Source organism: Lichenihabitans psoromatis (genome assembly GCF_004323635.1).
GTDB lineage: Bacteria > Pseudomonadota > Alphaproteobacteria > Rhizobiales > Beijerinckiaceae > Lichenihabitans > Lichenihabitans psoromatis.
The window spans coordinates 1,307,844-1,423,186 of the sequence record NZ_CP036515.1; the positions used below are offsets into that span (position 1 = coordinate 1,307,844).

102 protein-coding genes (2 of these 102 cut by a window edge) are annotated in these 115,343 nt (G+C 63.6%); 58 read left to right on the forward strand and 44 right to left on the reverse strand.

What is annotated here, in order from left to right:
* The 10 genes from EY713_RS06085 to EY713_RS06130 form a co-directional block, all read right to left on the reverse strand.
* On the reverse strand, positions 1-226 hold the beginning of the coding sequence (locus tag EY713_RS06085) for a ParA family protein (RefSeq protein WP_131114019.1). The gene continues 608 nt to the left of window position 1, outside the view; 226 of the gene's 834 nt are visible here — the first part of the coding sequence; its start codon is at positions 224-226; the stop codon falls past the left edge of the window.
* 54 nt (positions 227-280) lie between these two features.
* Positions 281-955: a 16S rRNA (guanine(527)-N(7))-methyltransferase RsmG gene (gene rsmG / locus EY713_RS06090; RefSeq protein ID WP_131114020.1), complete on the reverse strand. Its 675-nt coding sequence runs from the start codon at positions 953-955 to the stop codon at positions 281-283.
* Positions 952-2,820 carry a tRNA uridine-5-carboxymethylaminomethyl(34) synthesis enzyme MnmG gene (mnmG, locus tag EY713_RS06095; RefSeq protein ID WP_131119342.1) on the reverse strand — a complete coding sequence of 623 codons (1,869 nt, stop codon included), beginning with the start codon at positions 2,818-2,820 and terminating at the stop codon, positions 952-954. The genes rsmG and mnmG overlap by 4 nt, the downstream gene beginning before the upstream one ends.
* 122 nt (positions 2,821-2,942) lie before the next feature.
* Positions 2,943-4,262 (reverse strand): tRNA uridine-5-carboxymethylaminomethyl(34) synthesis GTPase MnmE, encoded by a 1,320-nt coding sequence (mnmE, locus tag EY713_RS06100; protein WP_131114021.1) that lies wholly within the window; start codon positions 4,260-4,262, stop codon positions 2,943-2,945.
* 138 nt (positions 4,263-4,400) lie between these two features.
* Complete coding sequence (gene rho, locus EY713_RS06105; RefSeq protein ID WP_131114022.1) at positions 4,401-5,669, reverse strand: transcription termination factor Rho; 1,269 nt, start codon at positions 5,667-5,669, stop codon at positions 4,401-4,403.
* A gap of 227 nt (positions 5,670-5,896) precedes the next feature.
* Positions 5,897-7,141: a DUF4167 domain-containing protein gene (locus tag EY713_RS06110; RefSeq protein WP_131114023.1), complete on the reverse strand. Its 1,245-nt coding sequence runs from the start codon at positions 7,139-7,141 to the stop codon at positions 5,897-5,899.
* A gap of 445 nt (positions 7,142-7,586) precedes the next feature.
* Positions 7,587-8,075 (reverse strand): hypothetical protein, encoded by a 489-nt coding sequence (locus EY713_RS06115; RefSeq protein ID WP_131114024.1) that lies wholly within the window; start codon positions 8,073-8,075, stop codon positions 7,587-7,589.
* Positions 8,076-8,102: 27 nt separating this feature from the next.
* On the reverse strand, positions 8,103-9,350 hold the full coding sequence (rlmN, locus tag EY713_RS06120) for a dual-specificity RNA methyltransferase RlmN (RefSeq protein WP_131119344.1): 1,248 nt from the start codon (positions 9,348-9,350) through the stop codon (positions 8,103-8,105).
* Positions 9,351-9,385: 35 nt separating this feature from the next.
* Complete coding sequence (locus EY713_RS06125; protein WP_131114025.1) at positions 9,386-9,877, reverse strand: peroxiredoxin; 492 nt, start codon at positions 9,875-9,877, stop codon at positions 9,386-9,388.
* A gap of 11 nt (positions 9,878-9,888) precedes the next feature.
* A complete protein-coding gene (locus EY713_RS06130; protein ID WP_165491046.1) occupies positions 9,889-10,752 on the reverse strand; it encodes a protein-disulfide reductase DsbD domain-containing protein in 864 nt (287 codons plus the stop codon).
* Between the two features lie 64 nt (positions 10,753-10,816).
* Here EY713_RS06130 and EY713_RS06135 point away from each other — a divergent pair, with 64 nt between their 5' ends.
* A complete protein-coding gene (locus EY713_RS06135) occupies positions 10,817-11,428 on the forward strand; it encodes a YqgE/AlgH family protein (protein WP_131114027.1) in 612 nt (203 codons plus the stop codon).
* Between the two features lie 20 nt (positions 11,429-11,448).
* On the opposite strand, the gene EY713_RS06140 is transcribed toward EY713_RS06135, so the two are convergent.
* Entirely contained in the window at positions 11,449-12,204 is a 756-nt protein-coding gene (locus EY713_RS06140) for a 16S rRNA (uracil(1498)-N(3))-methyltransferase (RefSeq protein WP_131114028.1), read from the reverse strand.
* A gap of 122 nt (positions 12,205-12,326) precedes the next feature.
* On the opposite strand from EY713_RS06140, the gene EY713_RS06145 reads away from it, so the two are divergent.
* The 3 genes from EY713_RS06145 (at position 12,327) to EY713_RS06155 (ending at position 15,549) form a co-directional block, all read left to right on the forward strand.
* Positions 12,327-12,788, forward strand: coding sequence for a hypothetical protein (locus tag EY713_RS06145; protein WP_131114029.1), 462 nt, complete (start codon positions 12,327-12,329; stop codon positions 12,786-12,788).
* 44 nt (positions 12,789-12,832) lie between these two features.
* Positions 12,833-13,765 carry a 4-hydroxybenzoate octaprenyltransferase gene (ubiA, locus tag EY713_RS06150; RefSeq protein WP_131114030.1) on the forward strand — a complete coding sequence of 311 codons (933 nt, stop codon included), beginning with the start codon at positions 12,833-12,835 and terminating at the stop codon, positions 13,763-13,765.
* 146 nt (positions 13,766-13,911) lie between these two features.
* Entirely contained in the window at positions 13,912-15,549 is a 1,638-nt protein-coding gene (locus EY713_RS06155) for a DHA2 family efflux MFS transporter permease subunit (RefSeq protein ID WP_131114031.1), read from the forward strand.
* A 20-nt stretch (positions 15,550-15,569) separates the two neighbouring features.
* Here EY713_RS06155 and EY713_RS06160 read toward each other — a convergent pair whose 3' ends face one another.
* The gene (locus tag EY713_RS06160; protein WP_131119346.1) at positions 15,570-16,043 is read right to left on the reverse strand and encodes a DUF2244 domain-containing protein; all 474 of its coding nucleotides are present in this window, start codon (positions 16,041-16,043) and stop codon (positions 15,570-15,572) included.
* A gap of 103 nt (positions 16,044-16,146) precedes the next feature.
* On the opposite strand from EY713_RS06160, the gene nth reads away from it, so the two are divergent.
* From nth to EY713_RS06225, 13 genes are all read left to right on the forward strand, one after another.
* Positions 16,147-16,860, forward strand: a complete 714-nt coding sequence (gene nth, locus EY713_RS06165) for an endonuclease III (RefSeq protein WP_425374340.1) — start codon at positions 16,147-16,149, stop codon at positions 16,858-16,860.
* 199 nt (positions 16,861-17,059) lie between these two features.
* Positions 17,060-17,752, forward strand: a complete 693-nt coding sequence (locus tag EY713_RS23095) for a glutathione S-transferase family protein (RefSeq protein ID WP_131114033.1) — start codon at positions 17,060-17,062, stop codon at positions 17,750-17,752.
* A 71-nt stretch (positions 17,753-17,823) separates the two neighbouring features.
* Positions 17,824-18,876: a tRNA epoxyqueuosine(34) reductase QueG gene (gene queG, locus EY713_RS06175; RefSeq protein WP_245572981.1), complete on the forward strand. Its 1,053-nt coding sequence runs from the start codon at positions 17,824-17,826 to the stop codon at positions 18,874-18,876.
* Complete coding sequence (locus EY713_RS06180) at positions 18,873-19,757, forward strand: NAD-dependent epimerase/dehydratase family protein (RefSeq protein WP_131114035.1); 885 nt, start codon at positions 18,873-18,875, stop codon at positions 19,755-19,757. The genes queG and EY713_RS06180 overlap by 4 nt, the downstream gene beginning before the upstream one ends.
* Before the next feature lie 326 nt (positions 19,758-20,083).
* Entirely contained in the window at positions 20,084-22,597 is a 2,514-nt protein-coding gene (locus tag EY713_RS06185; RefSeq protein WP_131114036.1) for a glycogen/starch/alpha-glucan phosphorylase, read from the forward strand.
* A gap of 17 nt (positions 22,598-22,614) precedes the next feature.
* Positions 22,615-24,816, forward strand: a complete 2,202-nt coding sequence (gene glgB, locus EY713_RS06190; RefSeq protein ID WP_170314069.1) for a 1,4-alpha-glucan branching protein GlgB — start codon at positions 22,615-22,617, stop codon at positions 24,814-24,816.
* 63 nt (positions 24,817-24,879) lie between these two features.
* Positions 24,880-26,148 (forward strand): glucose-1-phosphate adenylyltransferase, encoded by a 1,269-nt coding sequence (gene glgC / locus EY713_RS06195; RefSeq protein WP_131114037.1) that lies wholly within the window; start codon positions 24,880-24,882, stop codon positions 26,146-26,148.
* A gap of 7 nt (positions 26,149-26,155) precedes the next feature.
* The gene (glgA, locus tag EY713_RS06200; protein WP_131114038.1) at positions 26,156-27,646 is read left to right on the forward strand and encodes a glycogen synthase GlgA; all 1,491 of its coding nucleotides are present in this window, start codon (positions 26,156-26,158) and stop codon (positions 27,644-27,646) included.
* Positions 27,643-29,274, forward strand: coding sequence for an alpha-D-glucose phosphate-specific phosphoglucomutase (locus EY713_RS06205; protein ID WP_131114039.1), 1,632 nt, complete (start codon positions 27,643-27,645; stop codon positions 29,272-29,274). The genes glgA and EY713_RS06205 overlap by 4 nt, the downstream gene beginning before the upstream one ends.
* Complete coding sequence (gene glgX / locus EY713_RS06210; RefSeq protein ID WP_131114040.1) at positions 29,271-33,485, forward strand: glycogen debranching protein GlgX; 4,215 nt, start codon at positions 29,271-29,273, stop codon at positions 33,483-33,485. The genes EY713_RS06205 and glgX overlap by 4 nt, the downstream gene beginning before the upstream one ends.
* Before the next feature lie 121 nt (positions 33,486-33,606).
* Positions 33,607-34,197 carry a CDP-diacylglycerol--glycerol-3-phosphate 3-phosphatidyltransferase gene (pgsA, locus tag EY713_RS06215; RefSeq protein ID WP_170314102.1) on the forward strand — a complete coding sequence of 197 codons (591 nt, stop codon included), beginning with the start codon at positions 33,607-33,609 and terminating at the stop codon, positions 34,195-34,197.
* A 4-nt stretch (positions 34,198-34,201) separates the two neighbouring features.
* Complete coding sequence (moaD, locus tag EY713_RS06220) at positions 34,202-34,453, forward strand: molybdopterin converting factor subunit 1 (RefSeq protein WP_131114041.1); 252 nt, start codon at positions 34,202-34,204, stop codon at positions 34,451-34,453.
* A 2-nt stretch (positions 34,454-34,455) separates the two neighbouring features.
* Positions 34,456-34,908: a molybdenum cofactor biosynthesis protein MoaE gene (locus EY713_RS06225; RefSeq protein ID WP_131114042.1), complete on the forward strand. Its 453-nt coding sequence runs from the start codon at positions 34,456-34,458 to the stop codon at positions 34,906-34,908.
* 75 nt (positions 34,909-34,983) lie between these two features.
* On the opposite strand, the gene EY713_RS06230 is transcribed toward EY713_RS06225, so the two are convergent.
* A complete protein-coding gene (locus EY713_RS06230) occupies positions 34,984-35,265 on the reverse strand; it encodes a hypothetical protein (RefSeq protein WP_131114043.1) in 282 nt (93 codons plus the stop codon).
* A gap of 198 nt (positions 35,266-35,463) precedes the next feature.
* Here EY713_RS06230 and EY713_RS06235 point away from each other — a divergent pair, with 198 nt between their 5' ends.
* Positions 35,464-35,865: a hypothetical protein gene (locus tag EY713_RS06235; protein WP_131114044.1), complete on the forward strand. Its 402-nt coding sequence runs from the start codon at positions 35,464-35,466 to the stop codon at positions 35,863-35,865.
* A 101-nt stretch (positions 35,866-35,966) separates the two neighbouring features.
* A complete protein-coding gene (locus tag EY713_RS06240) occupies positions 35,967-36,839 on the forward strand; it encodes an aldo/keto reductase (RefSeq protein WP_131114045.1) in 873 nt (290 codons plus the stop codon).
* Positions 36,840-36,862: 23 nt separating this feature from the next.
* Here the strand turns inward: EY713_RS06240 and EY713_RS06245 are convergent, their stop codons facing one another.
* Together EY713_RS06245 and EY713_RS06250 are read right to left on the reverse strand one after the other, a co-directional pair.
* The gene (locus tag EY713_RS06245) at positions 36,863-37,366 is read right to left on the reverse strand and encodes a hypothetical protein (RefSeq protein ID WP_131114046.1); all 504 of its coding nucleotides are present in this window, start codon (positions 37,364-37,366) and stop codon (positions 36,863-36,865) included.
* A gap of 60 nt (positions 37,367-37,426) precedes the next feature.
* Positions 37,427-39,697, reverse strand: coding sequence for a P-loop NTPase family protein (locus tag EY713_RS06250; protein ID WP_131114047.1), 2,271 nt, complete (start codon positions 39,695-39,697; stop codon positions 37,427-37,429).
* A gap of 198 nt (positions 39,698-39,895) precedes the next feature.
* Between EY713_RS06250 and EY713_RS06255 the strand changes: the two genes are divergently transcribed.
* From EY713_RS06255 to EY713_RS06290, 8 genes are all read left to right on the forward strand, one after another.
* Complete coding sequence (locus EY713_RS06255; RefSeq protein ID WP_131114048.1) at positions 39,896-41,008, forward strand: NAD-dependent epimerase/dehydratase family protein; 1,113 nt, start codon at positions 39,896-39,898, stop codon at positions 41,006-41,008.
* On the forward strand, positions 41,008-42,099 hold the full coding sequence (locus EY713_RS06260) for an SDR family NAD(P)-dependent oxidoreductase (protein WP_131119353.1): 1,092 nt from the start codon (positions 41,008-41,010) through the stop codon (positions 42,097-42,099). Before EY713_RS06255 ends, EY713_RS06260 begins: the two co-directional genes overlap by 1 nt.
* On the forward strand, positions 42,096-43,391 hold the full coding sequence (locus EY713_RS06265; protein WP_131114049.1) for a TIGR04295 family B12-binding domain-containing radical SAM protein: 1,296 nt from the start codon (positions 42,096-42,098) through the stop codon (positions 43,389-43,391). Before EY713_RS06260 ends, EY713_RS06265 begins: the two co-directional genes overlap by 4 nt.
* On the forward strand, positions 43,391-44,494 hold the full coding sequence (locus EY713_RS06270; protein ID WP_131114050.1) for a glycosyltransferase family 4 protein: 1,104 nt from the start codon (positions 43,391-43,393) through the stop codon (positions 44,492-44,494). Before EY713_RS06265 ends, EY713_RS06270 begins: the two co-directional genes overlap by 1 nt.
* Entirely contained in the window at positions 44,491-45,645 is a 1,155-nt protein-coding gene (locus EY713_RS06275) for a CgeB family protein (protein WP_131119355.1), read from the forward strand. Before EY713_RS06270 ends, EY713_RS06275 begins: the two co-directional genes overlap by 4 nt.
* Before the next feature lie 55 nt (positions 45,646-45,700).
* Complete coding sequence (locus tag EY713_RS06280; RefSeq protein WP_131114051.1) at positions 45,701-46,810, forward strand: CgeB family protein; 1,110 nt, start codon at positions 45,701-45,703, stop codon at positions 46,808-46,810.
* A complete protein-coding gene (locus EY713_RS06285) occupies positions 46,807-47,895 on the forward strand; it encodes a CgeB family protein (protein ID WP_131114052.1) in 1,089 nt (362 codons plus the stop codon). The genes EY713_RS06280 and EY713_RS06285 overlap by 4 nt, the downstream gene beginning before the upstream one ends.
* Before the next feature lie 162 nt (positions 47,896-48,057).
* On the forward strand, positions 48,058-49,080 hold the full coding sequence (locus EY713_RS06290; protein ID WP_131114053.1) for a UDP-glucuronic acid decarboxylase family protein: 1,023 nt from the start codon (positions 48,058-48,060) through the stop codon (positions 49,078-49,080).
* Positions 49,081-49,182: 102 nt separating this feature from the next.
* Here EY713_RS06290 and EY713_RS06295 read toward each other — a convergent pair whose 3' ends face one another.
* The 10 genes from EY713_RS06295 to EY713_RS06340 all read right to left on the reverse strand — a co-directional run bounded on the left by EY713_RS06295 (position 49,183) and on the right by EY713_RS06340 (position 58,287).
* A complete protein-coding gene (locus EY713_RS06295) occupies positions 49,183-50,064 on the reverse strand; it encodes a class I SAM-dependent methyltransferase (RefSeq protein ID WP_131114054.1) in 882 nt (293 codons plus the stop codon).
* Positions 50,061-51,053: a GNAT family N-acetyltransferase gene (locus EY713_RS06300; RefSeq protein ID WP_131114055.1), complete on the reverse strand. Its 993-nt coding sequence runs from the start codon at positions 51,051-51,053 to the stop codon at positions 50,061-50,063. Before EY713_RS06300 ends, EY713_RS06295 begins: the two co-directional genes overlap by 4 nt.
* Entirely contained in the window at positions 51,050-52,117 is a 1,068-nt protein-coding gene (locus EY713_RS06305) for a glycosyltransferase (RefSeq protein ID WP_245572914.1), read from the reverse strand. Before EY713_RS06305 ends, EY713_RS06300 begins: the two co-directional genes overlap by 4 nt.
* Entirely contained in the window at positions 52,114-52,899 is a 786-nt protein-coding gene (locus EY713_RS06310; protein ID WP_131114056.1) for a PIG-L deacetylase family protein, read from the reverse strand. Before EY713_RS06310 ends, EY713_RS06305 begins: the two co-directional genes overlap by 4 nt.
* Positions 52,899-53,840: a beta-xylosidase gene (locus EY713_RS06315; RefSeq protein WP_131114057.1), complete on the reverse strand. Its 942-nt coding sequence runs from the start codon at positions 53,838-53,840 to the stop codon at positions 52,899-52,901. The genes EY713_RS06310 and EY713_RS06315 overlap by 1 nt, the downstream gene beginning before the upstream one ends.
* On the reverse strand, positions 53,837-54,607 hold the full coding sequence (locus EY713_RS06320; RefSeq protein ID WP_131114058.1) for a TIGR04290 family methyltransferase: 771 nt from the start codon (positions 54,605-54,607) through the stop codon (positions 53,837-53,839). Before EY713_RS06320 ends, EY713_RS06315 begins: the two co-directional genes overlap by 4 nt.
* A complete protein-coding gene (locus tag EY713_RS06325) occupies positions 54,604-55,407 on the reverse strand; it encodes a sugar phosphate nucleotidyltransferase (RefSeq protein WP_245572915.1) in 804 nt (267 codons plus the stop codon). Before EY713_RS06325 ends, EY713_RS06320 begins: the two co-directional genes overlap by 4 nt.
* A 2-nt stretch (positions 55,408-55,409) precedes the next feature.
* The gene (locus tag EY713_RS06330) at positions 55,410-56,504 is read right to left on the reverse strand and encodes a CgeB family protein (protein ID WP_131114059.1); all 1,095 of its coding nucleotides are present in this window, start codon (positions 56,502-56,504) and stop codon (positions 55,410-55,412) included.
* Positions 56,501-57,106 (reverse strand): histidine phosphatase family protein, encoded by a 606-nt coding sequence (locus tag EY713_RS06335; protein WP_131114060.1) that lies wholly within the window; start codon positions 57,104-57,106, stop codon positions 56,501-56,503. The genes EY713_RS06330 and EY713_RS06335 overlap by 4 nt, the downstream gene beginning before the upstream one ends.
* A 98-nt stretch (positions 57,107-57,204) precedes the next feature.
* A complete protein-coding gene (locus EY713_RS06340) occupies positions 57,205-58,287 on the reverse strand; it encodes an inositol-3-phosphate synthase (protein WP_131114061.1) in 1,083 nt (360 codons plus the stop codon).
* Positions 58,288-58,511: 224 nt separating this feature from the next.
* Between EY713_RS06340 and EY713_RS06345 the strand changes: the two genes are divergently transcribed.
* Both EY713_RS06345 and EY713_RS06350 read left to right on the forward strand, forming a co-directional pair.
* The gene (locus EY713_RS06345; RefSeq protein ID WP_131114062.1) at positions 58,512-60,269 is read left to right on the forward strand and encodes a hypothetical protein; all 1,758 of its coding nucleotides are present in this window, start codon (positions 58,512-58,514) and stop codon (positions 60,267-60,269) included.
* Positions 60,270-60,451: 182 nt separating this feature from the next.
* Positions 60,452-61,702, forward strand: coding sequence for a molybdopterin molybdotransferase MoeA (locus tag EY713_RS06350; RefSeq protein WP_131114063.1), 1,251 nt, complete (start codon positions 60,452-60,454; stop codon positions 61,700-61,702).
* 15 nt (positions 61,703-61,717) lie between these two features.
* Here EY713_RS06350 and mobA read toward each other — a convergent pair whose 3' ends face one another.
* Positions 61,718-62,344, reverse strand: coding sequence for a molybdenum cofactor guanylyltransferase MobA (mobA, locus tag EY713_RS06355; RefSeq protein WP_131114064.1), 627 nt, complete (start codon positions 62,342-62,344; stop codon positions 61,718-61,720).
* A 180-nt stretch (positions 62,345-62,524) separates the two neighbouring features.
* On the opposite strand from mobA, the gene EY713_RS06360 reads away from it, so the two are divergent.
* On the forward strand, positions 62,525-63,733 hold the full coding sequence (locus tag EY713_RS06360) for an adenylate/guanylate cyclase domain-containing protein (protein ID WP_245572916.1): 1,209 nt from the start codon (positions 62,525-62,527) through the stop codon (positions 63,731-63,733).
* A 23-nt stretch (positions 63,734-63,756) separates the two neighbouring features.
* Here the strand turns inward: EY713_RS06360 and EY713_RS06365 are convergent, their stop codons facing one another.
* From EY713_RS06365 to EY713_RS06385, 5 genes are all read right to left on the reverse strand, one after another.
* Complete coding sequence (locus tag EY713_RS06365) at positions 63,757-65,358, reverse strand: L-lactate permease (RefSeq protein WP_131114066.1); 1,602 nt, start codon at positions 65,356-65,358, stop codon at positions 63,757-63,759.
* Positions 65,359-65,460: 102 nt separating this feature from the next.
* Complete coding sequence (gene ruvA, locus EY713_RS06370; protein ID WP_131114067.1) at positions 65,461-66,069, reverse strand: Holliday junction branch migration protein RuvA; 609 nt, start codon at positions 66,067-66,069, stop codon at positions 65,461-65,463.
* Positions 66,066-66,584 (reverse strand): crossover junction endodeoxyribonuclease RuvC, encoded by a 519-nt coding sequence (ruvC, locus tag EY713_RS06375; protein ID WP_131114068.1) that lies wholly within the window; start codon positions 66,582-66,584, stop codon positions 66,066-66,068. Before ruvC ends, ruvA begins: the two co-directional genes overlap by 4 nt.
* A gap of 43 nt (positions 66,585-66,627) precedes the next feature.
* On the reverse strand, positions 66,628-67,374 hold the full coding sequence (locus tag EY713_RS06380; RefSeq protein WP_131114069.1) for a YebC/PmpR family DNA-binding transcriptional regulator: 747 nt from the start codon (positions 67,372-67,374) through the stop codon (positions 66,628-66,630).
* Between the two features lie 173 nt (positions 67,375-67,547).
* Positions 67,548-68,480: a polyprenyl synthetase family protein gene (locus EY713_RS06385; RefSeq protein ID WP_131114070.1), complete on the reverse strand. Its 933-nt coding sequence runs from the start codon at positions 68,478-68,480 to the stop codon at positions 67,548-67,550.
* A 240-nt stretch (positions 68,481-68,720) separates the two neighbouring features.
* Between EY713_RS06385 and hisB the strand changes: the two genes are divergently transcribed.
* From hisB to hisA, 4 genes are read left to right on the forward strand one after another with little or no spacing between them, the layout of a single operon-like run.
* Positions 68,721-69,314: an imidazoleglycerol-phosphate dehydratase HisB gene (gene hisB / locus EY713_RS06390; protein WP_131114071.1), complete on the forward strand. Its 594-nt coding sequence runs from the start codon at positions 68,721-68,723 to the stop codon at positions 69,312-69,314.
* Between the two features lie 10 nt (positions 69,315-69,324).
* Positions 69,325-69,822, forward strand: a complete 498-nt coding sequence (locus tag EY713_RS06395) for a DUF2628 domain-containing protein (protein WP_131114072.1) — start codon at positions 69,325-69,327, stop codon at positions 69,820-69,822.
* A gap of 3 nt (positions 69,823-69,825) precedes the next feature.
* The gene (gene hisH / locus EY713_RS06400) at positions 69,826-70,476 is read left to right on the forward strand and encodes an imidazole glycerol phosphate synthase subunit HisH (protein WP_131114073.1); all 651 of its coding nucleotides are present in this window, start codon (positions 69,826-69,828) and stop codon (positions 70,474-70,476) included.
* Complete coding sequence (gene hisA, locus EY713_RS06405; protein ID WP_131114074.1) at positions 70,464-71,240, forward strand: 1-(5-phosphoribosyl)-5-[(5-phosphoribosylamino)methylideneamino]imidazole-4-carboxamide isomerase; 777 nt, start codon at positions 70,464-70,466, stop codon at positions 71,238-71,240. Before hisH ends, hisA begins: the two co-directional genes overlap by 13 nt.
* 90 nt (positions 71,241-71,330) lie before the next feature.
* Here hisA and EY713_RS06410 read toward each other — a convergent pair whose 3' ends face one another.
* Positions 71,331-72,065 carry a DUF3800 domain-containing protein gene (locus EY713_RS06410; protein WP_131114075.1) on the reverse strand — a complete coding sequence of 245 codons (735 nt, stop codon included), beginning with the start codon at positions 72,063-72,065 and terminating at the stop codon, positions 71,331-71,333.
* A gap of 20 nt (positions 72,066-72,085) precedes the next feature.
* Between EY713_RS06410 and hisF the strand changes: the two genes are divergently transcribed.
* Together hisF and EY713_RS06420 are read left to right on the forward strand one after the other, a co-directional pair.
* Complete coding sequence (hisF, locus tag EY713_RS06415) at positions 72,086-72,862, forward strand: imidazole glycerol phosphate synthase subunit HisF (protein WP_131114076.1); 777 nt, start codon at positions 72,086-72,088, stop codon at positions 72,860-72,862.
* Entirely contained in the window at positions 72,859-73,206 is a 348-nt protein-coding gene (locus tag EY713_RS06420; protein ID WP_131114077.1) for a phosphoribosyl-ATP diphosphatase, read from the forward strand. The genes hisF and EY713_RS06420 overlap by 4 nt, the downstream gene beginning before the upstream one ends.
* 4 nt (positions 73,207-73,210) lie before the next feature.
* On the opposite strand, the gene EY713_RS06425 is transcribed toward EY713_RS06420, so the two are convergent.
* A complete protein-coding gene (locus EY713_RS06425; protein ID WP_131114078.1) occupies positions 73,211-73,972 on the reverse strand; it encodes a short-chain dehydrogenase/reductase in 762 nt (253 codons plus the stop codon).
* 205 nt (positions 73,973-74,177) lie between these two features.
* Here EY713_RS06425 and coaA point away from each other — a divergent pair, with 205 nt between their 5' ends.
* Both coaA and EY713_RS06435 read left to right on the forward strand, forming a co-directional pair.
* Positions 74,178-75,146, forward strand: a complete 969-nt coding sequence (gene coaA / locus EY713_RS06430) for a type I pantothenate kinase (RefSeq protein WP_131114079.1) — start codon at positions 74,178-74,180, stop codon at positions 75,144-75,146.
* A gap of 24 nt (positions 75,147-75,170) precedes the next feature.
* Positions 75,171-76,058, forward strand: coding sequence for a DUF4436 family protein (locus EY713_RS06435; RefSeq protein WP_131114080.1), 888 nt, complete (start codon positions 75,171-75,173; stop codon positions 76,056-76,058).
* Positions 76,059-76,073: 15 nt separating this feature from the next.
* Here EY713_RS06435 and EY713_RS06440 read toward each other — a convergent pair whose 3' ends face one another.
* From EY713_RS06440 to EY713_RS06450, 3 genes are all read right to left on the reverse strand, one after another.
* The gene (locus EY713_RS06440) at positions 76,074-76,325 is read right to left on the reverse strand and encodes a hypothetical protein (protein WP_131114081.1); all 252 of its coding nucleotides are present in this window, start codon (positions 76,323-76,325) and stop codon (positions 76,074-76,076) included.
* A 125-nt stretch (positions 76,326-76,450) separates the two neighbouring features.
* Complete coding sequence (gene fdhA, locus EY713_RS06445) at positions 76,451-77,635, reverse strand: formaldehyde dehydrogenase, glutathione-independent (protein ID WP_131114082.1); 1,185 nt, start codon at positions 77,633-77,635, stop codon at positions 76,451-76,453.
* A 193-nt stretch (positions 77,636-77,828) separates the two neighbouring features.
* The gene (locus EY713_RS06450; RefSeq protein ID WP_131114083.1) at positions 77,829-78,389 is read right to left on the reverse strand and encodes a fasciclin domain-containing protein; all 561 of its coding nucleotides are present in this window, start codon (positions 78,387-78,389) and stop codon (positions 77,829-77,831) included.
* Between the two features lie 317 nt (positions 78,390-78,706).
* Between EY713_RS06450 and EY713_RS06455 the strand changes: the two genes are divergently transcribed.
* The 4 genes from EY713_RS06455 (at position 78,707) to EY713_RS06470 (ending at position 83,821) form a co-directional block, all read left to right on the forward strand.
* Entirely contained in the window at positions 78,707-80,254 is a 1,548-nt protein-coding gene (locus EY713_RS06455) for a DegQ family serine endoprotease (RefSeq protein WP_131114084.1), read from the forward strand.
* 155 nt (positions 80,255-80,409) lie between these two features.
* Complete coding sequence (locus EY713_RS06460; protein ID WP_131114085.1) at positions 80,410-81,063, forward strand: hypothetical protein; 654 nt, start codon at positions 80,410-80,412, stop codon at positions 81,061-81,063.
* Positions 81,064-81,071: 8 nt separating this feature from the next.
* A complete protein-coding gene (locus EY713_RS06465) occupies positions 81,072-81,986 on the forward strand; it encodes a glycosyltransferase family 2 protein (protein ID WP_131114086.1) in 915 nt (304 codons plus the stop codon).
* Positions 81,983-83,821: a glycosyltransferase family 2 protein gene (locus EY713_RS06470; RefSeq protein ID WP_131114087.1), complete on the forward strand. Its 1,839-nt coding sequence runs from the start codon at positions 81,983-81,985 to the stop codon at positions 83,819-83,821. The genes EY713_RS06465 and EY713_RS06470 overlap by 4 nt, the downstream gene beginning before the upstream one ends.
* A gap of 6 nt (positions 83,822-83,827) precedes the next feature.
* Here EY713_RS06470 and EY713_RS06475 read toward each other — a convergent pair whose 3' ends face one another.
* On the reverse strand, positions 83,828-85,060 hold the full coding sequence (locus EY713_RS06475) for a glycosyltransferase (protein ID WP_131114088.1): 1,233 nt from the start codon (positions 85,058-85,060) through the stop codon (positions 83,828-83,830).
* Between the two features lie 169 nt (positions 85,061-85,229).
* On the reverse strand, positions 85,230-86,171 hold the full coding sequence (locus EY713_RS06480; RefSeq protein ID WP_131114089.1) for a hypothetical protein: 942 nt from the start codon (positions 86,169-86,171) through the stop codon (positions 85,230-85,232).
* A 342-nt stretch (positions 86,172-86,513) separates the two neighbouring features.
* Here EY713_RS06480 and EY713_RS06485 point away from each other — a divergent pair, with 342 nt between their 5' ends.
* From EY713_RS06485 to EY713_RS06535, 11 genes are all read left to right on the forward strand, one after another.
* Complete coding sequence (locus EY713_RS06485; RefSeq protein ID WP_165491047.1) at positions 86,514-89,075, forward strand: glycosyltransferase family 2 protein; 2,562 nt, start codon at positions 86,514-86,516, stop codon at positions 89,073-89,075.
* A complete protein-coding gene (locus EY713_RS06490; protein ID WP_131114091.1) occupies positions 89,072-91,444 on the forward strand; it encodes a glycosyltransferase family 2 protein in 2,373 nt (790 codons plus the stop codon). Before EY713_RS06485 ends, EY713_RS06490 begins: the two co-directional genes overlap by 4 nt.
* The gene (locus tag EY713_RS06495; RefSeq protein ID WP_245572917.1) at positions 91,445-92,128 is read left to right on the forward strand and encodes a class I SAM-dependent methyltransferase; all 684 of its coding nucleotides are present in this window, start codon (positions 91,445-91,447) and stop codon (positions 92,126-92,128) included.
* 184 nt (positions 92,129-92,312) lie between these two features.
* Entirely contained in the window at positions 92,313-92,894 is a 582-nt protein-coding gene (gene rfbC / locus EY713_RS06500; protein WP_131114092.1) for a dTDP-4-dehydrorhamnose 3,5-epimerase, read from the forward strand.
* Positions 92,891-93,946, forward strand: a complete 1,056-nt coding sequence (gene rfbB, locus EY713_RS06505) for a dTDP-glucose 4,6-dehydratase (protein ID WP_131114093.1) — start codon at positions 92,891-92,893, stop codon at positions 93,944-93,946. Before rfbC ends, rfbB begins: the two co-directional genes overlap by 4 nt.
* A 47-nt stretch (positions 93,947-93,993) precedes the next feature.
* The gene (gene rfbD / locus EY713_RS06510; protein ID WP_131114094.1) at positions 93,994-94,920 is read left to right on the forward strand and encodes a dTDP-4-dehydrorhamnose reductase; all 927 of its coding nucleotides are present in this window, start codon (positions 93,994-93,996) and stop codon (positions 94,918-94,920) included.
* 2 nt (positions 94,921-94,922) lie between these two features.
* Complete coding sequence (gene rfbA / locus EY713_RS06515; protein WP_131114095.1) at positions 94,923-95,831, forward strand: glucose-1-phosphate thymidylyltransferase RfbA; 909 nt, start codon at positions 94,923-94,925, stop codon at positions 95,829-95,831.
* Between the two features lie 389 nt (positions 95,832-96,220).
* Positions 96,221-97,861: a beta strand repeat-containing protein gene (locus EY713_RS06520; protein WP_131114096.1), complete on the forward strand. Its 1,641-nt coding sequence runs from the start codon at positions 96,221-96,223 to the stop codon at positions 97,859-97,861.
* 275 nt (positions 97,862-98,136) lie between these two features.
* Complete coding sequence (locus EY713_RS06525) at positions 98,137-100,374, forward strand: peptidase domain-containing ABC transporter (protein ID WP_131114097.1); 2,238 nt, start codon at positions 98,137-98,139, stop codon at positions 100,372-100,374.
* A complete protein-coding gene (locus EY713_RS06530) occupies positions 100,361-101,713 on the forward strand; it encodes an HlyD family type I secretion periplasmic adaptor subunit (protein ID WP_131114098.1) in 1,353 nt (450 codons plus the stop codon). The genes EY713_RS06525 and EY713_RS06530 overlap by 14 nt, the downstream gene beginning before the upstream one ends.
* On the forward strand, positions 101,714-103,762 hold the full coding sequence (locus EY713_RS06535) for a tetratricopeptide repeat protein (protein ID WP_131114099.1): 2,049 nt from the start codon (positions 101,714-101,716) through the stop codon (positions 103,760-103,762).
* A 12-nt stretch (positions 103,763-103,774) separates the two neighbouring features.
* Here the strand turns inward: EY713_RS06535 and EY713_RS06540 are convergent, their stop codons facing one another.
* On the reverse strand, positions 103,775-104,656 hold the full coding sequence (locus EY713_RS06540; RefSeq protein WP_131114100.1) for a LysR family transcriptional regulator: 882 nt from the start codon (positions 104,654-104,656) through the stop codon (positions 103,775-103,777).
* A 100-nt stretch (positions 104,657-104,756) separates the two neighbouring features.
* On the opposite strand from EY713_RS06540, the gene EY713_RS06545 reads away from it, so the two are divergent.
* The gene (locus EY713_RS06545) at positions 104,757-105,686 is read left to right on the forward strand and encodes a ring-cleaving dioxygenase (protein ID WP_131119361.1); all 930 of its coding nucleotides are present in this window, start codon (positions 104,757-104,759) and stop codon (positions 105,684-105,686) included.
* Between the two features lie 11 nt (positions 105,687-105,697).
* Positions 105,698-106,333 (forward strand): alpha/beta hydrolase, encoded by a 636-nt coding sequence (locus tag EY713_RS06550; protein WP_131114101.1) that lies wholly within the window; start codon positions 105,698-105,700, stop codon positions 106,331-106,333.
* Positions 106,334-106,370: 37 nt separating this feature from the next.
* Here the strand turns inward: EY713_RS06550 and EY713_RS06555 are convergent, their stop codons facing one another.
* Positions 106,371-107,807: a DEAD/DEAH box helicase family protein gene (locus EY713_RS06555; RefSeq protein WP_131114102.1), complete on the reverse strand. Its 1,437-nt coding sequence runs from the start codon at positions 107,805-107,807 to the stop codon at positions 106,371-106,373.
* 109 nt (positions 107,808-107,916) lie between these two features.
* Here EY713_RS06555 and EY713_RS06560 point away from each other — a divergent pair, with 109 nt between their 5' ends.
* Positions 107,917-108,576 carry a tetratricopeptide repeat protein gene (locus EY713_RS06560; protein ID WP_165491048.1) on the forward strand — a complete coding sequence of 220 codons (660 nt, stop codon included), beginning with the start codon at positions 107,917-107,919 and terminating at the stop codon, positions 108,574-108,576.
* Here the strand turns inward: EY713_RS06560 and EY713_RS06565 are convergent.
* Complete coding sequence (locus EY713_RS06565; protein WP_131114104.1) at positions 108,532-109,278, reverse strand: hypothetical protein; 747 nt, start codon at positions 109,276-109,278, stop codon at positions 108,532-108,534. The genes EY713_RS06560 and EY713_RS06565 overlap by 45 nt on opposite strands.
* Before the next feature lie 105 nt (positions 109,279-109,383).
* On the opposite strand from EY713_RS06565, the gene EY713_RS06570 reads away from it, so the two are divergent.
* Positions 109,384-109,710 (forward strand): TfoX/Sxy family protein, encoded by a 327-nt coding sequence (locus EY713_RS06570; RefSeq protein ID WP_131114105.1) that lies wholly within the window; start codon positions 109,384-109,386, stop codon positions 109,708-109,710.
* 229 nt (positions 109,711-109,939) lie between these two features.
* Complete coding sequence (locus EY713_RS06575; RefSeq protein ID WP_131114106.1) at positions 109,940-111,604, forward strand: peroxidase family protein; 1,665 nt, start codon at positions 109,940-109,942, stop codon at positions 111,602-111,604.
* A gap of 25 nt (positions 111,605-111,629) precedes the next feature.
* On the opposite strand, the gene glpK is transcribed toward EY713_RS06575, so the two are convergent.
* From glpK to EY713_RS06590, 3 genes are all read right to left on the reverse strand, one after another.
* Positions 111,630-113,132: a glycerol kinase GlpK gene (glpK, locus tag EY713_RS06580; RefSeq protein ID WP_131114107.1), complete on the reverse strand. Its 1,503-nt coding sequence runs from the start codon at positions 113,130-113,132 to the stop codon at positions 111,630-111,632.
* Between the two features lie 100 nt (positions 113,133-113,232).
* Positions 113,233-114,999: an ABC transporter substrate-binding protein gene (locus EY713_RS06585; protein WP_131114108.1), complete on the reverse strand. Its 1,767-nt coding sequence runs from the start codon at positions 114,997-114,999 to the stop codon at positions 113,233-113,235.
* 92 nt (positions 115,000-115,091) lie between these two features.
* Positions 115,092-115,343 carry the 3' portion of a DUF2160 domain-containing protein gene (locus tag EY713_RS06590; RefSeq protein WP_131114109.1) on the reverse strand. 42 nt of this gene lie beyond the right edge of the window, so the window shows 252 of its 294 coding nt (coding positions 43-294); the start codon falls outside the window, past its right edge; the stop codon is at positions 115,092-115,094.

Sequence of the window (115,343 nt, forward strand, 5' to 3'; positions counted from 1 at the left end):
ACAGCACATGATAGGTGGATGTCGTTCGCATCTTGCGATCGATCCCGAGGCCGGTCGAGGCATTGCCCTGCGGATCGAGGTCGACCAGAAGCACCTTTTCGCCGATGGCCGCGAGCGCCGTTCCGAGGTTGATCGCGGTCGTGGTTTTACCGACGCCCCCTTTCTGGTTCGCCAGAACAAGGACTCGAGCCGCCCTTTGGTGCGAAATCAGCGTGTCGATCGCCATTGCGACCGCTCCTTTCCAATGTTCGACGCAAGCGCTTCGCCGCCGAGCGGCGAATCAGTCCCGTGTTCGAACCCGAACGATACGCGCATGTGGATGCGTTTTGCTCGGGATTGTTTCGTAGGCGAAGTCGCCAGCCTGCCCTGCAGCCCCGTCCGTCTCACCTGGGACGGCTTCATCGCCTTTGAGGAACAGCCCCACAGCGCCACCCTTGAGCAGAGTGTCGCTCATGGCGACGAGGTCGGGCAAGGGCGCAAGGGCTCTCGATGTCACGACATCAACAGATCTATCGAGTGTGGGCAGGACATTTTCGATCCGGCCCATGTGGACGCGGGCCGCTGATCCTGTCGCGCGCACTGCTTCGCGCAGGAATGCGCATTTCCGCTCGTTACTTTCGACCAGATCGACCCGCGCGCCATCGAGGTCGCGAATCATAATTCCGATGACGATGCCCGGGAATCCCGCGCCTGAGCCAAGATCCACCCAGCGGCGAGCCATGGGTTCCAGCGCGACAAGTTGCGCCGAATCAGCGATGTGTCGGGTCCACATCGTATCGAGCGTCGAGGGACCGATTAAATTCTTTATCGTCTGCCAGCGATGGAGCAGACCGACGAAGATCGCAAAGCGTTCCTCTGTTTCACGTGAAACAGGCACCATCGCGAGCGAATGCGCCCGGTCTGCTGAGTCGTCGATCGCCGCCCTTGCGCTTTTCTTCGATGCGGGAGGCTTCATGCGGCCTCTTTCGTGCGACGGGCGATCTGTCGGCTATGGGCCAGCAGGATCGTCAAGGCTGTGGGCGTGATGCCTTCCAGCCGTTCCGCCTGCCCCAAGGTCATCGGACGTGCCGCGATCAGCTTATCGCGTAACTCTCGCGAGAGACCCGGCAGAGCCGCATAATCGAGATCGGCAGGAAGTCGAAAATTCTCCTCGCGTCGTGTGTCCGCCACGGTCTCGGCTTGTCGATCGAGGTAGACGGCATATTTCGCATCCGACTCGACCTGTGCGGCCACTGAGGGGGCGATGTCGGCCAGGGCCGGCCAGAGGCGAACCACCTGCTCCCAATCCGTGGTGGGATAGGACAAGAGCGAGAAAGCGCTCCGGCGAACCCCGTCTAGGCTGACGGCCATGCCGGCGCGGTTTGCCTCTTGCGGGGTCGCGTGCAACGCCTGAACGCGCACCCGCGCATGATCGAGGGACTGCAGCTTGGCCGCGAAGGCGGTCTGGCGGTTCGATCCGACGCAGCCAAGCGCGACACCTTTCGGCGTTAATCGCTGATCGGCATTATCGGCGCGAAGCGACAACCGGTACTCCGCCCGCGAGGTAAACATGCGATAGGGCTCCGTCACCCCGCGTGTGACGAGATCATCGATCATCACGCCGATGTAGGATTCCGCACGGTCGAACAGGATCGGGTCGAGCGAGCCGACCTTTGCGGCGGCGTTCAAGCCGGCCGCGAGCCCCTGAGCGGCGGCCTCCTCGTAGCCTGTCGTCCCATTGATCTGACCCGCGAGATACAGCCCGTTAATCCGCTTCGTTTCGAGCGTGGGCAGGAGTTCCCGGGGGTCGATGAAATCATATTCGATTGCATAACCGGGTTGAAGCACGGCGACGCGTTCCAGGCCGGGGATCGTCGCCAGAAATGCCGTTTGGACGTCGGCCGGGAGCGAGGTCGAAATTCCATTCGGGTAGACGGTCGCATCGTCGAGCCCCTCTGGCTCGAGGAAAATCTGGTGGCTCTCGCGATCGGCGAAGCGCACCACTTTGTCTTCGATCGAAGGGCAGTAGCGCGGACCACGCCCCGTAATAGCACCTGAAAAGAGCGGCGCGCGGTGCATGTTGGCTGCGATCACCGCGTGAGTTGCGGCGGTCGTTCGCGTTATAAAACAATCGACTTGCGCTTGCTCGATGTGGGTTGTCAGGCTCGAGAATGGCTCGGGCGTCTCATCGCCGGGCTGCCGTTCGAGCGACGCGAAGTCGATGGTGCGTCCGTCGAGCCGGGGCGGGGTTCCGGTCTTCAAACGGCCAAGAGCAAAGCCGTGACGGTCGAGTGTCGCTGACAGGCCGAGCGAGGGAGCCTCGCCGACGCGGCCGGCCGGTATCTGCTGTTCACCGATGTGGATCAGGCCACGAAGGAAGGTGCCGGTCGTCAAGATGGCGGCGCGGCAGCTCAAGGCTCGCCCATCCGCCAGGGTAACGCCGCAAACCTGACCGTCGACGATATCGAGATCATGCGCTTCGCCTTCGACGATCTCCAACATCGGCTGATCGAGCAGGGCGGCCTGCATGGCGGCACGATAGAGCTTTCGATCGGCCTGCGCGCGAGGCCCGCGAACCGCTGGACCTTTGCGGCGGTTGAGAAGCCGGAACTGAATACCGGCGCGATCGGCGACGCGGCCCATGACGCCATCCATCGCATCGATTTCGCGAACCAAATGTCCCTTTCCGAGACCACCGATCGCGGGGTTGCAGGACATGGCGCCGATCGTCGCGAGTTTATGGGTCACGAGAGCGGTTCGTGCGCCCATCCGGGCCGAAGCCGCAGCGGCTTCACAGCCGGCGTGTCCGCCGCCGATAACGATGACATCGAAAGTCGTAATGGTCGTGGTCCGGTTTTTGGGAGTGGCGCGCAGACGCGGCGATGTTGCAGGATCCCCTATCACGTCGGGACCGCATTCGGTAGGTCCACGCTCGCAACTCTGTTTCACGTGAAACAGCAATCCTATTTGCCGACGCAAAATCTCGCGAAAATTTCGCCCAGAACAGCCTCTGGCTCGATCCGCCCCATGAGGCTATCGAGATGCTGGGCAACCTGCCGAAGCTGTTCCGCACGGATTTCCATACCGCTCTCAGGGTTGTGCAGCAGACGCGTCAGTGCCGCTTGCGCGCGGTCAAGCGCTTGACGATGCCGGAGACGCGTCACCAATCCCGCCCCGAGGCTCGATCCGTCCGCAGCAATCACGCTCCTGATCGCAGTCGTCAGAGCGTCGATGCCCTCTCCGGTCGGGGCCGCAACAGAATGGTCGAAGCCGGAGACAGGCTGTTCGGCGAGGTCGAGTTTCGTCGCGACGGTCCAGAGGGTTCTGGTCACGAGCGTGCCATCCGGTTTGACGGGATCGCGGCTGTCGCTCAACCAGAGCACCAGATCGGCACTTGCGGCCCGCGCCCGTGCCCGTGCCATCCCCTCCTGCTCGATCGGATCATCGCTGTCCCGAAGTCCTGCCGTATCGATGCAGACCACAAGATAGCCGTCGAGATCGAGTTCGACCTCAACTGGATCACGCGTCGTGCCGGCGTGAGGTGAAACGATCGCGGCATCGCGGCGTGCAAGCGCATTCAGGAGCGTGGATTTGCCGGCATTGGGCGGTCCAGCCAGCGTCACCACAAAACCATCGCGGATGCGAGCCGCGGTGGACGACTGCGCCAACTGGGCGGCGATCGACTGGGACACCCCCTCGGCAATCCGGGTCACCTCGGCCGCAAAGTCACCCGCGACATCGGCTTCGTCAGAAAAATCGATCGCGCTTTCAGCGGCCGCCATCGCTTGCAGAAGCCGAGCCTTTTCACGCGTTGCCCAAACCCCGAGCGCGCCATCGAGCTGACGGAGCGCCTGACGGCGTTGAGCCTCGGTTTGTGCGTCGATCAGATCTGCGAGGCCTTCGACCTCGGCCAAATCCATTTTGCGGTTCAAGAAAGCGCGACGGGTAAATTCACCCGGCTCGGCTGGACGGCAATCCGGGAGATCAGCCAGGGCGCTCAGCACGGCGTCGACGACCGCCCGGCCACCATGAACCTGGAATTCGGCACAATCCTCGCCCGTGAAGCTGTTTGGGCCTGGAAACCACAGGATGAGAGCGCGATCGAGCGGCTCACCCGAGCGAGGGTCGCGGAGCGTCGCCACGGTCGCCCGACGAGGCGCGGGCACCTTTCCGGTGAGCCGCGAGAGGCTGGACGAAGCTTGCGGCCCCGACACACGGATGACCGCGACGGCGGTTCGCCCACCACCGGATGCGAGCGCGAAGATCGTGTCGGTTCGCATCATGACGCTCCGTTCTGATCGTATCCGGGATCGAGGCCGTGGCACGCGCAACCCGACAACAAAAAGCCACGGCAGCTTGGATGCTGCCGTGGCCAGTAGGATATCAACAACTCGTCATCGAAGCTGACGTGAAACGCTCGATCAGGTGTTCATGGATTCGAAGAAGGTCGCATTGCCCTTCGGCGTCTCGCGAAGCTTGCCGAGCAGGAATTCGATCGCATCGACCGTTCCCATCGGGTTGAGGATCCGGCGCAGCACATACATCTTCTTGAGGATGTCGGGCGGGCACAGAAGCTCTTCCTTGCGGGTCCCCGAGCGGGTGATATCGATCGAGGGGAAGATCCGCTTGTCCGCGACCTTCCGGTCGAGAATGATTTCCGAGTTACCGGTGCCTTTGAACTCTTCGAAGATCACCTCATCCATGCGCGAGCCGGTATCGATCAGGGCCGTCGCGATGATGGTCAGCGAACCGCCCTCTTCGATATTACGGGCCGCGCCGAAGAATCGCTTCGGCCGCTGTAACGCATTGGCATCCACACCGCCGGTCAGCACCTTGCCCGAGGACGGCACGACAGTGTTGTAGGCGCGCCCGAGACGCGTGATCGAGTCGAGCAGAATGACGACGTCGCGGCCATGTTCGACAAGGCGCTTGGCCTTCTCGATCACCATTTCGGCGACTTGCACGTGACGAACCGCCGGCTCGTCGAAGGTCGATGCGACGACCTCCCCCTTCACCGAACGCTGCATATCGGTCACTTCTTCGGGCCTCTCATCGATCAGCAGCACGATCAGATAGCATTCGGGATGATTGGTCGTGACCGACTGCGCGATGTTCTGCAGCAGCACGGTCTTGCCTGTCCGCGGCGGTGCGACGATCAAGGCGCGCTGGCCCTTACCGATCGGCGACACGACGTCGATCACGCGGGACGAGAAGTCCTTGCGGGTCGGATCTTCCATCTCGAGCTTCAACCGCGAATCCGGATAAAGCGGGGTCAGATTGTCGAAGTGGACCTTATGCCGGATCTTCTCCGGATCGTCGAAATTGATCGTGCCGACCTTCAGCAACGCGAAATATCGCTCGCCTTCCTTCGGGCTGCGGATCAGGCCTTCGACGGTATCGCCCGTTCGGAGACCGAAGCGCCGGATCTGCGACGGCGAGACGTAGATGTCGTCCGGTCCGGCTAAGTAATTGGCGTCGGACGACCGGAGGAAGCCGAAGCCATCCTGCAGGACCTCGACGACACCCTCACCGATGATTTCGATCTCTCGACTGGCGAGTTGCTTGAGAATCGCAAACATCAATTCCTGCTTTCGCATGATCGATGCGTTTTCGACCTCGTGCTCCTCGGCGAAAGCCAGGAGCTCGGTCGGCGACTTGAGCTTGAGATCCTTGAGTTTGATTTCCCGCATGGGAAGAAAGTCCTTGGCGCAGCGCCGTTGCGGCGGAGCTTATACGGAGAGGAAAAGCCGAAGCGGGAGACCCTGGGGAAGGGCGGCTCGGCGGGGGAGATCATCGGGTCTCGGCTGCGGTACCGAGGCGAAACTGATGAGAGGCGGGAGCATCAGAATAAAAGCGAAGCGACGGGCTGGCAAGATCACCGGGCTCGTCGCCCCCAAGTTGCTGGCGGAGGCGCGCCCTATTCGGCGGACGCCTTGTCGCCGGCCGCAGCCTTGCGAACCGCTTCGTCGGCATCGATTTCGGCGCGTGTCCGACGTCGGCGACGGGCCCTGACCGGAAACTTCTCGCCGTCCGTCGGTGCATCGGGAAGATAACCGTCCGAGGCGTCATCGTTTGATGATGCGCTTCGTCGCGATTGTTGATCGGACGATGGCTCCACATCGGATGGCGTCGGCATCACCGATCGGACCGGTGCCGTAATGAAGGCTGGCAGTCCCACGGTTTCCACGATCGGCTGGGGCGTCGCTTGCTGCGGCCGGGTTTCGATTGCGGCCGGGCGGGTCTCGATTACCTGATCGCGCACGGGTTGTTCGCGCTGCGGCTCGATCGCCGGACGCTGTCCGTCGCGCTGATCCTGATATTCTGACGTCTGCGTCTCACGCGCATTCTGCTCGCGATACGGCTGTTGTTGCTGCTGCTGATCGCGCGGCTGGAACTCGCCACGCGGTTGAAACTCGCGCGGCTGTTGAAACTCACGCGGTTGCCCATCGCGCTGCTGCCGCGGCCCGCGATTGTTCCGGTCATTCCGGTCGTTCCGGTTATTGCGGTCGTAATTATTGCCGTTGTTATTGTTGCCCCGGTCGGGCCGATCGCCTTGATAAGGTCGGTCGAATTGCTGACGCTCCGGGCGCTCGCCGCCCCGCTCCTGATTGTAGCGCTCGGGCGCGCGCTCTTGGCGCTCGCCATTGTTGCGCTCGCCGGTGTTGCGCTCAGCGTTGTTCCGGTCGCCATTATAGGACGGTCGTTCGTTGCCGCCGCCATTATACGGCTGGCGTTCGCCTCCGTTCAGCCCCTGTCGATCGTTGTAGGGCTGCGGCGAGGCGACGGGTTGCGGCGGTACCCGTTCTGGCGGAGAGGCGAACCGGTCGGGCAGAGCACTGAAGTCATCGTCGTCGTCCTCGTCGACTTCGACCTCCCCAACAGCGCGCACATAGCCAACCTGAGACTGAGCCTGAGCCAATTGGGCGGTCGCGATCAGGCGGAAATAGTGTTCCGCGTGTTGAAGATAGCTCTCCGCCGCGACAGGGTCGCCGGACGATTGTGCATCCCGAGCCAACTGCAGATATTTTTCTGCAACATGATGGGCGGTTCCCCGGATTTTAACGTCCGGACCATTGGACTCGTAAGAGCGCGTGAGCGGATTAGGACCCTTCCGGTTGTTCGGATTGCGGCCCCGCATGCGCTTGTTCTGACCTGGTCTCATCGATCGTCCTTGGATCCCTGACGTTTGCCGGTTGTCGCCCCGAAAGGTCGCCCGGCGTCTCTGACTTCACCGCAAGGTTCGTGAAGTGAAATTGCAGCATGTCCGACGTGTCTGCCGCCAACACGATTGAACCCGGGACTTACGCTTCATCGAAGGGTCGTCCGCGTCCAAACATCACCAGCGACCGTTCCTTGATGTCAGTCCAATCATCAAGAAGAAGCGGCAGCCATATTCGCCAAATGTCGCTCACAACTCTTAAATGTTGCCTCACTAGGAGGTCCAACCATCGTAAAGAGAGAGGAAGCGGTGTATGTCGCTCAGCGTCGAGGATCCGCAGACCCTCTATAACCCCGATTTCAAGCTGCAAATTAATGACTTCGATTCGAAACGCAACCCCCATCCAGCAAATTTGATGGTTTGATGCACGAGTTTAGGGCGATGAGCGTCAGCCGGGTTCGGCAGCGGACCGGCCCGCCAGCAACCAATAAAGCGCTCCACCTACCGTCCCGCTGAGAAACGCGGCCAGAAGAAAACGGCTCTCGAGGAGAAGCGCAGCCTCGCTGGACGCAACTGGATCGACCTGCAGGATGACGCGAAGGAGCGCCGGTCCCGCGGCCGCGATCCCTCCCGCAACAGCGGCGTAGAGCGTCAATGATCGGCTTCCTGTCACCTCGCCCACCACAGCCGCAACGACGATGGGGCCGAAGCCCATCACAGCCGCGCCGGCCCAGGCAAAGCCGATCATGGCCGTGAACACCTCGCCCGCATTCCCATTCGACATGGCCGTGACGATGCTCAGGAGGCTCACAATGGCGATGCTGGAGGCAGGTGGAAGCGTGAGGGTCTCGTAGAGCAGTGCCCCGCCCAGCGCCGCCAACACGCCAGTGCCTGCCACGATTACCCCGACGCAGACCATCAGGGTTCGGCGCATCACGACGGTGCTGCAGGTCGATGCGCCGGGCTAATCCGCATCCACCGCAGGATCCGCTGTCCCGTCGAGCATGAGCCTCGCCCGCGCCCGGAGCTTCTCGGTCTCGCTCTTGAGCTGTCCGCAGGCCGCCAGGATATCGCGTCCGCGCGGCGTGCGAACCGGGCTCGCATAGCCCGCATTGAAAACGATGTCCGAGAAGGTCTCGATGGTCGACCAGTCCGAACATTCGTAGCGGGTGCCGGGCCAGGGGTTGAAGGGGATCAAATTGATCTTGGCCGGAATGCCCTTCAGCAGCCGAACCAACTCCCGCGCGTCCCGGGGCGAATCGTTGACGCCTTTCAACATGACGTATTCGAACGTTATCCGTCGGGCATTCGAGGCGCCGGGATAGGTCCGGCATGCTTCGAGCAGCATCTCGATTGGATATTTCTTGTTCAGCGGGACGAGTTCGTTGCGAAGGTCATCGCGAACCGCATGTAGCGAGATCGCCAGCATCGTGCCGACATCGTTGCCCAACGTCTCGATCTGCGGCACCACGCCGGACGTCGACACCGTGATACGCCGCCGCGACAACGACAGCCCATCACCATCGCTCATTGTGGCGACCGCGTCGCGAACCGCGTCGAGATTATACAGCGGTTCGCCCATTCCCATGAAGACGATATTCGACACCGCACGCGTCCCCGGCGGCGGCACAAGCCCGTCTGTCGGCGGCGTAAGGCCGGGGAAATCGCCGAGTCGATCGCGCGCGACGACGAGTTGCGCCACGATCTCACGAGATGTGAGATTGCGGACCAATTTCTGCGTGCCGGTGTGGCAGAAGGTGCATGTCAGCGTGCAGCCAACCTGGCTCGACACACACAAGGTTCCGCGATCGCTTTCCGGGATATACACGACCTCGACCTCGGCCGCCTTCTGCTGCCGTTGCAGGTCCGGCCCTGAGCCAAGATCATCGAGCCTGATCAGCCATTTGCGCGTTCCGTCGATGGACACCTGCTCGCTGACGATCGAGGGTCTCGCGAGCGAATAGGTTTCGGCGAGGCGGGTCCGGAGCGGCTTGGCGACATTGAGCATTCCATCGAAGCTGGTGAGCCCATGTCCATAGATCCACTGCCAGAGTTGCGCCCCGCGCATCCGAAGTTCACGCTCCGGCACGTCGATGGCGCGCAACGCCTCCGCCAACTCGGCGCGTGTCATGCCGAGGAGCGATATTTTTCGGGTTGGTTGCGCCTGCGAGATCAACCGAGGCGCAACCAGGGTGATGGCGGTCTGATCCATCAGCAATTGATCGGTCACCGGGGTTCCTCGTTTCCTTAAGCGCTCAGAGCGGCGAGCAGGGCCTTTGCCGAAGAGGCGTCGGCTCGCGAATTATTTTCTTCCACAGACAGGTGCTTCACCACGCCATCCTCGACCAGCATCGAATAGCGGTTCGAGCGAATCCCCATCCCACGTGCGCTTCCATCGAAATCCATGCCGATCGCCTTAGCGAATGTCGCGGCCCCATCGGCAAGAAATTCCAGCACGCCGGCGCCGCCGCTTGCCTTCGCCCAAGCATCCATGACGAACACGTCATTGACGGCCGTCACCGCAATCGCATCGACACCCTTTGCCTTCAGCGCCTCGGCATTGTCGAGATAGCCAGGAAGGTGGTTCTTGTGACAGGTCGGCGTGAACGCACCCGGCACAGCGAAGAGCACCACCGTCCGTCCCTTGAAGATGTCATCCGTGGTGCGAACCGATACCCCATCCGCGGTCATGACCGTGAACTCGGCCTGCGGCAGGCGATCACCGATTTGAATAGGCATAGGCGGCTCCATTAGGGTCTTGGTCCGGCGGTTCCGACATCCGACGCAACACGGCCCCGCACAGAGGTTTCGATCGCACCCGTCTTGTCGGTCAGCGTCAGTCGGAGGTCGATGGCGCGAATGTCGCTGCCGGTAGGTTGTTGAACGACGGTCAGCGGGAACGATACGGCGTTGCCGCCGGCATCGGATGCCGCACCGGATTGCACATACCACCCCTCTGGCGCTTCAACAAATAGGGACGCTCCGGTCGATGCGCGAGCCACGACGCTCAGCGACTTCAGATCGGCCGGATCGATCGTCACCCTGTCGATGGCCAAGCGATCCGGCGACTGAAGCGGCGTTTCACGTGGAACTTTCGCGAGCGCCTGCTGGACCTGCGCGATGTCGTCCGTCGAGCCGCTGTCCGTCAGGGTGAGATCGAGCATTGCGTGGACCGGCAGACATTGCGTGGCGCAAATGGCGTAGTCGACTGCCAGCTTCAGGGTCGCGGGCATTGCGGGCTCAATGCGTGTGAGGCGCACCGGAAACGTTACCTCGTCCTTGTAGCCGAACACCTCTGAACCAGCCTCGTCGAGTTTCAGGGGGGCAGGATACTCGACCTCGATATGGGCCACATTGGTCGATCCGGCCGTCGAAAATGTGGGAGGCGCTCCGGAATCGCCCGGTGTCCGCCAATAGGTAATGTAGCCGGGGTCGAGCCGGATCTCGAGCCCGAGCATCGACCCGGGCTGACCGGTGACCCGCCCCGCATCGATCAGCCGAACGGCCGAATGATCGCCCTGCACCCAGTCTGCCGACCCATCGGGGGCGGCCGCCCACGATGAAGTGGCCGCACTAGCGAGAAGCAGCGGGACCGCCAATATGAGAGGGGACAAGCGCTTTTTCGCTCGTCCCGAAACCGAGGCTTGTCGCCCTGGGCGTGGCGCGATTAGTCTGAGCATGATGACAAAATCTTCCAAAAACATCGACGACACTCACTTTCTCAGTGGGCATCTGCTGGTCGCTATGCCCGGCATGGCGGACGAGCGGTTCGATCGGGCCGTGATCTATCTCTGTGCACATTCGGCCGATGGCGCCATGGGCATCATCGTTAACCAACCCACCAATGCGGTGCGGTTCGCCGATCTCCTGGTTCAACTCGATGTGGTGGCCGAAGACGACGCGACCGACCTGAGCGATAAAGCCGCCGACGTTCCGGTGATCCAAGGGGGACCGGTCGAAACTGGACGGGGGTTCGTGCTGCATTCGGCAGATTACTTTGTCGATAGTTCGACGCTGCCGATCGACTCGGGCATTTCGTTGACCGCGACGGTCGATATCCTGCGCGCCATTGCGGAGGGCAGGGGGCCGGACCGTGCCGTTCTGGCGCTGGGTTACGCCGGCTGGGCTGCGGGACAACTCGAGACCGAGATGCAGGCCAATGGGTGGCTGCATTGCGCGGCCGACGATGCCATCGTGTTCGATCAGGCGCTCGACACGAAATACGACCGCGCGCTTCGCAAAATCGGCATCGATCCTGTGATGCTGTCATCCGAGGCCGGTCACGCCTGAGGCGAGGCGAGACGACCAGTTCACCCCGCGACGCGCCAATCCCCCAAAGCGGCTTGCACCAGCGTCAGTGCCGCGACGGCGGCGGTGTCGGCCCGTAGGATGCGTGGCCCGAGCCAAAGCCGCATCACATTCGGCAGGGCCAGCAGAGCCTGTCGCTCGTCTTCCGCAAAGCCGCCTTCCGGGCCGAGGAGAACCCCGACCGGCGCCGTCGGCGAGACCCCAGCAGGAGGGATGCCCAAGGCATTGCGGTGGTCCGCATCTTCATCGCAGAAGACAATCAGGTGATCGCTCGGCCAATCGGCGAGCCAAGCCTCAAACTTTCGCTCTTCCGTGATCATCGGGACGGCGAGGATGCCGCATTGCTCGGCCGCCTCGATCGCATTGGCGCGCATCCGGTCGAGATTGATGCGGCTGACTTGCGTGTGCCGCGTCATCACAGGATGCAGCACGCCGGCTCCCATCTCGACGGCCTTCTGAACCACGTAGTCGAGCCTGGCGTGTTTCAAGGGCGCGAAGCAATAATGGATGCGGCTCGGCACCGTCTGCTCGCGTGTTTGTTCGACCACATGGAGGATCGCTGCCTTGCGTCCGGTCGCCGCCAGGGTCGCGCGCCATTCGCCATGTTGCCCGTTGAAGATGAGCAGCGGATCGCCTTCGCTGAACCGAAGAACGTTCAGCAGATAGTTGGCCTGCTGACGGTCGAGCGGCAGAGCGACATCGCAAGCGAGGGGGGCGTCGACGAACAGCCGCTGCGAAGTAAAGTCGATACGAGCCACGAATCAGTCCTTGCCATCAAGACGCCTTTATTCGGCACTTTTTATCCGCTAGACAATCGAGATACAAAGACGTGCGTCGAGCGGCGTTCGCGGAGCAAGAGACCGACACGATGACAGACGGCATGTTTCAAGAGCTAACGGTCAAGACGGGCGTTTCTCGGAGCCTGCTGCGTGTTGCGGTCCTGGCGATCGCCGGCACTGCCTGTGCAAGCGCCGCCATGGCGGATTGCAATGACGACTTCGCCAAGCTGATGAGCAAGCGCATGAGCGAGATCGGCGCGCTAAACAAGATTTCCAAATCCAACGGCGGTAAGCTCGATCCGATCGCCGCATGCCCACGCTTGAAGAGCCTCTCGGCTGCCGAGGGCGAAGTCGTCAATTACATGACGAAGAACAAGGAATGGTGCGGCCTTCCGGACGATCTGATCGAGAAGATGACGGCGAGCCGCGCCAAAACTGCGAGCATTGCGGTCAAAGCCTGTAGCTTTGCGGTCAAGATGAAGCAGGCTCAACAGCAACAGGCCCAGCAGGCGCAGCAGGGGCAACAGGAACAAGCCGTCAAGTTGCCGACCGGCCCCCTGTAAAGGCTTGTCGCGCACGAGGCGAGCCACGATAGCGGGTTCCGACGATGGCTGAGCCGAATGCCTACGCGTTGCCCGATACGACGGGCCATTGGGTCATTCGCTACTCGCCCGAAGCATGGCGTCCCTATCTTCAGCTCGCGCGGATCGATCGACCGATCGGTTGGCAATTGTTGCTCCTGCCGTGCCTATGGGGCGCGGCTTTGGCAGGGGTCGCGGCCCATCGGGCGCCGGATCTTTTGCAGATCCTCCTATTTGCGGTCGGCTCGATCGCCATGCGAGGCGCGGGATCGACCTTCAACGACATCGTCGATCGAGATATTGATCTCCAGGTAGAGCGCACCCGAAACCGGCCGATTCCGAGCGGCCGCGTCACCCGCAAGCAGGCTGCGGTCTTTCTGGTCGTCCAGATCCTGATTGGGCTGGCGGTGCTGCTCTGCTTCAATCATTTCACAATCGCGCTCGCCTGTGCGTCGTTGGTGATCGTCGCGCTTTATCCCTTCGCCAAGCGGGTTTCATCTTGGCCCCAAGCCGTCTTGGGGCTGGCTTTTGCCTGGGGTGCGCTGGTCGCCTGGGCCGCCGTTTTCGGCTCGCTGGCTTGGGCGCCCATTTTGCTCTACGCCGCTGCGATCTTCTGGACCATCGGCTATGATACGATCTACGCGTTGCAGGATCGGACCGATGATGCGGTGGTCGGCATCGGTTCGACGGCTCTGTTCTTCGGCGACAAGGTGCGGTTCGGCGTCGGAGCGCTCTATGCCGTCGCGCTCGCGCTCGCGGTCGGGGCCGTCACCCTCGCGGGGGGCGGGGTCTGGGCTTGGCTCGGTGTCGCGGCCTTCGGCTGTCACCTCGCTTGGCAGGTTTTCCGGATCGCGCCAGAGAGCACGACCCGGTCGCTCGATCTTTTCCGCGCCAATCGTTATGCGGGGTTGATGCTTTTCGTTGGCCTCGCGGTCCAAGCCCTGTCGGATCGGCTCTAGCCTCAAGCACCCGTGACAATCCATGTCACCCGCGACCGGGAACCTTGAGCGCAACGGTTTGGTTCGCCTTCGCATCCAGTGGTTCTTGAGGGCCGTCGCCCGGCTCGTGGCGAAAGACCCTCGTCGTCTCGCGAGTAAGCCCGTCGATGAGAAGCAGTTCCGTGCCGAAGAGCCACGCCAAACCGGCGGTGGCCTCAAAACCGAAACAGACAGGCGCGGAGCTCAAGGGTGTCAACCCATGGGTCATCGCCAGCATTGTGTCGATCGCGACCTTCATGGAGGTGCTCGACACGACAATCGCCAATGTGGCGCTCCGCTATATTGCGGGCGGCTTGGCTGTCGGGCCGGATGAGGCCGCCTGGGTCGTCACGACTTATCTGGTCGCCAATGCGATCGTGCTGTGTGCCAGCGGCTGGATCTCGAAGGCCTTCGGTCGTAAGCGTTTTTTCCTCGTCTGCCTCGCCCTCTTCTCGATCAGTTCGGTGTTATGTGGGCTCGCCTGGAGCCTGCCGTCCCTGCTCTTGTTCCGCATCATGCAGGGTCTTGCGGGTGGCGGCATGACACCGGTGGCGCAGTCCATCCTGGCGGCGGCGTTCCCGCCCGAAAAGCGCGGCCAAGGCTTTGCCCTCTACGGCATCGCGGTGGTGGTCGCTCCGGTTGTCGGTCCGACGCTCGGGGGCTGGCTGAGTGACAATTATTCCTGGCACTGGTGCTTTCTGATCAATGCTCCGGTCGGCATCGCCTGCATCCTCCTGGTGCATTTCTACATCCCGGATTCCGCCAAGGAGATCGCCGATCGTGCCAAGCTCTGGGCCAAGGGGCTCCGCTTCGACTACATCGGCTTCATCCTGATCGCGACGTTCCTCGGCGCCTTGGAAGTCGTGCTCGACCGCGGGCAGGAGGATGACTGGTTCGGCTCCGGCTTCATCATCACGTTCGCGGTCATCACGGCACTGTCGTTGATCCTGTTCATCCCGTGGGAGCTGACCCGCAAGGATCCGGTAATCGACCTCAAGATGCTGGCGGGGCGGCAGTTCGGGGCGTGCTTCCTCGTGATGCTCGCGACGGGCGCGATTCTGATCGCCACCACACAATTTCTTCCGCAGCTGCTGCAAGACTATTACGGCTACACCGCAACCCTGGCAGGGCTGGCGCTGTCGCCCGGTGGCCTTGTCACCATGTTCATGATGTTCGTCGTCGGGCGCATCTCCGGGCTGGTGCAGCCGAAATATCTTATCGCGGTCGGGGCGCTCATCGTGGCGCTGGCGATGTATTATTTGACCAATATCTACGCCGACAACAGCTTCGAGTTCTTCGTGTGGTCACGCGTCTATATCGGCATGGGCTTGCCGCTGATCTTCATTCCGATCACGACGGCGTCTTACGATGGCATCCCGCCCGAGAAGACCGATCAAGCCTCCGCGCTCATCAACATGGCGCGAAACCTCGGCGGCTCGATGGGGGTCTCGCTCGCGCAGACCGTGTTGGCCCGCCGGGAGCAGTTCCACCAGAGCCGCCTCGTCGAGACGGTTGGCTCATGGAACCCGTTCTATGGCGAGACCCTCAATCGAGCGACGCAATATTATGCAAACCAAGGGGGTGGCGGGGGCACACCCTCACAGAAGGCCGTGGGCTGGATCGGGCAGCAGGTTCAGACGCAGGCGGCATTTCTGGCCTATATCGATGTATTTTACGCGTTGGCGATCGTGTCGGCCGTCGCGGTGCCACTCGCCCTGACGCTACGATCCGTCAAAGCCGGTAAAGCGCCAGCCGGCGCGCATTGACGGGGAAGCTTCAGCCCCTGTCAGGAGAGGCGCATTCCGGCGCGCGCCTGCGCGAGACCGCGCGACAATCGATCGGCGAATTTCGCCTTCTGGTCCGGACCGAGAAACGATGCGACTTCGAGCCGTTGCCCGCGCGAGACGACATCGATCCGCATGGTGCCATAATCTTCATGCTCGTCGCGCTGCAGCCGCACCCAAGAGGGGTTGAACCGCCATTCGGCTCGAAGACCCTTGGGGCTCACCTTGGCGACCGAGAGTTCGAGAACCGTCAGGGTCACGTCTTCATAGGCGCGAGCCTGCCGAAAACTGGCCTTGAACGCGATATAGACCGCGAGCACATCGAGCCCCATGAAGCCGGCGACCGGCCAGGCTCCCATCATCACGAAGGGGAGGCTCGCCACCACGCCGCCCGCGCCAACGGCTCCGAGCAGGACGTGAAACTGCTTCCGGCTGAGGGAGCGGTGCGGGCGCAACCGTTCGGACAGGATCGGCATGTCGGCTGGATCGATCGGTTGATCGGGGACGTGAGACACGATCGACCTCGCGGCTTGTTCTCGAACTGCCGTGGAGTATAAGACCGCGATGGCTCGAGGAAAGATGCGGCTCTCGCCCAAGCTCGGCAAAGGGCGTCAATCGGCGACCATGTCGCAGGCAGAGATGACGCGGATCGACGCCATCTTCACGCGGTTTCGCGAGCGCGATCCCGCCCCCGTGACCGAACTGATCTATATGACGCCGTTCAGCCTCCTGGTTGCGGTCGTGCTTTCGGCCCAGGCCACGGACGTGAGCGTCAACAAGGCGACGCCGGCTTTGTTCGCTCGCGCTGCCGATCCGGCCGCCATGGTGGCGCTGGGCGAAGCGCAGGTGCGCGATGCGATCAAGACGATCGGGCTTTACAACATGAAGGCCAAGAACGTCGTGGCCTTGAGCGAAAGACTGCTCCTTGATCATGCGGGCGAGGTGCCGCGCGACCGCGCCGCGCTTGAAGCGCTGCCAGGGGTCGGAACGAAAACGGCCGCCGTGGTGATGAACGCCTTATGGGGGGAGCCGACGATCGCGGTCGACACCCATGTGTTCCGCGTCTCGAATCGCTTGCCGCTTGCGGTCGGCAAGACGGCAGATGCTGTCGAGGCCGGATTGATGCAGGTCATCCCGGACGCCTTCAAGCCGCATGCCCACCACTGGCTGATCCTGCACGGCCGCTATACCTGCACGGCGCGACGGCCCGCCTGTCCGACCTGTCTCGTGCGCGACCTCTGTCTGTGGCCGGACAAGACAGTGGCGCCGCCGCAACGCGGGGTTGAAGCCTAGAAAGGCTCGGCCTATAGGGTCACAGTCTTTCGCGTGAGATCGGGCGATGATGCCGATGACCCGGCCCACTTCTCATCCTTAACGCTGACTTAACGGCTTCGGGCGACAAGCAGACACCCAAGACGTGGCTCGTGTCGTTGCGGGCCGATCCACTCGAACGCCATGCCCTCTCCTACGGCTGGCCGGTCTTCAGGGCGACATGACGGACCTCTATCATTATCCCCTTTGCCCGCATTCGCGTTACGTCCGACTTGTTCTCGGGGAGCTCGGTATCGAGCCGCAATTGATCGAGGAGCGGGCATTCGACCGGCGTGAGGAGTTCCTTCTGATGAACCCGGCCGGAACCACCCCGGTGTTGGTGGAAGACGCCTTGCCGCCGGTGCCGGGCTGGGCGCCGATCGGCGAATATCTCGATGAAACGCGCGGGTTGGCGCTGGGCCCTCAACGTCTGCTGCCCGACGATCCCGCTGGACGTGTGGAAGTGCGTCGATTGCTGGATTGGTTCAACATCAAATTCTTCAACGAAGTGTCGAGCCATCTCGTGACCGAGAAGGTCTATAAGCGCTTCATGAGCTACGATCAGGGTGGCGGGGCGCCCGACATGGACATCGTGCGGGTGGCACGCGCCAACATCCGCTACCACATGCGCTATATCGGGTATCTGATCCGCACCCGAAACTGGCTCGCGGGGGAGACCATGACCTATGCGGATCTGGCGGCGGCGGCGCATCTGTCGACGATGGACTTCCTGGGCGACGTGCCATGGGCCGAAGACGAGACCGCGAAGGCCTGGTATGTTCGGGTGAAGTCGCGTCCGGCCTTTCGCGCGCTGCTGGCCGATCGGGTGCCGGGCATCACACCGAGTCCGATCTACGCCGACCTGGATTTTTGACCCAGGTCCCGACGCTCAGACAACGTTTGGACGCCAAAGCGACCGAGCTCGGCTTCGATTCCTGCCGCATCGTGGGGCCCGACGCGATCCCCGACGCCCCCGAGCGCCTGGCGAGGTGGTTGGCCGAGGGTCACCACGGCGACATGGGCTGGATGGCCGAGACAGCGGCTCGCCGCAGCAATCCCCGTGTTCTATGGCCGGCGGTGCGGAGCATCGTCATGCTCGGCACCAATTACGGACCGGCTGTCGACCCGCTCGCGACGCTCAGTCGGCGCAACAAAGGTGCGATCTCGGTCTATGCGCGCCATCGCGATTACCATGATGTGATCAAGGGCAAGCTCAAACATCTCGCAACATGGCTGGCGCGGGCGTCGGACGAGGAGGCGGCCGTCAAGGTCTTCGTCGATACGGCCCCGGTGATGGAAAAGCCTCTGGCGGCCGCCGCGGGCGTCGGCTGGCAAGGCAAGCATACCAATCTGGTGTCGCGCGATTTCGGCTCCTGGCTGTTTCTCGGCTCAATCTTCACGACGCTGGATCTCGCCGTCGACACCGCGATGGCGGACCATTGCGGATCGTGCCGCGCCTGCCTCGACATCTGCCCGACCAAGGCCTTTCCGGCCCCATACCGCCTCGACGCCCGCCGCTGCATCTCCTATCTGACAATCGAACATCAGGGTCACATCGACCGGCATTTTCGTCCCGCAATCGGCAACCGCATCTATGGTTGCGATGATTGTCTCGCCGTGTGCCCTTGGAATAAATTCGCGGAGGTGTCGCGCGAGGCCAAATTGACGGCGCGCGCGGATCTCGCCGAGCCCTCCCTGGCGGATCTCGTCGACCTCGACGATGCGGCGTTCCGGGTCTTCTTCTCCGGCAGTCCCATCAAGCGGATCGGACACGCGCGCTTTCTCCGAAATGTCCTGATCGCGATCGGGAATTCGGGCGATCGCTCGCTTGCGCCGCATGCCGTCGCGCGGTTGCGCCACGCCTCGCCGCTGGTGCGCGCCATGGCGGTGTGGGCGCTGCACCGTCTCATCGGCGGCGCCGCTCTGCGACAACAGGCCGGCGAGACCGTCCGGCAAGACCCCGATATCGATGTTCGCGCCGAATGGGAGGCCGCATGAGCCTGTTTGTGTTTGGGATCGGTTATACGGCCGGGCACTACCTCGGCGACGCGCGCAGCCTTGAGATTGATGGCCCCGCGATCGGGACGGTGCGAACGGCCGACAAAGTCGAGGCACTCGGGCGCAAGGGACAAGCGGCGCTTGTGTTCGACGATGGTCATGCCGATCCGGCGATCGAGACCGCTTTGGCGCAGGCCGATCGCCTGCTGGTCAGCGTCCAGCCCGGCCTGAGCGGCGATTCTGTCCTGTCGCGCTTTACGGATGCCATCGCGGCCTCCCGGCTCGCCAGCATCGTCTATCTGTCGACCATCGGGGTCTATGGCGATCACGGGGGCGCGTGGATCGATGAAACCACCCCGGCGGAGCCGCTCAGCGAGCGCGGTCGAGCCCGCGTGGCGGTCGAGAACGCTTGGTTGTCACTTGGTCAACGTACCGGAAAGTCCGTCCAAATTCTGCGGTTGGCCGGCATCTACGGGCCGGGGCGCAACGCGCTTGACGATCTTCGCCAGGGCGACGCCAGGCGCATCGATAAACCAGGTCAGGTGTTCAACCGCATCCATGTCGGTGATATCGGCCGCGCGATCGGGCAAGCCTTCGTGTTCAGGGGGGGATGCCGTGTGTGGAACGTCACCGACGACGAGCCCGCCCCCGCCCCGGAGGTGGTGGCCTATGCGGCGCGGCTGATGGGTCTCGAGCCGCCACCCCTGATCCCCTTCGGTGACGCCCCGCTCTCGCCGATGGCACGGAGCTTCTACGCGGCAAACCGACGTGTCTCGAACCGCGCGCTCACGCAAGACCTTGGGGTGACGCTTGCCTATCCGACGTACCGGGAAGGGCTGAGCGCCCTTTGGGCCGCCGGCGAAGGACGCGGGCCGGTCTGATGGCCGTGGCGACTCGCTCTCGCTGACGTTGACGATCCGGCCGGCTGTCATCATTCTTTCGTGCCGATGATGCTCCTGTTGCAACGAGGTCATTTATGGCAAAGCTCGAGTTGCGTCGTCGACGTCGCCGATCTCTGTGTTGGGGTCATGAAAACGCATGGAGTGTGGCGTCCGCAGTGGTGCGGCTTGCAGGGCCGGGTTCCCGAATTGTCTTAAGAAACTTCTGGTAGAGGGCTGTTTCGGCGAATGAGCCGGGCCGCCCGGCCAGCGTGTTCGCCTGTGGCGAATGTGATCCAAATCGCACTAGCATCGAGGATGGCGCGCGTATGACGACCGACCAACACACCGCCCCGGCTCTGCACAGCGCGTCTGCCACGGAATTACACGCACCGAGCTCGGGTGACGTGCAAGCGCTGCGCGACGCGATCGTGGCCAAACTCTATTATGCAGTCGGCAAGACCGTTTCGGGCGCCAGCGAGCGCGACTGGTTCGTGGCCTCTGCCCTGGCGGTGCGCGACCGTATGGTCGATGGGTGGCAGGAGTCCTACAACCGCACCAACACGGACCAGACCAAGCGCGTCTACTACATGTCGCTGGAGTTTCTGATCGGCCGGCTGCTGTTCGATGGCATGACCAATCTCGGTATGATCGAGACGATGCGCGAAGCCTTGGCGGGCCTCGATGTCGATCTCGACCGGTTGCGTGCGATCGAGCCAGACGCGGCGCTGGGCAATGGTGGCCTCGGCCGGCTAGCCGCCTGCTTCATGGAGAGCATGGCGACGCTGGCGATCCCGGCCTATGGCTACGGCATCCGCTACGATCATGGCTTGTTCCGGCAGGTCGTGAAAGACGGCTGGCAGCAGGAATATCCCGAGAACTGGTTGTCGAACGGCAATCCGTGGGAGTTTGAACGGCCTGAAATCGCTTATGATATCGGCTTTGGCGGGACGGTGGAGACCCTTCATTCGCCGGACGGTACGCCGCGCCATATCTGGCATCCGGGCGAGACGATCGAAGCCGTCGCCTATGACACGCCGGTGGTGGGCTGGCGGGGCAAGCACGTCAACACACTGCGGCTCTGGTCGGCACGCGCCATCGACGCGCTGCGGCTCGATGCCTTCAACGCGGGCGACTATTTCGGCGCTCTCGCCGACCGTGTGCGAGCCGAGTCGATCTCCAAGGTGCTCTATCCGAGCGATGCCACCCCGGCCGGACAGGAATTGCGCCTCAGGCAGGAATTCTTCTTCGTCTCGGCCTCTCTGCAGGACCTGCTCCGGCGACACCTGAAGCAATATGGCACGCTAGAGTCGCTTGCCGACAAGGCCGCGATCCAGTTGAACGATACGCATCCGGCGATCGCGGTGGTCGAGTTGATGCGGATCCTCGTCGATGATCACGCGATGCCGTGGAGCCAAGCCTGGACCATCACACAGGCGACGCTGAGCTATACGAACCACACGCTGCTGCCGGAGGCGCTCGAAACCTGGCCGGTTCCGCTGATGGACCGCCTTCTACCGCGCCACATGCAGCTCATCTATCTCATCAACGCCGTCCATCTCGACGGTTTGCGGACCCAGGGCACGAGCGATTCGGACACGTTGTCGTCCGTCTCGTTGATCGACGAGCATCACGGCCGCCGCATCAAAATGGGAACGCTGGCGTTCCTCGGCGCCCACAAGGTCAATGGCGTGTCGGCGCTCCACACCGATCTGATGCGCAAGACGGTGTTCAAAAATCTCAACGGCCTCTACCCGGACCGGATCACCAATAAAACGAACGGAATCACGTTTCGGCGTTGGCTCTACGAGGCCAATCCTGCCCTGACCAAGCTGCTGGTCGAGGTGGCGGGCGAGAAGGTGCTCGATGATCCGCGCTATCTCGAAAAAATCGAGCCGCTCGCGACCGACGCCGGCTTTCAGGACCGGCTTCGGGCCATCAAACGCGACAATAAGATTGCGCTGGCGACCGTCATGGCGGCGCGCGTCAATGTCGCGGTCGACCCGGATGCCATGTTCGACATCCAGATCAAGCGGATCCACGAGTATAAGCGGCAGCACCTGAACCTGCTCGAGACCATCGCGCTCTACAACGCCATCCGGGCCGAGCCGTGGCGGGATTGGGTGCCGCGCGTTAAGATCTTCGCCGGCAAGGCGGCCGCGAGCTATCACACGGCCAAGCTCATCATCAAACTGGCCAACGACGTGGCGCGCGTCATCAACAGCGACCCGGCCGTGCGCGGCCTGCTCAAGGTCGTGTTCCTGCCGAACTACAATGTGAGCTTGGCCGAATCCATCATTCCGGCGGCTGATCTCTCCGAACAGATTTCGACCGCCGGGATGGAAGCCTCTGGCACCGGCAATATGAAGCTCGCGCTGAATGGAGCCTTGACGATCGGCACGCTCGACGGCGCCAACGTCGAAATCCTCGAACATGTCGGGGCCGAGAATATCTTCATCTTCGGCATGACGGCGGCCGAGGTCGAGCAGCGGCGCGCCAGCGGCCTGTCGGCGCGCGATGTCATTGCGGCATCGCCAAAATTAGGTGAGGTGCTCGACGCCGTCGAGTCGGGTGTTTTCTCGCCCGATGACCCCTCGCGCTATCGAGGGCTCGTCGATATTCTGCGGGATCACGATCACTTCTTCGTTACGGCGGATTTCGACGCTTATTACGAATCGCAGCGTCAGGTGGATGCGCGTTGGCTCGACCGGTCGGCCTGGTGGCAGTCGAGCATCCTGAATACCGCCCGCCTCGGATGGTTCTCGTCGGACCGCACGATTGCCGAATATGCGAGCGAGATCTGGAACGTACCGGTTCGAACCGCATTGAACACGACACGGTAAGTAGATTGGGGAACCCTATGGTGGACGGCTGGCGCGCAGATGACGGTGATGTCGCGGCCTTCGTCGCGGCACGCCATGGGGATCCATTCGGCGTTCTCGGTCTTCATGCGACGCCAGATGGCCCGGTGATCCGCGCCTTCGTGCCAGGGGCGGATCGGCTAACCGCCCTCGACCAGGCAGGCAAGCCGATCGTCGAACTCACGCAACGGGATCCGGCCGGCTTCTTCGAGGGCTTGGTCAAGGCACCGAAAAGCGCCCCGTTCCGCTATACCCTGCAGGCTGAGAACGCCGGCGGATCCTGGACGTTCGAGGATCCGTATCGGTTCGGTCCGGTCCTCGGTCCGCTCGACGACCACTTATTCGCCGAGGGGACGCATCGCGAGGTCTATGAGCGGCTTGGCGCTCACGTGATGGAACACGAAGGCGTCACGGGCGTGAATTTCGCAGTCTGGGCTCCGAATGCCGAGCGGGTTTCGGCGGTCGGCAGCTTCAATGACTGGGACGGCCGACGCCACCAGATGCGAAAACGCATCGGCAGCGGATTGTGGGAAATCTTTGCCCCGGGCGTGGAGCCGGGTGCTGTGTACAAATATGAGGTCGTCGGGCGAGGCGGCGTCCTTCTGCCACTCAAGGCAGACCCGGTCGGCTTCATGAGTGAACTCCGCCCGAAGAATGGCTCGGTCGTCGCGCCGGCCAAGCCATTTCCCTGGACCGACGACGCCTATCTCGAACATCGTCAGACCATCGATCGACGTCGGGCTCCGATGACCATTTACGAGGTCCATCTCGGGTCGTGGAAGCGCGGCGACGACAACCGGTTTTTGACCTACGACGAACTCGCCGACGACCTGATCCCCTATGCGCGGGAGATGGGCTTCACCCATCTCGAATTTATGCCGGTGTCCGAATATCCCTACGATCCGTCCTGGGGGTACCAGCCGATCGGCCTATTCGCGCCCACCCGTCGCTTTGGTGATCCGGACGGGTTCGCCCGCCTTGTCGATCGCGCTCACGCCGCAGGGATCGGTATCATTCTCGACTGGGTTCCGGCGCATTTCCCGGTCGACATGCATGGTCTCGCGCTGTTCGACGGAACGGCGCTCTACGAACATGCCGATCCTCGGCAGGGGTTCCACCCCGACTGGAATACCGCGATCTATAATTTTGGTCGTCGCGAGGTCGTCAGCATGCTGGCCGCCAATGCGGTCTTCTGGCTCGAGCGATTCCACGTGGATGCCCTCCGGGTCGACGCGGTGGCGTCCATGCTCTACCTCGATTATTCCCGGAAAGAGGGCGAGTGGGTGCCCAATTGGGACGGCAGCAACGACAACCGGGAGGCTGTCGCGTTCCTCAAGGGCGTCAACGAGCTCGTCTACGAACTTCACCCGGGCGCGATGACGATCGCGGAGGAATCCACCGCCTGGCCTGGCGTCTCTGCCCCGACCTATGCGGGTGGACTCGGCTTCGGGTTCAAGTGGAACATGGGGTGGATGCACGACACGCTCGAATATATTTCGACGGATCCGGTGCATCGGCAGTGGCACCACGATCAGCTGACCTTCGGGCTGCTCTACGGCTTTTCGGAGAATTTCATTCTGCCGCTCAGCCATGACGAAGTGGTGCACGGCAAAAAGTCGATTCTGTCGAAAATGCCCGGCGACGAATGGCAACGCTTCGCGAATGCGCGAGCCTATTACGGCTTCATGTGGGCGCATCCGGGCAAGAAGCTCCTGTTCATGGGCCAGGAATTCGGCCAGACGCAGGAGTGGAAGGAATCGCAGAGCCTCGATTGGCATCTGCTGCAATATCCCTTCCACGCCGGCCTGAAGGCGCTCGTACGAGACCTGAACCGCGTCTATGGCGACACGCCGTCACTCTATGCGCGTGACTGCGAGCCCGAAGGCTTTCGTTGGATCGTGGCGGACGACCGGCAGCAATCGGTTCTGGCTTGGCTGCGGACCGGCAATCCGGGCGACGCGCCGGTCGCGGCTGTGTCGAATTTCACTCCGGTGCCACGCAGCGCCTATCGCATTGGTCTTCCGATGGCCGGCCATTGGCGCGAGATCATGAACACCGACGCATCGGTCTATGGTGGATCAGGGACGGGCAATCTGGGCGGCGTCGTCGCGACCGAGGTCCCGGCCCATGGTCTTCCGGCCTCGGCGGAGATTTACCTTCCGCCTCTCGCAACCGTCTACTTTGAATTTTCACAAGCGTGACGCACAATCAGACACGGTTTGGAGCCGATCAATCCGTAAAAAAACCGCGTGGGAGATGATTTCATGAACTCGAAGGCGCCCATCCAAGGACCTCTCTCGCGCCACGCCATGGCTTATGTCCTGGCTGGAGGGCGTGGGAGCCGGTTGATGGAATTGACCGACTTCCGCGCCAAGCCAGCCGTCTATTTCGGCGGCAAATCCCGCATTATCGACTTTGCGCTGTCGAACGCGCTCAATTCCGGCATCCGGCGCATCGCGGTCGCCACGCAATATAAAGCCCATAGCCTCATTCGCCATCTCCAGCGTGGCTGGAACTTCTTTCGGCCAGAGCGGAACGAGAGCTTCGATATTCTGCCGGCAAGCCAGCGCGTGTCTGAGGATATGTGGTATCTTGGTACCGCTGACGCGGTGTATCAGAACATCGACATCATCGAAAGCTACGATCCGAAATTCATCGTGCTGCTGGCGGGTGATCACATCTACAAGATGGATTACGAGAAGATGCTGCAGCAGCACGTCGACTCCGGCGCCGACGTGACGGTGGGTTGCCTCGAGGTGCCCCGCATGGAAGCCGTCGGCTTCGGCGTGATGCATATCGATGAGAACGACCGGATCCTGTCATTCCTCGAAAAGCCGAAGGATCCGCCGGCCATGCCCGGCAATCCCGATGTGGCGCTCGCCAGCATGGGCATCTATGTTTTCGACACCAAGCTGCTGTTCGACGAATTGCGTCGCGATGCCGCCGACCCGTCCTCGGCGCACGATTTCGGCAAGGATATCGTGCCGTATCTCGTCAAGCATGGCAAAGCCATCGCGCATCATTTCACCGAAAGTTGCGTGCGGTCGAGCAACGAAGCCGTGGCCTACTGGCGCGATGTGGGGACGGTCGATGCGTATTGGGAAGCCAATATCGATCTCACCGATGTCGTCCCAGACCTCGACCTGTTCGATAAGGATTGGCCGATCTGGACCTATGGCGAGATCACGCCGCCGGCCAAATTCGTCCACGACCTCGACGGGCGCCGCGGCCATGCGATCACGTCGCTGGTGTCGGGCGGGTGTGTGGTCTCCGGTGCTTTCCTGCGGCGATCCTTGCTGTTCACCGGCGTTCGCCTGAACTCCTACGCGAATGTCGAAAACGCGGTCATCATGCCCTACGTGCAGGTGGGTCGGTCGGCCCGGCTGAAGAATGTTGTGATCGACCGCGGCGTGCATATCCCAGAGGGTCTGGTGATCGGCGAAGATCCGGGACTCGACGCCTCGCGATTCCGTCGCACCGACAAGGGCATCTGTCTCGTCACCAAGTCCATGATCGACAACCTGAGCCGGTGAGGGCGATTTGCCGAATCTTCAGGTTCTCTCGGTTTCATCCGAGCTCTTTCCGCTGATCAAGACGGGCGGCTTGGCCGATGTGACCGGCGCTCTGCCGGCCGCACTCGCCAAGGAGAATGTCGCGATCCGGTCCTTATTGCCGGCCTATCCGGCGGTGTTGCGGGGGCTGAAGGATGCGACCGCCGTGCATGCCTACAAGACGTTGTTCGGTGGCCCCGCGCGCATCTTGGCCGGCACGTCTGGTGGGATCGAGATTTTCGCTCTCGACGCCCCCCATCTTTTCAATCGCGAGGGGAATCCGTATGTGGCGTCGAACGGGTCGGATTGGCCCGACAACGTCCTTCGGTTCGCAGCCCTCGGCCGCGTCGGGGCCGATATCGCGCTCGGTGCCATCGGCGGCTACCGACCCGATGTCGTCCATGCCCATGACTGGCAGGCCGGGCTGACGGCCGCTTATCTCCGTTACAGCGGGCAGCGCGCGCCCGGCACGGTCTTCACCATCCACAATATGGCGTTCCCGGGTCTCTTCCCGTCCTCGTCCATGCCGGAGATCGGCCTTCCGTGGGAGGCCTTCACGGTGAATGGCCTCGAATATTACGACAAAGTCAGTTTCTTGAAATCCGGCATCGTTTTTTCGGACAGGATCACGACCGTGTCGCCGACCTACGCGACCGAAATCTTGACCCGAGACAACGGCATGGGTTTCGACGTTCTGTTGCGAAGCCGGTCGCAGGCTCTGTCCGGCATTCTCAACGGCATCGACGACGTGGTTTGGAATCCCGAAACCGACAAGATGCTGGCCAAGCCCTATTCGGCCAAATCGCTGAAGGGTCGCGCCGAGAATAAACGCGCGTTGCAAAAGACCTATGGTTTGCCGGTCAAACCCGAGACCTTGTTGTTTGGTGTCGTCAGCCGGCTCTCGAGCCAGAAGGGGTTGGATCTTCTGCTCGAGGCAATCCCGACCCTCATCGATCTAGATGCCCAATTGGTGCTTCTCGGCTCTGGCGATCGGTGGATGGAGGAGGCGTTCAATGCCGCCGCCGCCCGTTATCCGGACCGGATCGCCTGCCGCATCGGATATGACGAGCCGATCGCGCATCTGATCCAGGCCGGCAGCGACGCACTTCTGGTGCCCTCACGGTTCGAGCCTTGCGGCCTGACGCAGCTCTGTGCCTTGCGGTATGGCGCGGTGCCAGTCGTGGCGCGTGTCGGCGGCCTCGCCGATACGATCGTCGACGCTAACGAAATGGCGGTGGCCAGCGGGGCCGCAACAGGTTTGCAGTTCAGCCCGGTCACGGCCGATGCGCTGCGGGCCGCGCTGCATCGGACCGCGGCCCTTTATCGCGACACCCCCGGGTGGACCAGGATGGTTCTCGCCGGCATGGCGACCGACGTGTCCTGGCGCAGGCCCGCCCGGCGAACCGCCGACCTCTACCGAGCCATTGCGGCCGACACCGAAAAAAACGAAGACGACACGCCATCTGGAGCGGCAGCATGATCCGGACGATCCCAACAACACCGTTCACCGACCAGAAGCCCGGAACCTCTGGGCTTCGCAAAAAAGTCCCGGTGTTTCAGCAGCCGCACTACATCGAGAATTTTGTCCAATCCGTCTTCGACAGTCTCAGCGGCTATACCGGCAAGTCGCTCGTGGTCGGTGGCGACGGCCGTTACTACAACCGCGAAGCTATCCAGACCGTCATCAAAATGGCGGCCGCCAATGGCTTTGGTCAGGTCATCGTCGGGCAGGGCGGTATCCTCTCGACGCCGGCGGCCTCGAACCTCATTCGACAGACCTCGGCGTTTGGCGGGCTGATCCTGTCGGCCAGCCATAATCCTGGTGGCCCGGATGGCGATTTCGGCATTAAATACAATGCCAGCAACGGCGGCCCCGCCCCCGAGAAGATCACCGACGAGGTCTTCGCCCGCACCAAAACGATCACCGAATATCGTATTGCCGACGTGCCGGACATCGATCTCGATCAGATCGGCACCTACGAGATCGCCGGGATGCGGGTCGATATCGTCGATCCGGTGAGCGACTACCTGGCCCTGATGGAAACGCTGTTCGATTTCGACGCGATCCGCGCCATGTTCGTCGGCGGGTTTAAAATGACGTTCGACGCGATGTCGGCCGTAACCGGGCCCTATGCGACCAAGATTTTGGAAGACGTGCTCGGTTCCGGAGCCGGGACGGTCATCAACGGCATACCGCTGCCGGATTTTGGCGGGCATCACCCCGACCCCAATCTGGTCCATGCCAAGCAAATCTACGATCTCGCAATGGCCCCGACGGGTGCGCCTGACCTTTGCGCCGCCTCCGATGGCGATGGGGATCGCAATCTCATTATCGGGCGCGGGATTTTCGTGACGCCGTCCGACAGTCTCGCGGCCCTCGCGGCCAATGCGCATCTGGCGCCGGGTTATCAAGGCGGCTTGGCCGGGATTGCCCGCTCGATGCCGACCAGCGGCGCGGCGGATCGCGTCGCGCAGAAGAAGGGTCTCGCCTGTTACGAGACGCCGACCGGCTGGAAATTCTTCGGCAACCTGCTCGACGCGGGGATGGCGACCATCTGCGGCGAGGAGAGCGCCGGCACGGGGTCGAGCCATGTGCGCGAGAAGGACGGCCTCTGGGCCGTGCTGCTCTGGCTCAATATCCTGGCGGTTCGCAAGACCAGCGTTCAGGCCATCATGCAGGATCATTGGGCAACCTACGGGCGCAATTATTACGCCCGTCATGATTATGAGGAAGTGCCGGCCGAAGGCGCAAATGTGCTGGTCACTGAACTGCGCGCCAAGTTGCCGACCTTGAAGGGGCAGACGCTCGACGGCTTGACGATCGCCAACGCAGACGATTTCGCCTACCACGATCCGGTCGACGGGTCGGATTCGGCGCATCAGGGGATCCGCCTTCTATTCGCGGACGGCTCGCGGATCGTCTATCGCCTCTCGGGAACCGGAACGGCGGGAGCGACCTTGCGGGTCTATATCGAGACCTTCGAGCCCGGCCCAGAGCGTCTCGATCGCGAGACGGGCGATGCGCTGAAAACCCTGATCGGCCTCTCACGATCGATCGCCGGGATCGAACAGCATACGGGCCGGACCGAACCGTCGGTCATCACATGAGTCTTGGGGTTCGCCGGGTATCGGCGGGTTCTCCCGAGCCGCTCGGGGTGACACTGCAGGGCGATGGCTTGAACGTCGCCGTGTTTTCGGCGAATGCCGACGCGATCGACGTCTGTCTCTTCGATGAGACGGGCGATCAGGAACTCGAACGCATCCGCTTGTTCGAGCGGACCGGGAACGTCTTCCACGCGCATATTTCCGGGGTTGTCGAGGGCGCCCGTTACGGATTGCGGGCGCATGGGCCGTATGATCCCGGCCGGGGGCATCGGTTCAATTCCGCCAAACTGCTGATCGACCCGCATGCGCTGGCGCTCGACCGGCCGTTCGTGCTCCATCCCTCCATGTATGGGTTCGTGGCCGGGAGCGATGCCCGTGACGAGACCGACAGCGCGTTCGCGATGCCGAAGGGCGTTGTTGTGGCGCCCACCGGCGTCGAGCCGTGGCGTGATGGCGCCGGATGGCCCCGCACGGTCATCAGCGAATTGCATGTGCGGGGCTACACCAAGCTGCATCCCGGCGTGCCAGAGGCATTACGAGGCACATTCGCGGGGCTGGCGTCTCCGGCAGGCGTCGATCATCTCGTCAAACTCGGCATCACCACGGTTGAATTGATGCCGGCTGCTGCCTGGATCGACGAGCGGCATCTGCCGCCGCTCGGATTGACTGATTACTGGGGCTATAATCCCGTCGCCTTCTCGGTTCCCGATCTGCGTCTCGCGCCCGGCGGCTGGGCCGAGGTCCGCGCCGCGACTGCTGCCTTGAATGCCGCCGGCATCGAGGTCGTCCTCGACGTCGTCTATAACCATACCGGCGAGAGCGACGAACTCGGCCCGACCTTGTCGCTCCGTGGTCTCGACAACGCGTCCTATTATCGGCTTCGCCCCGATAATCCTGCGCTCTACATCAACGATTCCGCCTGCGGCAACATCCTGGCGGCGGATCGCGCCCCGGTGGTGCGCCTCGTGCTCGACTCGCTCCGCAACTGGGCGCGGCTGGGCGGCATCAACGGCTTCCGTTTCGACCTCGCAACGACGCTCGGTCGCCGGGCCGAGGGGTTCGAGCAGCAAGGGTCGCTGCTGACCGCCATCGAGCAGGATCCGCTGCTTCGCAATCTCAAGCTCGTGGCCGAACCCTGGGACATGGGGCCGGGCGGTTATCGGGTGGGTGGATTCTCGGCCCCCTGGGCCGAATGGAACGATCGCTACCGGGATGCGGCTCGTCGCTTCTGGCGTGGCGACGCGGCCCCGGCCGAACTCGCGCCCCGCGTGACCGGCTCGGCCGATCTGTTCTGGGCCAAGCGGCGCCCCTCGCGCAGCATCAACTTCATCACGGCCCATGATGGTTTCACGCTTCGCGATCTCGTCTCGTATACGGGCAAGCGAAACGATCGAAACGGCGAGCAGAACCGCGACGGCGGCAACCAGAACTGGTCCTGGAACTGCAGCATCGAAGGCGAAACGGACGATCACGGCGTCAATGCCGGTCGCCTGCGGGATCAGCGCAACCTGCTCGCGACCCTGTTGTTGTCGCGCGGGACGCCCATGCTCGGCCCCAGCGTCGAACGCGGGCTGACGCAAGGGGGCAACAACAATGCCTACGCGCAGGACAATGAGACGGCCTGGACAGACTGGTCGCGTCCCGACGAGCTCTCCAGCTTCATCCGGCAACTGATCGCCATCCGCCTCGCCAATCCGGCCATCACGGCGGACCATTTTCTGACCGGTGACTTTGCCGAGGGTCAGCGCTACCCCGACATCGAATGGCGACGGCCCGACGGGCAGGCTCCCCAGGCTTGGGATTGGGAGCATCCCGCGACACGGACCTTGATCGAGGTTCTCAACGCCGAAGGCTCCGAGGACGAAACGCCGAACCGCGTCACCATCATCCATCACAGCGGCTTCGAGCCACTTCAGGTTATCTTGCCCGAGGTGCGAACCGGTCATAGTTGGCGGCTTGTCCTCGATACGGCCGAGCCCGACGCCGCCACAACGCGCCGACACGCGGGCGAGAGCGGCCTTGATGTCGCGGCGCGAAGCGTCGTGGCCCTGGTCGAAGAACCGGGGAGCGTCACCGGAACCACCTCGCGTCCTCTCGCGCCTGAGCTTGTCGACCGACTCGCGAGTGCGGCCGGGATCGCGCCCGACTGGTCCGAGATGAATGGTGTTCGTCATGTCGTCACCGGCCAGACCAAGCTGGCCTTGTTGACCAGCATGGGCCTTGCGGTCGGCTCCAGCGGCGAGGTGCGCGACAGCCTCGATCTTCTCTCGCAACGCCGCGAGCGGCGTCTTCTGCCGGCCAGCCTCGTGGCCTGGGAAGGCCAGCGACCGATCGTGCGGGTCGCGGCCAGCCGACGCCTCGGCGGGCGATTGCGTCTTGCCATCGCGCGGGAAGATGGATCGAGCGATTCGATTTGGCTCAACCTCGACGATGCCCAGCGGAGCGCGGCCGTAGGATCGGACGGGCGCCCCGCACCCGCCTATCACCTGCCCATCCCGAGCCAACCAATCGGGCGACATCGCCTCTGGGTCGATAGCGATCCGACGATCATCTGTGCGCTGACGGTTGCGCCTTCCCGGTGCTACCTGCCTCCGGAACTGCTCGGCGGCCATAAAGCCTTCGGGATCGCGGCGCATCTCTATACGCTGCGGAGCGCTGCGGATCAGGGCATTGGCGACTTTTCGACGCTCGCCCGTTTCGCCGATGCGGCGGGGCGGCACGGGGCCGAACTCGTCGGCCTCAATCCGCTTCATGCGCTCTTCGCCGAGCATCGCGATCGCGCTAGCCCGTATCACCCGTCCGATCGGCGCTACCTCGATCCGATCTACATCGATGTGACCTCGCCGGACGTGGTCTGCGGTTCGCCGCTGGTCAAAAAGGCGTTGGACGATCAGGCTGGTGCCATCGCGGCGCTGCGGGCGCTCAAGAATGTCGCCTATCCGGGCGTCTGGTCCTTGAAAAAGACGGTGCTTCGGGTCGCCTTCGACGTGTTCGATGCGCGTCGCAAACAATCGCGCGACGACGCCGACATTCGGGATTTCGAGAGCTTCGCCCGAGATGGGGGAACGTCGCTCGCCCATTTCGCCGCCTTCATGGCGATTGAGGCAGAGCGTCAAGGTCAGCCATGGTGGGAGTGGCCGGAAGGGTTGCGACGACCGGAAGCGGCTGGGATCGCGGAATTTGCGGGCACCAACACCGGCGACTTCTTCTTTCAGATCTATCTGCAATGGCTGGCGGATCGGCAGTTCGGTGCGGCCGCAGCTGCGGGCCGTGCTGCGGGCTTGAACTTCGGCTTCTATCGCGATCTCGCGGTCGGCACGGCGAATGACGGGGCCGAATCCTGGGCCAACCAGGGCGTCTATGCGACCGGCGTCTCGGTCGGAGCGCCGCCGGATGCTTTTTCGGCCAATGGTCAGACCTGGGCACTCCCGCCGCCCAACCCGGCGGTGCCAGGCCGGGCTTGGCTCGACACGTTCGCGACCCTCCTGGCCGCCAATATGCGGCATGCGGGAGCGCTGCGGATCGACCACGCCATGGGTCTGTCACGGCTGTTCTGGATCCCCGACAATGCTCCGGGATCGGCCGGAGCTTATGTGCACTATCCGATGGAAGAAATGATCGGCGAGTTGTCGCTCGAGAGCCACCGGGCCAAATGTCTCGTGATCGGCGAGGATCTCGGGACTGTTGCACCAGGCTTCCGCGACCGAATGGCGGCAGCCGATATCCTGAGCTATCGCGTCGTGTTTTTCGAGCGCGAGAAGGAGGGGCTCGGTTTCGATCCGGCCAGCGCCTATCCCGAAAAGGCGGTCGCCTGCGTCTCGACTCATGATCTGCCGACGCTCTCGGGCTGGTGGCATGGGCTCGAGATCGAGGAACGTCGCGCCATCGGCTCGTTCACGCCGGAGGAGGCCGACAAGGCCGAGGCGGACCGCGCGATCGAACGCGTGAAGCTGGCCGAGGTCCTCGGCGCACCGGGTCTCGCCGACAATCCCGATGCTGGTTCCGAACTCGTCGGCGCCATTCACCGCTTCGTCGGCTCGACCCCCTCGATGCTGGTGATGGCGCAAGCCGATGATCTCGTGGGCGAACGCGTCGCCGTTAACCTTCCGGGCACCGATAACGAGCGCCCGAATTGGCGACGGCGCCTCGATGTCGATGTGAGCGACTTGTTCGAGCTTCCGCTGGCGAAGGCCAGTCTGCCGCTCCGCCGGTAAGGCAGAATGCGCGGGCAATTGTCCGCGCGCGGCCCGGCGATGAGGCGCGCCGGGTCCTCGGATCATGATTTTGGCATTGTCCGAGCTTGACGCCACCACCCTCGCCATGTTCCCTCGGATCATGGCTCTTTCAACGGTCGAGATGCGCGGACGGAACTGGAACCTGCCGAACATTCTGACCTACGGCCGCCTCGTCGCGGTTCCCGTGGTGGTCGGCGGCTTCATGTCATCCGACGCGCTTTGGATGCGCTGGGCCGTTCTCGGTGTGTTTGTCGTCGCGGCCGTCACGGATTTTTTCGACGGTTATCTGGCGCGTGCCTGGTCCCAACAATCCTCCCTGGGCCGCATGCTCGATCCAATCGCCGATAAGCTCCTGGTCGCCGCGACCCTTATGGTTCTGGTCGGCAATCATTCGATCGAGGGCTGGTCGCTCTGGGCCGCCATCGTGATCCTCAGCCGTGAGATTCTCGTTTCGGGATTACGGGAGTTTCTCAGTGAGCTCCAGGTGTCGGTCCCGGTCAGTCGGGTCGCAAAATACAAGACGACCCTGCAACTGGTGGCGATCGGGTTTCTGATCGCCGGGCCGGCCGGCGAAGTGGTGCTGCCGGGGACCATCATGATCGGGCTCGGCCTCTTGTGGATCGCGGCGCTCCTGACGATCTACACGGGGTGGGATTACATGAAGGCCGGCCTTCGCTACATCATGGAGTAAGGGCGTGAGAGCCATCTATTTCGCCTGGGTCCGCGAGCGCATCGGCAAAGCAGAAGAAGAGCTCGATCTTCCGGCCGATGTCCTCACTGTGGCCGATCTCATGGCGTGGCTCAGCCGCAAAGACGAAGGCTATGCCCATGCGTTCGACACTTCGTCGACGATCCGCGCGGCTCTCGATCATGTCCATGCCAAGCCCAACGCGCCGCTTGCGGGGGTGCGCGAGATTGCATTCTTCCCGCCGATGACGGGCGGCTGATCATGGCGTCGATCGCGGTTCAGCGCGAGGCGTTCGATGCTGCCGCAGCGACGGCTGCGCTGACGGATGGGCGCACGGATGTCGGCGCCGTCGTGACCTTCACGGGTCTTTGCCGCGACGAGGCCGGAACGCTCGATGCGCTCGAGATCGAACATTATCCCGGCATGGCCGAAGCCGAGATCGCACGCGTGGCCGCAGATGCCGAGGCGCGTTGGCCGCTTCTCGGCGTTCAAATCATCCATCGCTACGGGACCATTCTTCCGGGTGAGCAGATCGTTCTGGTCGTGACGGCCTCGGCGCATCGCGACGCGGCCTTTGCTGCGGCAGATTTCTTGATGGATTACATGAAGACGCGCGCGCCATTCTGGAAGCGAGAGCACCGACGCGATGGCCCGACCGGAGATTGGGTCGAGGCAAAAGACAAGGATGCTGCCGCGGCGGCGCGCTGGCTTTGACGATCACCTCAATCAAAAACCCCGGCACGATGGCCGGGGTTTCGCTTCACGTCAGCTGACTCGCGCTATCGACGGTCAGTCCTGATCGTCAAAATCGGGCGGCGGCGGGCAATGCCAATGGCGGTGATGGCGCCAATCGTCGTGGTCCCAGTGATCGCCATGATCCCAGTCGCGATGATAGCCGTCGTCCCACCGGTGGCGCCAATGATCGCCATCGTCGACGCGTCGCTCATAGCGGGGGCCGCCATCGCCATAGCCATTGAAGCCGTAGCCATAATCCTGCGCCATGGCGGGGATCGACGCCGTCAGCATCGCGGCCGCCAAGGCGGTCAAGCCAAGTGCCTTCATGTGTCGCATCGGTGCTCCTTTTTGTGGCTGTTTGCGCGCCTTACTGCACTCAACACTCGCGCTTACGCTTGGGTTCCAAACCCCTTGGTGGCGCGTGTTCCGTCGGTAACACTGTCTTAAGGATTGCCGACCGAGGGGCCTAACAGCCTTGATCTGGCCCCTTTTGGGTTGTGGAGGTACGGCCGTCAAACCGTCGATTAGGAGAGTATGATGGTGAAGTTCAACCGCGCCGGTGGCACAGCCGCCGTCGCAGCCGTGGCGCTCGCGGCTCTTGTGGGCAGCGATCTCGCGGCCTCGGCTCAAAGCGTCTATCGTCCGCTCACGGTGGGTGGCACACGTCAGCCGCGCCAAGCCTATGTTCCGGTCGCGCCGCAAGCGCCCGTCTATAACCCCTATGCCGGACCCGCGGTGTTGATCACCGCTCCGGTCGCGTTTGCCGGTCGGATCGTCAGCCTGCCGTTCGAGGCCATCAATGCCATCTTCCCGGCTCAGGGCAATTCGCCCCTGACGTTGGTGGGTGGACCCGTGATGGCCGCAGGGCGCTTCGTGCAGCTGCCGTTCCGCGTCGCTCAGGCTCCCTTCGGCGGCCCGAACCCCTTCGCGTACTGACCAGCAGAGAACCCATCGGTCGGTTGAAAACGGCCGATGGGCTACTCAGGTAAGGGACGCGGGCGCTCCCGTCGCGCGCCCCTCACCAGAGAAACCCGCCCATGTCGCAGACCCCCTCCGCCACTGCCTCTGGCCAGTTCACCATCGGGGGTGACATCACGGTCAACCGCCTGGGCTTCGGCGCCATGCGGATTACCGGCAAAGGCATTTGGGGCGACCCGGATGATGGCGACATGGCACGTGCCACCCTGCGCCGCGTCCCGGAACTCGGGATCGACTTCATCGATACGGCCGACAGCTATGGGCCGGATGTCAGCGAAGATCTCATTCGCGAGGTGCTGCATCCTTACAAGGACATGCTGATCGCCACCAAAGGTGGCCTCACCCGACATGGGCCGAACGTATGGGCGCCGCTTGGCCGCCCCGAATATCTCCGGCAATGCGTGTTGATGAGCTTGCGGCGGCTCGGCGTCGAGCAGATCGGCCTGTGGCAGTTACATCGCATCGATCCCAAAGTCCCCCGCGACGAGCAATTCGGGGCCATCGCGGCCATGCAGGCGGAAGGGCTGATCCGGCACGTCGGGCTCAGCGAGGTTGGGGTTGCGGACATCAAGGCCGCGCAGAAACACCTCAAGGTCGCGACGGTGCAGAACGAATATAATCTCGTGACCCGCAAAAGTGAGGCGGTGCTGGATTTCTGCACGTCCGAGGGCATTGGCTTCATTCCTTGGTATCCACTCGCGGCGGGGAAGTTGGCGCGGCCCGGGTCTGTCTTGACCGAGATCGCGACGCGCCTCGGGGCGACACCGAGCCAAGTGGCCCTGGCTTGGGTGCTCAAGCGATCACCGGTGATGCTGCCCATCCCCGGCACGGGCAGCCCCGCACATCTCGAGGAGAATGTCGCAGCGGCGTCGATCAGCTTGTCGGAGGCCGATGTGCAAGCCCTCGACCAGCAGGGCAAAACGGCCGGCTGAGGCGTCGACGTGGCCAGCGACGGTCATGACACGCGCTCGACCGTGAGATGACCGACCACCATGGGTCTCAAGCGCTTGCGGGGAGCCAGTATCCTCTTGCGATTGGCATCCCAAACCGCCCAGGTCCAGAAGCCTGTCGCGCATGTTCTCGGCGTCGATGGATCGAGTGCCAGCAAGGCGTGCCGGGGCAAATCACGGTAATCGGCTTCCCAGAATGGTGTCATGTCTGGCGCGAGGCGGAAGCCGTGATAGCGCAAAGCCAAGCCGATCTCGTGAACATCCGGTATGGCCGTCGCGTCCATGCCGAACAGTGATCGTCGGGCCTCACGGTCGCTGATGCCGGCCAGGATCGCCACGCATGCGACGCCGCTCTCGCGGCGGTATCTCGGCACCGTACTGGTCAAGGCCCATGGCGCGGGTAGGTTGAGCGAGGGGTCGAGCAAGGCGTTGGGCTCCTGTTTGGTTGAAGATCGGGCAAGCGTCGGCTTTGCCCGGCCGGTGAGCGGCAGAGCGGCGAGGGCGGACATCAGGCAAGCCGGGGGCGTTCCCCGGTGAGGGGCGGCTTGCGTCGGACGGGGTTGAGGGCGTTACAGCGTCGAGGAGACGTCGAGCTTGCCGCCGCAATCGCGGATGGCTTGGTAGACGAGGCGGCGCATGTCCTTGATGAAGTCGGCTGAGGTCTCCGTCACCACGGTCGAGGCGATCGGCGCGCCGCGTTCGTAGATGGCGGAGATGCGCTGGGCTCGGTCGAATGTGGAGCCCTTACCGGAAACCTCGAAGGCGTTGCGCCAGTCGCGGAGCGGTTCCTGGATCAGCCGCCGCGCCGCGAGTTCGGTTACGTCGCGAGCGACTTGCCGCCTGATCTGCGACAGCACCGCCTCAGCCTCGTCCTCGTCCGGGTGCCGTGGCTCCCAGGCGGCGGGATGATCGAGATAGCGCGACACCTCTTCGGTCAGCCGGCCGAGGAGATCGGCGGCCGGACGCAGCGTGTCATATTCGTTGCCGATCTCTCCCGCGATCCGCCGGTTGAGCGCTCTGATGCGGGCCCAATGTTCTTTGGGGACGCTCTCGTGCGATCCGAGCCCGAGCCTGGCGGCCCAGGGCCGACGGAACGCACGGGCCGCGCCTTGCACCGCGAGGATCAAGCCGTCGGGATGATAGACCGGATGCACCGCGATCGCGGGTTCCGGCTCGATGGCGGTCTCGAAGAACGCGAGCATGCGGCCGAGTTCGCTTTTGACACCCTGAGGTAGCTTGTCGCTCGGCTGGTCGAGTGCACCGAGCATGAAACACTGTCGGTCGATGCTGCGCTCGATGGAGCGAACGATCGGGGCGCCGAGCACGTCGCGCAGGGCCGTCAGCCCGTTGGCGACCGACGCCATGACATGCGCCCGCTTGCTCGCGAAGGTCGGCAAGTTGACGCCTTTGACGTGATCGAAATGCGTGAACGCGATGCCGAGCTTTTGCTGATGCCCGCTGGCGGCCGCGGATCGCACCACCGCCAAAGCGGAGGCCTGCATCGGCTGCTGGGCATTGTCGACCAGGAGGATGGCGTCGACATCGGCGAAGCGGCGGGTGATCTGCGTCGTGATGCTGGCCGAGACGTCGGGCGTATGGCCGAGGCCCTGCCCGTCGAGCAGCACCAGCCGGGGCCGGCTCTGCGTGAAGGTTGGGAACAAAGGCCCCCGCACCCGGATGCCCTCGACCATCGGGGTCAATAATCGCCCGAATTGCGGCGCATAATTACTGGAAAACCAGCGGATCTGACGGATGAAGGCGTCTCGGTCCGCCTCGTCCAGCACCCATGTGGCCGGCCATCCCGACTGATGATGGTGCAGCGTCCCGGCTCGGATGCCGTCGAAGCGGCGGCGGATCTCGTCCATGATGTCGTGAATCAGCGCGTCGAAGTCGTCGTCGTCCTGAAGTCGTTCCTCGAAGACGCCTTGGGCCTCGTCCCGCTCCGACCCTGCGAGGCGCAGCACGTCCGTGTCGCGTTCCAACGACAGGGCTTCAGCTACGCGTCCACTCAAGGCGCGGATGCGATCGACGAAGGATTGCAGCATCCGGGTGTTGGCGTCGCGTTCGTCATCGCCGATCGCGCGCTCGTCCTCGATCGGCGGCGCGGCGACACTCGGCTCGAAGTCCCAGTCATTCTCGTCGACCACATGCGACTCGGCGGCCCAGGAGCCGAGCGTGTAGGTCAGGCGGAAACGCTGGTCGCGATGGTTGAGCAAGCGTTCGGCGATCCGTTCGGCGTCGGCGCGCTCCCAGACGGCCGAACAGGCGTCCGCCACGCATTCCTCGAGATTGGCCCGCACCCAGAATTCCGAGAAAAACGTCACGACCGCCGAGAAGCCGCCGTCCGCCAGCACGACCTCGATATCCGATACCGTCGTCTTCGCCGTCGAGGTGGATGGAAACCGGTCCCGCTCGGGGTCTGAGCCGATCAGATGCCGCAGCAGGCTCGTCTTCCCGGCTCCGGTCGTGCCAACCAGCATGACGCGGGAATAGCCATCATCGGCGGTCGGCAGCGGAATGCGGTCCTCACGGATCGCCCAGGGATCGGGCCAGCCCGCCTGGATTTCGTCGTAGAACGCCGCCACAACCGGCGCCGAGAACAGGCGCGCGGCCTCGGATTGTTTGGTGGCATTCCACCAAGCCGGGTCGGCCAGGATCGCGTTCATTTCGGATGCCAGCCGCTCCGCTTCGGCATCATCCGTCGTTCCGAGGCCACGCCGCATCTTGAGGCCGGGCTTGCCATTGGTATCGTTGCGGAGAGGATGGCGGAAGCTGATGCTCCAGCCGGGACGCCCTTGCGCCTTCGTCTTCGATGCCGTGTAGCGACGCTCTGCCATCATGTTGTTCCGCGTTGTTCCAACGTGGGAGTAACCGATAGCTAACCCTACGTCAATAGCTGCGGAACAACGCGGTACAACGAGCCGTCGTCGTGGTATGGTTCTTTGGTCCGGCTTCCGACATTCGCTTGATCAACAATGATCCGTCGACGCAACCTGCTCTTTGGACGTGCGTTAGGCTTGACCAACAAAGGAAGTTGAATGTCAGAGACGATCCTCATCACCGGTGGCGCGGGTTTCATCGGGCGTTTTGTGGCCAAGCAACTCCTGGCACGCGGGGATCATGTCCGTATTCTCGATAATCTGATCGAGCAGGTCCATGGCGACGCGTCCGCGACATCGATCGACCCGGCGGTGGAGTTCGTCGCGGGCGATGTGCGTGATTCCGGCAAGCTCGCCCGCGTTTTGCAGGGCGTCGACAAAGTCGTGCATCTGGCAGCTGAAGTCGGTGTCGGCCAGAGCATGTATGCGATCGATCGTTATGTCTCGGTCAACGATCTTGGCACCGCGACCTTGTTTCAAGCTTTGCTCGACAATCCGGTCAAACGGGTCGTGGTCGCCTCATCGATGAGCGTCTATGGCGAAGGACTTTATCGGGACAGCGACGGCAAGCTGCACGAAGATGTCATGCGCCAACCTCGGGTCGACACGCAGGCGAGTTGGGATCCGCTCGGTCCCGACGGCAAGCCGATGGAGCCGGTTCCGACGCCCGAATGGAAGCGTCCCGCACTGGCCTCGGTTTATGCGATCACGAAATTCGTGCAGGAGCGGCTCACCCTGACGCTCGCGCCAGCCTATGGCATGGAAGGCGTCGCGCTTCGGCTTTGGAATGCCTACGGGCCGGGCCAAGCTCTCTCCAATCCGTATACCGGGGTTCTGGCGATCTTCGCGTCGCGCCTCCACAACGGCAAGGCGCCCGTCATCTTCGAGGATGGCCAACAGCGCCGCGATTTCATCCATGTCGAAGATGTGGCACGCGCCTTCCTGCTGGCGCTCGACCATCCCAAGGCGGCGGGTGGCGTCTTCAATATCGGCAGCGGCGAGGATCGGTCCGTCAACGATGTCGCGACTCTCCTGGCCGAAGCGATGGGACGGCCGGATCTGAAACCGGAGCTGGCCGGCAAAACGCGAGCCGGTGATATCCGGCACTGCATCCCGGATATCGACAAGGCGATCGAGGACCTCGGCTTCGAGCCGCTGTGTGACTTCCGCGAAGGCTTGGCCGAGCTCGCCGAATGGGTCGCCGGACAGACCGCGCAGGATCGGGTCCATGAGGCGCGTCAGGAACTCGAAGCACGGGGATTGGTGGCGTGATCGCGTCGGCGGACCCGAATTCGGATCGGCCGCAACGGGTCTTGGTCACGGGCGGCGCGGGCTTCATCGGTAGCAATCTCGCCCATCGCCTGCTGCGCGAGGGGCATCATGTCGTGGTGTTCGACTCGCTCGCCCGCGCCGGCACCGAGAGGAACCTCGAGTGGTTGATGGGGCAATACGGCGACCGGATCACCCCGATCCAGGCCGATATCCGCAATGATGCGCTGCTGAGCGAGGCCGCCGCCTCCGCCGATGTCGTGTTTCATCTCGCAGCCCAGGTCGCGGTCACGACCAGTCTGGTCGATCCGCTCGACGATTTTGGCATCAACATTCAGGCGACCGTGTTGCTTCTCGAAGCGCTGCGCCGCCGGCCCGTGCCGCCGCCGATGATCTTCGCCTCGACCAACAAGGTTTATGGTGACCTCGGCGATGTGACGCTCGATCTGACCAACGACGCTTATGTGCCATCCGATGGCGACATTCGGGATTTTGGGATCGGCGAGGCGAGACCGCTCGACTTTCACACGCCTTACGGCTGCTCGAAGGGGGCCGCCGATCAATATGTGCTCGACTACGCCCGTTCGTTCGGCATCCCGACGGCCGTAATGCGGATGAGCTGCATTTATGGGCCGCGCCAGATGGGGACCGAGGATCAGGGCTGGGTCGCGCATTTTGCCATTCGGGCACTTGAGGACCGGCCGATCTCGATCTTCGGCGACGGATGTCAGGTGCGCGATATCCTCGACGTCTCCGATGCCGTCGCGGCCTATATCGGAGCGTGGCGCAACATCGACCGGATCAAGGGGCGAGCCTTTAACCTTGGCGGAGGGCCATCCAACGCCGTCAGCCTGCGACAACTCCTGCGTCATCTCGAGGGGCTTGTCGGGCGGCCGATCCGGATCGACACTTCGGATTGGCGCGCCGGCGACCAGAAATATTACGTGTCGGACCGGCGGGCCATTTCGGAGGCGCTCGATTTGCGTCGACCAATCGACTGGCAGACGGGTGTCGCGGGTCTGGTGGGTTGGTTGGCTGATCAGCGCGGGTTTCGCATGCCGGCTGGCACGATGCGGGAGACGCAGGAACCATGAGGGTCGCACTCGTCAATCCATGTTGGGATTTCGGCCAGAGCATTTATTTCGGTTGCCGATCGCCGCATCTGCCCCTCGAACTCGGCTATGCGAAGGCTTTGCTCGAGGCGAACGGGCACGCTGTTCTGATGCTCGACGGTCACCTCTGCGAAACGCCGAACCTCGACCTCGCCGAAGCCGTCGCGGCTTTCGCGCCTGACATGACGGTCGTGACCACGGCTCCGACCTATTTGTTCTGGCGATGCGCCCAGCCCGAATTGCGCGTGCCGCGTGCGCTTCTGGCCGCCATCGGCTCCCGCGGTGGCAGGACCGTTGCGGTTGGGCCGCATGGCTCTGTGACGCCGGAGACGACGTTGCGAAAACTCGGCGTCGATGTTGTGGTGCGCGGCGAATGCGAGGAGATCGTGCTGCGTCTTGCCGAGGCAACCGATCTGCAGACCGTCCCATCGATCGCCTTCGCGCACGGCGCGGAGATCCGTGTCACCGGCGGCCCGCATGCGTCCGAATTCACCAATCTTCCGGCGTTGCGCTGGCCCGATGATTGGGTGGCGCGGCATCGTCACCATCATCACCGGTTCGACCGCACCCCGGATCGCCCCGGTGCTGAGATCGAGGCATCGCGCGGTTGCCCTTATCATTGCTCGTTTTGCGCCAAGATCGATTTCCGCGACAAGTATCGCAAACGCGACTTGCAGCCACTGCTGGCCGAGATCGACGGATTGATCGAGCAGGGCGTTGCCTATGTGTATTTCATCGACGAGATTTTTCTGCCCAACAAGCCCCTGCTTGACGCGCTGGTAGTTCGTCCGATCGAGTTCGGCATCCAGACCCGGATCGACCTGTGGAAGCCCGAGATGCTCGATCTGCTCGGCGCGGCAGGTTGCGTATCGATCGAGGCGGGGGTCGAGAGCCTGACGGTCGAGGGCCGGGCGACGCTCGATAAACAGTGCCGCATGACGACCGACGATCTCGCTGATCGTCTGATCCATGCCCGCCGGTCGGTGCCCTTCGTGCAGGCCAATCTCATCGAGACCGCGATGGACGATCCCGCCTTGGTAACGGCGTGGCGCGAGCAGTTGCGCCAGCACGGCGTCTGGGCCAACGATCCCGTGCCGCTCTATCCCTACCCGAGCTCCCCGGATTATCGGAAGCTGTGGGGGATGCCGGATGCGCGAGCCTGGGAACGGGCGCATGAACATTATCTGGCGCAATTCGAGGCGTTCAGCGACATCCAGGAGGAACGACCCGTGCCGCTACCGGATCTCGAAATCTTCTGCTGCTCGGCCTGCTGATGCCGACCGACCGAAGTTCCATCGTGATGACGACCGATGCGGTTGGCGGCATCTGGTCCTATTCGCTCGATCTCGGGCGTGATCTCGTCCGGCACGACATGAGGGTCGTTCTGGCGGTGCTCGGGCCGGAGCTCGACGCGGATAAGCGGGCCTCGGCGGCCGATGCCGGAATCGACGTGATCGAAACGGGGCTGGCACCCGAATGGCTCGCGACACAGGCGAGCGAGGTCGAACAGGCCGGTGCGGCGCTGGCGGATCTCGCGGTCCGCGAAGGAGCCGATCTGGTCCACCTCAATCATCCGGCGCTTGCGGCGTCAACGCCATTCGAGGTACCGGTCCTTGCGGTTTGTCATTCTTGCGTCGCGACCTGGTGGGCAGCTGTCCGCGGCACGCCGTTGCCGGATGATTTCATGTGGCGCACCGACCTCGTTCGGCGTGGATACCGATCCGCATCGACCTTGGTTGCGCCGACGCGCGCTTTTGCCGAGATGACGCAACGGGTCTACGGTTTGGCAGCGCTTCCCGAGGTCGTCTACAACGGACGCGTCGCGCCAGAGGCGCTGGTCGCGACGCCTCCGCTCGATGCTGTGTTCACGGCCGGTCGCTTGTGGGACGATGGCAAGAACCTCGGCTTGCTCGACCGCGCCGCGGGCCTGCATCATGTGCCGTTTCGAGCGGCCGGGCCGACCGATGGACCGAACGGCGCACACGCGTCATTCGAGCGGATCGAGATGCTCGGACCCTTGCCGGAAGCCGCCATGCGCGCCGAATTTGCCGCGCGCCCTTTGTATGCGTCGCCGGCTTTATATGAGCCCTTCGGCCTTGCGGTGCTGGAAGCGGCGCAATCGGGTTGCGCCCTGGTGCTGAGCGACATCGAGAGTTTCACCGAGCTTTGGCACGATGCCGCTCTCTTCGTGCCGACCGATGATCCCGAAGCCCTGGCGGCCGCCATCGGCCGGCTCTTGTCGGATCCGGCGCTCCGGGCCGACTATGCCGAGGCGGCGCGCAACCGATCGCGGGTGTTTGGTCTGGAGCCCTTCTCCCGGGAGATGATGCGTCTCTACCGGTGCTTGATCGACGCGCCGAGGGCCATGGCGTCGTGAGGATCGCCTATTTCACGCATTCGCTCGCCGCGTGCTGGAACCATGGCAACGCGCATTTCCTCCGCGGTGTATTGAGCGAGCTGATCCGGCGGGGTCACGATGTTGTGGCCTACGAGCCCGTCGACGCCTGGAGCCTCGATAACCTCTTGCGGGATGCCGGTGAGGCCGGGCTCGACGCCTATCGTAGCGCTTATCCGACCCTCACCTCCACCAGCTATGGGACAGAGGCCGATCTTGAGGCCCTGTGCGATGGCGCCGACGTCGTGTTGGTGCACGAATGGAACGATCCGGCCGTTGTCGCCGCAATCGGGAGGCTGCGCCGAGCAGGCGCACCCTTCACGCTGCTGTTTCACGACACGCATCATCGCGCCGTCAGCGATCCTGAGGCGATCCGCGCCTTCGATCTCGACGCCTATGACGGGGTCCTGGCGTTCGGCGAAACACTGGCGGCCGTTTATCGACACTGGGGTTGGGGCGACCGTGTCGTCGTTTGGCACGAGGCCGCCGACACGGCGGTGTTCCGACCTCCGGCCCAGGAGGGCGAGCGTCGTGGCCTCGTCTGGATCGGCAATTGGGGCGACGGCGAACGCAGCGCTGAACTCGAGACGTATCTGTTCGGTCCAGCGCAGGCGCTCGATCTTGGCCTCGATATCTTCGGTGTGCGCTATTCCGCCGAGGCACTCGCGACGCTACGGCGCTACGGAGCGGCCTATCGCGGTTGGCTCCCGAATGCCGCCGCGCCCGGCGTCTTCGCTCAGCATCTAGCGACCGTCCATGTGCCGCGACGGTTCTATACCGACAGACTGCCGGGTATCCCGACCATCCGCGTGTTCGAAGCCCTCGCTTGCGGCATTCCACTCGTTTCGGCGCCATGGTCGGACAGCGAGGGGCTTTTCGATGTCGGGCAAGATTTCCTCATGGCCCGCGACGGTGCCGAGATGGCGAGACATCTCGAAGCCGTTTGCGATGATGCGGCGCTGCGTCGGTCGCTCGTCGAGCATGGGCTTGCGACAATCAAAACGCGGCACTCCTGCGCCCACCGCGTCGATGAATTGCTGGCGGTCGTGGCCCGCTGGCGGACCGGTGCCGAGGCGCTTTCGGGCCCTCTCGATCGATCGCCCGGGCCATCGTCGGCGCAACCGAACCCATGATGCCAACGCAACCGGCGGGCGGGGTCGCCTCCCAAAAGCCGAGAAGGTCGTATCGATGAAGATCGCGTTTTATGGGTCAAGCCTGCTGTCGTCTTATTGGAACGGGGCCGCCACCTATTATCGCGGCATCATCAGCGATTTGGCGCGGCGCGGCTACGCGGTCACGTTCTACGAACCGGATGCGTTCGAGCGGCAGCAGCATCGCGACATCGAGCCGCCGACCTGGGCCGATGTGGTGGTCTATCCCGCAACGATCGAGGCGGCCCGCATGGTGATGGCTGAGGCTGCAGAGGCCGATGTCGTGGTCAAGGCGAGCGGCGTCGGGGTCTTCGACGATGCGTTGCTCGAGGGTGTCATGCGTCACGCCCGTCCGGATGCCATCCGGATCTTCTGGGACGTCGATGCTCCCGCAACCCTCGCCGAGTTGCGGCAGCACCCCGATCATCCGATGCATCGAATTCTGCCGGATCTCGACCTCGTGTTCACCTATGGCGGCGGCCCGCCGGTGATCGAAGCCTATGAGGCGATGGGCGCAGTACGCTGCATTCCAATCTACAACGCGCTCGATGCCAGCACCCACCATCCGGTTCCGGGCGAGGAGCGGTTCAGTGCGGACCTCTCCTTCCTGGGTAATCGCCTTCCGGATCGCGAGGCGCGGGTCGAGGAGTTCTTTTTGAAGGCTGCCGCCGCGCTGCCGGAGCGTGCCTTTCTGATCGGCGGCAACGGCTGGCACGACAAAGCGATGCCGACCAACGTCCGCCATGTCGGGCACGTCTATACGCGCGAGCATAATGCCTTCAACACGTCACCGCTTGCGGTCCTCAACATCGCCCGCGACTCCATGGCATCGGTCGGCTATTCGCCGGCCACGCGGGTCTTCGAGGCGGCAGGCGCCGGCGCCTGCCTAATCACCGATGCCTGGGTCGGTATCGATATGTTTCTCAAGGAGAATGCGGAGATTCTGGTCGCGCGGGACGGTCGCGACGTCGCCGAGCACGTGGCTGGTCTGACGCCGGAGCGGGCGCGCGCCATCGGCGAAGCCTCCCGGCTCCGGATTCTCAAGGACCACACCTACGAGCGGCGCGGTGCGCTGGTCGACACCATCCTGAAAGCCGAAGCCGTGCGAAAAGCCGAGCGGGCCAGCGCTTTTGCGATGCCCCGATGAGGCTCGTGGTTTTCGGTCTCAGCCTCTCGTCCTCGTGGGGCAACGGCCACGCCACCACATATCGGTCATTGCTGAAGGCCTTTGCGGCGCGCGGGCACGATATCGTGTTCTTCGAACGAAACGTGCCCTGGTATTCGGGACAAGCACGCGATCTGGCTGATCCCTCGTTCTGCCGTCTCGTCTTCTATGAGAATTTGAAGGACCTCGACCGCCACAGGGCCGATATCGCCGCGGCCGACGCCGTGATGGTCGGGTCCTATGTGCCGGACGGCATCGCGCTCGGGGCCTGGGTGCGCGAGGTGGCGCAAGGCACGACCGCCTTCTACGACATCGACACGCCTGTGACGCTGGCGGCGCTCGAGAATGGCGCCTGCGCCTACCTCGATGCAGCGTCCATTCCGGCCTACGACCATTACCTGTCCTTCACAGGAGGACCGATCCTCGACCACCTCCGCGACCATTACGGGTCGCCGGACCCGCGCGCGCTCTATTGCTGCGTCGACCCCACTCATTATTGGCCGCGCGCCGAGGCCAAGCGCTGGGATCTGTCCTACCTCGGCACCTATAGCGACGACCGGCAGCCGGTGCTTGAGCGCCTGTTGCTGGACCCCGCTCGTCGCGCGCCCTATCTCCGTTTCGTGGTGGCAGGCCCGCAATATCCGGCGGCGATCGATTGGCCTGCCAATGTCGAAAGGTTCGAGCATGTGGGGCCGCAGGATCATGCCGAATTTTACGGAGCGAGCCGTTTTACGTTGAATGTCACCCGCGATCAGATGGTGAAGTGGGGCTATAGCCCGAGCGTCCGCCTGTTCGAGGCGGCCGCCTGTGCGACACCCATCATTTCGGACATCTGGCCCGGCATCGAAACTGTTCTCACCCCCGGCGAGAGCATCATCCTTGCCGCGAGCGGCGATGACGTCCTCCCGGTTCTCGTGATGGACGATGACGCTGCGAGACAAGCGATCGGTACCAGCGCGCGCGGGGAGATTTTGGCTCGTCATACGGCCGCGGCCCGAGCGGCGGAGCTCGACGCGATTCTGCAGCACGGCGGCACTTCACCTTCGAAGCGCGTAGCATCAACATAGGTTACAAGATGCGACCGATGTTGTGTCCAAACAACGTCGACCATGTCGAGAGAAAAGACGGTGGTCCCCACTGCCAGAATAAAAACCGCGCGTGAGCAGCATCTTCCACATAGCAGCGGAGTTGAGCATCATCGATACGCGTGACCGAAAGAGGATGGGTGGATGAAGAACGGCAAAGACCGGCTTGTTTTCATCACGGGGGGAGCAGGATTTATCGGCTCGCATTTGTGTGAAGCCTATCTCGATGACGGCGCAAGCGTTCTCTGCCTGGACAATATGCAAACCGGCTCGCACGATAATCTCGAATCATTCGCCCAACATCCGCGATTTCACATGGTCGAAGCTGACGTTACGGCACCGCTCCCTGAAGCGATGCTGCCGAGAAGCGCGACAATCGACCTCATCATCAACGCGGCTTGCGCGGCCTCTCCACCCCAATATCAGGCGCAGCCGCAGCATACGATGTTGACCAATGTGGTTGGCACCAACAGCCTTTTGGCGCTTGCCGAGACACATGCGGCGCGCTTTCTGCAATGCTCGACCAGCGAAATCTATGGCGACCCGCTTGTCCATCCGCAGATCGAGAGCTATTGGGGAAACGTCAATCCGACGGGACCGCGTGCCTGTTACGATGAAGGGAAGCGAGCCGCCGAGACGTTATGTTTCGATTACAAGCGGCATAATGGCGTCGATGTCCGGGTGGCCCGGATCTTCAACACCTATGGCCCGCGTATGCAGATTTCAGATGGGCGGGTCGTCTCCAACGTGATCTGCCAAGGTCTGACCGGACGTGAGATCACGCTCTATGGCGATGGGCAGCAGACGCGGTCGTTCTGTTTCGTAACCGATCTCGTCGATGGCTTGAGGCGTCTCGCCGATCACCCGGGAGCCATCGAGGGGGCCGTCAATCTTGGCAATCCCAATGAACTGACGGTGGCGGACCTTGTCGCCACGGTAATGCGGATGACCCAGGCACGGTCGACCATCGTCCAAAGGCCGCTACCGGTCGATGATCCGCAGCGCCGGAAGCCGGATATCTCGCTCGCGACAGCGCTGCTCGGCTGGACGCCTGCCGTTGATTTGAACCAGGGGCTCGAGCGCACGATTGCTTTTTTCGTCGATCGACTGAAGCCGGAGGTCATTGTCGGCGAGCGCGCGGCCCCTGAGCCGATCGCCGTTCAATAGCGGCGGGACTACGGCGCTGCGTTCCTGAGAGCAGCACCGATCGCCGCGCTTTTGCTTCTTGGGGCGCGGTGTCGCGACCGAGAACCTGCCCCAACCGAGCCGTTAGGGACGGCGCAGCAGAAAGGCCGCAGCGTCCCAGGACGTCAGATCCCGCGTTCCGTCGCGTCGCACCTCAAGACCGTTGCGCCCAGCCAAGGCTGCGACATCGCGGCGATCAGCCTCGAGATCCCCGCGATAGGAGTAGTTGAGGATTAGGGCCGCGCCGCCGGGCCGCAGCGTGCGGGCAATACCCTCGATATGTGCAGTTGCAAATCGATCGCTCGCCTGGACCAGATAGGGAAAGACGTCGGCGGCCAACACCAGGTCGAGGCTCTGGTCCGGTACGAGATCGAGGTCCCGCCCGGACGATCGCGTGATGGTGACATTCGGTAGCGCGGCGCATCGGCGTTTCGCCTCCGCCACCATCTTGGCCGAGAGATCGAGCCCGGTGATGTGTCCGAGATGGGGCGCGAGAGCCACCAGGAATCGGCCGATGCCGCAGCCGAGATCGAGCGCGTCGCGGGTGCGGCCCAGCAACCCCCAGTCGCCCATGAGGGTCACGATCTCGTCGGTAGCGACGGCCAGCAGCGCAGGACTGCCGAGGCTATAGAGCGCGACGCTCGCCTCGGGCGATGCCTCGACGAGGTGGTCGAACGTAGTGGCCCAGTAGGTCAGGACGGCGTCGGGCGTCTCGGCCTGATGCTGGTGCGCGATATCGTCGACCGTGCCGCGCACCTTGGCCCATGCCTCGGGATGGTCGCGCCAGAGGGTGGCCACGAGCGCGATCCGAGGATCGACCATGCGGGCTCGGTCGATCGCCTGTCTGGCGGCGATCTCGGTCGGTGCCTCGATCAACAGGCGCATGAGCGCGATGGTCGGTGGTGCGCCGGCTTCGGCCGCGTCATTCAGAAGAGCGATGAGGCCAGCCTGTGCGACGTCCGTCATGCGCGGTCCTTCATCGTGAGCCGCTGATTCCAACGATCGACGGCACCCCAGCCGTATTTGTAAAGCTCCTGGCCCCGCAGAAAATGGAATTCGCTCGCGCCGCGATGGGTCGCGGCCTCGATTGCGGCACCGAGCAAGATCGTGCCAGGACTCTCGAACGCGAAGGCGGGATCGAACCCGCCGATATAGGCGAAGGACCGCAACCCCTGATCGAAGCCGTAATAAGCGCCAGCCACGCGATCGTCGATGCTCAACCGGGACAGCCGAAGGAGGCCCGCTTCAAGCAGGCGCGGGACGGCGCGCTGGTGAAATCGGCGCACATCCGCGTCGGCGAGAACGCCTGGCTGATTGCGGCTGATCCAGCGTTGCTGGTGCAGAGCGAAAAGGTCGTCCAGCAGGGGCCGCCAATGGGCCGGCTCGGCCCTCTCGATGCGCCAGGCCCGGCGGCCAACCCGATTTTGAGCCATACGCCACTTTCGCATCGTTCTGGCTGGGATGGCGGCTGGCAAATCCGCGACTGTTCGGGGCAGCATCAGAACCGGGCAGGCGCTGTGCGGCTCGATCGTCGCGGTCCAACTCGCCCCCCAGAGGAGCGTCAAAACCGCTGCATCCGGTGGCGCTTCTTCGGCCGACCAAAGGTCCCATAGCGGCTGATGGTCATGCAGGAGGGCGAGCAGGGCCGCGCCGGCCGCCTCTCGATGTTCGGGGTCGATCAGCACATCGGAGTAATCGCTGACCGAGATGCCGAGCGGCAGGAGGCGACGACCCCAGGGCCCATCCTCGCGATAAAGCGGCGCGAGCGCCACGAGGCGATCGTCGTGCCGAACCGCGACCGTGAACAGGTCGCCCGGCCTGAAGACCTCCCACCAGGGCAGCAGCCAGGCGGGGGAACTGAACGGCGTCGTGCCGCCCCCGCGCCGCCAGAGCGCCTCCCACTCCGGGGCGATGGCCTCGAGCATCGCTCCGTCCGTGATCAGTGTCGCTTTCATGGGCGGCGCCCCGCCCGATCCGGATCGGCGAGCCGTGCGTAGAGATCGAGATAGCTAGTCGTCATGACGATATCGGAGAAATGCGCGCGGGCGACCGCCCGGCAGAGGTCTGGATCGAGGCTCACGGCTTGACGGGCCGCCTCCGCCATGGCGGCGACATCCTCCACCAGGAAACCGGTCTGCCCGTCCCGCACGGTTTCGGCCATCGCGCCGACCCGAAAGGCGATGACCGGCGTGCCGCTCGCGGCCGCCTCGCGCGCCACCAGGGACGAGGTTTCGGCCGCCAACGATGGGACCAGAAGGCATTGCGCCGCGCCCAGCAGACGGCGTTTGCGCGTGAACCCAACCGGGCCGATGAACCGGCACGATGGCCCGAGATGCGGGCGGATCTCGCGCTCGGCGTACAACTGGTGCTCGGCATAGGGATAGGTTTCGCCGGCGATCACCAGGCGAAGACCGGCGCGGCGGGCCGCCTCGATCGCAAGATGCACGCCTTTTTCGGGACAGATGCGGCCGAGGAAGAGCGCGAAGCCGCGTTTGCGATGGCGCGTCGCCGCGAAAGCCTCGACCGCGATGCCGTTGGGGATCGGCGGCAGCATCGCGCCGCTCGGCGGGCATGTTTGATGTTGGCTGTCCGACACACAATGTAGCCAGGTATCGGGCCGCATCGGCGCGAGAGCGTCGGCCGGGTACCAAGCGGACGGCAGATGCAAGGTTGCGAGAACCGGAACCCCGGCGCCGGGCAGGTAGGCCGGAAAGTCGATGCCGTGCAGGTGGATGACGTCGATCGGCCCGGACGCTCTGACGGTGTCGATCGCAACGCGGGTGCGGCGTTGCGCCAGCGCCTTGGCGGCGTCGTCGAAGGGTTCACGCGGAGGTTCGATCGGGTGCAGCTCTCCTGAGATGAGCGACCCCTCCGGCGCGACCACGATCGAGCGATGCCCTGCCGCCACGATGGCGCGATCGAGACAGGCGAGGATCTGTTCCGCGCCGCCAGCGCTTGCGGTCGAGACACGTGCGAGCGGATATCCGACGCTCAGCACGGTCAGCCGTCGGCCCATCATTGCGGTTCAAGAGCGCGAAGTGCGGCACGAACGCGCTCGATCCAGAGCGGGCCGGTGAGGTTCCAGCCATGGCGTTCATAAAGTAGCGGGCCGGTGTGCGGCAGGGTGGTAAAATCATAGATGCGGGCCGGACGAAACCGCTCCGCGTCGACCGAAAAGGATGCCACCGTGCGGACTTGGCTCCCATGGGCCGCCAGCATGCGCCGCTTCAGCTCCCGTTCCTCCTCGGTCAGCATCAGCACGATCTCGGGTTCGGCTGCGGGATCAGGGAAAAAACGCTGCCGAACCCAGGTGTCGGCCTCGGCATGATAGAATGGCATTTCCCAAACCGCGGCCTGCGACCCGCCGAGTCGATGCGCGGCCCGGACCGCAAAGGCCGTCGCGTCATGATCGGAGTGGCCGCCTTCGTAGGCATGGGTCAGGACGATGTCGGCGTGCCGGATGCGCTCCGACAAAGCATGCGACGCCTCGACGAGGCTCAGCGACACCTCTTGGTCGATGAAACCGAGCGCCACGATCTGATCGGGACCGATGCCGACCAGAGCGAGCGCTGTCTCGGCCTCGCGGCGGCGGGCTGTCGCGTAATCGGCCGACGTCGCGAAACCTGCCAGCACGGCATTGGCTTGGTGGCGTGGAGCGCCATCCGTCAGGTGGATGATCTTGGCGGCCGGGAGGTGCGCCAACAGCGCACCACAACCGAGCACCTCGTCGTCCGGATGGGCCACGACCACGAGCACGGTTCGGGTTGCCCATTGGCTCCCGAGGGTGCCGAGGCCCGCCATCAGGCCGCTGCAGCCCGCGTCGGTGCGATGGCCGGGATTGCGGGTGTCGCGCCCGCGCCGACATAGCGGCGCACCATGCTGGCGCAGAATTCCGCAAATAATTCTGGATCGCGCGGCGCGCTGGTGTGATGCGGCTCGATGCCGAGATGTTCGGGCGTGAAGCAGAACGTGACGGTCGTGTTGAAGGGCTCGAGCGCTTTCATCAGCCGATCGAACCAGCGATTGGCGTCGGGGCGGAACGAATCAGCCCAGGATAGGCCGGTGCGGAGATAGGTGACGCCGAGCCGTTTCATCCACTCGACCGCATCGTCGAGGCGATGATCCTCATAATGGAACCACTGGCACAGCCCCATGTCGGGCGTGCAATCCGCGAACACTTTGGCGGCCAGCTTCGGGGTGCCGTCCTGCCGCAAGATGCCCATGGCGAAATGCCGGTAATAAGACGAGCCTTCCGCTTCCTTGTGGCGTGTGGTGGCTTCCCACTCGCGCGGCAGATCGTAGAGGCTGTACCAATGGATGCGCGGAGCCTTGCCCTTGAGCAGATCGGCCGTCCGGCGCAGCCCCCATTCCTGCACCTCCTCGGCCCCGAAGGTCGAGACCCCGACTTCGCTGACCCAAATCGGCAGGGTCGTCACGGCCTGGATCTCGGCGATCTTCTGCGGCCATTCGGCCAGCGGCCAGAGGTTCCAATCGAGCGGAAAGCCATGCACCGCAAGGGCGTCGAGATGATCGAGCACGCCGCGACCGGCGAGATTTTGGACGAAGGTCGGGTCAATCGGCGACATGCCGCCGAGGACGCGTGGCAGCGTCGCATTCTCGGCCCGGATCGCTTGGCAGGCCAGTGTCGTCATGGCCGCGAACTTGCTCCAGTCGGGATCGATAGCCGGGTCCCAATGGGACTTGTTGTTCGGCTCGTTCCAGATCATCGCGGCTTCGATCACGGACGACCCTCCTTGCAGGGATAGACGGCGCCTGGCGTGGCGATCTCCACGCGGCGGCAGATGAACACTTCCGATTCAGGGTGGGCCACGATCTCGAACCCGGCGCTCCGCAGCATCGCGGCGGAGGCGGCACGGTTCGGTGCCCACCAATTGGTCGGATCGTTGGAATAACGCTGTTCGATGAAATGCAGCTTCGGATAGCCGGGGCTGTCGAAATGCTGCTGGTCCCAAAAATCGTAATCCTCGGCGATCACGTCGACCTGCTCGGAGCCCCGCTGCAAGGATTGGAACACGAGCAGATCCTTGGCGACCGTGTCATGGATGATGTCGAGTGCCAGCAGCGGATGGCGGAGGTGATAGAGAACCCCCATGAAGATCACGACGTCAAACCGCTCGCCGAGCGTGCCGATATCGTAAACCGACATTTTCCGGAATTCGATGTCGAGGCCATTGGCGTCGGCCGCAAAGCGCGCTTGGGCGAGGTAATCGTCGTCAAAATCGATGCCGAGCACGCGGTCGGCGCCGCGACGCTTCATCTCGATCGCATAGAAGCCGCCGTTGCAGCCGATGTCGAGGACGCTCTTGCCTCTCAGGTCGGACGGGATCGCCTGCGCGAAACCCTTGAACTTCACGTTGGGATAATCGCCGAGAAAGTGGTCGGGCGCTGTCCAGATGCCGTGGATCTTCATGTTGTGAAACCACGGACCGAGCTGCTGTATGCGATCGCGGATGTCGTCATCCGTCAGGGGCGGAGCGATGCTTGTCATGACACCTCTGTTGCTGCGGCGCGATGCGCCGCAGGATCGGGGTGGAAATTCTGTGGCGCCGCCTCACGCACGAGCGGCGCTTGTTCGGCCAGCAGGCTCAAGGCGGCTCGATAGCCGTTCAGCGTCCCGACATCAACATAGGCCTGCCCGGCCTTGATGCCACGCGCCGAGCCACCCGCAGCCAGAAAAGCGTTGACGAGAGTCCCGAAATATTCGTCCGTGCGGCCACGATCGAGCCAGAGCCGATGCAGGGCATGGAGCACCGATCCCGGCATCTTGAAGCCACCCCAGATCCAATTCGACGTCGCATCGGGACGCTTCACCTGAATTTCGATCACGGTGTCGATGCCGTCGAGCAAGACGGCGTCGAAGAACTCGGGGTGGTTCACGGGAAAGAGCAGGAACGAGAGGCCGTCATCCGGCAGCGCCGCAAAGCCATCGGTAGGAAACCACACCGTGTCGGGCAGGCCGACGACGACGGCCTCATCTGCCGCGACAAGCGGGCAGGCCCGGAACACCGCATCGCAGAGGCCGCTCGGCTGTGGCTGCACCACATAGGCGATCGGCGTCGCGCCATATCCTCCGCCGTAATAAGCAAGAATGTCGGACTTGCCGGGCGAGATGACGAAGCAGAGCTTGTCGGCGCCCCCCGCCACCATGCGGTCGATCAGATATTCGCTGACGGCGCAGGGCCGCTCGATCCCGTCGTCGAGACGGCTGCCGACCGGCAGCAACTCCTTTGAGAAGGCGAGCGGCTGGATGCGGCTACCGCGCCCGGCCGCCGGGATGATGCCCCACACGCTCACGCCTCCCTGGCGAAGGGTGTTGGTGCGGCCCGCGCGACCGCGATCGCCGCCTCAAAGTCTCGCGCGCGATGAGCGGACGTATGGTCGGCCAGAACCCTGTCGCGACCGGCCTTGGCGATGCGGCGGATCTCGGCATCGCTCAGCGCAAGCGCCGCCATCGCGTCGTCCGTTGTGGTACCGACCAGCAACTCCTCGCCGGGCGCGAAAAAGGCGTCGAGCCCCTCCCATGCGTCGGTGAGAATCGCGGTGCCGCAGGCCGCCGCCTCGAACAGGCGACCCGAGGGACACCAGCCCATGGCGGCCATCGCGGCGCGGGTGACGTTCAGCGTGATCCGGCCGGACCCGAAGAAGGCCGGGTGATCGGGCGGTGACAGATGACGGAAAAAGAAGATGTTGTCGGTCCAGGGAAATTCGGCGGGATATTGAGCGCCGCCGATGGCGAACCGCTCCTGCGGCCGTCGACGCGCCGGCTCGATGAAGAGCCTGTCGAGGGTCGCTTGCCGATCGACCGCATAGGTCCCGAGATACGACAGCGCGGATGCGAACCGCGGCTCTGGCGCGACCGGCCGGTGCACGTCAGGGTCGACATGGCCGTAAAGCGGCGCAACGCGGCGCGCCCCGAGGCGATCGCGAAGCTCGTCCAGCGCCCGCCCGCCCGTATAGCTCAGCACGAGGTCGTAATCGGCGAAGCCGCGCGCGCTCACATAGGCGGGCCGTGCATCGCCAGCGAGGTTCGCCAAGGTCACAGGTGTATCGAGATCGTAGAAGACACGGAGCGCGCCGCGCGCGTCGAGCACCAGGCGTTCGGCCGCGGCCGCATCGGGGCAGTAGGATGTCACGATGGCGACATCGGCCTCTGCCACCTCGCGCCGGGCGCGCATGTCGATCGCGGCCCAGTCGGGATAAAGCACCAGCGCTCCGCCCGCGATAGTCTCGACATCGCGGTTGAGCGCGTAATAGGGAACGTCGCGTTCGAAGAACACGATGTGGTGGCCTCTCCGCGTCAGAGCCTTGACCAACCCACGCCACAATGTCGCATGACCATTGCCCCAGGATGACGAGATGGCAAGGCCGAACACGACGATCTTCACGCCGCTACCCCCTGCGGCACGGCCTCGTTGAGCCGGACGATCTTACCGCCGCCGGGCCAGAGATCGAGCGTCGTCACGGAGGCCGGATCGATGGTCAGACGATCATGATGGTCGAGAGGAGCTCTCAGCAGCGCCATGACGATCGCTTTGACCACGTCGCTATGGCTGACGAGCACCATTGGAGCGCTATCGTCCATCGCGAGCGTGTCGATCAGCGTCATGACGCGGGTTTGCACCGCCAGCATCGTCTCGCCATTCGGCATGCCAGCACGGCTGCGTTCGGCATTCCAATCGTGCCAGCGTGGATCCTTGTCGAGATCGGTGAACGTCTGACCTGTCCAGTCGCCACAGTCGATCTCGTTCAGCGCCTCAATCGTCTCGATCGATCGGCCGATCGTGGTCGCGATCGGCGCCCCGGTCTGCTGGCATCGCAGCATCGGGCTCGACGCGAGACGCCCGATGTGGCGGTCTGCGAAAAAAGCCGCAAGCGCGCTCGCTTGTTGCCGTCCCGCCTCGTTCAACGGCACGTCGTCCATTCGGCCCGCCAAAACCTTGCCGACGAGATCATGCACGCCGTGACGGACGAGATAGACCCGGGTCATCCCGCATGGTTCCGATGGTTATGACACCCGACACGATCCACGCGCATTCCCCTCGGTTTCGTCGCAGGATAATCGGCAGGTCGAGCGTTTGTTGCGGTTCAGGCGTGCTCGCCGGCCATGAACGCCTGGGTTCTGTCATGCGCCTCGGTGTCGGTGAATTGCTGCGGCGGGGACTTCATGAAATAGCTCGACGGACCGATCAGCGCGCCGCCGATGCCCCGGTCGAGCGCCAGCTTCGCGCAACGCACCGCATCGATGACGATACCGGCTGAATTGGGCGAATCCCACACTTCCAGTTTGAGTTCGACATTGAGCGGGACACCGCCGAAGGCGGTGCCTTCGAGCCTGATGTGAGCCCATTTGCGATCCGTGAGCCACGGCACGTGGTCGCTTGGTCCGACATGGATGTTCTCGGCATCGAGCGGGACGTCGAATTGGCTCGAGACCGCTTGTGTTTTCGAGATCTTTTTGGATTCGAGACGCTCGCGTTCCAGCATATTTTGAAAATCGGTATTGCCGCCGAAGTTCAATTGATAGGTCCGATCCAGCCGAACGCCGCGATCTTTAAACAGATTGACCAACGTCCGGTGGATGATCGTGGCGCCAACCTGGCTTTTGATGTCATCACCGATGATCGGCAAATTGCGATCGGCGAAGCGCTTCTCCCAAGCGGGATTCGAGGCGATGAACACCGGCATGCAGTTCACGAAGGCGCAGCCCGCTTCAAGCGCGCATTCGGCGTAAAACTCCGCCGCTTTCTGCGACCCGACCGGGAGATAAGACACTAACACGTCGGCCCGCGAGTCGCGCAGCGCCTCGGTGACGTTCGCCGCATCCTGATCGGACTCCCGCACGACGTCGCGCAGATACTTTCCGAGCCCGTCCATCGTCGGACCACGCTGGACGGTAACGCCGGTGCTCGGCACGGCGGAGAACACCTGCGTGTTGTTCGGGGCCGCAAAAACCGCCTCGGCGACGTCACGACCAACCTTGTCGGCATTGACGTCAAACGCTGCCGCAACCACCACGTCGCGGATGTGATAGCCGCCGACATCGACATTCATCAGCCCAGGCACAGGCTCGTTCGACTGTGCACTCTTGTAATATTCGAGACCCTGCACGAACGACGACGCGCAATTCCCCACGCCGACAATCCCAACACGCACCTGTTTTTGTGCCAAATCCGAACTCCTCGAGCCTTCAAGGATTGTAGGTCGGTCTGGCGGGATTTCAAATTGTTTGAACTCAAGCAACGCGGATGAAGACAAGTAGATATCCTATGTTAACGATCCGCGACGAGAGATCAGGATCTCGGTTTGTGTGATTTAGAGCCGACGACACTTACGCCTTGGTTCGCTGTTGGCCTGACGCGTCGCTCCCGCAGCAACGTGTGGGGGCTCGACGCATGATCGTCTATGGCGACCAAGTTCGGCGCGAAGGCGGCCGCCGCAAAATCGAGACGATCGACGATCTTCTGCGGCAGGCCTCGCTGGCGCCACGGGGGCTCGATCGTCATGGCCTGCTGGTGGCGGCGTTGATCGAAGCGGGTGAACTGGTTCAAGGGCTTGCCGATGCGGCCGCCGCCGAAGCCGGAGTGGATGGGATCGCTCCGCTTCCGTCAGCCGCCATGGCGCTGACCCTCGTGCTGGCGTCCGTGGTCGGTCGATCCTGGGACAGTGGTTTTGCCACCTTCGGCCCGATTCCGACCTCGGCGACCCTCAGCGCCCTCGGGGTCTCGGGAGAACCGCTCGCGATCAAGACCCCCGAGGGGTTTGCGCATTATGCCGTCTACCCCGAGGCTTATTGGATGGCGGCCCGCGCGGTCGCGGCGGAGCGACTCGGCTCGACCGCCGCCGTGGTGATCGGCATCCGGTCCATCGGAACGACGCTATCGGCCATGGTGGCATCGGCCCTCGATGCCCCGGCTCCCGTCACGATCCGCCCGGTCGGTCCTCCCTTTGCCCGAACACTGCAACTCGACTCGAAACTCGATGCCGCGCTCGTCGGCAATCCCCGCGCGCTTCATGCGATTGTCGACGAAGGCCCCGGCCTTTCGGGATCGACCTTCGGCGCGGTCGCCGACAGGCTTGACCGTCAGGGTATCGCGGGCTCCGATGTCGTTTTCTTTCCGAGCCACGCGGGGGATCTCGGCCCCGAGGCCAGTCCGGCGCATCGGGCGCGATGGGGCGTGAGCCGTCGGCTGACTCTCCCGTTCGATCGTCTGACGGGACCGACGGCCCGGATCGAGCAGCGCATCGGGCATTGGGCCTATGACCTGATCGGCCCCGCGCTGCTGCCGGTCAAGAATGTGTCGGGCGGTTGGTGGCGACAACAGCTTCTGCCGCGCGCGCCTCTCTGGCCTCCCGTCGATGCCCAGAGCGAGGCGCTGAAATTTCTCCTCACGACGGCGCGCGGCACGTTTCTGCTGCGGTTCGTCGGCCTCGGCACCATAGGTCTACGGAAGCTCGAGATGGCCCGCGCGCTGGGCCGGGCTGGATTCGGCATCGAGCCGCTGGGTTGGCGGCACGGGTTTCTTGTCGAGCCCTGGCGGGATGATTGTCGGCCGATTGAACACGTGGATCAGGTGCAGGAGCGTATGCCGCACCGGCTCGCCACCTATCTGGCGTTTCGCGTTGGCGCCTTCCCGGCCGCGCCGGACAGTGGTGCGTCGCTCGAGACGCTCTTGTCGATGGCGCGCCACAATATCGCGGAAGGTCTCGGCCATGCCGCCGCCGCCGGGCTCGACCGATGGGAGCGGACGCTGCATCGTTTCGCGCCTCGTCTTGTTCGCATCGCGGTGGATGGGCGGCTGCAGCTTTGGGAATGGCTGCAAGCACCGGATGGCACGTTGCTCAAGACCGACGCGCTCGACCACCATGCGGCGCATGATCTCATCGGCTGCCAGCCGGTCGAATGGGACATTGCGGGTGCCATCGTCGAGTGGGGGTTGTCGCCCGACCAACAAGCGGATGTTTGCGATCAGATCGCGTTCGCCAAGGGGGAGGCGATCGATGCCTCGATGCTGCAGTTCTACCGCATCGCCTATCTGGCGTTCCAACTCGGCTGCGCCCAGATGGCGCTCGACCGCTGCGAAGAGGCCGAACGGTCGCGACTTCTAAAACGACTCGCCTTCTGCAAAACGGCCCTCGCGGCCACGATTTAGCGGGTGTCCGTTGTCGCGGTGAGCGACAGCCGAGCCGTGGCACGGACGCCAAGCCTCTGGGGGGCCTGCCGCCGAACAACTGGCTGCTCGGTCATGCCGCGCTTGACGCCTCGGAACGAAGCCGATCAGAACGGGAGCGTGACGATCAGGTGTCGGAACGGACGGCACAGGATGGGTGGTCGATGGCTCAACTCGCAAACGACTGTTTCGCCTATTCGGGCGAGTCGCTCACGGTTTCCGAGGCCCGGGCGCTCATCGGCGACCGCATGAGCCCTGCGACCGGCATGGAGACGATCGCGCTTGGCTTGGCCGACGGACGCATCCTCGCGGCCGATGTCGTCGCGTCGCTTGATGTGCCACCCTTCGACAATGCCGCCGTCGATGGCTACGCGGTTCGCTTTGCCGATCTCGACCCCGATATCACGACGCCGTTGCGGCTGCTCGGCCGGCAAGCCGCCGGCGGGCCAGCCGTCAGGCTCGACGGGACGCGTGGCGCGGTGCGGATCTTCACGGGCGCGCCTGTTCCTGAAGGGTTCGACACGATCGCGATGCAGGAAGACGTGGCTCTCGAGCAGGGCGGCGTGACGATTCCGTCCGGCTTGCAGAAGGGCGCCAATCGGCGGCTCGCTGGTGAGGACATGGCCTGCGGCGCAACCGTGCTGACCGCCGGACGACGCCTCGGCCCGGCCGAGATCGCTTTGATGGCGGCCCTCGGCAAGCCCGACGTCACGGTGCGGATGCGCCTCCGCGTCGCGCTGTTTTCCACGGGTGACGAGGTGGTGCCTCCTGGCGTCGCGCTGAGGCGCGGTCAGGTCTATGACGCAAACCGCGCCATGCTGCTGGCGCTGCTGGTCCGATGCGGCGCCGATGTCCATGATCTTGGTATTCTGCCCGATGATCGCGACGCGGTGGCGGCTGCTCTGCATGAGGCCGCCGCCTCGCATGATCTTCTGATCACGTCGGGCGGCGTGTCGGCCGGGGAGGAGGACCACGTTCGGGCCGCCGTGGCGGAGGCGGGATCGCTGATTTTTTGGCGTCTCGCCCTCAAGCCCGGGCGCCCGCTCGCCATGGGTGTCGTCAAAGGTGTGCCGTTCATCGGGCTACCGGGCAATCCGGTCGCGGCTTTCGTGACCTTCACCCAAGTCGGCCGTGTCGCGCTGGCCTGTCTGTCCGGCGAGAGCCGTGATCCGGCGTTGCCCTTCGAGGTGCGCGCGGGCTTTTCGCATCGCAAGCCAGGGGGGCGATGCGACTATCTGCGGGCGCGACTGCGCCTCGGTCCGTTCGGGCTCGAAGCCGTGAAACATCCGGCGGACGGCAGCGGCATCATCACATCGCTGACCGAGACGGACGGCTTCGTCGAACTGCACGAGACGACCCTCGCAGTGGAGGTCGGCGATCGGGTCGGTTTCCTGCCCTATACGGCCCTGTTCTGACCGGCGCGGCGCGGGTCACGCGCCGCTGAGCTCTGCAATCGAACGCTCGGCTTCCGCGAGATCTGCTGGTTCGTTGACGTTGAAGAACGGGTCGACCGGATCGATGCTCCACGCCACCCGAACGACGCCGCGTTGCTGACAATAGAGGCCGACCTTCCGCATCCCATCGTCCTGCATGGCGCGGCGGAGATCGTGACGAAGCGACACCGGCCAGAGAGCATTGACCGGATGCATCCGACCTCCCGATTCGGCGCAGGCAATGGTCGCGCCGATTGCCGCGCGTTCTCGCTCGAGCCGGATGACGAGATCGCGCGGCAGAAACGGCGCATCGCCGGCCACGCTGGCCACCAGTGCGACGTCCGGTCGACAAGCGGCTGCCCAATCAAGGCCGGCCAAAATGCCGGCTAACGGGCCGGCCGCCTCTTCGAGGGTGTCCGGCACGGTCGTCAACCCGAATGCCGCGAACCGCTCCGCATCGCCGTTGAGGCTGAGGATGACGCCGTCGACCTGCCCGGCAAACCGGTCGAGGATGCGCTGCAGAATGGTTTGGTCGCCGAGGCGGCGTAAGGGTTTGTCGCCGCCGCCCATCCGCAGTGCCGCGCCGCCCGCCAAGACGAGGCCGAGCGTCTTTGATCCCGTCATTCGATCATCATCTCCGTCGCTGGTCGTCTCCGGGAGCCGGAGGTAGCGACCGATCGCCCATCCGTGCAAGATGTCAGCACGCGAATAGGCCACAAAGCGCCACCGACGGCGCTCATCGTCGCGAACGAAAGCTCTTCGATGACCTCGACCCCTTCTGACTCTCACGATCCTGCGTCGATCATGGCCGGAAACTGGCCGCTGCGTCGGACCACCATTCTCGATTGGCTGGTGGGCGGCACGCGGGACGAGCGGTTTCTCGACAACATCTTCGTGGAATTCTGCGCCCGGCTTCGCGCCGACGGCATCATGATCGCGCGGGCGACCCTGCATCTGCGTATCCATCATCCGCAATGGAGCGGCGCCTCGTTTCTCTGGAAGCCCGGTATGGCGGAAGCCAAGCTGCAGCGGATCGACTATCAGACGATGGAGACGCCGCAGTTTCTGAATAGTCCGATCAAGGCGCTCTATGATGGGTCCAACGAAGTCCGCAACCGGCTCGACGCCATGGATAAGGACGACGAAGATGCCTTTCCGATCTACGCCGACCTGCGTCAGCAAGGCTATACCGATTACGTCGTATGGCCGATGGATTTCACCCAAGGGCAGCGGCATGTCGTGAGTTTCGCCTCGGATCGGCCAGGTGGCTTCGCGGGGGAGGAGCTGGCGTTATTGGCAGACCTGCTGCCCGCCCTGGCGCTGGTGACGGAGATCCGCCTGAAGAACCGCTTCGCCCGCACCCTGCTCGAAACCTATGTCGGGCCGCATGCGAGCGAACAGATCCTCGCCGGCGCGACGCGACGCGGCAGCGGCGTCACTGTCAGCGCCGTCATCCTGATCTGCGATCTGCGGGGCTTCACATCCATCTCCGAACTCTGGCCGCGCGACGACGTGATCTCGCTGCTGAACGATTATTTCGATGCCATGTCGGTCCCGATCGAGCGGCATGGCGGCGAAATCCTGAAATTCATCGGCGACGGGATGCTGGCGATCTTCCCGCTCGATAAGCCCGAGGCCTGTGCCGACGCGCTGATGGCCGTGACGGAGGCGCGGCTCGCCATGAAGGAGCTGAACGTCGATCGCGCCACCCGGGGACTCGATCCACTGGGCTATGGAGTCGGCATCCATGTCGGCGATGTCATGTATGGCAATATCGGATCCCGGTCGCGGCTCGATTTCACCGTGATCGGGCCGGCCGTCAATGTCGCGGCCCGGCTCGAGAGCCTGACCAAGGAGGTGCACCGGAATGTGTTGTTCTCCGGTGCTTTCGTGACCATGGCGCAATGCGCCATGGGGCTCGACCCCATGGGGCGGTATCCGTTGCGCGGGGTCGGCGAACCCGTCGAGGTCTATGCCTTGAAGGAGCAGGCCGGCGATCCCCCGCCACCCTGACGCCGCTTTGGACGATTCCCGACCTAGCTCGGGATCATCCACGGGAACAGGTATTGTTGCGCCACGACAAGAAGCCCGAGCAGCAGCGTCAAAAAGATGCTGTGCTTGAACGTGCGGGCGAACACCAGACCTTCCTGACCCTTGAGGTTGGTGACTGCGACACCGGTTGCGATGTTCTGCGGTGAGATCATCTTGCCCATAACACCGCCCGACGAATTGGTTGCCGCGATCAGCACCGGATTGAGGCCGAGCTGGTTGGCGGCCACGACCTGAAGGTTGCCGAAGAGCGCGTTGCCCGACGTGTCGCTCCCCGAGAGAAAGACCGCGATCCAGCCCAGGAAGGCCGACAGAAGCGGGAAGATGACACCAACCGAAGCGACCGCTTTTCCGAGCGTATAGGCCATGCCGGAGTAGTTCATGATGAACGCGAGGCTGAGGATCAGCACGACCGTGAGGATGGCGATGCGGCTCTGCCGCCACGTGATGCCGATCTGTTCCACGAAGGTGCCGAACGGCAACCGCACGATGAGCGCCGTGATGATCGTCGACAGCAGGATCGCGGTGCCGGTCGCCAGCGGCTGAAAGTCCCAGACGGCCGCATAGGGCGCGTCATTGTAGAGCGTGATCGAGATCGCCTTGTCGAGGCCGGGCCAGGGGATCTTGGTGTCGCCGATGAGAAAGACCTTCAGCGTGGTCCAGAGAATGACCACCACCGAGACCACGATCCAGGGAAGCCAGCCGCCCCAGGTCGATCCGACTGGCGGCGCCTTGGCGATCGCGGCAGATGAAATCGCATAGGCCGGATCGACGGCAGGCTTCCAAACTTGCAGGAACAACAGCGTCACGATGAGCGACCCCATGGAGGCGAGCACATCCGTCAGCTTGTAGTCGATATGGTTCGAGGTCAGATATTGCACGAACGCAAAGGCACCGCCGGCCACCAGGAGCACGGGCCAGAGCTGTGCAACGGACCGCCGCCCGCCATAGATCAACATGACGTAGAACGGCAGGATCAGCGCGATGAACGGCAATTGGCGGCCGACCATGGCGCCGAGCGTCACATCCGACAAATGTGTCACCGCGCCGAGAACGGTGATCGGCACACCCAAGGCGCCGAACGCGACCGGAGCGGTGTTGAAGATCAGCGTGAACGTCAACGCTTCGAGCGGCGCGAACCCGACCAGAATCAGCAGCGCGCTGGTGATGGCGATCGGTGTGCCGAAGCCGGCGATGCCTTCGAGCAGAGCGCCGAAACAAAAGCCGACCACCACGAGCACGACGCGGCGGTCGTTCGGCAAATGGTCGATCAGCCAGCGACGGAAACTCTCGAATCGCCCCGACGCGACGGCGACGTTGTAGAGCAGCAGCGCATTGACCACGATCCACATAATCGGCCAAAGCGCGAAGACGGTGCCGTTGGCGACGGCCCGAAGCGCGAGACCCGATGGCATCTGCCAGATCCCGACGGCGATCAGGACGCCGGCCACGAGCCCTGCCGCGCAGGCCTGCCAAGCCGGTCGGCGCAAAACGCCGAGGAGGACGAGAACGATCGCGATCGGAATGGCAGCGACGAGAAATGACAGCACGAGGCTGTCGCTCACCGGAGTGAGCAGTTGCTTGAACATCGGTCCTCCCTAGCTTTGAGACCATCAAAGAAGGATGAACGAAGGGCGTCAAGCCACGATCGTCGCTTGTCTGCCTTTGTCCGTCATGCGGCCAGACGTCGGCTAAGACGACAAGCGCTTTAAGCCGTGGCGGATCAGGGCCGCGGTGCCGGCCTCGTCGCCGAGCAGGCTCACGGCATCGGCGACCGCTCCCATGACCTGAGGCCGGCCATAGCCGAGATTGACCAAGGCCGCGACCGCGTCGTCGGCCTGGAGTGGAAGTGCCGGTGTCGACGCCAGGACCTCTCCCGGCATTTCGCCACCCCCGAGGGTTGCGGTCTTATCCTTGAGTTCGGCCACGATCCGAGCCGCGAGCTTCGGTCCGACGCCCGGGCTCCGCGCCACGGCTGTCTTGTCGCCGCGCGCGATCGCCAGTGCCAGATCGCCCGTCGGAAGCACTCCGAGGATCGCCAGCGCGACTTTGGAGCCGACGCCCTGCACGCCTTGTAGAAGGCGGAACCAGTCCCGTTCCTGGTCGGACGCAAAGCCGTAGAGCCGGATCATGTCCTCGCGCATCTGGGTGTCGATCGCCAGGCTGGCGGCCTCTCCCGGTGGGGGCAACGCCCTGAGGGTCCGGGTCGAGCAATAGACGATGTAGCCGACGCCATGCACGTCGAGGATGACGAAGTCGGTCCCTTGGCTGTCGACGGTCCCTTTGAGCTTGCCGATCATGCCGTTTTCAATCCGAGTCGCGCCGCCAGGGCCGCGGAGGCGCGATGCTGGGCATGGGTCACGGCGACCGCGAGCGCGTCCGCCGCATCGGGGCTTGTGGCGTTGCTGCGCGGCAGCAGCACCTTCAGCATCATGCCGATCTGCTGCTTTTCGGCGTGACCGGTGCCCGTCACAGTCTTCTTGACGAGATTGGCCGAATATTCGGCGACCGTGAGACCGGCCAGCGCCGGCACCACGAGCGCGATGCCTCGCGCCTGCCCAAGCTTCAGCGTGCCTTGCGGATCGCGGTTGACGAACGTTTCCTCCACTGCGGCCTCGTCCGGCCGATGCGCCTCGATGATGGCCGCGAGCTGAACATGCAGTTGCCGCAACCGCTCGCTCAACGGGGCATCCTGGGCCGGGTGGATGGAACCGCAGGCCACAAACGACAGTCGCGATCCTTCGGTGTCGATGACGCCCCAGCCCATGTTACGAAGGCCAGGGTCGATGCCGAGAATGCGGACGACGTTGCTCATTGCAGCATCCGAGTGGCCCCGCACGATCCGAGACCGTGGTCGGTCACGCCTCCATCTTGGCGATCAGAGCGTCGGAAATCTCGAAATTGGCATAGACCTTCTGGACGTCGTCGTTGTCCTCGAGGTTGCCGACCAGCTTGAGGATCTTCTCGCCGGCATCGTCATCGACCAGAATGGTGTTCTGCGGGCGCCAGACCATGGCGGTGCGGCGCGGTTCGCCGAATTTGTCTTCGAGGGCTTTCGCGACATCCTTCAGGCCCTCGATCGTGGTGATCACCTCATGGCCGTCCTCGGTCGTGGCTGCATCATCGGCCCCGGCTTCAATCGCGGCTTCCATCATGGCGTCTTCGGACGCGACACCCGTGTCATATTCGATGACGCCGATCCGATCGAACATGAACGAGACCGCGCCCGTCTCGGCTAAGGCACCGCCGGATTTGGTGAAGAAGGAGCGGATTTCGCCGGCGGTCCGGTTGCGATTGTCGGTCAGCGCCTCGACGATGACGGCGACGCCACCGGGCGCATAGCCTTCGTAGCGGATCTCGTCGAAATTATCCCCTTCGCCGCCGACCGCCTTCTTGATGGCGCGCTCGATATTGTCTTTGGGCATGTTTTCGGCCCGCGCCGCCAACACGGCGGAGCGAAGCCGCGCATTCATGCTGGGGTCCGGCAGGCCGAGCTTCGCCGCGACGGTGATTTCACGCGCCAGCTTGGAGAAGACCTTGGACCGAACCGCGTCCACCTTCCCCTTGCGGTGCATGATGTTCTTGAACTGACTATGTCCAGCCATGGTGGTTCCCGATGCGGCTTACGAGAGCGTGGTCGCCTTGGCGGACCAGCTCCAAATCAAATCCCGACGACACGTCTTTCGGACGTTGGGTCGTCGTTTTACCGTCATGCCCGGCACAAGGGAAGCAAGCCGAGCGTGTCCGCAGCGTGCCGTGCCGGACAATCCTCTTGGCGTCAGCTCTTACGCGCCACCGTGAACCGCGCCGCTTCGGCCAGGATCGCGGTCTTGTCCCCCATGTCGAGAGCGTCGAGCGCGGCCTGCGCCTCGGCCGCGAGCGCGTCACGCCGCGTCTTGGCGGCCGCAAGGCCGAGGCTCGAGACGAGGGTCGCCTTGTTGCGTCCCGCATCCTTGCCGGCGGCTTTGCCAAGCGTCGCTGCATCGCTTTCGGTGTCGAGAATGTCGTCCGCCACCTGGAAGGCTGCGCCGAGCGCGCGTCCATAGCGGCCCAAGGCGTCGCGTTGCTGGTCCGTCGCGCCGCCCATCAGAGCACCGGCTTCGACACCGAAGAGCAGCAGCGCGCCGGTCTTCATCGCCTGCAGCTGCAGGATCGTCTCCGTCTTGTGCGGCTCGGTTGCGCGTTCCGCCTCGAGATCGAGCGCCTGTCCACCCGCCATGCCGCCGAGGCCGGAGGCGCGTGCGAGCCCGACCGCGAGCGTGGCGCGAACCAGCGGGTCGGGATGGGTCGGCGTATCGGCCATCACGTCGAACGCATAGGTCAGCAAACCGTCGCCGGCCAGGATGGCGGTCGCCTCGTCGAAGGCGATATGGGCGGTCGGGCGACCCCGGCGCAACGCGTCGTCGTCCATGGCCGGCAGGTCGTCATGGACCAGCGAGTAGCAATGTATCATTTCGAGCGCCGCCCCGGCCCGCAGCGGACCGTCACCCTCAAGCCCAAACAATCGTGCCGTTTCGACCAGCAGGAACGGGCGAAGCCGCTTGCCGCCGCCCAGGGTCGCATAACGCATGGCTTCGCGGAGGCGCGCCGGGCGGGTGATCTCACCGGGCAGGGCAGCCGTTCCGAGCAGCCGATCCAGCATGGCTTCGATGTCGTCGGCCACCGCACTCAGGCGCGTATTGAAGTCGGTCGCGGTGGTGTCCCGAGTCATGCGTCCTCTCCCTCAAGCCGTCGCACCGATCGGCACGCACGGCATCCGGCATCGACATGCCGGTCGACCCGGCGAGCCCAAACACGGCTCGTCTCAGGCGGGTTATTTTCTACCAGCCCTCAAGCGTCAAGCCCGACGTGTGACATCGGACGGCGGCGTGCACTTGCGGCGCCCCGCTCCGAGCCGGTAAGACGACGCACGAGCCGTATCGGCCCAGATCCATCAGGCTGGAGACATCCCATGCGTCGCGCGAGCGTGACCCGTCACACGAAAGAGACCGAGATCGAGGTTGCGGTCGATCTCGACGGCAGCGGCGAGAGCAACATCGCCAGCGGGATCGGCTTTTTCGATCATATGCTCGACCAGATCGCGCGCCATTCGCTGATCGACTTGAGCGTGAAGGCCAAGGGCGACCTTCACATCGACATGCACCACACGGTCGAGGATACCGGGATCGCGCTGGGGCAAGCCTTGCGTGAAGCTCTGGGCGACAAGGCGGGCATCACGCGTTACGCGGACGTGCATCTGCCGATGGACGAGGTGCTGACCCGCGTGGCGCTGGATTTTTCAGGCCGGCCCTTCTTCGTGTTCCGCACGTCCTTCGCGCGCGACAAAATCGGCGACTTCGACACCGAACTCGTGCGTGAGTTCTTCCAGGCCGTCGCCGTCAACGCCCATATGACGCTCCACATCGAAACCCTCTACGGCGACAACAATCATCATATCGCCGAATCCTGCTTCAAAGGGTTGGCGCGGGCCTTGCGTAGCGCCGTGAGCATCGACGAGCGGCAGGCCGGTCGAGTGCCCTCGACAAAGGGCTCGCTGGCCGGGTAGGAGCGATAGGATGACGATCTATACGGTACACGTGCCGCAGGACGCGGGTGACCGGGTCGCGCTCGCCGATCGAACGGTTTTCGTCAGAGACGGGTTCAGCGTCTGGGCCTTCCTGTTCGGTCCGTTGTTCCTCCTGCGGTATCGGGCTTGGCTCGCGGCTCTCGTCTGGCTCGTCCTGGTCGTCGCTGGCGCTTGGGGCGCGCAGGCGTTGCATCTGCCCGGCATGGTCAGGTTCGGCCTCTTGGTCATCCTCGCGATCTTCATGGGTCTCGAAGGCAACGCCCTTCGCGGCGCGGCACTTGGGTCGCGCGGCTATCGATCGACCGACGTCGTGGCCGGCGCGGGCCGCGAGGCGAGCGAGCGCCGCTTCTTTGCCAGTCACGACGTAGAGCCCGTCGCGGATCGCTCCCCCAACCCTGTCGCACGAGCGACCGCATCGTCGCGGCAGCAGAGCCGCCTCACGAACGGCGAGACGATCATCGGGTCCTTCCCGCAGCACGAGGGTTAGGGCGTGTCTGTCGTCATCGTCGATTACGGGTCGGGCAATCTCCATTCGGCCCACAAGGCGTTCGAGCGGTCGGCCCGCGAGGCGGGCCTCGACGTGCCGATCCGCGTCAGTGCCGAGCCCGAGGCCATTCGGGCGGCCGAGCGCGTGGTGCTGCCGGGCGTCGGTGCCTTTGCGGCCTGTATGCGCGGCCTCCGGGGCGTGCCGGGCCTGATCGAGGCTCTCGACGAAGCCGTGACGCGAGACGCCAAGCCGTTTCTCGGCATCTGCGTCGGGATGCAACTGCTGGCCACGACCGGGCGCGAGCACGAGGTGTCCGACGGGCTGGGCTGGATCCCAGGCTCCGTGCGGGCCATCGTGCCGAGTGACCCGACCCTCAAGGTTCCGCATATGGGATGGAACACGCTCCGCACGACTGCGGCGCATCCACTGCTATCCGGCATTCCGACCGGAGAGACAGGCCTGCATGCCTATTTCGTGCATTCCTACCAGCTCCATCCCGACGATCCCGCCGATCTCGTGGCAACCGCCGATTATGGCGGTCCCGTCACCGCCATGGTCGGGCGCGGCACGGTCGCGGCCACGCAATTCCACCCCGAAAAAAGCCAGACGCTCGGCTTAGCCCTGATTGCAAATTTTCTGAGGTGGCGCCCGTGATCCTGTTTCCCGCCATCGATCTCAAGAACGGCGAATGCGTCCGGCTTGTCCATGGAGACATGCAGCAGGTCACGGTCTTCAACTCCGATCCGGCCGCACAGGCGGCGGACTTCGAAGCCCAGGGGTTCGACTATCTCCACGTGGTCGATCTCGATGGCGCTTTCGCGGGCAAACCCGTCAATGCCGAGGCCGTCGAGGCTATCCTCCGCCGGGTCGCCATGCCGGTGCAGCTTGGCGGAGGCATCCGTGATCTGCGGACCATCGAGGCGTGGCTGGCGCGCGGCATCTGTCGCGTCATCATCGGCACGGCCGCCTTGCGCGACCCTGATCTTGTGCGCGAGGCGGCGCGGCTGTTTCCCGGACGCGTCGCGGTCGGTATCGACGCGCGCGACGGCTTCGTGGCCGTGGATGGCTGGGCCAAGACCTCGCAAACCTCCGCGCCGGAGCTTGGGCGTCGTTTCGAGGATGCCGGGGTGGCGGCGGTGATCTATACGGATATTTCCCGCGACGGCGCGCTGCAAGGCCTCAACATCGAGGGCACCATCGCGCTTGCGGAGGCTCTCGCGATCCCGGTAATCGCTTCGGGAGGCCTTGCCTCGCTGGCCGATATCGAGCGATTGCTCCAGCCCGATTGCGCCCGCATCGCCGGCGCCATCTCGGGTCGCGCGCTTTATGATGGGCGGCTCGATCCCGCCGAGGCCTTAGCGTTGATTCGGACGAATCGCGGAGACTCCATTCAAACGAAGAGTCAAGACTTGCCTTGACTTTTTGGCGAGAAAACCGTATTTGAAAAGCAAGTGGATTGGGGTTTCCCGGTCGGCGCTAGGCCCTGGAGCAATCCGGGGCCTTTCGCTTTATGGAGACATCATAATACCGGCTTGTGATCGCCTGCTCGACGTCACGATCTTTGGTCTGATGATGTCGAACGCCCGATTTGATTGACCTGGCCTGATCGCTTTGATCCCGATCGGTCTAGCGGCAAGATCAGCGATTTGTAGGCCAGAGCTGTTCGCTTTTTTGTCGAGCATCCTGATCTCGATATTCGGCAAAGGCCGCCGAAATCTGTTCTGTCCGCCAGCAATCCGTCGGAACTCTAGCTCGAGATCCTTATCTTCCTTGTCTCCCCGTTTTTCGAACAAGAAGTGCGTCACCCGCTGCTTTTGGCCTTTGCTCTCTAAAAACTCGATGCTTCGTTCGACACAAGCTTTCAACGCTATCGAGTATGGATTTTCCGTAAAGAGGTCGTCTCGCACTCTCTTTTTGTCGATCACAACACAAACGACAGCCATTCGCGTCCGCTTGACGATCATGCTCAGATCACTTTGAAAGCGCTCGTAGAGTTCACGATCTTGCAAGAACGAGAAAGCATTCTCTTTCTTCCTGATTTCACGCTCATGAAGCACGACGGAGTCGTGTCCGAAGTAAGCGAACTTCAGTCGTTGCATCGCTGGAACGACCGCCCCAACATAGTGTTTCTTTTCAAAGATGCATAAGCACAGAACGAAGACGGGGTAGGAGGAGTCGACTTTCGTAAGGCTATGATCGCCGCTCTCGTCCGCGTATACGATGTAGTCGCTGAAACCGTTCATTCCTCGTCGTGTATCACAACATGCTGAAATCCCGCATCATTCCCTGCCTCGACGTCAAGGATGGACGCGTCGTCAAGGGCGTCAATTTCGTCGACCTGCGCGATGCCGGCGATCCGGTCGAATGCGCGATCGCCTATGATGCGGCGGGAGCCGACGAACTCTGCTTTCTCGACATCACGGCGAGCCATGAGGATCGCGGCATCCTGTTCGATGTCGTGAGCCGGACGGCGGCCGCCTGTTTCATGCCACTGACGGTCGGCGGCGGTGTGCGGACGGTGGACGACATTCGCCAGCTTCTCTTGGCCGGCGCCGACAAGGCCTCGATCATGACGGCCGCAGTCAACAATCGCGCCTTCGTGCGCGAGGCGGCGGAGAAATTCGGCAGCCAGTGCATCGTGGTGGCGGTGGATGCCAAACGCGTGTCACCCGAGGGTGCGCCGCCGCGCTGGGAGGTCTTCACCCATGGTGGACGTCGCGCGACGGGGATCGATGCGATCGGCTATGCCCAAGAGGTGGCGGACCTCGGCGCCGGCGAAATCCTGCTGACCTCGATGGACCGCGACGGCACCAAAATCGGTTTCGACATCGGGCTGACCCGTGCGGTGGCGGATGCCGTGCGCGTGCCGGTCATCGCGTCGGGCGGCGTCGGCACGCTCGATCATCTCGTCGCGGGTGTGCGCGAGGGGCGGGCCGATGCGGTGCTGGCCGCATCGATCTTCCATTTCGGCACCTATACGATCGGGCAAGCCAAGCGCCATATGAGCGAGGCTGGACTTCACATGCGGATGGACGGATGAGCCTCACGGTTCCAAGGACGGGCGAACGCCCCTTCACGTTGGACGATCTCGTCCAATTGATCGCGGCGCGCGCCACCGCGACGGCTGATGCCTCTTACACCCGCACCTTACTGGATGCGGGCGTGCCTCGCATCGCCAAGAAGTTCGGCGAGGAGGCGATCGAGACCGTGATCGCGGCGATGGGCGGCAACAAGGCCGAGATCACGGCCGAAGCGGCGGACGTGCTGTATCACCTGCTGGTGTTGCTCCACGGCAGCGGCGTGGCGTTGCAGGATGTCGTGGCCGAGCTTGGCCGTCGCACCCGCCAATCCGGGCTCGACGAAAAAGCCTCGCGGCGCGCCTGACGCATCATTTCGGCGCGCCGTCGATCGTCAGGATGGTCCCGGTCGTATAGGCGGAGCGAGGCGAGGCCAGAAACGCGACAGCGGCCGCGATTTCCTCCGGGCTGGCGGGGCGGCCGAACGGCATGGTGGCGTAGAATTCGCGCCAGCGCTCTTCGTCACCCCACTCGCGCTTGGCCCGGGCCCGAAGCGCTTGCTGGATCCGGTCGGTCTCGACCGGACCGGGGTTGATGCCGACCACGCGGCAACCGTCTTTCGGAGCTGCCTTTCCGATCGTCTTGGTGAAGGCCATCAAGGCGGCGTTGCCGGTGCTGCCCGCCAGATAGTTCGGATCGAGCCATTCGCCCGCCGCCCCGATCACGTTGACGACGACACCGCGACGGTCCTTGAGGCGCGGATAGAGCGCGCGCGTCAGGCCGATGAAGCCGAACACCTTGAGGTCCCAGGCGCTGCGCCAGGTCGCCTCATCGAGCCCGAGCAGATCGCCTTGCGGAATGGCGCCCGCGTTATTGACCAGGATGTCGAGAGCGCCAGCTTCCGCGGCGACCCGCTCGATCGCGCTGGTGACCGACAGATCCGCCGCGATAATGTCGACCGCCACGGCATGGCGAAATCGGATGTCGTCGGCCGTGGCGGCCAAAGCGGCTTCGGTGCGGGAAACGAGAACGAGATCGCATCCTTCGCCAGCCAGCATCAGCGCCGTGGCTCGCCCGATTCCCTTCGAGGCACCCGTGATGAGGGCGCGCTTGCCGGCGAGATGTAGATCCATGGTCCAACTCCAAGGCTGCGATGCGAGAAGACACGCCGTGCGTCGTTGGCGCGAGCGCGATCAAGGGTTACATAGGAGGATCGTTCCGGAACCAAGGGGGTTCTGCTACGTGTGACATTGCCAAGACGATCGCGCGCGCCGGTGAAGCCGCTCGATGGCTGGCGTGGTGGCTGAAAGACCGGCAGGTTGTTGTCCGGGAGGGCGCATGAACGAGCGGGTCAAGAAGCCGATCGCGACGGTCGCGGCGCCGCACCGGCATTTCACGCGCGACGAATGGGCGGAGTTGCGTGCCGACACGCCGCTGACCCTGACGGTCGACGATCTCCGCAAGCTGCAATCCACCAACGACCCGATCTCGCTCGAGGAGGTCATCGCGATCTACCTGCCGCTGTCGCGGCTGCTCGCCCTTTATGTCGCGGCGACACAAGGCCTTTTCAAGGCGACTCAGCGTTTCCTCGGGGCCGAGGGCGAGGGCAAGATGCCCTATATCATCGGGATCGCGGGCTCCGTCGCGGTCGGCAAATCGACGACCTCACGCGTCATGCAGGCGCTGCTGTCGCGCTGGCCAAACACCCCCAAGGTCGCTTTGGTGACGACTGACGGCTTTCTGCTGCCCAATCGCATCCTGCAAGAGCAGGGTTTGATGGATCGCAAGGGGTTTCCGGAAAGCTTCAACGGCGCGGCCCTGTTGCACTTTCTCTCGGACGTGAAGGCCGGCATGCGCAACGTGAAAGCGCCGGTCTATTCGCATCTCTCCTACGATCTGATGCCCGGCGAATTCGTGACCGTAGACCGCCCCGATATCCTGATCGTCGAAGGCATAAACGTTCTGGCGCCGAATCGGCCCCATAAGGATGGACCCGGCGTACCCTTCGTGTCGGATTTCTTCGACTTTTCGGTCTATCTCCACGCCGACCAGGATCTCCTGGAAAAGTGGTACGTGTCCCGCTTCATGCGGCTGCGCGAGACCTCGTTCCGCGATCCGCGCTCCTACTTTACCAAATATGCCGAGATTAGCGACGACGAGGCGGTCGCGGTCGCGCATGACATCTGGACCCGCATCAATCTCCGCAACCTGCGCGAAAACGTGTTGCCGACGCGCGAGCGTGCCAGCCTCATCCTGACCAAGGGCGCCAGCCACCGGATCGAGGAAGTGGCGCTTCGCAAGCTATGATCAGGCCGGGTAGGAGATGACGACGTGAAGCGGCCGAGTTTTCGCGCCATGATGCTGGTGGCGCTGATGGGTCTGTTCAGCCTCGGCTATGCGGTTTTTCTCGGAACGCTCGGGTCGGAGGCAAATCTGGCGATCGAGAGCTACGGGCCATCTAAAAAGGCCGATGGCGTCCGGCCGCAGTTGCAGGTCTATGCCGAGATCGTGTCGATCGACGCCGTCAACGGCTCGATGCGGATGCGGTTCAGCTTCACACCTGCGAAAGCGTTGCAGGGTCGCCGCCTCAAGACACCAATCCGCGACATGACGGTCCGAATCGCTGACGACAGCGCCGATTACGAATACCCGCTGGCGGCAGACCAGCCGGTCGCCTCGCAGCTCATCGACGTCGATCTCAACAATGGGTCGGTGTTCGATTACCCGCTCGACGCGTTCACGGCTCGGCTCAGCGTGGATGCCTTTGAGGACCCGCCAGCCGGGCAGGAGGGGGTTGCGCCGAATCATCTCGCGGTCGAGGTCGCGCTCTGGGATGGGTTCGCGGGTTGGACGATCCGAACTGCCGAACGCGCGGCCGATGGGACCAGCGCCGTGACGATTGCGATCGATCTGCGGCGCAGCGGCGCCGTCCGCTTTTTCGTTCTGTCGCTTTATGCCGTGATGGCCATCATCGCGATCGCGGCTCTCACGATGGCCAGCCTCGTGTTCCTGCATGTCCGCAAGATGGAAATCTCGATCGCCAGCACCTTGGCGGCCATGCTGTTCGCGCTTCCCGTGATGCGATATGGTCTGCAGGGGTCGCCCCCGCTGGGGGTGCGGGCCGATGTCCTGATCTACCTTTGGGCTGAAATCGGCGTGGCGCTCGGCCTCTGCCTCGTGGTCGCAACCTGGGCGCGCGGCGAGCCGAAGCCGCTTTGAACCATCACTGAAGCCTCACCCGTTGCGCCACGACCAGACAACCTCGGCATCGTCCGGCGTCGCTGCAGGATCGCGCTCGAGGATGGCCTCGACGGCCAGCCGCCGGAAACGGCTCTTGTCCTCGGATTGCTTGTGGCGGGCTGGGATTGAGGTCGGCGCCTTGACGAGATAATGCAGCGGCGACCCGATGGCCGCCATTGTCAGGATCTCGCCCTCGAAGCTGACATCGATCCAGCCGCCTTTGACCGTGATCTTCGCGTTCGTCATCGTCCGGCTCCCGTCGATCCCGTGGTCGAGCGGTCTTACGGTGCTCGGGCGCAGATCGCAAAGCCGCGGCTATGCCGCCAAGCCCCTTAGGCGTCCAAGTTGCTCCTTGGGCGGCCAAGCCGCCATTAAGCGGCCAACATGCCATGCGGATCCAGCACGAACTTCTTGGCGGCGCCGTCGTCAAAAGCCTTATAGCCCTGCGCCGCCTCCTCGAGCGGAATGACGGTCGCGCCCACGATCTCGGCGATCGGCAGCCGGCCATGCAAGATCGCCTGCATCAGCTGGCGATTGTAGCGCATCGTCGGGGTTTGGCCGGTGTGAAACTGCTGGCTCTTGGCCCAGCCTTGGCCGAAGCGCAGGCTCAACGAGCCTTGTTTCGCGCCTTCCTCCGCGGCCCCCGGATCGGCCGTCACGTAGAGGCCCGGAATGCCGATCGACCCGGCCGCGCGGGTCACCTCCATGGCCTGGTTAAGCACGACGGCAGGCTGCTCGCCGCCGCTGTGGCCACGTGCCTCGAACCCCACGCAATCGATGAAACTGTCGACCTCCGGCACCTTGACGACCTGTTCGATAAGGTCGCCGAGCCGATCGTGTTTGGAGAGGTCGACCGGCTCGAACCCGACCGCTTTCGCATGGGCCAGCCGCCCGGCGTTGAAGTCACCGATCATCACGACGGCGGCGCCAAGGATCCGGGCCGAAGCAGCCGCTGCGAGGCCGACCGGACCTGCGCCCGCGATGTAAACCGTGGAGCCGACCCCGACCTTGGCGCTGATGGCGCCATGAAAGCCGGTCGGCAGAATGTCGCTCAGCATGGTGAGATCGCGGATCTGCGCCATCGCCTGATCCTTGTCCGGGAATCGCAGCAGGTTGAAGTCCGCATAGGGCACCATGACGTATTGGGCTTGGCCGCCGATCCAGCCGCCCATGTCGACATAGCCATAAGCGCCGCCCGCGCGACCGGGATTGACCGTCAGGCAAACGCCCGTATGGCCCTCGCGGCATGTGCGGCAGCGGCCGCAGGCCACGTTGAACGGCACCGATACGAGGTCGCCTTTCTTGATCATCTCGACGTCGACACCCGCTTCGATGACTTCGCCGGTGATCTCATGGCCGAGCACGAGCCCTTCGGGCGCCGTTGTGCGACCACGCACCATATGCTGGTCGGAGCCGCAGATGTTGGTCGAGACGACTTTGAGAATGACGCCATGCGTAATGGCGTGGCCACCGGGCGCTTCCATCTTCGGGTCGTCGATGGACTGGACCTCGACCCGGTCTTTGCCGAGATATACGACCCCGCGATTGCCACTCATGCGAATCTCCCGTTGCTGGCGCCGATCATTCGATCTGGCGCTGCCATCATGGAACGGGCGGCTGGCCTTGCATGTTCCGAATCCGCTTCGGTCTGTCCTGCGGCGGACGCACGGTCCAACGCCGGGCGCAAAACAAAGCCCGCCGACCTTGCGGGTCGGCGGGCTGAGAAAACGGGTCAGGAAAGCGAAGCGATTAGGGCATCAGAACCGAGTCGATGATGTGCGCGACACCGTTCGACTGCATGACGTCGGCCTGCTCGACCGTGGCCATGCCGCCCTTGTCGTCGACCAGGACGACCTTGCTGCCGTCCATCTTGGCCGTGATGCTGTCGCCTTCGACGGTCTTCAGCTTGGCCATGCCGCCACCCGCCTGGATCGCCTTGACGAGGTCTTCGGCCGTCACTTTGCCGGCCACGACGTGGTAGGTCAGGATCTTAGTGAGGGTCGCCTTCATGTCGGGCTGAACGAGCTTCTCGACCGTGCCGGCCGGGAGCTTTTCAAAGGCCGCATTCGTCGGCGCGAACACCGTGAACGGACCCGGGCCCGACAGGGTGTCGACCAGGCCGGCTGCCTTCACGGCGGCCACCAGGGTCGTCAGGTTCTTGGCCTGCGACGCGTTCTCGACCACCGTCTTGGTGGGGTACATCGGAGCGCCACCAACCATCACGTCGGCCGCATAGCTCGCGCCGCCGAGGCCGGCCACGAAGGCCACAGCGAGGATCATCGAGCGTGCGTTTGTATTGAACGTCATCATGATATTCTCCTCTCGCCGGAACGGCGAATGCCGCCCCGTCATAAAAAAGTCAAAGTACCGATCGGGCGTTCCCAACAAGAGCGAGTTGAAACATCGGCCGATACTTGAGCCGGGACTGTGCCGGCTGAGTGAAAATACGTTGGACCGGTCGCGGAGTTTCGGAACGACTGCATTAATCTTTGACGTTTAAGGCGCACCGGCGTTGCGAAGGTGAGAATGCATGAAGTCAAAGACCCTTGTCGCATGGGCGCGGGTTTCCGATATGCTGGACGCAAGCCTGTTCGCCTCACGGCCTTCGAACGAGAGACCCCTTATCCATGATCCTCGATTCTCATTCGCGTCCCACTCGTCAGAAGCACCTCCTGCGCCAGAGGATCGCTCACGGCGTGTGTGCCTTGGCTCTCGGGGTCGGTTTGGTCGCCTCCCCCGCTGCCATCGGGCCATTTGGCGTCGCGCCCGCCGCCGCAAAGGGCGGCACTGAGTCGCTGGCCGATCTCGCCGCGAGCGTCGTCGACGCGGTCGTCAATATTTCGGCCTCGCAGGTGGTCGAACAGAAACAGGCCGGTGCGATGCCCAAGCTCCCGCCGGGCACCCCCTTCGACGATCTGTTCGAGGAGTTTTTCAAGCGGCAGTTGCAGGGCCAGAATGGCAAGGGCGACGGATCCGACGCGCCGCGCGCGCGCCGCTCGAGTTCTCTCGGATCCGGTTTCATCATCGATTCCTCGGGTATCGTGATCACCAACAATCACGTCATTGAGGGTGCCAACGAGGTGACCGTTATTCTGACCGACGGTCGCAAGCTGAAAGCCGAGGTCGTCGGCAAGGACTCCAAGGTCGATGTCGCGGTGCTGCGCGTGAAGTCAGACGCGCCACTCAAGGCCGTGAAATTCGGCGATAGCGATAAGATGCGGGTCGGTGACGCCGTCATGGCGGTTGGCAATCCGTTCGGGCTCGGCGGCACCGTCACGGCCGGCATTGTCTCGGCCCGCAATCGCAACATCGATAGCGGCCCCTACGACAATTACATCCAGACCGATGCCTCCATCAACAAGGGGAATTCGGGCGGCCCGCTGTTCAACATGGCCGGTGAGGTGATCGGCATCAACACCGCCATCTTGTCGCCGTCCGGCGGATCGATCGGGATCGGTTTTGCGACCCCCTCCGATACGGTGATGCCGGTCGTCGACCAGCTCCGCGAATTCCACGAGACGCGGCGCGGCTGGCTGGGCGTTCGCATCCAGGGTGTCGATGACGGCATCGCCGAAAGCCTCGGCCTCGGCACGGCGCGCGGCGCGTTGATCGCGGGTGTCGACGAGAAAGGCCCCGGCAAGCCGGCCGGCCTCAAGGCGGGTGACGTAATTCTGACCTTCGACGGCAAGGACGTGAAGGAATCGCGTGATTTGCCCGCTATCGTGGCGTCCACACCGGTCGGCAAGGATGTGCCGGTTGGCATTTTCCGCGATGGTAAGAGCCAGACCGTGACGGTGAAGCTCGGCCGCTTGGAAGATACCGAGAAACAGGCCGCAGCTAATCCGAAGGCCGATCAGACACCGGCGCTTCCCGCGGTGCAGACGGCTCTCGGCATGAGCCTGTCGATCCTGTCGGATGATCTGCGAAAGAAATATTCGATCAAGGATACCGTGAAGGGCGTCGTCGTCACGGATGTCGACGCGACATCGCCGGCGGGCACCAAAGGCATCAAGGCCGGGGACGTCGTGGCGGAGATCAACCAGGAACCCGTGACGTCGCCGGCCGACATTTCCCTCAAGGTCAAGGCCATCAAGGACGGTGGCAAGAAATCGGCGTTGCTTCTGGTTTCAAACGGCCAAGGCGAGGTACGGTTCGTCGCGGTCTCGCTTGACTGAACAAGCCGAAAGCGCGGGATGCGAGCCGAGTGTCTGGCTCGTCTTCTCCCGCTGCCTCGACGGTTAAACGTGAACCTGCATTTCGAACTCTGCATCAATTGACGCAACGGCATCCGTGACTGTAGTCAAGCATAGCGGCTGCGTCAGGGATGACTTTGAACAATATTTCGCAGATCAATCAATTGCTCGATCAACTCCAGGTCGATCTCGCGGCTGTGCGCCGTGCCGTCGCGAGTGTGTCGCAAGCCGATCCGAGCTTGATCGGGCGCGCGATCCAACAGCCTTTCGCGGTGCCGTTCGCGCTTCTCGATTGGCGGATCGCGAAAGGATACGAGCCGTTAGGGCCGGAGTTTATGGTCGGGTTCGAGATGTTCGATCGGAACGTGGTCGAGATCCGGCAACTGCCGAAGCAAGCCACGAGTTGGAGTTCGCCCGAACAGCCGTTCGATTTCAACCTGCGGACCGGGCCGGATTTCGCCAGCCGGTGGTTGACGATGGAGTTCTGGCTCGATGTCGATGCGCTCCGGGGCGCGCGGGATCTCTATGTGCAGATGCGGGGCCTGTCCGCCAAACCCTCCAACGTCCGAGTCCAGATCAAAAGCTTCAGCGCCGGCGGGGCGCCGCTGGCCGAGCATAATCTTGGAGCTCTCAAGATCGGCGACGAGATGGAGACCGCGTCTCTCTCGTCTGTCGCGCCGCAGGCGATGCTGAACGACCCCGCCGCGTCGCGCCTGCAGATCGTTCTCTTGCTCGATCCAAGACCCCGCTTCGACTGGGCTTTCGAATATCTCGTCGTTCTTCGAAATTGAATGCCACGATGAGCGTGTCGGTCATCGTCTGCACTTACAACCGCGCTGGCGTTTTGTTTCAGTGCCTGAACGCCCTGGCGCATCAGACCTGTGGGCCGACCACGTTCGAGGTGCTGATCGTCGACAATAATTCGACCGATACGACCGCCGACGTCGCGCAGGAATTCTGCGGCCGTTTCCCAAACTTCCGCTATTTGTTCGAGGCCCGGCAGGGTTTGGCGAATAGCCGCAACGTCGGCCTTGCGGCGGCCGCCTACGACATCTGCGCCTTCACCGACGATGACGCCATCGTGCCGCCCGGCTGGATCGATCAATTGCTCCGCGCCTTCGAGGCAGCTCCTCCCGCAACGGTCGCGGTGGGTGGCGAGATCGATCCGATCTGGGAAACGCCCCGCCCGGACTGGCTCGACGACGAGTTGTTGAAACCGTTGTCGGCGGGTCTCGGCTGGTCTTTGGATCCAATCACGCTGAAGCCCGAGGAATGGATCTGCGAGGTCAATTCCGCCTATCGCAAGGCGCCGCTGTTGAAGCACGGCGGCTTCCCCGAACGGCTCGGACGCATCGGGATGAACTTGCTGTCCGGCGAGAATGCCGTCAACATCCTGCTGGCGGGAGATGGGGGGACCTTCTACTTCGATCCGCATATCCGCGTTCAGCATATGATTTCGAGCGACCGGATCACCAAAGCCTGGTTCCGTCGGCGTATGTATTGGCAGGGCATCACCACTTTCGTGGTGCAGGGCTATCTTCGGCAGAACGGGATCGCCACGCCGGCTTGGTCCGATCTCGAAGTGCCGACGTCGGAGCGGTCGTGGGCCGAGCTTTTCGACGATGCGAATGATGCGGCCTTCCGAACGTCGCTTCGAATCACCTCCAATCTCGGCTATCTGTTCGCCTCGCAAGGGCTCGTTCTCGGTCGATGATCGATCCGGCGCCCCCAACCGGCTCTTCCCGCCCATTTGCGATCGGCTTTGCGACGATCGACCGCCCGTTCGTGGTGCAGCGGCTCATTCTCTCGATCCGCAGCCTGTTTCCCGACGTCGTGATCTACGTGGCCGACCAGTCGCTGCCGACGATCCCGATGCAGGATTTCTACGCCTCACGCGGCGTCGAGGTTCTCTGGATGGATTACGATTGCGGCGTCACGGTCGCGCGCAACGCCATCGTGGATCGCTGCGCCGAAGACTATCTCGTGATCTGTGACGACGACTTCATCCTGACGCCCGACACCTCGTTCGGTGGCGCCTTCACGATCCTGGACCACGACCCCGAGATCGGTCTGGTCGGCGGCCGCCTGATCGACATCTCGCAGGACGAGACGCAGCGGGTGAACCGCTACTGGGAGCTTTTCCTCGAACACGACGAGCGCAACCGCATTCTGTTCTCGATCCCGATCTATCTGGCGCAACCCGTCGGCCGCTCGCGGGCGGGCGTCGACTACTTCCTGGTCGATGCCGTGATGAATTGGTTCGTGGTCCGCAAGGCCCTGTTTTCGGCAAAGATCCGGTGGGACCCTCGCTTCAAATCGAACGGCGAGCATGAGGATTTCTTTCTGACCCTGAAGCGGTTCAGTCCGTTGCGGGTCGCCTATCTGCCGACGATGGTGGCCGACCATCATCATCCCCGGGTCAGCGGCTACAAGAGCTTGCGCGACCGTCAGGCGGGCTGGCAGCTCTTCTTGGACAAGTGGGATCTCGACCAGATGATTGAGGTCGGCGGCGGCGCCCGGACGCGGTCCGACGTTTCGCGCGAATACGTTCGGAAATACGACAAGGCCTCGTTTTTCGGCTCGCTCCCGCTGCGACGCGACCGTGGCGCCCTCGGACTGAACCACGCGGTCGACCTGACCGACGAGGGTCAGGTGGTGGTCCGGCATAAATTCACGGCCGCGGGCGCGGCGCTGCCGCTCGGAGGCGTCGATGCCGTCCGTGGCGCCGATGATCCCGCAGCGATCATGCTCGACTCAGGCCAGACCGAGCGCCGCGTCGGCGAGCGCCGGGGTCATCCGAAACTGATGCCACCCCGGCCCGTCAATCCGACGAGGACCTCCGCCTACGACCCGCTTCGACACGTGTTGCACGTCGCCTATCCGGAGGTCGTTCCGGTGGGACATGGCGTGACCATCTGGGTGAAGGCGACGGGTGCGACCCGGCCGGTCGAGGCGACCCTTCAGGCCGTTTGGCATCACGCCGGCGCCGTCATCGATCCCAGCAGCCAGCCGGTGCGGGCCATCGTGCCGCACGATACGCAATGGTACGCGGTTCATGTGAATGCTCCCCCTCTCCCCCGGGCGGGACAGTTCACCTTGCAGCTGATCGCCGCGTGCAGCGACACCTCCGCCGTCGCCGTGGCAATGTGTTTCATCGACTTGCATCACCTCGATCGTCCGATTGCACCGCTCCTGCTGCTCGCCGCCGTGCCGTTCGATGCCGACTCGATCGCGCGCCTCATCGCGCCACCCTCGCTCGCAGTCCTCGAAGCCACTCCGCGTTGGTCCGTCGATGTGAAGACAATCGGACACGAGATGCTGCTGAGTGCGTCGATCCACACGCATGATCTTTCGCCAACCCCCCTGTGGCGCAGGCTCGTGCTGGCTGCCGGTGGGCCGCAGCCCTGGCCCCTGGTTTCGATCCCGATCCATGCGATCTTCGATCAACATCAAGTCGCGATCCCGGTCTCGCCGCACCTCATCGCGCGCGGCATGCCCTATTGGATGCTCATTGGCGCGTCGGGTGAGTGTGTCAGCCTCGCTCCGTAACGGGTCTCAATCCGTGACGATCGGCGTCTCTATCGTCATCCCGAGAAGGCGCCGCATCTTCCGGACCAGGATGCCCTTGTCGTAACGGGTTCGCGCTTCGAGACGGGCTCGCGTTCCAAGACTCTCGAAGGCCTGAGGATTTGCCAGCACGGTCCCGACCGCATCGGCGAGGGCCGCATGATCGAGGAACGGCACCAGAATGGCGCTGTCGTCGTTCAGCACCTCCTGAACCGGGGCGGTATTGGACGCGACGAGGCAGCACCCCGTCGCCATCGCCTCGATCAGCGACCACGACAGGACGAACGGATAGGTCAGATAGACGTGGACGGTCGAGATCTGAAGTGTGGCTTGGTACACGTCATAGGGAACGCGGCCGAGGAAATGCACATGGTCGAGCGCCAGTCGATCGCCAAGCTCGGCCAGCATGGCGTCTTTCCAGGTCGACCCGTTGCCGGGATCGACCCCATAGGAAACGCCATTGTCGCCGATCACGACGATCTGGGCTTCCGGGTTTTGGCTGAGGATCTGCGGCAGGGCCCGCATGAAAATGTGAAAGCCGCGATGCGGTTCGAGGCTCCGCGCCACATAGGTCACGATGCGGTCGGCTTTGGTCAGAATGCGGCCTGACGGAAGCTGCAGCGACGCCGCGGCGTTGGGCTTGATGAGCTTGGTATCGACACCCTCGTGGCAGACCTTGATCTTGCTTTGGAGCTCGAGCGGGTAGGTGGAGCGCTGCCACGCCGTGGGCGAGATGCCGAGATCGGCCTCTGCCAGCGCCAGCAGCGTCGAGGCGTTTTTGGCATGCAGCAGAATTTGTCCATCGGTGCCGAAGCGCGGGCTTTCCGGATCGAAATGCACATCGAGGCCGTCGAACCGATAATAGAACTCGCAATAGACCACGATTCTGGCGGACGGGAAGACGGAGCGGAGCGGCAGGCTCTCGCCCCAGCCGCAATGAACGACGATCACATCGGCCATGAAGCCGGATTGCTTAAGCGCGATGGCGGCGTAGAGCACATGCTCGGCGCGTCGACATTCGATGTCGAACCGCCGTGCGAACGGATGCGTCCCCACACTCGGCTTTGCGACGAACGAATAGGTTTGTAACCGTGAGCCCGGCAGGGCTTGCGCCGTCTGCGATCCGATCGCCGCAACCGTATAGGCCGGATCGTCGATCAGCGATTCGGCCAAGTTCCTGAATTGCGCGGGGAAATTGTTGTGGACGAATAAGACGTTCATTCGAGACCGCTGCCCTGAGCGGCACCCGCCGCGATCGCGGTGATCTGCGGCTCTGTCACGACAAGGCGGCTCGCGTTTTCAAGTCGGATCGAACGCGATGTCGGGTGAATGGATCTGTCTCGCTTTCGTGATCGTTCGGAGGCCGGGGCCGCCGCCGGTTGCTTCACCCTCAGGAGGATCGGGCTTCGCTGGCGCGGAAGACACGAACTCGCGCGGCCTTTTGAGCGGGAGAGGGCGCGGCAGCCTGCGGCCATGACTGTGATGGGGTCGGCATGGGCTGGGCCACCATGGGCTGCGCGATCGATCCGGCGGCGCGAGATGAGGCCAAGCGTAAACCGATCTTGATGCCGACCAGCGGGTCGGCACCGCTCGAACCAACCAATTCGATCTGTTGGCCGGACCGGGACTGGATGGCGGATCCGAGAAACAGGCACTCGGCTTCGATCGCGGCATTCGCCCCGGCGTCGCCGACGAGCCGGAAGCGCAGTCCTGTGAGGGGGATCGCGCGTCCCTTCGTTCCCACATAGCTGCGTGATCCGATCCAGCGGGACCACCGCCCGCCAACCAGAACTTGCGTCTCGATGTCGAACTCTTGCGTCTCGAGGCGGATTTCGATGCCCTCGATCGGCGCCGGCGCGTTGGGGCCGGCAATCCATTGTCCGTCGCGGGCTTCGACGTCGCCTTGCCGCGCCACATGGGCAAACATGCGGAGGCCCGGCGCCCCGGAGACGATCGGGTCGCTCCCGTGACCGGTCATGTCGGAGACGACCGGCGTGCTCTCCATGCGGGTCGACTTGCGTTCGTCGAGACCCTGGAGCTGAAACGTCGCGTTGAGACTGTTGCTCCGGTCGCGCCGCCTGACGGTGATCTGCAAGTTTCCGGGCTGCTCGGCCACCACGACCATACAACTGCCGGCACCTTCCAAGCGGCCGGGCGCGTCGCCCGGATAGGGGATCAGTCGTATCGTCGCTTCCGATCCCGGACCCTGGCGCACAAAGGCGATCGGGCCGCCCGCTCCGGCAGCGCTCTCGGTGTAGCGCAATGCAAACAGCCCGCGCGAGACGGCGATCGACGACGTTCGTTCCGAAGCCTGGTCCACATCGAACGACATATGAAGACTCCCCTGGGGCAGTGAGGTCGCAACAGAACGATCGTGTGTCCCGGCCGGCCAATCGACATTGGCACTCCGAAGCTCATCGCCGTCGCTGATGTCGCGGGAGTGCCTGATCGGCACAGCCGCCAACCCTTCGTGACACGATTAACGCAACGTCAGCCTATCCACAACCACAATCCCGATAAGATGTGATCTCGTGCGGAACGACTTGCATGCTGTGGCGGCATGGACAGATCATGCCGAAAGCCGCATATCGATCTCTTCTATACATGGCGTATCAGAATAGGTCACATCGGCCACATCGTGTTGGTGGCCTGTGGAAGGGTGGAGCCGGCCTGGATGATCGTTTCAGCCTTGGATGACCTCGACGCCGCATTCTTCGATCCTCGACGGCATCGCGACGTGATGGCCGTCATGGCGTCGTCGCGGCTCGCCGATGGCCGTCCCGATCAGGCTTTCGCCTTCGCCGATCGCTTATGCCGCATCGATCCGTCGGCCGCTTTGGGTCGGTTGCTCCGCTTTGAAGCCTTGCGTCTGTGGAGAGGACTCGACCGCGCCCTTGCAGATCTCGACCGGGCGGCCGATCTCGATCCGACCGACCGGACTGTCAATCGCGCTCTGCTGCGATGGTCGCCCGAGGCTGGTCAGCGCAAGACTGCCGCCGCCTCGCTCCTGCGAAGTCTCGACCCGGACGATCTGGCCCTGGCGCTTCAGGTTCTTCGCGCAGCAGGGCCGATGGCGACCGGCGTGTTGCGAGCTCAGGGCGATAGCGTCGTGGGATGGGTGGCCTGGAGCGGCCACGATCCCGTGCAACTCCGTGCCGTCGGTGGTTCCGGCATGGCGCACGATGTCACGATCAGCCCCGATGTCGGGCATAAGCTCGCAAGCGCTGCCGGCGCTGCCGCCTCGATTCGGATCGGCTGCGGCCCGACCCCCGTCGCGGTCGACCTCGTCCGCGCGGATGGCGTCGCCACCACCATCTTGCTCGAGCAGAATTTGGCGCGGCCTGCGGTGCCGCGCGGAACCGTCGGGCGTGCGGGTCTGACACGTCGCGTCGCTCGCCCGTCCGTCACGGTCGTGGTGCCGGTTTACGAAGACGCCGCCGCGACGCGGGCCTGCCTCGACAGCCTCGAGGCTCAAGCGATCGATGGAGACCTCGCCATCATCGCGGTCGACGACGCAAGCCCGAACGACGCGATCCGCCAGGATCTCGATCGACGTGCATCCCGTGGCGCATTGAGGCTCATCCGCAACCCCCACAACCTTGGCTTCGCCCGTGCGGTCAACATGGCGTTGAACGAGGTCGAGGCCGGGGATGTGCTGCTTCTCAATGCCGACACGCTGTTGCCGCCCGATGCCATTCGGCACCTGAAGCAGGTCGCAGAGGCAACCGACCGGGTCGGAACGGTCACACCCTTCTCCAACAATGGTGAGGAGGCGAGCTTCCCGCTCTCCCATCGGGCGTCTCCGCTGCCTACTCTGGACGAGATCGCCGCGATCGATCGCGCGGCGCGGGACCGCAATGGATGGGGCGTGGTCGACATGCCGAACGGCATCGGATTCTGCCTTTATATCACGCGCCGATGCCTCGATGCGGTCGGGTCGTTGCCCGAGCTTTACGAGCGCGGTTATTACGAGGATGTCGACTTCTGCCTGCAGGCCGCAGAAGCGGGGTTGCGGAACCTTTGCGCGACCGGCGTCTATGTCGGCCACGCTGGAAGCTTGTCGTTCGGCGCCTCCAAACGCGCCTTGGTGATGCGCAATCTGCGGGTTCTCGAGCATCGCTTTCCGGACTATCGCGCGCAATCGGCCGCCTTTGCGGCCGCAGACCCGCTTGCGGTCGCGCGCGCCAGGATCGAGGCTCTGTTGGTGCCGAGCCAACCCGTTCGCATCCTCGCGGGTCCAACCGGCAAGTCTATGCTTGTGCTGCGCCGTCGCGCCGCCGTGCTGCAGACCTTGGGTGTCGCATGCCTCATTCTCGCATGGGGGCAGGGCGCGTCGGACGCGACCCTGACAATGCGCCGCTCGGACGGAGGCACGCCGCAAAATCTTCGCTTCGCGCTTGGCAAGACCGACGAGCGGGATGCGGCCCTCGCAACCATGAGAGCCATGCCGCTCGACCGCATCGAGATGGCCGACCCGATAACCTGCCCCGACGTCGTGCTTCATGCTCTGCTCGATCGGGGAGTGCCGTTCGATCTTCTCTGCGGCGATCTCGAATGGTTTGCGCCGGGCTCGGTCCGGCCCCCAGACTCCGGGGGCGATCCGATTGTTCCGATCCCTGAGGATGACACCGCCGTTCCGCAGGCGCGGCTTCGTCTCGCCCTGAACGCGGCCGATCAGGTCGTGACGGTCGACCGCCTTTCAGACGCTTTCGCCCGCCGCATGGTCGGCAAGCCCATCCTGCAGGGGTTCGCAACCGGGACCAGCATCGGTGCCATATCCCCGCATGCCTCGGAACAGGGTTTGATCGGTGTTCTGGTGCCGCATCCCAGCGCCTTTGTCGATCGGATGTTGACCACGATCGCGCGCCGGTTTCGGGCACTCGGGAGCCGTTGCGGACTGGTGGTTCTCGGCCTCGCCATGGCCGATCTATCGCTCATGGCCGCCGCCAACATCATGGTCAGCGGCCCGGTGGACGACGCTGATCTCGATGAGGTTATCGACGCCTACGGGATCGGGCGCCTGTTTCTGCCTGAGCGGACGGGATTCTTCGGAGTGATCGACGATGTGGCGCAGAGGACCGGTCTGCCGATGAGCTATTTCGATTGGTCGTTCGGTCAGATGCCGCTGCGGGACGGCGATCTCTGCTTCGATCCTCGACGGGGCGACGAGACCATCGCGGATGAGCTTCTGGTGTGGGCGAGCGGCCGCGATGCCGCCCTCGATCACGCCGCATGAACGAGAGGCGGGCTGACGATCGTCTCGCGTCGCTGCAGCGCGATGCCGATCTCTGGTCGGAGGTCCGCGTCGGCCCGAACAGGTCCGTGATGGGTTTCGTGCTCGACCGCACGATGCCGTCACGTCGTTTTGTGGTCGAACTTGTGATCGATGGGCTCGTGGCCGCGATCGCAAGGGCGGCGCGCTATGAGCCGGCGCTTCATGCGGCCGACATGGGCGATGGTTGTCATGGTTTTGGCTTCGCGCTCGACCCCTCGATCGAGGCCGGCAGCGTCGTGGCGGTCCGCCTCGCCAACACGGATCGGCTTCTCGGCGCGGCCTTTCGGTGGGCCAACGCCGCCGCTCCGACCTCGATACCGCTGGACGCTGGGCGGGTTCGCTGGAGCGGGGGGCTGGGCCTCGATGGTTGGGTGCCTTACGAGCCCGACCAACCGCCTGGATCGGTACGCGCCACGATCGATGGGATCCTCGTGGCCGATGTCGTTCCCGCCTCCTGGTCGAGCCGCGATCGCGGCGGCACGCATGAGCCGCTGCGCGCGTTCGCGCTGTCGCTTCCGGCCTCCCTCGCGGATGGTCGTGTTCGGCATGTTCACGTAACGGATGATCGCGGGCGCGTTCTTGACGGAAGCCCGTGCGCGGTCGTCGGCTTCGCGGACGGGCTCGAGCGATTTCTGGGGATCAGCGGTGCGCTCGCATCCGAAACCCTGCGCGGCGCGCTCTACGATCGGTTGATCCCACAATCCGTTCCGTTCGGAGACTTTGCGACCTGGCGGCTCGCCATGCAGGCCGAATCGGTCAGTATCGATATGCGCTCGATGGCGGTCGCGGTCGTTTTGGTCGGCGAAGTCGGCGCCGAGGCCGCGATCGACAGTCTGCCGCCGGCAGCGGATGTGGCCTGGACCGCCGCCGTCTTCGACGAGGTCGAGGGTCCGGCAACCTTCGATCCTGCCGCTGTCGCGACGTTTCTCGATCGCGACGCCGAGGCCTGCGACGTGGTGGTGTTCACTCTCGCCACAGCCGTGTTCTCGGTCGATGCGCTCCAGCGCCTCTCGAAGGCGCTGCGCGATCATCCCGTCGCGCCGCTGGCCTATTGCGATATCGGGCTCAAGGCCTCCGACGGCCTGACCTGGCCGATCGCCTTTCCAGCCTTCGATCACGAACGAACGCTCGAACAGGGCTACGGCGCCTATATCTTCGCCCTGTCGCGGCATCGCGCGCTCGCGTTGCTGCGGGGCGGCGCCGGCGACCTCTTCGCCCTGTTTTTGGCGGCTGCCGGACAATCGCGGCTCACGTCGGAGATGCCGGTGCATGTGCCGGGATTTCTGGCCGACCTCCGCCTGCCCCCGATCGACCAACTCGCGCCGCGTTTGGCGCGGGCCTCCGCAGACAGCTTGCGGGCGGCTGGGCAAAGCGGGCAGATTCGTATCACTCCGGGTGGCGCCTTGCCGGCCGTTCACGTGGCGCGCGCAGCGGAGCGTCGCCTGATCTCGATCGTGATTGCGACGCGCGATCGCGCCGATTCGCTGCAACGCTGCCTCGTGTCCTTGCATCAGACGCTTTGCGACACGCCGTTCGAGGTGGTCGTGGTCGACGATGGGTCGCTGCTGGAGGAGACGCGGAGCTTTCTCGAGACGCTGACGACAGCCGGGATTCGCCTGATCCCGGCACCGGCCCCGCTTGGCTTGGCCGGCCTTCACAATCTGGGAGCTATGCAGGCCAAAGGCGATTTGCTGCTGTTCCTCGATGACGGCGCAGAGTGCCGGCAACCGGGTTGGCTCGACGACATGGTCGGCCGGATGGCCGCACCCGAGACGGGGGTCGTGGGAGCCGTGCTGATCGCGCCCTCGGGCCTCGTCCGACACGCCGGATATGTGCTCGGGCCCCGGTTTTCGGTCGCCGATGCCGCAAGCGACCGTCGCCAGAACGACCCGGGTTACGCCGACATGCTCCATGTGGCGCATCAGGTCGGTGGCGTATCGGCGCAATGCCTCTTGACGCGGCGCAGCTTGTTCGTCCGGCTGAACGGCTTCGATGCGGCATGCTTTTCCGCGCGCTATGCGGACGTCGATTACGGGCTTCGCGCTCGCCAACTCGGCGCTCGACTGGTCATGACGCCCCACGCCCGGGTGACCATGCATGAGCAGACATCGACGTCTTCGATGCCGGGGGACGATCCATGGCGATCAGACGATATGGACCTTTCCCGGCTACGCTCTCGTTGGGGAAACGATCTGATCAACGATCCGTTCTACACTCCGATGCTGTCGTTAGGGCCACGACCCTACTCGGGCCTCGCCTGTCCACCCCGCGAACGCGCCGCGAGGCAACCCGATCCGCCCGCGCCCGCAGCCGTCCCTCCAGGATTCTAGATGCTCAATCCCTCGACCACTGGTTCCGATCGCGTCCCGGATCAAAGGAGCGGCCACGAGGCGGGCTCCCATCGGAAGCGTGTGCTGAACGCCGGTTCAGGCCCGACCAATGCCGATAAGCTGTTCCGCAATTTCACGCCACAGACATGGGACGAGGTGCGGCTCGATATCGATCCGCGAACGCGGCCCGATCTTGTCGGCTCGATTATCGATATGCGGAGCATCATACCGGATCGCACCTTCGATGCGATCTGGTCCTCCCACGCCATCGAGCATTTGCATACGCATGAAGTGGTGCCGGCCCTGACCGAATTCCGGCGTATCCTCAAGCCGGACGGATTCGTTTTGTTGACCTGTCCGGACCTGACCGCGGTCGTCCGCTTGATGCTGACCAAAGGCGCAGAAGACGTGGCCTACATGTCGCCCTCCGGCCCGATCACGGCGCTCGACATGCTGTTTGGCCATTCGGCCTCGATCGCGGCAGGTCAAACCTATATGGCGCATCATACCGGGATGACGATCGACCTGATCGGCAAGCGCGCCATGGCGGCCGGTTTCGCCGAAACCCGCGTCATGCCGGGCGCTTCGTTCGATCTCTGGGCGGTTTTAATGATGCCGACCGCTGATCCGAAAGAGGTCGCGTCGTTCTTCGCCGGCACACTCATTCATGAGTTGTTCGTGTAGACTTATTAAAACACGGGTGTCTGACGCAACGTAAGATGTAGCGTCGTCGCGTCATCTCGGCTTGGTGGCCAGCTTTGTTCATGGGGCTCTGCCCGGCCTGTGTTACCGGCATTTCATTTTCGACCAGTATTGACCGGCTTTGGGACGCTGAATAAGAGTTTGCTCCAAACTGGATCGAGAGCGCATGATCGTCGAGAAGCTTGATATTCCTGATGTGGTTCGGATCCGCCCGCGTCGCTTTGGCGACCCGCGTGGCTATTTCTCCGAGACCTTCAGTGCCCGGATGTTCCGGGAGCAGGTTGCGGCTCTCGATTTCGTGCAGGACAACGAGGCGCTGTCCGGAGCGGTCGGGACGTTGCGTGGCCTGCACTTCCAACGGCCGCCGACCGCGCAAGGCAAGTTGATCCGCGCCATAAGAGGCGCGATCTTCGACGTTGCGGTTGATATCCGGCAGGGGTCGCCGACATTCGGCCGCCATGTCTGGGCGCGTCTCGACGGCGTCGATGGCGACCAACTCTGGGTGCCGCCCGGTTTTGCCCATGGCTATTGCACGCTCGAGCCGGACACGTTGGTGGCCTATAAGGTAACCAACCCCTACAGCCCCGCCGACGATGGCGGCATCCTGTGGAACGACCCGGCCCTCGGCATCGCGTGGCCGCTCGGCGCCGGCGGCGCCGTCCTGTCCGACAAGGACACCAAGCTGCCCGTCCTCGCCGACCTGCCCGCCGTCTTCACCTACGAGGCCAACCCAATGAGCACCCGATGAAGCGTGTCATCGTAACCGGCGGTGCCGGGTTCATCGGTTCTGCTGTGGTCCGGATGTTGGCGGGCGAGGCCGATGTCGAGGTGCTCAATCTCGACAAACTCACCTATGCGGGCAATCTGGCATCCCTGCGGGCTGTCGAGAACCGGCCAAACTACCGGTTCGAGCAAGCCGACATCGTGGATCGCGCGGCGCTCGACGCCATCTTCGCCTCGTTCCGCCCGGATGCCGTGATGCATCTGGCGGCCGAGAGCCATGTCGATCGGTCGATCACCGGATCCAAGGATTTCATCGAAACCAATATCGTCGGCACCTTCACGCTGCTCGAGGCGGCACGAGCCTATTGGTCCGGCCTCCCGGAGGCCGATCGGCAGAGCTTCCGGTTTCTGCATGTGTCGACCGACGAGGTCTATGGTTCGCTCGGCGAGACCGGGTTGTTCAAGGAGACGACCCCCTACGACCCGAGCTCGCCCTATTCGGCCAGCAAAGCGGCATCCGACCATCTCGCCATGGCGTGGATGCGAACCTACGGGCTTCCTGTGGTGATTTCGAACTGCTCCAACAATTATGGGCCGTTCCATTTTCCCGAGAAGCTGATCCCCCTTATCGTCCTCAACGCGCTCGAGGGGCGGCCGCTTCCCGTCTATGGCGATGGCAGTAACATCCGCGACTGGCTGTTCGTCGAGGATCATGCCCGCGCGCTATGGACGATCGTCCGCAGCGGGCGGGTGGGCGAGACGTATAACGTCGGCGGCCGAAACGAACGCAGCAATCTGCATGTGGTCGAGACCATCTGCGACGCGCTCGACCATCTGCGGCCCGCAGCGACCCCGCGTCGCGACCTCATCACCTTCGTGACCGACCGGCCCGGCCATGACCATCGCTATGCGATCGATGCGACCAAGCTCGAAACGGAGCTTGGCTGGCGCGCGCAGGAGACGTTCGAGACCGGCATCCGCCGGACGATCGAATGGTATCTCGACAATGGCTGGTGGTGGCAGCCCCTCCGCGCGGGCGTATATGCCGGCGAACGACTGGGCCTGTCCAAGCCCTGACGCCATGGCTGGGGGCTGCTGGCGGCCGCATTTCGACAGGGGTATCCATGCGTATCGTCGTAACGGGACAAGACGGGCAGGTCGTTCGCGCGCTGCTGTCGATCGCCGCGGACGAAGGCGTCACGATCGTGGCGCTTGGTCGACCGACCCTCGATCTTGCCAAACCCGAGACGATCGGGCCCGCGATCTTGGCGGCCGAGCCGGATGTCGTCATCAATGCCGCAGCCTATACGGCGGTCGACAAGGCCGAGGGTGAGGCCGACCTGGCCGATGCCGTGAATGGACGCGGCGCCGGCGCGGTGGCGGCCGCGGCTGCGCAGGCGGGCGTTCCGGTGCTGCAGATCTCGACCGATTATGTCTTCGACGGCACGGCCCTCCATCCCTATCGCGAGGATGATCCGACCGGCCCGCTCGGCGTCTACGGCCGCAGCAAGCTCGCGGGCGAGGTGGCGGCCGCAGCCTCGAATCCCCGCCACGTCATCTTGCGGACCGCATGGGTTTATTCGCCATTCGGCCAGAACTTCGTCAAAACGATGCTGCGGCTCGCCGCGACGCGCGACGAGGTTGGGGTGGTGGCCGACCAGCATGGATGCCCCACCTCTGCGATTGATATCGCCCGGGTGCTGATCGCGGTCGCGAAGCGCACCGCTGCCGAACCGGATGCGTCCGCGAACCTGTTTGGAGTATTTCACATGGCGGCGACAGGTGAAGCCGTCTGGGCCGATGTCGCGGAAGCCATTTTCGCTCGCTCTGCCGCGCAGAACGGGCCGCATGCGACGGTGCGGCGGATCGCGACCTCCGATTATCCGACGCCGGCGAAGCGCCCCGCAAATTCGCGGCTCGATGGCGGCAAGCTCGCGTCGGTCTACGGGCTGGTCATGCCGCCCTGGCAAAATTCGCTAGCGACATGCGTCGACACGCTGTTGGCCGAACCATCCTCAACTTCCGATCCTCGCAACGAAAGAACGGTCTGACCATGCGTGGTATCATCCTAGCCGGAGGCAGCGGAACGCGGCTGCATCCGATGACGAACATCATGTCGAAGCAACTATTGCCGATCTACGACAAGCCGATGATCTATTATCCGCTGTCGACCCTGATGTTGGCGGGCATCCGCGATATTCTCTTGATCTCGACGCCGCATGATCTGCCCCATTTCAAGCGGATGCTCGGCGATGGATCGCAATGGGGCCTGCGGCTTGTCTATGAGGAGCAGGCGCAGCCGAACGGTCTCGCCCAGGCCTTCGTGATCGGGGCGGATTTCATCGGCGGTGAGCCCTCGACCCTGATTCTGGGCGACAACGTCTTCTACGGGCATGGTTTGCCGCAGTTGATGAAGCCGGCGCTCGCGCGGGAGAATGGCGCAACCGTTTTCGCTTATCACGTGACCGATCCCGAGCGATACGGGGTCGTTGATTTCGACACGGAAGGCCGCGCCACCTCGATCGAGGAGAAGCCGACCAAACCGAAGTCGAACTGGGCCGTGACAGGACTTTATTTTTACGACGCCGAAGTGGTCGAGATCGCCCGAAGCCTCAAACCGTCGCCGCGCGGCGAATATGAGATCACCGACGTCAACCAGATCTATCTCGATCGCGGTGATCTGCGGGTCGAGCGGATGGGGCGCGGCTTCGCCTGGCTGGACACGGGCACGCCCGATAGCCTGCTCGAAGCGGCCGAGTTCGTGCGCGTCTTCGAGCGTCGCCAAGGCTTCCGCATTGCCTGTCCGGAAGAAATCGCCTTCGTGCAAGGATGGATCGACGCCGCTCAACTGCAGCGTTTGGGCGAGGCCTTGATCAAGAGCACCTATGGTAAATACCTACTTGGCATCCTGGCCGAAGATGCCGCCGCGAAACCGCTTCCGGATGCCAACCTCCCGGATTGAATCTGGGCGGCTGATGCTGCAATGCGGGACGCGCGAGATGTGCTGTTCGGCGGCATAAGCGGAGGCTCAGGATCGCGCTTCATGCCGCTCACGAACGCGGCGATCGCAATCTTCACGCGGAATCCGGCCGCTGTTTCAGGCAATTGCGCGTTCCATAAGCAAAACTGTGATCGAATAGTGTTCGTTGGGACGCGTGAGATGAAAGATCTTTCGTTCTAGTCCTGTCTTCAGAATAAACGTCGACTTAACTCTCAATCGGCTGATCTACCGCAGGTGCGAAAAAGATTGCCGTTACGTCATGTTATCGATTGACGTAGAGGCAGTCGGTCGTTTAACAAGCCTATGCTGCATTGAAACATTTCCGCGGCGCTTCTCGAGGGAAATCAGCAATGGCAACCTACTTCACTCAGGCGCAGTTAAGCGCCGAACTGCAGGCAACCGTTTCTCCGTCGGTTCAGGCTGCTGTTGAACGTGCTCTCAAGAGCGCAAATCTCTATCCGACCATCGCGAAGCCGCTGGCTGGGGATAGCGCGCCGACCTTCGATGCGAGCGGTAAGCTCACCGAAACGGCCGGCGTCAATTTCGTGGATATTAACGGGCAAGCGCAAGGCGGCGTGGTCCTGCAAACTGCATCACCGGCCGTGATCGCAATCAGCGATGTTGCGGCGTCGTTGCAGATCTATGGCACGGCCAGCGACACTGTGATCGGCGGCGCCGGAGACGACGTTCTGGTCGGTGGTGGCAAGTCGGTTATTTATGGTGGAAACGGCAACAACGTCCTGTTTGGTGGCCTTTCGGCGACGGCGGCCGACACGCTGATCGGCGGCAGTGGGTCGTTGGGTTCGAGCTACGGCGCGACCGGAACGAACGACATTTCTGTTCAGCAGGGCAACAACACCCTGATCGGCGGGTCCAACTCCAGCGCGCACGACACCCTTTACGGCGGTAGCGGGAGCGACTCGCTCACGGTCACGGCTGGCGACAACAAGCTCTATGCAGGATCGGGTGCCAGCACACTTCAGGGCGGTTCGGGCAACGATACGCTGACCGGTTTCGACGGAGCTAGCCATGCTTTGATGATCGCCGGCAGTGGCAACAGCATGCTGAACGGTGGCTTCGCGGCGGCCGCACACGACACGCTGGTTGGCGGCGCGGGCAGCGACGATATTTTCGTTCACTCGGGCAACAACGTTCTGATCGGCGGGTCGTCCAACGGCTCAAGCGACTCGCTTTACGGCGGCAGCGGCAGCGACAGCTTGACGGTGAGCGCCGGCAACAACCTTCTGGTGGCTGGCTCGGGCACCAGCACCCTGACTGGTGGTGCGGGTCATGACATGATGTTCGGTGGCGGCCAGAGCCTGCTGAACGCTGGAAGCGGCGGAAGCACGATGAATGGCGGCTTCTCGTCAACCTCGCATGACACGTTGAACGGCGGGACCGGTAGCGACCTTCTTTATGTGCATGCCGGCAATAACGTTTTGACGGGCGGATCGACGACAGGGTCGAGCGATACCTTGTACGGCGGCAGCGGCAGCGACAGCCTGAGCGTGTCGGCCGGCAACAACTTCCTCTACGCCGGCAGCGGCGCCAATACGCTGACGGGTGGAACGGGCAACGATTTCCTGAAGGGCGCGGCCACTGCGAGCCATTCGCTTCTTCAGGCTGGTAGCGGTGGCAGCACGCTCGAGGGTGGTTTCAGCAGCACTGCGAGCGATACGCTCTCGGGCGGAACGGGGAACGACGATATCTTCGCGCTCTCGGGCAACAACACGCTTATTTCGGGCGGCGGCAACGACACCTTGTCGGGCGGGACCGGAGTCGACACGCTCATCGTCGGCGCGTCGAACAACTCGGTTGTGTCGGCGAACGGCAACGGCTCCACCACGACGCTCGATATCAAGGGCTATACGGCAAGCCAGTCCACCGTCACCGACCACGGCAGCTACTCGACCCTGTATCTCAACTCGGGCACCACGAGCCAGACGATCCAGGTCAGCGGTATCGACACGACCCACATCAAGTTCACCTGATCTCTGTCGAATCACACGGCCGTGGCTCGTATGGGTCATTAATCACAAAGCTCTCCGGGTATCCCGGGGGAGCTTCTTCGTTGATGGACGCTGGCGTCTGTCACGAGCCTTCAAGGTGGCAAGTCCCGCCTCGCCACCTTCAGGACGCAATACGGCTTTAAAGGCGAAAATAGCACGGTTAAGATCAAGTCAACGCGGATCGCCGACCGGAGCAGTCGAGCCGCTGTCGTCACGAGATCTCGAGGCACGCACAGCCCCGTTGTGGAACCTCATTCATGACAGACCAGATCCCGAATGCCCTCGTGGTCCAAGAGGATTCGACCCACAGCGGCCTTCGTTCGCTGATCCTGATCGCGGCTCATTTCGGGCTGACGCTTTCGCTCAAGCAAATGATTCGCGACCACATGCTGTCCGGCAGCGAGGTGTCGACGCCCGAACTGGTCACGTGCGCGCAAGACGTCGGCCTCAAGGCCACTGCGCTGACCCTAAGGTTATCCGGACTGATGCAACTCGGAAACGCACTTCCGGTCGTCCTGCGCCTGCGGGGGGGCGGCTCGATGGTTCTATCGGAGGTCGGAGACGAGGCTGGTCGGGCCTGGGTCAAGTTGCGGGATCCGATGTCCGCGACCCCGATCGACATGGTGGTCGACCGCAGCCAGTTGGATGAGATGTGGGGCGGAGAGGTCATCCTCTTCAAACGCGATCACGAGATCGAGGATAAGGCCAAGCCGTTCGATATCGGGATGATCGTCAATCTCGTCTTCCGCGAGCGCCGGACGGTACGCGACGTCGCGATCTGCGCGGTTGCCATGAGTATTCTGGCGCTCGCCCCGATCGTGTTCTGGCGCGAGATGATCGATCGCGTTTTATATCATCACAGTATGAATACCTTCGTGGTGATCTGCACGCTCATGGGTATTCTGATTGCCTTCGACATCATCTTCGCGGCGATCCGGCGGTCGTTGATTCTCCATCTGACGACGCGGATCGACACGCAGTTGTCGACCTACATGTTCGACAAGGTGCTGAGCCTCCCGGTCGACTATTTCGAGCGCACGCAGGTCGGAAGCATCGCGCATGACATGAACGAGATCGGCAAGATCCGGAATTTCCTGGTCGGACAGATGTTCGGCACCGTGCTCGATATGTTCGTCTTGTTCGTCTTTCTCCCGGTGATGGCCTTCTATAGTCCGGTTCTGACGATCGTGGTCGCAACCTTCTGCGTGCTGATTTTCACGTCGATCGGACTGATGGTTCCGACGCTCCGGGCCCGCAGCGCCGTCGTGATCGAAGCCGAAAGCGCGCGCCATTCGTTCATGATCCAAACCTTGCAGGGGATCCGGACCGTCAAATCGCTCGCGCTCGACAACCGGCAGCGCAAGATGTGGGATGTGCTGGTGGCGCGCGGCGCCCGGGCGCGCTTGGCCGAGGGGGCGACCTCAAACCTCATTCAAACCGTGGTGGCACCGCTCGAAAAGCTGCTGGTGAGCGGCACCTACGCGCTCGGCGTGTATCTGGCGATCGAGACCAACGATCCTGTCTATACGGGCGCGCTTTTCGCGTTCCTGCTGCTCAGCCAGCGGGTTGCCGCGCCGCTCGTGCAGGCGGGCCAATTGATCAACCAGCTCGACGAGGCGCGCGCGGCGGTCCAGATCGTTGGCAACCTCGTCAATCAGGCGCCTGAGGAAGGTCGCACCGGGCACGGGGTCAAGAACACGCTGCATGGCCATCTCGAATTTGCGAAAGTCCGTTTCTCCTACAAGGGATCGACCTCGCCGGCGCTGAACGACGTGACCTTCGAGATCGCGCAAGGCACGACGCTTGGCGTCATGGGTCGCAGCGGCTCCGGCAAGACGACGATCACGCGGCTCCTGCAACGCCTTCATTCCGATTATTCCGGGCTGATCAAACTCGATGGGATCGATGTCCGTGAATATGACGTCGACCATCTCCGCGGCAGTCTCGGTGTCGTGCTGCAAGAGAATTTCCTGTTCACCGGGTCAATCCGCGACAACATCATGATCGGCAAGCCCGACGCGACCTTCGACGAGGTCGTCGTGGCGGCCCGGCTCGGCGGGGCCGAAGAGTTCATCGACAAGCTGCCTCAGGGCTATGACACGCATATCTACGAAGGCTCCCCCAACCTGTCGGGGGGGCAGCGCCAGCGCATCGCCATCGCGCGCGCGCTCATCACCAATCCGCGCGTTTTGATCCTCGATGAAGCCACCAGTGCGCTCGACGCCGAAAGCGAGGCGATCGTCAACGCCAACATCGAGCGGATCGCCGCCGGCCGCACCATGATCATCATCTCGCACCGCTTGGCCTCGCTGGTTCGCGCCGACGCTATCCTGGTGCTCGATCGCGGGTCGGTGCACGACATCGGCAAACACGAGGAATTGCTCGATCGTTGCGACATCTACGCGAGCCTCTGGAACCAGCAGAACCATTCCACACCCCCCCGGGCGCCCGCTCGTCCCACATTGGCTTATCGAGGTCCCGGTGTCGCGCAGTAACGCCAGAGCTCTTCAAACCGTCCGTCAATGGCAATCCGAAACGGATTCGATCCGTGAGGCAGCTGAGCCGACAGGCGCCCGCTGGGCGGTCTTCGCCCTGGCGGGATTGTTCGTCTGTCTGCTGGGTGCGACGCCGTTTCTGTCGCTCGACCGGGTCATCGGCAGCGAGCATGGCAAGATCGTTTCGACCGAGTCGGTGACGACTTATCAGGCGCTCGATACGTCTCTGATCAAAACCATCGATGTTAAAGAAGGCCAGCAGGTCGAGGCGGGGCAGTTGCTTGCGACCCTCGACCCGACTTTCACGACCGCCGATGTCGGGCAGTTGAAACAGCAGGTCGCCAGCCTCGACGCGCAGATCGCACGCGCCAAGGCTGAAATGAATCACACGCCGATGGTCATGCCGGCGACGCTGAGCAAGGACGAGATCCCCTATTACGCGCTGCAGAAGGGATTGCTCGATCAGCACGAGGCGGATTTCGCCGCGCAGATGCGAAGCTTCGACGAAAAGATGAAGACCACCGGGGCCACCATCACCAAGCTCCAGGGCGACGAACTGCACTACCAGGAACGCGAGAAAATCGCCAAGCAGGTCGAGACGATGCGCGATACGCTGTACAAAAGCGGGTCGAGCAGTCTGCTGAATCTCTTGCAGGCCAATGACGCCAGCCTCGAGATGAAGCGCACGCGCGAATTCGGCCAGAACAGCTTGATCGAGGCGCAACATCAACTGTCCTCGCTGAAGGCCGATCGAGATGCTTTCGTGCAGCAGCGGTCGGGAACCTTGAGCCAGGAAATCGTGACGGCCCAGAACTCGCTCGACTCGTCCAACGCGCAGTTGCAGAAGGCGACCAAACACCAGGATCTCGTGCGCCTTGTCGCCAAGGAACCGTCGGTCGTCTTGACGCTCTCGCGGTTGTCGGTCGGGTCGGTCCTGAAGGAGGGCGATCCCGTCATGACGTTGATGAACGCCGCCGCGCCGGTCGAAGCCGAGGTGCAGATCTCGTCGAAAGACGTCGGCTATATCCGGGCGGGTGATCACTGCGTCCTCAAGATCGACGCTTTTAACTATAGCGAGCATGGCAGCGCCAAAGGCACGCTCATGTGGGTGAGTGAAAATGCCTTCACGCTGGACGACGACGGGAAACCGGCCGATCCGCCCTATTACAAGGCGCGCGTTCGCATCGACTCGATGAATTTCAGCAGCGTTCCCCAGACGTTTCGGTTGATCCCGGGCATGACGCTGAAGGCCGACATCAGCGTCGGTAAGCGATCGGTTCTCGAATATGTCCTCGGCGGCTTCTTCCGCACCATGGGCGAAGCGATGCGGGAGCCCTGAGTGGCGCTGCCTCTCTCCTTCATGCCGCGCTTTCTCAGCCGCCGGGTCGACGCCGACCCGCATCGAGCGGCCTATGATCGGGGCGATTATGCCGTCGCTTTCGCGGGCTGGATGACGGAGGCCCGCACCGGCAATCCAGAGGCCTGCTTTCGGGTCGGACAAATGTATGCGCGCGGCCATGGCGTGATGCGTCACGGGCCGGATGCGCTTGTCTGGTACGGCAAGGCGGCGGCCGCCGGCTACGCCGATGCGCAATATGAGCTCGGCCTGGCCTTGCTCAATGCCGCGCCTCAATCGACCGAAGTCGCGTTGGCTTGGTACACGGCATCGAGCGAGCTTCATGCCACCGCCGCGTCACAGAACCGGTCCGTCCTGTTTCCGACCGGCGTGGTTCACGACGCCGACCCGCGCGAGGCGTTCCGCTGGATGGAGGCCGCAGCCAAGAACGGCAAGGCGGACGCGCAGGCCAATCTCGGGTTCATGCTGTTCCAGGGCGTCGGCTGCTCGGTCGACCATGCGGCGGCCCGCGAGTGGTTCGAGGCGGCTGCCGCGCAGGGTCACGTCCGCGGTGAGCTTGGCCTCGGGATGATCCATCACCGTGGACACGGCGTGCCGATCGATCGCGCCATGGCGGCCGATTATTATCGCAAGGCTGCCGCGAAGGAGGACCAGACCGCGATGGTGGCGCTCGGCATCATGCTGTTGCAGGGCGAGGGCATCCCGCAGGACAAGCTGGAGGCGATCGATCTCTTGATCCGATCCGCCGAGATGGGCGACGTGCGCGCCGCGCATCAACTCGGCTTGCTGCATTTGTCAGGTGACGGCGTCGTCCAGAGCAGCACAAAAGCCGAGTCGCTGTTTCGTCAAGCCGGCAAGAAGGGCTATCTGCCCGCGATGCTGAGCCTGGGGGAGTTCTATAGCCGGGGCGATGGCGTCGAACCCAATCTGCAGGAGGCGGCGCATTGGTATCGACGCGCCGCCGAGGCGGGTGACGCGCAGGCGCAGTTCACGCTCGGTCGTCTTCACGCGCGCGGCGAAGGCGTTCCGCAGGTGATGCCCGAGGCGGTCAAATGGTTCACAAGGGCGGCCGAACAGGGACATGTCACGGCGCAATTCAACGTCGCGACCTTTCTGGTCAGGGGCGAGGGGACGGAACAAAATCTCGGCGAGGCGATCGCCTGGTACGCCAAGGCGGCCGATCAGGGGATGACCCAGGCGCAGGTGCAACTCGGCAAAATGTATCTGCATGGCGAAGGGGTGGACCGCAATCCGGCCAAGGCCTCCTCGCTCTTCGGCAAGGCGGCGGTGGCGGGTGACGCGGAAGCCAAGACCGCGTTGGCGATGCTGCACATCAGCGGCGAGGGCGCTTCGCTCGATCCCGAACGATCGAAGGCCTTGCTGCGGGAAGCCGCCGACGCCGGGCATGCGCCTGCCATGGTTCAGCTTGGGCGGATCAACATGGCGTCGGATGGAAGCGAGGAGCGGAAAGAGGCGATCGCGCTGTTTACATCGGCGGCGGAAGCCGGCGACATCGACGCAAAATTCGTGCTGGGGCAAATCCGGCTCAACGGCCATGGCGTCGACAAGAACGAGCAGAAAGCCGCGCTGTGGTTTCAGCAGGCCGCCGAGGCCGGACATGTCTCGGCTCAGTTTCAGCTTGCTGTGATGTATTGCACCAGCCAGGGCGTGGCGGAGGATTTCGCGGCCGCGGTCCTGTGGTACGAACAGGCGGCACGCCGGGGACATAAATTCGCGCAGTTCAATCTCGCGATCATGCTGCTCAAAGGGCAGGGCGCGCCGCGCAACGAGGCGGAGGCGATCGGTTGGCTGCAGCGGAGCAGTCAGCATGGCGTCGCTGAAGCGCAGCTCTGCCTCGCCGACCTTTATCGCAATGGCGAGGGGACACCGGTCGATATGGCAGAGGCGCGGCGTCTCTATGAGCTCGCGGCCGCCAACGGCAATGCGGCTGCGGCCCAACGGCTGGCTCAGCTCGATGCGATGGCGGAACGCCCCGCGACCGTTGCCTCAGCGCGACGGGGCGACACCTGACGATGGCCGAACCTAAACCGTGAGCCTGTCGGCCAACCAGGTCGCGGCTGGGCCGAGCAGCCGGTCGGCTCGGTGGATCACGCCGAGCGGATAATCATGCGAACGCGCCTCACTCAAGGTGAGGCGGACGAGCCGCCCGGCCTTAAGATCGGCCACGACCATCGCCTCTGGCATGTTGCCCCATCCGAGACCGGCCAGCAGCAGCGCATGTTTGGCCCCGAGGTCGCCGATCCGCCATGTCTTGAGCGACAGAACTGCAATATCCTGTCCCTCGGTCAAGGCCGAGCGGTCGGCGAGCACGATTTGGGTCGCATCGCGCACGGCATCGCGATCGGCCGTCGCAAGGGCCAGCGGATGGGTTGGGGCTGCAACCGGAACGAGCCGGACCGTGCCGATCGGCCGTTGCCGGATCGCCGCCGGCATGGCGTCGAGTTCGGTGCTGATTCCGAAGTCGCAGGCCTCATCTGCCACCAATCGCGCGACGCCGCCGAGCGCCTCCATGCTGAGCCGCAGGCTGACCATCGGAAATTGGGTCGCGAAGGCATCGAGCGCCGCGACCAACCGATCCATTGGAAACATGACGTCGATCCCGACGCGGAGCTCCGCCTCGAGCCCCTTCTGCAGGCTCGCGGCCCGGCCCCGCAGCGTCTCGATCGTGGCCGTGGCGCGCCGGGCGTCGGCCAATACCGCTCGACCCGCTTCCGTCAGGCGCGGCACCCGGCCGGAGCGGTCGAACAGCAGCACGCCGATCTGCTCCTCGAGCTGCCCAACCGCGTAGCTGATGACCGATTGGGCGCGGTTCAGCCGCCGGGCCGCCGCCGAAAAGCTGCCGGTTTCGGCGATGGTCGTGAGCACCTGAAGCTGCTCGAAGGTAGGGAAACCGACACTTGGCATATCGATACTCTTGCTGGATCACGACAAGTTTATCGCGATTTCGAAGATGGGTCATGCCGCCTATCTTTCGTTCAACGCCAATGATTGGCAGGAGACGATCATGCAACACGGCATCCATCACGTGACGGCTATTTCGGGCCCGGCCCCCCGCAACCTCAAGTTCCATGTCGGGCTGCTTGGCCAACGCCTCGTCAAAAAGACCGTCAATTTCGACGACCCAGGCACGTACCATCTCTATTATGGGGACGCGGGCGGGACGCCCGGCAGCATTCTCACGTTCTTCCCGTGGGAGCATGCCGCGACAGGCAAGATCGGGTCCGGCGAGACCGGTGAAACCGCGTTTCGGGTTCCGGTTGCCTCGCTCACTTATTGGACGGATCGATTCGCCAAGAGCGGCGTCGCGGTGCAACCGATCGAACATCGGTTCGGTGAGCCGGTGCTGCGCTTCGTCGATCCCGACGGCATGCGTCTCGCGCTCGTCGGTGTTACGGGCGCTGAGGGCGAGCCCGGCTGGACTGAGGGCGATATCCCGGCCGACCATGCGATCCGTGGCTTTCACGGGGTCACGCTTCTGGTTGCCGATGTCGCGCCGACGGCCGCCGTGTTGACCGACGTCCTCGGCTTCGAGGCCAGCGGCACGGAGGGCGCGGTGACGCGTTTCCTCGCGCCGGGTGCAACTCAAGGCGGCGTGATCGATCTCAAGGCCGTGCCCGGCATGTCACGTGGACGTCAGGGCGCCGGTTCGGTCCATCATGTGGCGTTTCGGGCGGCCGATGATGCAGCGCAGGCCGAGATGGCGCGGAAACTCGTCGAGCATCACGGTCTGCCCACCACGGAGCAGAAGGATCGGCAATATTTCCGCTCCGTCTATTTCCGCGAACCCGGCGGCACGATTTTCGAGATCGCGACCGATCAGCCCGGTTTTGCGGTCGACGAACCGCAGGATCGGCTGGGCGAGGCGCTGAAACTTCCGGCTTTCCTCGAAGCCAGCCGAAGCCGTATCGAGGCAGTCCTGCCCGCCCTCACCTGAAAGCTGCGTCGATGACCCTTGCGTTCCATCATCGCGTCGTCCCGGCCAGCGTGCCGGGCCGAACGCCTTTGCTGCTGCTGCACGGCACCGGCGGCGACGAGAATGATCTCGTGCCGCTCGGGGAGGCGCTATCGCCCGGCGCGGCGTTGCTGTCGCCCCGGGGTCAGGTGCTCGAGCGTGGGATGCCGCGCTTCTTCAGCCGCAGCGGCGAGGGCGTGTTCGACCCCGACGAGGTGCGCCAACGCGCGCTGGGGCTCGCGGATTTCATCGCCGAGGCGCGACGCACCTATGATCTTGCGGCACCGATCGCGGTGGGATTCTCGAACGGCGCCAATGTCGCGGCCGTCATCATGATGTTGCGGCCCGACGTTCTGGCCGGCGCCATCCTGCTGCGGCCCATGGCGGTGCTGGATGACACGGCGTCGGGCGAGGCCGGTTTGCCGCTGCTGGCGGGGCGGTCGGTTCTCATGCTGTCGGGTTCGAACGACCCGATCGTTCCGGCCGGGAGCGCCGAATGGCTCGCCTCGCGGTTGATGGCGGGGGGTGCCGCGGTCGAACATCGGCGGCTCCAGGCCGGCCACAATCTGACCCCTGACGACATGTCGATCGCCAAGGCTTGGCTTGCCTTGACTGATCGGATCGCCTGACCGGCGGCGCGATGGGTCATCGCGGCTCGCTCGGCCATTACGCGGCGGCTTCGACCTCTGCGGCGATGACGCTGAGGATCGCCTCGACCATGGCCGTATCGTCGCCGGCCATGCCGTCCATCGCGGCCATGCGGCCGATAGCGGTGGCTGCGATCCGTTCCTCCACCGTCTCCTCCGCAAAGGCGTAGTAGATTAGGGCACGCTGACCATCGCGGTGACAGCGGCCCTCGACCTGCTGCAACTGGATCGCGCTGTGGCGCATATCGTGGATCACCAGCGAGCGCAGTTTTGATCCGCCTGCCATCTCGTTTCGATGCAGCGAGATCGATTCGGTGACGGTGAACACCACCACATCGGCCTCGCCGGTCTGGAAGGCGACGCGCGCCGCTTCGTTCGCGTCGCCGCTTTGTGTCCCGTTGATGATCGCGACGCGCCGCCCTTTGGCCGATAGCGTGTCGGATAGGATCGCGCTGGTTTCGAGATAGGCGACCGAGACAGCGACCTGTTGCCCATCGAGCAACAGTTCCTCCACAAAATCGGCGGTGCCGGCGACGCGCAGCAGGCTGGCTTTCTGCCGGAAGCGGAGGTCGGCCGCCCAGCCCGCCGGCTTGCGCGTGCTGCCGCCCAGCAGGCCGAATTCACGTCGGAACTCGCGCCACGTTGCCTCGTAGAGCCGCCGCGCCTCGCGATCGAGAGCCGTTGGCGCAAGCTCGCGCTGCACTTCGGGCCAGCCCGCGATATCGTCTGGACGCCGCCGCAGCCCGATGGCGCGATCGCCCTTGTAGAGCAGATCCGCCATGACGCCGCGATCGCGCGCGTTCGGCTCCCAGCTCCAATTGGTCCAGCGGCCCTTGGCGCGGCCGATCCCGAGCCCCTTCATCAGCATCCGAAAATCGGCCAGCGTCTCGGTCGGGCAATGGGCCGCGTGGCCGAGCAGCTTGCCGAGATAGCCGAGTTCATGCGGCGACTGGCCGGCCGTCGCGCTCATGTAGATGGTGAAGCGAGCCGCCTCGGCGATCTGCCGGCACGCCATGGTTTGCTGCGCATAGGGATTGCGAAGCCGGTGGCTCTCGTCGAAGACGACGATCGGCCAGGTTCGCTTCGGCCTTCCATGGCGCGCAATCTCGTTATTCTTGGCCCGCACGGAGCGGCGCGTGCTGGCTGGGGGCGCCGCAAGCAATGCCTTGCTCCGCTCGTAATTGGTCAGCGTGACCTGCTTTGCGGCGAGGCCGGACCGCGCGATGGTTCGGCGCCATTGCGGGAGGCCGCCTTTGGGGCAAACGATGAGGATGTCGGCTTCGGGCATGGCCGCGATAGCGGCCCAGACCGATAATGTCTTGCCGAGGCCGGTCAGATCACCGAGCAGAAAACCAGGGCTTCCGGCCGCGCGGGCCGCCAGGATACGGTCCCGCGCCTCGATCTGATGCGGGCGGGGAACAAGGAGGGTGGACGAAGATCGAGCCGTGTCGTCCATGCGGTCGAATGTCTCGATGATCCATGCTCAAATGGCGACTGGCTCGCTTTTGCGGGGGCCGCGTGCGCGCGTCAAGCCGTACGCTTTGTGTTTTGGAGAGCCGGGAGCCGTGCCGAACCACCAAGCTTCCGCCGAAGATGCGCTGCGACGCGCCGCCGTGCTTGCGCCTGACGCGCCTGAGCCTCTGTTCCGGCTCTGCGCCCTGCTGCTGCAACGGGGCTCCGCCGAGGCACAGGCGATGCTCGGCGATCTCCTGGCTCGGTTTCCCCGGCATGCGCCCGGCTGGGAGGCGCTCGGCGTGGTGCTCGAAGAGGCCGGGAAAACCGAGGCGGCGCTGGTCTGTTTCGGAAAGGCCGCCGCCGTCGAGCCGTCCTTCACTCTGGCGATGCGGCAAGGGGGGCTGTTGCGCCAACTCGGCCGTCACCCCGAGGCTGCTGCCTGCTTCGAGCAGGCCGTGGCGCTGAATGCCGGAAACGGCTTGGCGTGGTTTCGGCTCGGGTTGTGCCGGCAGGATGCGGGCGATCTGGCGGGAGCCGCGACCGCCTATCAAACGGCACTCGATAGCGAACCGGCCTTGGCCGAAGCCGCCGTCAATCTCGGCACGGTGCTGCAGGATGCGGGGAGGCTCGACGAGGCGAAACAGGCCTATGGACGCGCCGTACGGACCCGTGGCGACACGTTCGGCCGCGTCGCCCAGGCTTTGACGACCTCGACCAAAGGGGAGCTATGGCTCGATCTCGGGCGTCTCCGGCGCGATCTCGCCGGCTGAGCGCGGGCGCTTGGCCCGGAACCGCGTGCGATAGGCGCCTTGCTGGCCCAGCAGGGTCGCGGCCGTCGCGTCGTAGCGTTGTTGCTGCTCCGGTGTGAAACCGCCGATATCGAGATCCAGCGCCGTCCGCGCCACCGGAAAACACTGCGCCACAGGGGTGCCGCGCTTCAGCACGCCCTCGAAATCGGGGTCGATCCAAACGGCCGGAAACAGAATGCCGACATCGGTGAACAGGTCGGCATCCACCATGCCGGTGAGCAGCCGGAACGGCAGGTCGAACCGGTTGGCCGGGTGCATGGCGAAGAGTGAATAGCCGGGCTCGAGCTCAATGGTCCAAAAGCTGTTGAACTTGACGATGGCGCAATCGTCCCGATGAAACGGCGTGCCCGAGACCTGGGCCGGAACATGGAAGCTGAGCGGCGAACGGGGGTGAGCTTCGACGTTGAGCGGCGGCAGATCCCAGTCCCATGACAGCCGCCCATCGCTGACGACGACATCGCAAGGCAGCAGGATCATGAATCCATGGCTCATCGCATCGACGAAGGGCGGGCATTGCTTGACGGTGCGAACATCCTGCCCGTGCGTCTCGGAAAACGCCTTGGCCGGCATGGCGCGCAACCAATCCGGCAGGACGGCTCGCGCCGGAACGGGCCGTTCCAGCCGGTCGATCAAGGCCGGGTCGCAACGGAAGGTGATACGCATGGGCGGCAGTGATCCCGCAATCGTCGGAGCCGCGCCTCTGACACGAGGGCGACGACAGTCTATATGGATCTGACCAGACGACCACCCAGAAGGACGACACCACCCGTGGACAAGGCCGTGATCGAGGAGATGTTCCTGGCCCTCGGGCCCGTCACGATCAAACGTCTGTTCGGCGGCAAGGGCGTCTATCACGAGGGCCGGATCATCGCGGTCGAGGTCGCGGGAGAGATGCTGCTCAAGGCGGATCCGATCAGCGCTCCGGCGTTCGAGGCGGCGGGTGCCCGACGCTGGGCCTACACCGACCGCAAGGGCAAGGCGGTCGGGATGCTCTACTGGTCCATCCCGGAGGAGGCGTTCGACGATCCCGACATCATGGAGCATTGGGTTCGGTTGGCGGATGCGGCTGCGCGACGCGTGAACCCGGGCGGCTGAAACGCGGTGTGCTTAAACACATGTCCCTTCTGGTTTCGTCATCATTATTTCATTATCGGCGGACATGCGACTGATACTATCGTCTTGTATAGATTTATACAGCATCGACTTGACGTATTCGCGTCGATCGGACAGACTGTAGCTTTAGAAACGAATTACATTTTATTTTATCTATAAGCTATCAAATAAATCATAAAAGACATAATTATTTCATTTGAGGATATTGATCATGTCCGCAAGCGCGCATGGATTCATAGGATCTCATCTCCAACCCTTCACTGAACTCTTGCCACTGAAGATGGCGATGTTCGATCCGCACAAGCTTCTTCAATTGTCGAAGATGATGAAGGCGGATTTCGACACCGTGAAAGATGGCCCAGACCCCGAAGAAAATCTGTGGGTCCCGGCGGGGTATACGTATTTCGCGCAATTCGTCGACCACGACCTGACGTTCGACAGCACGTCGTCGCTCAATCCAGCCGATCGGCCGCCGCAAGGGTCGCATATCCCCTCCAACTTGCGGACGCCGCGCTTCGACCTCGATAACGTCTATGGCGACGGACCGGACGCCCAGCCCTTCATGTATGATTCGGACGGCGCCACGATTCTGACCGGTACGAACGATCTGTTGAGGGCGCCGAACGGTCGCGCGATTATCGGCGATAAGCGCAACGACGAAAATTCGATCGTCTGCCAGATCCAGCTCGGGATGATCCGATATCACAACACGATCGTGGCGGCCCTGAAAACCGAGCCTCCCGAGACCTGGAATGTGCCGAACGATCTCTTCGCTTCGGCGCAGAACGAGGTCCGCTGGACCTATCACCTCATTCTGGTCCACGACCTTCTGCCGCGCATCATCAAACACGAGGTGTTGGCGGATCTCGAAGGCCATACGCCGCATGAGCGCAAAGGGGCGTACGCGCTCTACACGCAAGAAAAAAGAGCCAATCTTCCGCGTGAGTTCGTCGGCGCGGCTTATCGCTATGGCCATTCGGGGGTCCGCTTCGGCTATCGGCTGAACACGATGACGCGTCTGTCGATCTTCAAGGGGACCCAGCCTCCGGTCGTCGACGACAGCCTGCTCGGCTTCGATCCGCTTCCGACAACCCACGTCATCGACGATTGGGGACGGTTCTTCCCAGCCTCCGCGCCGGGTGCCGATATCGGTTTGACCGGACGGGTCGCGGCTGGCGACGATCCCGATCCAAAAGTACAGCTGCAATATGCCTATAAGCTCGATCCGACGATTGTCGACCCGCTCGCCGTCTTGCCCCTGATCGTACCGGAGCCCCATGCGGCCGACCAAGCCGCCGCGGCGATCGCTCCCGACGCGCTGCCCACCTATCCAGGGCAGGACGGACCCAATCCGCTTCCGTCACTCGCGCTGCTGAACCTGCTTCGCGGCAACACCTACGGCATCGCGACGGGCCAGAGCTTCGTGCATGCATTGCAGTTAGCCGGAAAGCCGGTGACGGTTATCGATCCGCATAGGATCGTGGTCCGCGTGTCGACCGATGCGACGCCGGTCGGTGACGATCCGAATGCGCCCGACAAGCCGCAGGCATTTCAATGGACGGCGCCCCCGGAAGACTTTGCGACGCGCACGCCGCTTTGGTTCTATATGCTCGCCGAAGCGCAAGCCCCGATCGTTCAAGCGATCCCAGGGGACACAAGCCGGGTCTTCACCGAAACACAGTTGCTCAACGGCCCCGGTGCCCTGAGCCAATTGGGTTGGGTCGGCGGACGCATCATCGGCGAGGTCTTCTACGCGCTTCTCGACGAAGATGCCGACTCGGTCTTCAACCATCCAGCCGCCCACGGCTTCGTGCCGAGGTTCGCTCGCGGTCCCGGCGGCTTGATCTACATGCGGAATTTGCTGGATTTCAAGTGAGACGCGACCGTCGTCGGGTCTCACCTCAGGGCTTCAGCACCGTGCGGGCCACCGCCTCGTGCCAGCCCTTGAGCTTGGCGTCGCGTCGAGCCGGCGCCATGGCAGGCTCGAACCGCGTTTCAAGATGCCATGTGGCGGCAAATTCTTCCGGGCTCGGGTAGAGGCCGGATTGTAGTCCCGCCAGATAGCCCGCCCCGAGCGCTGTCGTCTCCCGCACGATCGGGCGATCGACCGGCGCGTCGATCATGTCGGCGACCGATTGCATGGTCCAGTCGCTCGCGCTCATGCCGCCGTCGGCCCGGATCACGGATTTCTCGAGACTGACGCCGCTCTGCTGCACGTCCTTCTGCATGGCGTCGATGAGATCGCGCGTTTGATAGGCGACGCTTTCGAGCGCCGCGCGGGCGATCTCGAACCGCGTCGTTGCGCGCGTCAGCCCGGTGATGGTGCCGCGCGCGTCGGCATCCCAGGTCGGTGCTCCGAGCCCGACGAAGGCCGGCACGATATAGACGGCCTGTTCCTGGTCGGATTTTTCGGCGAGTTGTCCCGTCTCGGCCGATGAGCGAACGATCCCGAGCCCATCGCGAAGCCATTGGACGGTCGCGCCCGCTGAAAAGATCGAGCCTTCGAGCGCATAATGGCGATGCCCCTTGAGCTGGTAGGCGATGGTCGAGAGCAACCGATGCGTCGAGGCGATCGGCTTCGGCCCGGTGTTCAGAAGCACGAAGCAGCCCGTCCCGAAGGTCGATTTGACCATGCCGGGTGCGAAACACGCTTGGCCGATCAGGGCCGCCTGCTGGTCGCCCGCGATACCACGGATCGGCAAGGACAGGCCGAGATGCTCCGAGGCCGCGATGCCGAACTCGGCCGCGCAATCCTTCACCTCGGGCAGCAAGGGGCGTGGCACGCGGAACAGCTTTAGCAGGTCGGCATCCCAACGTCCCTTGTGGATGTCGAAGAGCGCGGTGCGCGACGCATTGGTGGCGTCGGTGGCGTGCACTGCTCCATTGGTCAGCCGCCACAACAGGAAGGTGTCGACGGTGCCGAAGGCGAGATCGCCGCGTTCCGCTTTCTCACGCGCGCCGTCCACATGGTCCAGCATCCAGGCGATCTTGGTGGCGGAGAAATAGGGGTCGAGCAGCAGCCCGGAGCGCTGTTGCACCAGCGGCTCGCACCCCTCTGCCTTGAGGGTCGCGCAGATCGAGGCGGTGCGTCGGTCCTGCCACACGATGGCATTGTGGATCGGCTCACCGGTCTTACGATCCCAGATCAGGATCGTTTCGCGCTGATTGGTGATGCCCAGCGCCGCGATGGTGGTGCCGGCCGCGGCGGCGCGTTGCAGCGCGATGCGAGCGGTCGAGAGGCTGGTGCGCCAGAGGTCTTTCGGGTCGTGCTCGACCCAGCCGGACTGTGGGAACAGCTGCGGAAATTCTTCCTGTGCGGTCGCGGTCGGCAACGCATCCGGACCGAACACAATGGCGCGGGTCGAGGTGGTGCCTTGATCGATGACGAGAACCGAACCGGACATACAGGGCCTTCAACTCAGGGATCGTTGCGGCGCCTCGTTTGAGGAATGCCGGTCAGGGGTGGGCGATCCCCTGGAGGGGACCGCCCACATGTCATGTGCGTCAGGCTTTCTTGGGCGGGGTCGACGGCCAGCTCTTGATCAGAGCATCGTAATCGACGGTTTCGCCCTTTGGCTTCTCATCGGCCAGCTTGCGCTGAGGCGCGAGATTGCCGTCCGTTTCGGATTTGGCGAACCAATATTCGGCCGTCTCTTCCTTGTTCATCTTGGGTCCGAGCTTGCCCTGCACGCCCGACTTTTCGAGGCGCGCCATAATGGCATCCTGGTCGCGCGCGAGGCCGTCCATCGCTTGCTGGGGCGTCACTTGGCCCGAGATCGCGTTGGAGATGTTCTGCCACCAGACCTGGGCCATCTTGCCATAATCCGGCACGTTGACGCCGGTGGGGGTCCACTGCTTGCGGGCCGGGCTACGATAGAACTCGACGAGGCCACCGACCTTCGGGGCGAGTTCGGTCATGGCCGGGTGCCACACGTCGCTCTCGCGGATGAGATGCAACGATGTGAGCGCCTTTTTGAGCGACACGGTCTTCGAGGTACAGAACTGCGCGTAGAGCCAACCCGCCTTGAGGTTCGGCATCGGCGCATATTTCAGCATCGTCCAGCCACCGACGTCCTGGTAGCCGAGCTTCATGCCCTCTTTCCAGTAAGCGCCATGCGGCGAGGGAGCCATACGCCACTTCGGCGTACCGTCCTCGTTCATGACCGGACCGGGCTGGCGCGCACTATCCGTGAAGGCCGAATACCAGAAGATCTGCTGGGCGATATGGCCCTGGCCGACAACCGGGCCGGATTCGAGAAAGTCCATACCGGCAGCTTCCGGCGGCGCATATTTCTTCAACCATTCGATATATTTGGTTAAAGCGTACACGGCAGCCGGACCGTTGGCGTCACCGCCGCGGGTGATCGACGAGCCGACCGGGATGCCGTTTTCGGCCCGGATGCCCCATTCGTCGACGGGCTTGCCGTTCGGCAGGCCGCGATCGCCCGCGCCGGCCATCGAGAGCCAAGCATCGGTGAAGCGCCAGCCAAGCGAGGGATCCTTCTTGCCGTAATCCATGTGACCGTAGACGCGCTGGCCATCGATCTCTTTGACATCGTTGGAGAAGAAGTCCGCGATGTCCTCATAGGCCGACCAATTGACCGGCACACCAAGCTCATAGCCGTATTTGGCCTTGAACTTTTCCTTGAGGTCGGCGCGCTGGAACCAATCGTGCCGGAACCAATAAAGGTTGGCGAATTGCTGGTCGGGCAGCTGGTAGAGCTTGCCGTCCGTGAAGGTCGCGAAAGATAGGCCCATGAAATCGGCGAGATCGAGACCGGGGTTGGTCACGTCCTTGCCGTCGTTGGCCATGAAATCGGTCAGCGAGCCGCCCACGATGTCGTTGTAGCGCGGGTGGGTGCCGATGAAGTCCGTGTCGTTCATCCAGAAATCATAGATCGGACGGCCCGACTGCATCTCGACTTCGATCTTATCGACGAGCGTGCCCTCGTCCATAATGTCGTGTTTGACATCGATGCCGGTGATTTCGCCGAACGCTTTGGTGAGCGTCTTGGATTCGTAGTCGTGAACCTTCAACGATTCCGAAACGCAATTGACCTTCATGCCGGCGAACGGCTTGGCGGCGTTGATGAACCATTCCATCTCGGCCATCTGCTCGTCTTTCGACAAGGTCGAGGGATTGAACTCGGTATCGATCCACTTTTTCGCGGCATCGACCTTTTGGGCGAAGCTTGGTGTGCTCTTGATGATACCAGCCGCTCCGGCGATGCCGAGGGCGGCACCGCCCTTCAATACGTCACGACGATCCATAGGGTGTCCTCCTTTGCTTTGGTCCGGATGCGGAATCGCTCCGGTTTTGTCTTTGGCTCCGCCCAAACGTCAGCGAACGGAACGATTTCGCCTCATGCGAAACGAAACATGATCGCGGCCAGGAGCAGCGATGCGATTGCGGGATAGAGGAAATTGTCGACCCCGAACCGGATGAAAAACAGGAAGATGAAGGCGGTCGCCAGCAAGGAGGCAAACAGCCTGTCGCTGCGGGTCGTGGCGAAGCGAAGAATGCCGACATGCGGGGTTTCGGGCCGATAGACCGCCAGCAGCGTCATGACGACCAGCATGGCCGCGATGGCCCCGAAGAACACCATGGTCTGCCA

What these genes read in the sequence shown, in the direction of transcription:
- rfbB (WP_131114093.1), top strand. Translation starts at nt 92,891, where the DNA reads ATGAAGCGTGTCATCGTAACCGGCGGTGCCGGGTTCATCGGTTCTGCT.
- EY713_RS06255 (WP_131114048.1), top strand. Translation starts at nt 39,896, where the DNA reads ATGTCAGAGACGATCCTCATCACCGGTGGCGCGGGTTTCATCGGGCGT.
- EY713_RS06480 (WP_131114089.1), bottom strand. Translation starts at nt 86,171, where the DNA reads ATGTCGTTCGATGTGGACCAGGCTTCGGAACGAACGTCGTCGATCGCC.
- rho (WP_131114022.1), bottom strand. Translation starts at nt 5,669, where the DNA reads ATGCGGGAAATCAAACTCAAGGATCTCAAGCTCAAGTCGCCGACCGAG.
- EY713_RS06585 (WP_131114108.1), bottom strand. Translation starts at nt 114,999, where the DNA reads ATGGATCGTCGTGACGTATTGAAGGGCGGTGCCGCCCTCGGCATCGCC.
- coaA (WP_131114079.1), top strand. Translation starts at nt 74,178, where the DNA reads ATGAACGAGCGGGTCAAGAAGCCGATCGCGACGGTCGCGGCGCCGCAC.
- nth (WP_425374340.1), top strand. Translation starts at nt 16,147, where the DNA reads ATGCGGCTCTCGCCCAAGCTCGGCAAAGGGCGTCAATCGGCGACCATG.
- EY713_RS06490 (WP_131114091.1), top strand. Translation starts at nt 89,072, where the DNA reads ATGAACGAGAGGCGGGCTGACGATCGTCTCGCGTCGCTGCAGCGCGAT.
- EY713_RS06425 (WP_131114078.1), bottom strand. Translation starts at nt 73,972, where the DNA reads ATGGATCTACATCTCGCCGGCAAGCGCGCCCTCATCACGGGTGCCTCG.
- EY713_RS06245 (WP_131114046.1), bottom strand. Translation starts at nt 37,366, where the DNA reads ATGTCCGCCCTCGCCGCTCTGCCGCTCACCGGCCGGGCAAAGCCGACG.
- hisF (WP_131114076.1), top strand. Translation starts at nt 72,086, where the DNA reads ATGCTGAAATCCCGCATCATTCCCTGCCTCGACGTCAAGGATGGACGC.
- EY713_RS06465 (WP_131114086.1), top strand. Translation starts at nt 81,072, where the DNA reads ATGAGCGTGTCGGTCATCGTCTGCACTTACAACCGCGCTGGCGTTTTG.
- EY713_RS06225 (WP_131114042.1), top strand. Translation starts at nt 34,456, where the DNA reads ATGGCGTCGATCGCGGTTCAGCGCGAGGCGTTCGATGCTGCCGCAGCG.
- glpK (WP_131114107.1), bottom strand. Translation starts at nt 113,132, where the DNA reads ATGTCCGGTTCGGTTCTCGTCATCGATCAAGGCACCACCTCGACCCGC.
- EY713_RS06135 (WP_131114027.1), top strand. Translation starts at nt 10,817, where the DNA reads ATGATGACAAAATCTTCCAAAAACATCGACGACACTCACTTTCTCAGT.
- EY713_RS06310 (WP_131114056.1), bottom strand. Translation starts at nt 52,899, where the DNA reads ATGGCGGGCCTCGGCACCCTCGGGAGCCAATGGGCAACCCGAACCGTG.
- EY713_RS06295 (WP_131114054.1), bottom strand. Translation starts at nt 50,064, where the DNA reads ATGACGGACGTCGCACAGGCTGGCCTCATCGCTCTTCTGAATGACGCG.
- EY713_RS06145 (WP_131114029.1), top strand. Translation starts at nt 12,327, where the DNA reads ATGTTTCAAGAGCTAACGGTCAAGACGGGCGTTTCTCGGAGCCTGCTG.
- EY713_RS06545 (WP_131119361.1), top strand. Translation starts at nt 104,757, where the DNA reads ATGCAACACGGCATCCATCACGTGACGGCTATTTCGGGCCCGGCCCCC.
- EY713_RS06125 (WP_131114025.1), bottom strand. Translation starts at nt 9,877, where the DNA reads ATGCCTATTCAAATCGGTGATCGCCTGCCGCAGGCCGAGTTCACGGTC.
- EY713_RS06155 (WP_131114031.1), top strand. Translation starts at nt 13,912, where the DNA reads ATGAGAAGCAGTTCCGTGCCGAAGAGCCACGCCAAACCGGCGGTGGCC.
- EY713_RS06380 (WP_131114069.1), bottom strand. Translation starts at nt 67,374, where the DNA reads ATGGCTGGACATAGTCAGTTCAAGAACATCATGCACCGCAAGGGGAAG.
- EY713_RS06235 (WP_131114044.1), top strand. Translation starts at nt 35,464, where the DNA reads ATGATGGTGAAGTTCAACCGCGCCGGTGGCACAGCCGCCGTCGCAGCC.
- EY713_RS06555 (WP_131114102.1), bottom strand. Translation starts at nt 107,807, where the DNA reads ATGGACGACACGGCTCGATCTTCGTCCACCCTCCTTGTTCCCCGCCCG.
- EY713_RS06110 (WP_131114023.1), bottom strand. Translation starts at nt 7,141, where the DNA reads ATGAGACCAGGTCAGAACAAGCGCATGCGGGGCCGCAATCCGAACAAC.
- EY713_RS06320 (WP_131114058.1), bottom strand. Translation starts at nt 54,607, where the DNA reads ATGACAAGCATCGCTCCGCCCCTGACGGATGACGACATCCGCGATCGC.
- EY713_RS06385 (WP_131114070.1), bottom strand. Translation starts at nt 68,480, where the DNA reads ATGACTCGGGACACCACCGCGACCGACTTCAATACGCGCCTGAGTGCG.
- EY713_RS06185 (WP_131114036.1), top strand. Translation starts at nt 20,084, where the DNA reads ATGACGACCGACCAACACACCGCCCCGGCTCTGCACAGCGCGTCTGCC.
- EY713_RS06180 (WP_131114035.1), top strand. Translation starts at nt 18,873, where the DNA reads ATGAGCCTGTTTGTGTTTGGGATCGGTTATACGGCCGGGCACTACCTC.
- mobA (WP_131114064.1), bottom strand. Translation starts at nt 62,344, where the DNA reads ATGACGGGATCAAAGACGCTCGGCCTCGTCTTGGCGGGCGGCGCGGCA.
- EY713_RS06360 (WP_245572916.1), top strand. Translation starts at nt 62,525, where the DNA reads ATGGCCGGAAACTGGCCGCTGCGTCGGACCACCATTCTCGATTGGCTG.
- EY713_RS06350 (WP_131114063.1), top strand. Translation starts at nt 60,452, where the DNA reads ATGGCTCAACTCGCAAACGACTGTTTCGCCTATTCGGGCGAGTCGCTC.
- EY713_RS06160 (WP_131119346.1), bottom strand. Translation starts at nt 16,043, where the DNA reads ATGCCGATCCTGTCCGAACGGTTGCGCCCGCACCGCTCCCTCAGCCGG.
- hisB (WP_131114071.1), top strand. Translation starts at nt 68,721, where the DNA reads ATGCGTCGCGCGAGCGTGACCCGTCACACGAAAGAGACCGAGATCGAG.
- EY713_RS06485 (WP_165491047.1), top strand. Translation starts at nt 86,514, where the DNA reads ATGATCGTTTCAGCCTTGGATGACCTCGACGCCGCATTCTTCGATCCT.
- EY713_RS06395 (WP_131114072.1), top strand. Translation starts at nt 69,325, where the DNA reads ATGACGATCTATACGGTACACGTGCCGCAGGACGCGGGTGACCGGGTC.
- EY713_RS06365 (WP_131114066.1), bottom strand. Translation starts at nt 65,358, where the DNA reads ATGTTCAAGCAACTGCTCACTCCGGTGAGCGACAGCCTCGTGCTGTCA.
- EY713_RS06470 (WP_131114087.1), top strand. Translation starts at nt 81,983, where the DNA reads ATGATCGATCCGGCGCCCCCAACCGGCTCTTCCCGCCCATTTGCGATC.
- fdhA (WP_131114082.1), bottom strand. Translation starts at nt 77,635, where the DNA reads ATGAGTGGCAATCGCGGGGTCGTATATCTCGGCAAAGACCGGGTCGAG.
- EY713_RS06335 (WP_131114060.1), bottom strand. Translation starts at nt 57,106, where the DNA reads ATGACCCGGGTCTATCTCGTCCGTCACGGCGTGCATGATCTCGTCGGC.
- EY713_RS06285 (WP_131114052.1), top strand. Translation starts at nt 46,807, where the DNA reads ATGAGGCTCGTGGTTTTCGGTCTCAGCCTCTCGTCCTCGTGGGGCAAC.
- EY713_RS06550 (WP_131114101.1), top strand. Translation starts at nt 105,698, where the DNA reads ATGACCCTTGCGTTCCATCATCGCGTCGTCCCGGCCAGCGTGCCGGGC.
- EY713_RS06265 (WP_131114049.1), top strand. Translation starts at nt 42,096, where the DNA reads ATGAGGGTCGCACTCGTCAATCCATGTTGGGATTTCGGCCAGAGCATT.
- EY713_RS06520 (WP_131114096.1), top strand. Translation starts at nt 96,221, where the DNA reads ATGGCAACCTACTTCACTCAGGCGCAGTTAAGCGCCGAACTGCAGGCA.
- glgB (WP_170314069.1), top strand. Translation starts at nt 22,615, where the DNA reads ATGGTGGACGGCTGGCGCGCAGATGACGGTGATGTCGCGGCCTTCGTC.
- ruvA (WP_131114067.1), bottom strand. Translation starts at nt 66,069, where the DNA reads ATGATCGGCAAGCTCAAAGGGACCGTCGACAGCCAAGGGACCGACTTC.
- EY713_RS06290 (WP_131114053.1), top strand. Translation starts at nt 48,058, where the DNA reads ATGAAGAACGGCAAAGACCGGCTTGTTTTCATCACGGGGGGAGCAGGA.
- EY713_RS06475 (WP_131114088.1), bottom strand. Translation starts at nt 85,060, where the DNA reads ATGAACGTCTTATTCGTCCACAACAATTTCCCCGCGCAATTCAGGAAC.
- EY713_RS06410 (WP_131114075.1), bottom strand. Translation starts at nt 72,065, where the DNA reads ATGAACGGTTTCAGCGACTACATCGTATACGCGGACGAGAGCGGCGAT.
- EY713_RS06440 (WP_131114081.1), bottom strand. Translation starts at nt 76,325, where the DNA reads ATGACGAACGCGAAGATCACGGTCAAAGGCGGCTGGATCGATGTCAGC.
- EY713_RS06205 (WP_131114039.1), top strand. Translation starts at nt 27,643, where the DNA reads ATGATCCGGACGATCCCAACAACACCGTTCACCGACCAGAAGCCCGGA.
- glgX (WP_131114040.1), top strand. Translation starts at nt 29,271, where the DNA reads ATGAGTCTTGGGGTTCGCCGGGTATCGGCGGGTTCTCCCGAGCCGCTC.
- EY713_RS06495 (WP_245572917.1), top strand. Translation starts at nt 91,445, where the DNA reads ATGCTCAATCCCTCGACCACTGGTTCCGATCGCGTCCCGGATCAAAGG.
- ruvC (WP_131114068.1), bottom strand. Translation starts at nt 66,584, where the DNA reads ATGAGCAACGTCGTCCGCATTCTCGGCATCGACCCTGGCCTTCGTAAC.
- glgC (WP_131114037.1), top strand. Translation starts at nt 24,880, where the DNA reads ATGAACTCGAAGGCGCCCATCCAAGGACCTCTCTCGCGCCACGCCATG.
- rfbD (WP_131114094.1), top strand. Translation starts at nt 93,994, where the DNA reads ATGCGTATCGTCGTAACGGGACAAGACGGGCAGGTCGTTCGCGCGCTG.
- rfbC (WP_131114092.1), top strand. Translation starts at nt 92,313, where the DNA reads ATGATCGTCGAGAAGCTTGATATTCCTGATGTGGTTCGGATCCGCCCG.
- rfbA (WP_131114095.1), top strand. Translation starts at nt 94,923, where the DNA reads ATGCGTGGTATCATCCTAGCCGGAGGCAGCGGAACGCGGCTGCATCCG.
- EY713_RS06575 (WP_131114106.1), top strand. Translation starts at nt 109,940, where the DNA reads ATGTCCGCAAGCGCGCATGGATTCATAGGATCTCATCTCCAACCCTTC.
- EY713_RS06345 (WP_131114062.1), top strand. Translation starts at nt 58,512, where the DNA reads ATGATCGTCTATGGCGACCAAGTTCGGCGCGAAGGCGGCCGCCGCAAA.
- EY713_RS06300 (WP_131114055.1), bottom strand. Translation starts at nt 51,053, where the DNA reads ATGAAAGCGACACTGATCACGGACGGAGCGATGCTCGAGGCCATCGCC.
- rsmG (WP_131114020.1), bottom strand. Translation starts at nt 955, where the DNA reads ATGAAGCCTCCCGCATCGAAGAAAAGCGCAAGGGCGGCGATCGACGAC.
- EY713_RS06450 (WP_131114083.1), bottom strand. Translation starts at nt 78,389, where the DNA reads ATGATGACGTTCAATACAAACGCACGCTCGATGATCCTCGCTGTGGCC.
- mnmE (WP_131114021.1), bottom strand. Translation starts at nt 4,262, where the DNA reads ATGATGCGAACCGACACGATCTTCGCGCTCGCATCCGGTGGTGGGCGA.
- EY713_RS06240 (WP_131114045.1), top strand. Translation starts at nt 35,967, where the DNA reads ATGTCGCAGACCCCCTCCGCCACTGCCTCTGGCCAGTTCACCATCGGG.
- EY713_RS06270 (WP_131114050.1), top strand. Translation starts at nt 43,391, where the DNA reads ATGCCGACCGACCGAAGTTCCATCGTGATGACGACCGATGCGGTTGGC.
- EY713_RS06280 (WP_131114051.1), top strand. Translation starts at nt 45,701, where the DNA reads ATGAAGATCGCGTTTTATGGGTCAAGCCTGCTGTCGTCTTATTGGAAC.
- EY713_RS06540 (WP_131114100.1), bottom strand. Translation starts at nt 104,656, where the DNA reads ATGCCAAGTGTCGGTTTCCCTACCTTCGAGCAGCTTCAGGTGCTCACG.
- ubiA (WP_131114030.1), top strand. Translation starts at nt 12,833, where the DNA reads ATGGCTGAGCCGAATGCCTACGCGTTGCCCGATACGACGGGCCATTGG.
- EY713_RS06455 (WP_131114084.1), top strand. Translation starts at nt 78,707, where the DNA reads ATGATCCTCGATTCTCATTCGCGTCCCACTCGTCAGAAGCACCTCCTG.
- EY713_RS06525 (WP_131114097.1), top strand. Translation starts at nt 98,137, where the DNA reads ATGACAGACCAGATCCCGAATGCCCTCGTGGTCCAAGAGGATTCGACC.
- EY713_RS06565 (WP_131114104.1), bottom strand. Translation starts at nt 109,278, where the DNA reads ATGCGTATCACCTTCCGTTGCGACCCGGCCTTGATCGACCGGCTGGAA.
- pgsA (WP_170314102.1), top strand. Translation starts at nt 33,607, where the DNA reads ATGGCTCTTTCAACGGTCGAGATGCGCGGACGGAACTGGAACCTGCCG.
- rlmN (WP_131119344.1), bottom strand. Translation starts at nt 9,350, where the DNA reads ATGGATCAGACCGCCATCACCCTGGTTGCGCCTCGGTTGATCTCGCAG.
- EY713_RS23095 (WP_131114033.1), top strand. Translation starts at nt 17,060, where the DNA reads ATGACGGACCTCTATCATTATCCCCTTTGCCCGCATTCGCGTTACGTC.
- EY713_RS06250 (WP_131114047.1), bottom strand. Translation starts at nt 39,697, where the DNA reads ATGATGGCAGAGCGTCGCTACACGGCATCGAAGACGAAGGCGCAAGGG.
- EY713_RS06305 (WP_245572914.1), bottom strand. Translation starts at nt 52,117, where the DNA reads ATGATGGGCCGACGGCTGACCGTGCTGAGCGTCGGATATCCGCTCGCA.
- EY713_RS06230 (WP_131114043.1), bottom strand. Translation starts at nt 35,265, where the DNA reads ATGCGACACATGAAGGCACTTGGCTTGACCGCCTTGGCGGCCGCGATG.
- EY713_RS06420 (WP_131114077.1), top strand. Translation starts at nt 72,859, where the DNA reads ATGAGCCTCACGGTTCCAAGGACGGGCGAACGCCCCTTCACGTTGGAC.